Here is a 109841-nt window from a genome sequence, read left to right as displayed (position 1 = left end):
ACGCTCAGTCTGTACCCCGACTTTTCGTGGCTCTCGTCGCTCGTCGAGACGGCCACGGGCTGGGTCGGGTTGGTCATCATCTTCGCGTACTCGTTTCTCATCGCCTTCGCCCTCCCCGGCGTAAGCGAAATCGTCCTCGCCGCGCCGCTCGACCTCGGGCTCCCCTACGGCGCGAAGCTGGCGGTCATCATCCTCGTCAGCGGCGCGGGCAAGGCCGCAGGAAGCGTCTTCGCGTTCCACATCGGCCGCCAGACGAAGGAGTCGGGCTACGTCGAGCGGGCGCTCGAACGGCTCCCGGTCGACGTGATGGGCTGGACCGAGCGCAAGGCCGTCCAAATCGCACAGAACTGGGGCTTCGCCGGCCTCGCGGCCGCGCTCTGCGTGCCGGGCTTTCCCGACACGCTCTCGATTTACGCGTTTTCGGTCCTCGAAGACGACTACCTCAAGTTCGCGGCCGCGACGTTCGTCGGCTCCTGCGGTCGACTCGTCGTGACGGTCATCGGAATCGAGGCCGCGCTGGCGTTCCTCTGAGCGGAGCGCACGCGCGGGTCGGTCACCCCGCCGTCGTTGTCGCGTCGCCGTCAGTACCGCTGTCAGCCGCTCGTTTCTGCCCCCGTCGCTGTCTCCGAGGTCGCTTCGAACGACTCGACGGACGCGTAGTTGACGACGACGAACGCGACGAAGAGGATGGCTGCGAGCGCCGCGAACGACAGCGACAGCGTCCGGCACGTGGCCGCGGACAGGCCGAGGCGTCGGCCGACCGACTCGATCGCGAAGAGTCCGGCGAGCGCGAGCGAGACGCCGATAGCGAGAATCCAGCCGCCACCGAGGGGCGACTGCGGGACGAGGAGGAGGCCGTAGCCGGAGACGAACAGGCCGAGGAGCACGGCGAACACGGCGGCGAAGCCGACGCTCCGTGCGGGTTGGGAGGCGGTAGTCGTAGTCACGACGGAGAGAGCGTCGGTCGACGAGATAGCGGTTGCGTGACTCGTGTTGGCGCGTCGCCGACGCGTTCGGTCGTGACCGGTCGAGTGCGGCGGTCCCGAGCGCTCCCAACGATTTATACGCCTGCTCGGCTTCAGTACCGGTGTGACCGGGACGGGTCTCCCCGACAACATGCGTATGCGCGCGTTCTTTTAGCCGTGGGTGGACCCGCCTCCGGCCGTCGACTCGGTAACGTGAGACGACGGTCGGGTCCGGCGAACCTCGGGGCGATATCGCACCGCCAGACAGACGCATCCGAAGCGGCGGGCTTTAGGCCCGCTTCCGAGATACACGACACATATGAGTCACGAGGACTTCCCCACGGAGAAGCCAGCGGTGGTGACGTGTGGACTGCCGTACGCCAACGGCGACCTCCACATCGGCCACCTCAGAACGTACGTCGGCGGCGACATCTACAGTCGCTCGCTGCGAACACTCGGCCAAAAGACGGCCTTCGTCAGCGGGTCGGACATGCACGGCACGCCCGTCGCCGTCAACGCCGAGAAGGAGGGCGTCACGCCCGAGGAGTTCGCGCTCCGCCACCACGAGAAGTACGAGGCGACGTTCCCCCGCTTCAACATCGAGTTCGACAACTACGGCCACACCCACGACGAGACGAACACCGAACTGACCCAGGAAATCGTCCGCACGCTCGAAGCCGAGGGCTACGTCTACGAGAAGGAGATTCCGGTCGCCTACGACCCCGAAGCGGACCAGTGGCTCCCCGACCGCTTCGTCGAGGGCGCCTGTCCGTACTGCGGCGCGCACGCCCGCGGCGACGAGTGCGACGAGGGCTGCGGTCGCCACCTCGAACCCGGCGAAATCGAAGCCCCGACCTCGACGCTCACTGGCAACGCCGCGGAGTACCGCGAGCGCGAGCACAAGTTCTTCGCGGTCTCCGACCTCCAAGACTACCTTCAGGAGTTCATCGACCGCCTCGAAGGCACCTCGAACGCCCAGAACCAGCCCCGCGAGTGGATCGAGGGCGAACTGCAGGACTGGTGTATCACCCGGGACATGGACTGGGGCATCGACTACCCCGGAGAGGAGGGTGACGACCTCGTGCTGTACGTCTGGGTCGACGCGCCCATCGAGTACGTCTCTTCCACCAAGCAGTACACGGAGCGCGTCGGAGCCGACACGTTCGACTGGGAGGCCGCGTGGAAGGAGTCCGGCGACATCGTCCACATCATCGGCCGCGACATCATCCAGCACCACACCGTGTTCTGGCCGGCGATGCTCCGCGGCGCGGGCTACGTCGAACCGCGCGCGGTCATGGCCTCCGGCTTCATCACGCTCAACGGCAAGGGCTTTTCCACCTCGCGCAACCGCGCCGTCTGGGCCGACGAGTACCTCGACGAGGGCTTCCATCCCGACCTGCTTCGGTACTACCTCGCCACCAACGGCGGGTTCCAGCAGGACGTGGACTTCTCGTGGTCGAAGTTCAAAGACCGCGTGAACAGCGAACTCGTCGGTACGGTCGGCAACTTCCTCTACCGGTCGATGCTCTTCGCGTACCGCAACTTCGAGGGGACGCCGGATGTCTCCGAGTTACACTCGGAGGCCAGTGAGACGGAGTCTCGCGCTGCGGAGGTGTCCGAGGAAGTCGAAGCCCGCATTCAGGAGGCCATCGACGAGTTCGAAGCCGGCATCAACGACTACTCGGTCCGGAAGTCCGGCAACGCCGCCGTCCGCCTCGCGCAGTTCGGCAACGAGTACATCCAGCGCAACGAGCCGTGGAAGCTCACCGACGAGGACCCCGAGGCCGCGGCGCAGGTCATCCGCGACTGCGTGCAGATTGCGAAGGCCATCGCCGTGCTGTTCTTCCCCGTCGCGCCGGACAAGATGCAGGCGCTCTGGGAGCAACTCGGCGAGGACGGGTCGGTGGCCGACACCGGCGTCGACGCCGCCTTCGAGGCCCCGCCGGCGTCCTTCGGCGAGCCCGAGGCGCTGTTCGAGAAAATCGAAGACGAGCGCGTCGAGGAGCTCAACGAGAAGCTCGAAGCGCGCGTGGCCGAGACGGAATCCGAAAGCGACGAGTCCGACGAGGACGCGGAGGAGAACATGGACGCAGACTCCGACGCTGACGCCGACATCGACTTCGAACCCCTCGCCGACGACCGCATCAGCTTCGAGGACTTCCAGGGCCTCGACATCCGCGTGGGCGAAATCGTCGCCGCCGAGGGCATCGACGGCGCGGACAAGCTCGCCAAACTCACCGTCGACATCGGCGTCGAAGAGCGTCAAATCGTCGCCGGCATCAAACAGCTCCACGACCTCGACTCGCTCGCCGGGTCGAAGGTCATCATCGTCGCCAACCTCGAGAAGGCCGAACTGTTCGGCGTCGAGTCCAACGGGATGCTGTTAGCCGCGGGCGACGAGGCCGACATCCTGACCACCCACGGCGACGCCGTCCCCGGCACGAAGGTCCAGTAAGCGACCGTCCGCGACCCGATACGCGACCGCTCGCGACCCGTTTTTTCGACGCGCCGTCTCGACCGCGCCACCGCCCTCGTATCAGGCGTGGACCACAGCGCCTAACTGCGCCGACTCCCGAGCGTCGTCCATGCGAATCGGAAGACGGGAAGCGGTCGGAATCGTCGTCGCGCTCGCGGTGTTCGCGGGCGTCGTCGCCGCGGTCACGGGCGGCGGCGCTGGCACCCTGACCGTCGAGCGCGTGGACGAACTCCCGCAGGGACAGGGCGCGGTGGCCTTCGGCAACCTCGACCCCGACCAGCGCGAGACGTTCGAGGAGGCAGTCTCGACCGGCGAACCGGCGGCGATACCGAACGAGGCCGCGAGAAACGAGTTCGCCGACCCCGGCTACGTCCGGTACGACGGCGACATCTACCGGACGACCGTCTCCGGCTGAGTCGGCGTTCGACGCTCGAATCCCGCGCCACAATCGGAGCCGATTTGAGCGGCGACGATGGAGCGCCGCCATGCGACTCAGCGTGTTACTCGCCGTGGCGCTCGTCGTCTCGACGGGCTGTCTCGGCGGCACGAGCGGGACCGCGAGACTGAGCGTCGCCCGGGTCGACGACCTCCCGCAGGGCGAGGGCGCCGTCTCGTACCAGAACCTCGCGCCGGCCCAGCAGTCGGCGTTTCGCGAGGCGCTCGGAGGCGAGACCGTGACCCTCCGAGAGGGAACGGACAGAAACGAGTTCCGCGACCCCGGCTACGTCAGATACGACGAGAGAATTTACCGAACGACCATTATAGTTTCGTGAGGGCGACCGAGCGGTCAGTTCGATAGGCGAACTATAGAGAGTACGTATGCGAACCCGTTACTCGACACCGAGTTCATCATCGGGCTTTTTTATCAGTCACTCGTAGGCGACGCCATGAGAAACGCAAAAATCGTCTGCACCCTCGGTCCCGCGTCCTTCGACCGGGAGACGATTCGCGGGCTCGCCGACGCCGGCATGAGCGTCGCCCGGATGAACGCGAGCCACGGCAACGTCGAACACCGGTCCGACGTCATCGACAGCATCCGCGCCGTCGACGACGCGACCGACGAACCGCTCGCGGCCATGCTCGACCTGCAGGGCCCCGAGGTACGAACCGCCGACATCGACGAGGACATCTACCTCGAAACCGGAAGCGAGGTCCGCTTCTACGAGGGCGACGACGCCACGCCTGAGGCCGTCGGCCTGTCGTACTCCATCACCGCCGCGGAGTCCGGCGACACCATCCTCCTCGACGACGGCCGCATCGAAGCCACCGTCGAGCGCGTCGAGGACGACTCGGTCCACGCGACCATCGTCTCCGGCGGGAAGCTCAGTTCGCGTAAGGGCGTGAACGTCCCCGGCGTCGACCTCGACATCGACCTCATCACCGACTCCGACTACGAGAACCTGAAGCTCGCCGCCAAGAAGGAAGTCGACTACGTCGCCGCCTCGTTCATCCGCGACGCGGAGGACGTTTACACCATCAGCGACACCCTCGAGAACCTCGGCGCGGAGATTCCCATCATCGCCAAAATCGAGCGCGCCGGCGCGGTCGAGAATCTCGACGAAATCATCCAGGCGGCCCACGGCGTGATGGTCGCTCGGGGCGACCTCGGCGTCGAGTGCCCTCTCGAAGAGGTTCCCATCATCCAGAAGCGCACCATCCGCAAAGCGCAGGCCGCGGGCGCGCCGGTCATCACCGCGACCGAGATGCTCGACTCGATGGTCCGCTCGCGCCGCCCGACCCGCGCGGAGGCGTCCGACGTGGCCAACGCCGTCCTCGACGGCACCGACGCCGTGATGCTCTCCGGCGAGACCGCCGTCGGCGACCACCCCGTCCGCGTCGTCGAGACGATGTCCCGCATCGTCGAGGAAGTCGAAGAGAGCCCCGAGTACGACGAGAGCCAAGAACAGCGCGTCCCGACCGCCGACGAGGGCTCCCGCACCGAGGCGCTGGCTCGCTCGGCGCGCTACCTCGCCCGCGACGTGAACGCCGCGGCCGTCGTCGCCGTCTCCGAGTCCGGTTACACCGCCCGGAAGACCGCGAAGTTCCGCCCCGGCGTCCCCGTCGTCGCCGTCACGCCGAACGACCGGACGCGCCGTCAGCTCGCCGTCTCGTGGGGCGTCTCGGCGCAGTACGCCGACTACAGCCCGAGCGTGGAGGGCGTCATGGACGACGCCGTCACCGCCGCGCTCGACGCCGGCGTCGCGGAGTCCGGCGACACCATCGTCGTCCTCTCCGGCATGATGACGGAGCTCGAAGGAACGAACACGACGAACATGCTCAAGGTCCACGTCGCCGCCGAGCCCGTCGCCACGGGTCGGAAAATCGTCAGCGGCCGGGTCGCCGGTCCCCTCTACCGCACCGAGGACGGCGACCTCACGGACGTGCCCGAGGGCGCGATTCTCGCGCTGTCCGCCGAGTTCGACGGCGAGTTCAACGGCGACGCCGACAAGCTCGCCGGCATCGTCGACGCCCGCGCGGGCATGACCGGCTACCCGGCGCTCGTCGCGCGCGAACTCGACATCCCGATGGTGTCGGGCGCGCCGCTCCCGAAGACCATCAAACAGGGCGCGACCGTCACGCTCCACGCCGAACGCGGCATCGTCTACGAGGGCGACGTCATCAGCCACGACCGCGGCAACCGGAAGTAGTGCGGTAGCCCTTTCCGGCCGCGACGCCTACCCACGATTCGATGTCCCGCGCACCCTCTCCCGAGGCCGAAGACGACCGCGACGGCGACGGCGAGTGGCGCTTCGGCGTCGACGACGTCGGCCCCGACGGCATCGTCGACGACGAACCCGAGATCGAACAGCTCCCCATCGAGCCCGGGTCACCGCGGGCCGAAAACGTCGCGTTCGTTTTCCTCGGCGTCCTCCTCGCTGTCGGGCTCATCGTCATCACCGTGTTCCCGGGCGCGGTCTGACCGCCCCACGGCGCGCCGGTCGCGAGCCGCCGCGAGGTCCGGGCTTCGACCATCCGACTTTCCGTTTTGATAATCGGGACTGTTGATTTATGTGACCCCGAGGGGAACCACCGTCAACCCCCCCGACCGGGACACACCAAATGAGTTACGCAGTCCGCGCACCCTCCGTGTTGGTCGCCGCGTTGATTCTCCTCGCGGCGCTCTGGGTTCCGACGCCCGCAGTCGCCGCCGACGAGCCGACCGCGTCGTTCGGCGAGGACGTTACCACCGTCACCCGCGGCGACGTCGTCGAGATACGCGTCCAGCACTCCCAGCCGGGCACGCTCCACATCGGCGGCGACGGCTACGGCTACCACCTGACCGTCGCCCTCGTCGGGTCGGGAACGACCACCCTGACCATCGACACCTACAACTCGACTGGCGCGCCCGAGACGTACGTCTCCGGTGGCGGCAACAAGACGCTCCACACCGGCCACCTCAGCGAGCCGATCGAGCCGGCGACGTACATGATGAACGTCACCATCGACGGCGTCGAACGCGCCATCGGCCAACTCGACGTCACGGAGCGCGGGAACACGTCGGCAACGACCAACGTCGCGCCCGCGAGCCTGAACGACTCCGACTCGTCGGTGTCGCCCGGGGACGTTCGGGGCGTGATGACCGAGCGGACAACCGTCGCCAAGGGCGACCTCGCGGTCGTCCGCCTCAACGAGAGCGGACTCGAGTCGGCGCTGAACCCGGACGACGTGACCGGCGGCGCGAACGCACGCGGCATCGAAATCACGCTGAATCAGCTCGAAGTCCGGCCGAACCGAGAACAACAGACGTTCCTCGCGACGCCGGAAAACGGGACGACGGTCGTCACCGACTTCGAAAACGACGAGGTGTTCGTCGTCTGGGACACCTCGGAACTCCCGCTGGAAGGTGACACCGAGGAGTACGAACTGCAGGTGACGCTCCGCGGCGACCACAGCGACTTCGTCGACGAGGACACCATCACGGCGCGCTCGCGGGTGCGACTCGTCGAACCGACCGTCTCCATCGAGGTGCGAAACGAGACGGTGTACCCGTGGGAGTCACTGCGGGTGAACGTCACCGGCGAGACCACCCTCGCGCCGAACAGCGTCGTCGAACTCCGGGCGCGCGCCCCCGGGCAGCCGTTCTTGAAGCTCGTGCCGATGACGGTCACGGCGAACCGGACCGTCTCGCAGAACCTCACGTTCGCGCCCGATGACCGCGGGCTCACGTTCCCGCTTTGGGTGCGCGACTACCGTGACGAGACCGAACACACGATGCGCATCCTCGACTCCGAGGCGAACCTCCGGTTCGTCGACCAGGAGACCGACGGGACGTTCGTCACCATCAGCCGGGTGAACCTCTCGGTCGGCGGATTCGTCGCCGTCGAGACCGCCGACGAGGAGCCGCTGGGGACGAGCGCGTATCTCCCGCCGGGGACGCACCAGAACGTCGTCGTGGAGTTCGACCGTCGGCAGTTGGTCGACGCGGAGTTGCTCGCCATCGCCTACGCGGACCGCGACCGCGACGGGAACTTCTCGGTCGCGGTCGACGCGCCGTACCGGACCGCTACCGACGGTAATGGTACCGACGGCAACGCGACCGCGGACGACAACGAGACGGTCGGCACCATCGTCGCCGACGACGCGATGGTCCGGCTCGAACCCGGCGCGAAGACGCCGACACCGACGGCCACGCCGACCGCGACGCCAACAGAAGCGACCGCAGAAACGACAACTGAGACGCCGTTCCCGGTCGTCGAACGGACGCCGCTGGAACCGGCCGCCGCCGGAACGAACACTGGAATCCCGTTCTCGCCGGGGCTGACGGTCGTCGCGCTCGTCCTCACCGGACTGGCCGCGCGGCGACTGCGACGCTGACGAACACCGAGGCGATAAGATGACACACGACCGACGCGGACACGACCGACGACCCGCCCCCGACGGACCGGAGGGACGCGAACAGTGACGAGACTCGTCGAACTCGAACCGACGAAGTTCGTCCACTTCCTCTCGGACCTCTGGACCCAACGGAACTGGCAGACGAACGCCCAGCCCCGAGGCGAAGGTCGATACCTCGTACAGGGGCAGCGCGGCGACGGCACGAAAGGGCTCATGCTCGTGCTCCCGTCCGTCGAGACGACGGTGGGAACGGGGCACGTCAAGGGGTTCGTCGCGCACGCGAAAAAACGCGGCATCGACACCGTCGTCGTCGCCACGCAGGGCGAGTTCGACGACTCGGTCCGCGGGTTCGCCACGAACCACGACGTGACGCTGCTCGACCGCGAGGAACTCGGCGAGACCGTCGCCGACGAGGGGCTCGAACAGACCGTCAAACAGTACACGGACGGCGACGTGTTCGAGACGGCAGAGGTCGAGTTCGGCCTGCCGTTCGACCTGCCCGAACCGGTCGAGGAGGCGTTGGCGTCGCTCCCGATAGCCGCTCTCCGCGAACGGCTCGCCGGACTCACCGGCGGCGGGGGCGACGGCGGCGATTCTTCGGGCGACTCGCTCCGCGACAGGCTGCCGTCGTCGGTCGACGACCTGAAATCGGGGTCGCCGCCGAGCGTCCGCGTGGTCGTCGTCGCCGTCCTGTTGCTCGTCCTCGCGCTCGGCTCTGTGGCCGCGCTCGGGCCGATGGTGGACGGACTCGGCGGGTCGAGCGGCGGCGGAAGCGGCGTCGCCGTCTCCGCGCTCTCGGGCGCGAGCACCGACTCGGCCGACCTGGTCGCCCGGTGGAACGCGCGGACGGCAGACTCGCTTCAGGTGGGTAACCAAACGTACGCCGCGCCGGAGGGAGAGCGGTTCGTCGTCGTCGGACTCAATGCGACGGCCGCGAGCGGCTCACCCGGGAACCTACCGCAGTCGGCGCTCGTGTTCGAGTCTGACGGCGTCAGCTACGGTCACCAGCCGCTGTCGAACGCGACCGGCTTCGACAACGGCGCGCTGTTCGCTCCCGGCGAGAGCACGCACGTCTGGACCGTCTTCGCCGTGCCGACGAACGCGACCACCGGGACCGTCCTCGTCCAGCCGACGAACGAGGACACCGTGGCGTTCGTCCACGACGACACCGTCTCGACCGACCCGAACGGCGACGACTGAGCGCGGGCGAGTCCGACCCGCCACGGGAATCGCGCACCGACCGCGGCCGCCGCGACGAATTCGACCCTCAATCCTTAATCGGACGACGACCCTAGAGCCGGTATGGCATACCTGCCGTTCCCGTTACAGACCGGTCTCATCACCCCCGAGACGCTTCCGCTGTTGCTCGTGCTCGCGGGTCTCGGCCTGTCACTCGCGGAGGCCATCGCCCCCGGCGCACACTTCGTCGTCCTCGGCGTCGCCCTCCTCGCGGCGGGGCTGGCCGGCCTCCTCATCGCGCCGCTCTCGGGCCCGCTCGCGCTCGCCTTCCTCGTGTTGGTCTTCGGCGCGCTCGCACTCTACGGCTATCGAGAGCTCGATTTCTACGGCGGGAAAGGAGAGGGAAAGACGAGCGACTCGGACGCGTTAACGGGGAAGATGGGGCGCGTCACGGAGCGCGTCACGCCGACCAGCGGCGAGGTCAAACTCGACGAGGGCGGCTTTAACCCCTACTACGCCGCCCGCTCCGTCCACGGCGAACTGGAGGAGGGAACCGAAGTCATCGTCGTCGACCCCGGCGGCGGCAACGTCGTGACCGTCGAGGGAGTCGGCCCCGGCGAAGACGAAATCGACCGCGAACTCGCCCGCGAGCGGGCGCGGCAGCGACGCGAGGAGTCCGCGGAGCGGGAAGAAGAACTCGAACGAGAGGGCACCGAAGGCGTCTGATCGGCGGCCGCCGCACGCCAACCGGCGCGGTTCGGGCCGACTACGCCCTCGTCGCCGCCGAAATCGTCCGACGTGACGGCCGCACCACACGAATACTTATCATTCGTCCAACCCAACACGGGCGTATGGACTTACTTGCCCTCCAGGCGGGACTGGGCATCGGAGGCGTCGTCGTCGGCCTCCTCGTGCTCGTCCTCGCCATCGTGACGGTGTATCAGATGGTCGAAATCGTGGACGCCTACGAGAAGAAGGCGCTCACGGTGTTCGGGGAGTACCGACGCCTCCTCGAACCGGGTATCAACTTCATCCCGCCGTTCGTCTCTCGGACCTACGCGTTCGACATGCGGACCCAGACGCTCGACGTGCCCCGACAGGAAGCCATCACGCGCGACAACTCGCCGGTGACCGCCGACGCCGTCGTCTACATCAAGGTGATGGACGCGAAGAAGGCGTTCCTCGAGGTCGACAACTACAAGCGCGCCGTCTCCAACCTCGCCCAGACGACCCTCCGGGCCGTCCTCGGCGACATGGAACTCGACGACACGCTCAACAAGCGCCAGGAGATCAACGCGCGCATCCGCAAGGAACTCGACGAGCCGACCGACGAGTGGGGCGTCCGCGTGGAGTCCGTCGAAGTCCGCGAGGTCAACCCCAGCGCCGACGTGCAGCAGGCGATGGAACAACAGACCTCCGCCGAGCGCCGCCGCCGCGCCATGATTCTCGAAGCGCAGGGTGAGCGACGCTCCGCCGTCGAGACCGCGGAGGGTGAAAAGCAGTCGAACATCATCCGCGCGCAGGGTGAAAAGCAGTCGCAGATTCTCGAAGCGCAGGGTGACGCAATCTCGACGGTCCTCCGCGCGAAATCCGCCGAGTCGATGGGCGAGCGCGCCATCATCGACAAGGGCATGGAGACGCTCGAACGCATCGGACAGGGCGAGTCGACGACGTTCGTCCTCCCGCAGGAGCTCACGTCGCTCGTCGGCCGCTACGGCAAACAGCTCACCGGCTCCGACGTGCAGGACATGGAAGGCCTCTCCAGCAAGCAGTTCGACGAGGAGACCCGCGAACTCATCGGGCTCGACGACATCGAGGAGATTCTCGGCCAGATAGACCAGGCCGCCGAGATGGACGTCGAACAGCTCGAACAGGAAGCCGAAGCCATCAAGGCGGGCGCGGAGGTCAACGACATCAAGTCGCCCGACGAGGTCATCGCCGAGGCCGACGAGGAAGAAGAACCCATCAAGTCGTCCGACGAGGTCGTCGCCGAAAGCGAGGGCGCCGACGGCGCGGCCGCGACCGGCGGGTCGTCGGACACGGAGACCGCGAGCAACGGGCAACCGGCCGCCGAAGAGGACGGCGACGACGACGAAAGCGAGATGTCCTTCGAGAAGGACCTCGAATAGTCGCGTCGGCCGACCGTCCCGGATTCGGACGGGTGTAAATGCCGAAGCCCTTTTCTTCGCGCCGTCTCGTATGTGGGAGTAGATGTCGAACCGCCGGGTAGACGAAGACAAGCGCGCGACCCTCCGTCGGTTCGCCGCGCTCGGGGCCGCCACGCCGCTCGTGGGCCTCGGGGGTGGCGACGACAGCGAGGACGACTCGTCCGGGTCGAGCGACGCGCGGGACGCTATCGTCGGCTACGTCGCGTCCACGCCCGGCGCGCACTTCTCGAAGGTCCGCGACGACCTCAAGTTGGGAACCGGAGAGACGCAGTACCACCTCCGAAACCTCGTCGACGACGACACGCTCGAAGTGCGCCGCGACGGCGACTACAAGCGATTTTTCCCCGCGAGTCGGTTCTCCGAGTTCGAGCAGGTCGCGCTCGGCTATCTCCGCCGTGACACGCCGCGCGGGATGCTCGTTCACCTGCTTCGCGACCCCGACGCGACGGGGAGCGAACTCGCCGACCGCCTCGGCGTCTCGCGGGCGACGGTGAGCACGTACGCGAAGAAACTCGACGCCGTGGGGCTCCTCTCGCGCGAGGACGGCTACGCGGTCCGCAACCCCGAGACGGTCATCACGCTCCTGATTCGCTACGCCGACTCCTTCGGCTCCGACGCCGCGGCGTTCGCCGACGACGCGGCCGAACTCATCCGGTTCGACCCCTGACGAGATCGGACGAGTCGAGGCCGGCAGTCGAGACGGGCGATTGACGCTGTACCGTGTGACGGTTCCGTGTCCGTTCCGACTCGTAGCGGCGGCGCTGGGACGCGAGAAAACCCGAAAAAACGGGGATGGAACGACGTGTGGGTGGGAGACGACGGCGTTCCGGGTGGGGTGGCGCGATGGAGGACGCGCCGGGGTGCACGCCGAGGACGGCGTGCGGCGGGGCCTGAGTGAAACGTCAGCGGGGACTCAGACGGTCACCTTCCACGTGGTGCCCGAGGAGTAGCCCCACTTCTCGACGCTCACGTCGAAGTCGCCGTCGAGGATGGGGCGCATGTTCGCGCCGACCTCCTTCGCCGAGAGGTCGAGGTCGTCGGCGATGAGGCGGGACTTGAAGTACGTCTTCGCCCCGGCGTTGGAGCGGAGGTAGTCGAGGATGCGGCGCTGTTTCTCCGAGAGACTGCGGTTGGCGTCGAGGACCTCGCCCTCGACTGCGGTCGCGGAGGCGGTCGTGCTCATACCTACACAGAGAGACGAGACGCCTATCAGGGGTTTGGTACGGGAGCTTAACACGGCGTTGTCTTGCGATTTCAACCGAAAACGAGCCGTCCGGACGGCTCCACCGAGCCGTCGCAGGTACAGTCGCCTAACACCCACGCGGCCCGGACACACCAACGAGGGAACAGGCCGGACGCATCGGAGCGCGTCGGGGCGGGGGCGCGCCGGGGCGCATCGAAGCGGCCGTCGAACACCCGAACGTTCCGAACTGTCCGTCTCACGGACCGTATCTGTTCCAAGACAGAAAATTCATACGCGGATAGCGGCCATACGACGACAATGGGTCGCCCGACAGAACGACGCCCGGCCGCCGCGACCGCGGCCGGCGTCGAAGTGAGCGTCGTCCTCCCCGCCTACAACGAGGCGCGGACCATCGAGAACACGGTCCGCGTCACCGTCGAGACGCTCGAATCGTTCCTCCCCGCCGACGCCTTCGAAGTCATCGTGGCCGAAGACGGCTGCGACGACGAGACGCCGGAGATAGCCGACCGGTTGGCCGCCGAGGACGACCGGATTCGCCACTACCACAGCGACGACCGCCTCGGTCGCGGCGGCGCGCTCGAACGCGCCTTCGAGGCCGCACGCGGCGACACGCTCGTCTACTTCGACACGGACCTCGCCACGGACATGCGACACCTCGAAGAGCTGGTCGAGCGCGTCCGCTCCGGCGAGTACGACGCCGCGACCGGGTCGCGCTGGATGCCCGACCGCGTCGCCGACCGTCCGCGGAAACGCGGCGTGCCGAGTCGCGCCTACAACGGCCTCGTCCGCCTGTTTCTCCGCTCGGACCTCCGCGACCACCAGTGCGGCTTCAAGGCGTTCAGCCGCGAGGCGTTCGAGGCGCTCCGCGACGACGTAGAGGACAACCACTGGTTTTGGGACACGGAGATGCTCGTCCGCGCCCAGCGCGCGGGCTTTCGGGTCGCCGAGTTCCCCGTCGACTGGGAGCCGAAAGGCGACACGAAAGTCGACCTCGTCCGCGACATCCTCGGGATGGGAAGCCAGATTCTCCGGACGTGGTGGCAGCTCACGGTCCGGCCCCGCATCACCCGCCGGGTGACCATCGTCGCCGGCCTGCTTTTGACCGTCCTCGCGCTCGCGCTGATGACGCTCTACATCGACCCCTCGGAAGTCATCACGGTCCTCGGCGACGCCGACCCCGCGCTCGTCGCGGCGGCCGCGATAATCTACGTCGTCTCGTGGCCGCTCCGGGGGATTCGCTACCGCGACATCCTCGCCGAACTCGGCTACCGCGAGAAGGCGGGGTTCCTCACGGGGGCGATATTCATCAGTCAGACCGGGAACCTCGTGTTCCCCGCCCGCGCGGGCGACGCCGTGCGCGCCTACGTCGTGAAGGCGCGCCGGAACATCCCGTATCCCTCGGGCTTCGCGTCGCTCGCGGTCGAGCGCGTCTTCGACCTGCTCACCATCGCGGGGCTCGCGGGCGTCGTCCTCGTCGGCCTCGCGGCCACCGGCGGCCTCGATGACATCGCCACGGTGCTGGCGACCGGCGTGAGCGGCGGCTCGGTCGACGTGTCCGCCGACGACGTGCGCACCGTCGCCTACGTCGCCACCGGCGTCGGCGTCGTCGCCATCCTCGGCGTCATCGGTATCGCGCTGTCGGCCCGCGCGGACCGGAACGTCGTCCGGGCGTTCGTCGGCCGGTTCTCGTCGGACTCCTACGTCGAACTCGTCGCGGGCGTCATCGAGCAGTTCGTCTCCGACCTGCAGGCGGTCGCCGGCAACCGCGCCGCCTTCGGCCGCGTCGGCCTGACGAGCCTCGCCATCTGGACCGTCGACGTGGTGACAGCCGTCGTCGTCCTGCTCGCGCTCGGCGTCGACATCGACCCCGTCGTCCTCGTCGGCGTCTCGTTTTTCGCCGTGAGCGTCGGCAACCTCGCGAAGGTGCTTCCGCTCTCGCCCGGCGGCGTCGGCCTCTACGAAATCGCCTTCACGGTGTTCATGGCCGCCCTCGCGCCGATTACGCCCGCCGCCGCGCTCGCCGCGGCGGTCCTCGACCACGCCGTCAAAAACGCCGTCACCATCGTCGGCGGCGTCGCGTCGATGCTGTCGCTCAACGTCTCGTTGACGACCGCGGTCGAAGAGAGCGCCGACGTGCGCGACCGCGAGCACGAACTCGCCGAGTCGGAGTAACGGAGCGACTCAGTACAGTTCACACCGGAAGGGCGCGAACGCGCCCGTCACGGCCGATTCGAGCGCGTCGGTTCGGGTGAGCCGGCCGCCGGTGAACACGCCGGCCGCGCCCTCGTTTTTCGCGATGTCGTCGGTGCCGAGCACGTCGTCCATCACCGGCCCGAGTTCCTCGCCCGCGTCGATGCGGTCCGCGATGCGGTCGGGGAGCGCAAGGCTCGGGCCCGCCGCGCGACCGACGCGCTCGCCGTCGGTCACGGCCGCCCACATCACGAGATACGTGTCCCGCCCGTCGGTGCCGTCGCCGGCCGGGAAGGTCGCGACGCCGCCTTCGATGCCGACGCCGAAGTCGTAGTCGCCCGCGTCGAGGGCTCGTTTCGCGCGGGTGACCGCGCCCGCGATGGTCTCGTCGTTTCCCGTCGGCTGTTCGGAGACGCCGGAGTCGACGGCGACCGCCGCCACGGAGGCGTCGGGGCAGGTTCGTTCGACCGCGCGCCGCTTCACCGGGTTGCCGCTTCCGACCGCGATGTCCATGTCGATAGCGCGTCGCCCGGTTATTTCCCTTCGTCGGATTCGGTCGCGGTCGTGCCCGCCCACGGCTCGGGGAGGTCGGCGTCGGGGTGCAGCAGTCTCGCGAGGCGGTCGACGCCGGAGACGACGGCGGGGCTCGGCTGATTGAGAAGCGAGTCGTCGACGGCGTGGACCGCGGCGTCGAGGTTCCACCCGCGGGCCTCGAACGCCTCGGGGTCGCCGCGTTCGCCCTTCCCGCAGGGGTGGAGAACCACGTGGTCGGGGTCGGCGGCCGCGACGGTCTCGGGGTCGACTTCGGCGGACCGCTCGCCGGGCGCAACGAACGGGGCAGAGCCGCCGGCGGCGCGGACGAGGTCGGGGACCCAGTTGCCGGCGGCCATCGGCGGGTCGGCCCACTCCTCGCAGTAGACGGTCGAGTGGTCGCGGTCGGCGACCGCGTCGGCGACGCGGGCGAGGTGGTCGCGGCAGTCCTCGGCGAGCGTCGCGCCGGCGCTGGCGTCGCCCGCGGCGTCGCAGACGACGGGAAACGAGTCGAACACCTCGGCGAGCGTCGCGGGCGCGACGTGGAACACGTCGTAGCCGCGGTCGCGGGCCGCCGCCGCGACGTCCGACTGGAGGTCGTCGCAGGTGCAGACGGCGTCGGCGTCGAGTTCGTCGACTCGGTCGAAATCTGGGTTCAGCCAGCCGCCGACGACCGGCTTGTCGGTCGGCGAGTGAACGGTCGCCCCGACGACGTGAGCGTCGAGACCGGCGGCATCGAGGATGGCCGTCGCGCTCGGCGCGAGCGAGACGACGCGGGGGTGGGCGGCCATGCGTAGTCGTGGCAACGCCCCTTCGAGAAAAGTATGTATCGCGTCACGGTCGGCGAGAAGCCGCCGCTGAGTGACCGGTGAATCGCCGAATCCCTCACGAACCTCAATTGTCCGTGTGACCGTCTCACACGTACAAACGACGCCGCTGGCCGAAAGCGATACCAAACCATTTATGCGGTCGTCTGCGGTTGCTGGTGTTACGGACAGCATCCGGGTTCTAGCCGCCTCTAACCACCCCCTCCCGGAGCACCCGCCGTCGTATCCATGAGTGAACGAATCTGGACCCGAAACCCCGGCGCACAGGAGCAGGAACGAAACACGCAGAACGGCCGACAGGAGGCCGAAACCGAACAGGAAGACACGAAGGGCGACACGCTGCAGTGTCCCGAGTGTGGCGGTCACGTCGTCACCGACGACGAACACGGTGAGACCGTCTGTAACGACTGCGGCCTCGTCGTGACCGCGGACTCCGTCGACCGCGGCCCCGAGTGGCGCGCGTTCGACGCCCGCGAGAAAGACGAGAAGTCCCGCGTCGGCGCGCCGACGACCAACACGATGCACGACAAGGGCCTGTCGACGAACATCGACTGGCGCGACCGCGACGCGTACGGGAACTCCCTCGGCGCGCGCCAGCGCCAGAAGATGCAGCGGCTCCGTAAGTGGAACGAGCGGTTCCGCACCCGCGACTCCAAAGAGCGCAACCTCAAGCAGGCGCTCGGCGAAATCGACCGCATGGCCTCCGCGCTCGGCCTGCCCGAGAACGTCCGCGAGACGGCGTCGGTCATCTACCGCCGCGCGCTCGACGACGACCTCCTGCCCGGCCGCTCCATCGAGGGCGTCGCCACGTCGTGTACCTACGCCGCCGCCCGCATGGCCGGCGTCCCGCGCTCGCTCGACGAAATCGCAGAGGTCTCGCGCGTCGAGAAGAGCGAGGTCGCCCGCACCTACCGCTACATCGCCCGCGAACTCTCGCTGGAGGTCAAGCCCGCCGACCCCGAGCAGTACGTCCCGCGGTTCGCCAGCGAACTCGGCCTCTCCGACGAGTCGAAGATGCGCGCGCGCCAACTCCTGAAGAACGCCAAGGAAAAGGGCGTCCACTCGGGTAAGTCGCCGGTCGGCCTGGCCGCCGCCGCCGTCTACGCCGCCGCCCTCCTCACCAACGAGAAGACCACGCAGGCCGCCGTCAGCGACGTGGCCGACATCTCCGAGGTCACCATCCGCAACCGCTACCACGAGCTCCTCGAAGCCGAGGAGAACCTCGGCCTCGTCTGAGCACGCGCCGGACGACCGCGCCGGACGGCGGTTCGAATCGGACGAGACGACTCGATTTTCGGTTATTCGCTCATCAGCGGCGGCGCTGGTCGGGACGAGTGGCCGGCCGGAGCTTCGAACCGCGCGGACCGCGACGCGGGACCGACCGGCTCCGTACCGAGGCGAAGGGTTTTGTTTCGGGGCGAACACGTCCGTACGATGCGCACGACTCACGCCCTCACGGTGGGCGACGCCGCCGACACCGGACTCGCCGACGAGAGCGTGAACCTCGTCGTCACGTCGCCGCCGTACCCCATGATAGAGATGTGGGACGACCTCTTTTCGGCGCGCGACGACGCCATCGCGGCGGCGCTCGACGAGGGCGACGGCGACGCGGCGTTCGAGGCGATGCACGAGCAGCTCGACGCCGTCTGGGACGAGGTGGCCCGCGTGCTCGCCCCCGGCGGGCTGGCTTGCGTGAACGTCGGCGACGCGACCCGGAGCCTCGACGGGTCGTTTCGCCAGTACCCCAACCACGCCCGCGTGCTCACCGCGCTCGGCGAGCGCGGGCTGACGCCGCTTCCGGACGCCGTCTGGCGCAAGCCGACCAACAGTCTGACGAAGTTCATGGGGTCGGGAACGCTTCCGACGAACGCCTACGTCACGCTCGAACACGAGTACGTGCTTGTGGTCCGCAAGGGCGAAGCGCGGTCGTTCCCGCCGGGCGACGACCGGCGCTACGAGAGCGCCTTCTTCTGGGAGGAGCGAAACCGCTGGTTCTCCGACCTCTGGGAGTTCGGCGGAACCGACCAGCGCCTCGATTCGGGCACTAGAGAGCGCTCGGCGGCGTTCCCCGTCGAGCTTCCGCTCCGGCTGATTCGGATGTACTCCGTCTACGGCGACACCGTCTTCGACCCCTTCGCCGGGACCGGGACGACGACGCTCGCGGCCATGCTCGCGGGCCGAAACTCGGTCGGCTACGACCTCGACGCCGACCTCGTCTCCGGGTTCGAAACGCGGCTCGACGACCTCCCGGAACGCTCGCGCGCGGAGGTCGAACGCCGGCTCGACGACCACCGGGAGTTCGTCGCCGACCGCGACGAGCGCCCCGGCCACGACGCCGAGCACTACGACTTCCCGGTCGTGACGAAACAGGAGCGTCGCATCCGTCTGTACCGCGTGTCGTCGGTCGAGGCGTCGGCCGACGGGTCGGACCGCGAGTTCGTCGTCGAACACGAACCGCACGACGGACCCGGGGCAGCCAACGCCGCGGGAACGCCGCCGACTTCGGAAGACGCGCAGACGACCGACTAACCTCGAAACGCTCTAATCAGGGGTGTTCGAACGCGTACGGTCAGGATTCGGTTCGGTTGACTGACTATCCGATAATCCAGACGTTTAAGAGTGCGGACGACGACGCCAACGAACAATGCCCGATGCTCGTCGTCGCGCGTTCGTCGCAGCCCTCGTCGGCGTGGTTGGTGCCTCGCTCGGAATCGCCGGGGCGGGCCACGTCTACCTCCGCGAGTGGCGACGTGCGATTGCGTGGTTCACCTTCGTCGTCGGCGCGGGGCTGGTGTTGCTCTCGACGTTCGCCGACCCGGCGACCGTGACCGTGGACTCGGTTCCGAGAGAGGTGCTGATTCCCGTCCTCGGACTGCTGTTCCTGAGCGCGCTCGACGCCTACCGCGTCGGGATTCGCCCCCGCGGCCGCAACGCGAACGGCGAGCCGACCTGTCCGGTCTGCGGCGGCGAACTCGACCGAAACCTCGACTTCTGTCCGTGGTGTGCGACGGAACTCGAATGGTACACGGTCGAAACATAAAGGCGCTCCCGTCGGCGGCCCGCCTCGAAAAAACGGTTCTCCGGAATTACTTCTCGATGATGCTCTCTTCGACGGCCTCGCCGAAGTGGCGAGCCGTGTCCTCGTAGTAGATGAGCATCTCGTCGCCGGGTTCGAGGTCCGTGACCGCGGTTCGTCCCTCGCGGGTGTGAACCTTGATGGTCTCGGCGTTCTGCAGGAGCGTGGTGACGCGGTCGCCCTCGTAGTCGGCGGAGATTCGGAACATCGGTCGCTTTTCTATCTTCACGCGCCCGACGATGGCCTCGCGGGTGTTCCCGTTCGTGTCGATGAGCTGCACCTCGTCGCCGCTTTCGAGTTCGGAGAGGTAGACGGTGCCGCCGTCGGGAGTCCGCGCGTAGGCGTGGACCGCGCCGGCGTTGACCCTGAACGGCCGAGACGCGACGTACGGGGATTTCGCCGTCTCGGCGTGGACAAAGAAAAGGCCGCGAGCCATCGAGCCGACGAGCATCCCCTCGTCGTGGTCCATGATGGTGCCCGTGTCGACGCAGACGCGGTCGGCCATGCCCGTGCGTTCGACCTCCGTGACCTCGGCCCAGACGAGGTCGAGCGACTCGCGTTCGGCCTCGTCGCGGACCTCGACGGTCTTTCGAATCTCGTCGGGGTCGTCGCTGTCGAGGAGGACGCCGTCGGAGCCGAGTTCGAGCGTCTCGAAGGCGGTTTTGGCCTCCTCGGCGGTCGTGACGCCAGCGATAAGGTCGGTCTCGTCGCCGATGCGGGCGATGAGGTTCTCCAGCGGGATGATGGTCCAGTCCTCACCGATGACGATAGTGTAGTCGCCGTCGCGAGCGGCCTCCTCGGCGAACGCCTCGTAGTCCTTACTCAGGATGCGGACGTACGACCCGTTTGCGAGGTCGTCGCCGCGGCGGAGCGTCGTCAAGTCGGCAGAACCGGAGAAGTCGGAGGGGAGTTCGACGGTCGCGTCGCCCTCGCCGTCCTTGCCGACGATGTAGGCGTCGGCGAGCGCCTCGGGGTCCGCGTCGTCTTCTTCCGCTTCCATCACGTGGACGTCGGCGTCGGTCCGAAACGCGGCGATGTTGACGTCGCCGAGTTCGCGCACCTTCTCGACGTCGGCCTCGTCGACGAGAACCCAGTCGACGCCGGCTTCCAGTCCGGCCGTGATGCGTCGCTTCCGCGTCTCCCAGTCGCCGACCGCGTCGTCGGCTTTGAGCCAGACGCTTCGTGTCATTATCGACTTCACTCGGTGGGTGGGCTTGAACGTGGCGAATGAATCAACGGACGGCGAACGGGTCCCGGCGGGTCGGTGCGGCCGCACCCCGCCAATTCTATATCGCGCTATACGATTTATTTTAGGTATCCGGTCCCAACTTCGAGGTTGAACGACCGATTCGAACGCGCTGACGCGAACCCGAGACTTCGGGCTGTTGGGTCCGGAAAACGGGTTCGTAGAGCACACGGTGGTTACGGCCGAGTTCGGAGGGTAACTCCCGCGGTCGAATCGAAGACTTCGACCGGGGGTGTCGAGTCCAAAACCCGCTCTGATAGGACGATGACTGAGACGCAGTTCGGAACGAAATTTCGCGGTCAAACCGATTGTGATGCCCGAACCTCCGACGGGTTGGGAGACGAGTTCGACCGGGCTGTCGCGGTACTGACTCACAGACACAGAATAGGTCGGAACCGTACACGCACCACCCGACATTCCGCACGAAACTCCGGGGGTAAGTGGGAAAGACGCACGTCCGTCGTCCGTCGCCGTCATCGACAGAGGACCGGTGACGCAGGTCGCGTTTCGGGAACGGTACGCCGTCGCCGACGCAGAAAGACGGAGCAATCGAATGCGGGCCCGAATCCGTTGGACCGTTCGGCGAGCGCCGGGGAAGTCGAACTGTGTTGGGTTCGACCGAGAGTCGTCGAGAAATACTACCCGCGCGCGGCGTTTCCCGACCAAATCGAAGCCCGATAAACCAGTTACGGCGATATAAAATCAGTCAGAACGCGTCAAGCCCCGTCTGGACTGCGCCGCGCTCGTGGTCGAGGAGCGCGCGCTTCAGTTCGACGCCGCCAGCGGCGGAGAAGCCGCCGAGGGAGTCCGCTCCGACGACGCGGTGACACGGGACGACGAGCGGGACCGGGTTCCGCCCGCAGGCCTGGCCGACGGCGACCGCGTGGCTGTCGAGTTCGGCCGCGACCTCGCCGTAGGTTCGCGTCTCGCCGTACGGAATCGACGCCATGACGCGCATCACCTCGCCGGTGAACGAGTCGGGAAACCGAACGTCCGCGTCGAACTCGCGGCGCTCCCCGCGTTCGTACTCGGCGAGCTGTGTTCGGAGCGAGTCGGTCGAACATCCGAGAAGTCGTTCGTCCACGGCGACCGCGAACTCCCACATCGTGACGCGCATGCTCGGGGTTCGCGCTCGGCGGGTATCTATCTGTAGGCTGGATGCCGAAGGAAGCCGAAAACAGAAACGTCGTCCGAAGAGGGCCGCGTTACGCTTCGATACCGAGGCCGGCGCGTTCGAGGGCCGTATCGGCGTCGGCGTCGTCGTGGATGACGGCGCTCACGGCGCGGGTGATGGCTCCGGGGTTCTCGTGTTGGAAGATGGAACGGCCCATCGAGACGCCGGCCGCGCCGGCGTCCATCGTGCCGCGGACCATCTCGACCGTCTCGCGGTCGGTACCGCGGCTCCCGCCGGCGATGACGACCGGCAGGCGCGTGGCCTCGACGACGCGGCCGAAGGAGTCTGCGTCGCCGCTGTAGGCCGTCTTCACCACGTCGGCACCGACTTCCTCGGCGAGGCGAACGGCGTGGGCGAGCGCCTCGGGGTCCTGTTCGTCGATGCCGGGGCCGCGGGCGTAGGACATCGCGAGGACGGGCACGCCGAAGTCGGCGGCGCGGGAACAGAGGTCGGCGAGCTGGGTCATCTGGTCGGGCTCGTAGTTCGAGCCGACGTTGATGTGGAAGGAGACGGCGTCGGCACCGACGCGGAGGGCGTCTTCGACGGTACCGGTGAGTCGCTTGTCGTTTTCGTCCGGGCCGATGACGGTCGAGCCGTTGACGTGGACGATGTATCCTTTGCCGTTTTTGTTCGGGTGGACGCGCGGGGCCGTGCCCTTGTGCGTGAGGACGGCGTCAGCGCCGCCGCGCGTGATGCCGTCGATGGTGGATTCGATGTCGACGAGGCCCGTGACCGGGCCGAGGGTGATGCCGTGGTCCATCGGGACGATGAGGTATCGCCCGTCTGTGGAGATGCGTTCGAGTCGTGCGGAGAGTCCGATGTCTGTGTTCATGTATGAGAAAGGGTGGCAGAGCAGTTATGTGCGTTCCGGATGCGGTGGGCGTTGCGAGGCGCCAGCCACTGCACCTTCTTTCAACTCGCGGGCGAGCGTTTCGAGGCGGTCGGCGACCGTCTCGGCGTCGTCGCCGTTCTCGTGGCCGTCGGCGACGTCGTCAGACGCAGTCTGACGGGCTGCCGAAGTTCCTTCGGCAACGATGTCCACGAGCGCGCTGCCGACGATGATGCCGTCAGCGCCGCTCGCGACGATGCGCTCTGCGTGGTCGCCGCTGCTGATACCGAAGCCGACCGCCTTGGGCACGTCGTAGTCGGCGAGTCGTTCGAGCGACGAGCCGGTCTGGTCGGAGACGCTCGACTGCGCGCCCGTCGTGCCGAGGCGCGCCTGCACGTAGACGTAGCCCGAGACCTGTTCCATCATGCGGTCGAGGCGCTCGCCGCGGGTCGTCGGCGCGACGATGAAGACGAGGTCGAGGCCGAACTCGTCGCAGGCCTCGCGGAGCGGGCCGGCCTCCTCGGCCGGCAGGTCGGGAACGACGAAGCCCTCGATTCCAACCTCGGCCGCCTTCTCGACGAACGGCCGCGGGCCGGGGTCATCTCCGTAGCGGTAGATGAGGTTGTAGTAGGTCATGCAGACCAGCGGCACCGACACGTCGAGGTCCTCGACGAACTCGAAGAAGCGCGTCGGCGTCATGCCGCCTTCGAGCGACCGAACGACCGCGTTCTGGATAGTCGGTCCCTCAGCGATGGGCTCCGAGAACGGAAGCCCGAGTTCGATGATATCCGCGCCGCCGCGTTCGAGCGCCTCGACGTATTTCAGCGAGGACTCGTAGTCGGGGTCGCCGGCGGCGAGGTACGGGATGAACGCCGGTCCGTCGGCGAAGGCGTCTTCGAGCGACATCACAGGCCCCCCGTGAACTCGTCCATGTTCGGCGCGATGTCGATGTCGCGCTCGTAGGTCTCCTCGATGGCCGATTCGAGGTCCTTGTCGCCGCGGCCGGAGACGTTGACGACGACGTACTCGCCGAGGGCGTCCGCCTCCGCCGAGTCGGGCGCGTCGGGACCGACGACCGATTCGAGGTAGCCGAACGCGTGGGCCGACTCCAGCGCGGGGATGATGCCCTCCATCTGCGAGAGCCGGTGGAACGCGGTCAGCGCCTCGTCGTCGTCGACGTTGACGGCGGTGACGCGACCGGTGTCCACGAGATACGCGAGTTCGGGACCGACGCCGGCGTAGTCGAGGCCGGACGACACCGAGTGCGACTCCATAATCTGGCCGTCGCGGTCCTGTAGGAGCCGAGTGCGAGCGCCGTGGAGAATCCCCTCCGACCCGGTCGTGAGCGACGCCGAGTTGGGCGCGACGCCGGCTTCCTCGTCGACTTCGAGCGTCGAGCCGCCGGCCTCGACGGCGTAGAGCGCGGTCTCCTCGTCGTCGACGAACTCGGCGAACGCGCCCATCGTGTTCGAGCCGCCGCCCGCGCAGGCGACGACGGCGTCGGGGAGCCGACCCAACTTCTCTCTGGCCTGCGTGCGGGCCTCCTCGGAGATGACCGACTGGAAGTCTCGGACCATGCTCGGGAACGGGTGCGGGCCGACCACGGAGCCGATGACGTAGTGGGTGTCTTCGACGTTGGTCGCCCAGTCGCGCATCGTCTCGGAGATGGCCTCCTTGAGCGTGCCGCGGCCGACGGTGACGGGGTTCACCTCCGAGCCGTTGAGTTTCATCCGGAAGACGTTGGGTCGCTGGCGGTTGATGTCGCGCTCGCCCATGTAAATCTCGCAGGGCATATCGAGGTGGGCGCAGGCCATCGCCGTGGCGGTGCCGTGCTGGCCCGCGCCGGTCTCTGCGATGATGCGTTCTTTGCCCATGTACTTCGCCAGTAGGACCTGCCCGAGCGCGTTGTTGAGCTTGTGCGCGCCGCCGTGCAGGAGGTCCTCGCGCTTGAGGTAGACCTCGCGGTCGTAGCGCTCGGAGAGTCGGTCCGCGCGCTGGAGGGGCGTCGGCCGCCCGCCGAAGTCCCGCAGTCGCGCGCGGAAGTCGTCCATGAAGCCGTCCTCGTTGTCGAGGACGTACCGCTCGTACGCGTCGGTCAGTTCCTCGATGGCCGGCATGAGGGCCTCGGGAACGTACTGTCCGCCGTAGTCGCCGAACTTGCCGTCTGCGCTCATTGTGTGAGTGTCTCCGTGTTCTGTCGTACGTCGCCGTCCATGATGGCGGTCCCGACGAGGAGGGCGTCGGCACCGGCCTCGCGCATCCGCCGCGCGTCTTCGACCGACTTCACGCCGCTTTCGGCCACGAGGAGCACGTCGTCGGGCGCTTCCGGCGCGAGTTCCTCGAACGTGCCGAGGTCGACTTCGAGTTTCCCGAGGTCGCGGTTGTTGATGCCGATGATGTCGGCTCCGGCCGCGAGCGCCGCCGTCAGTTCCTCGCGGGTGTGGACCTCCACGAGCGGCTGGAAGCCGCGGTCGCGGGCGGCCTCAACGAGGTCGGAGAGGTCCTCGCCGACGAACCGCGCGATGAGGAGCACGAGGTCGGATTCCACGACATCCAGTTGGGCCTCGTTCATGATGAAGTCCTTGCGGAGGACGGGCACGTCGACGGCCTCCCGGATGCGCCGCAGCGACTCGGCCGAGCCGCCGAAGTGCTCGGGCTCTGTGAGGACCGACAGCGCCGTCGCGCCGCCGGCGACCATCTCGCGGGCCAGTTCGACCGGGTCGTCCTCGCGGACGCCCTCGGTCGTCGGACTCGTGGGCTTCACCTCGGCGATGACCGGGACCCGGCCCGCGGCCTCCGTTTCGGCCACGGCCTCGGGGAACGACTGCGCGTCGACCGACACGCGCGTCTCCCCACCGGGTCGCTCCCGCGCGGCCTCCAAGATGGCGCGCACGTCGGGAGCTAATTCGTCTCCACTAGCGTTCATTGATGTACACTAACGCACGTATATGTACATAAGACTTGCGCCGGCGGGGACACTCACCGTCTCTCGCGTGCACGCGGGCGAGCGGCGCGCGGAGACGGACCCGAAACCCCGCGCCGTCGCCGGAAGGGTCAAGCGTCCGGCGACGGGAGCCGAACGTATGCCCGTCTCGGGAATCTACGCGCGCGAATCGTCCACGCTCGGCCGCCCGGTTCAGGTCGGCGTGGTCAGCGGAAAGGTCATCAACGTCTCGTTTCCGGACTCGCTGCCGACGGACGCCGAGTCGGACCACGAGCATCTCGACGCCGTGTTGGCCGCCATCGACCGGGGCGAGACGGACCTCTCGTCGGTCCCTATCGGTCTGACCGTCCCGACCGACCAGCGGAGCGTGCTGGAGTCGCTTCGGAACGTCCCGCAGGGCGAGACGGTCGATGTGGCCCTGCTCGTCCGCATGGCCGGCCTCGACCCCGAGGACGACGACTCGAAGCGCGTCGTGCGCGAGGCGCTCGCGGCCAATCCCGTTCCGGTCGTCGTCCCCGACCACCGCGTGAAAGACGGCCCGAGCGCCGCCCCCGACGACGTGGTCGAAGCGCTCCGGAAGTCGGAAGGAATCTAGTTTTCGCTCGTTGTCGCGGTCGCGGTCACCGCCGCCATCGTCACGGTCATCGTCGCAGTCGCCGGAGTTCAGAAGGGCATCGCGTCGGTCTCCCGGCGGAGCGCGAGGTAGCCGAGCAGGCCGCCGAGGAGGAACAGCGTGCTCGCGAGGCCGACGGACCCGACGCCGGTCGCGAGTTCGGCGAACTGTGAGATGCCCGCGAGGACGAAGCCGCCGCCGGCGACGTACTTGAGTCGGCTGTCGACCGGAATCCTGAGCGTGACGACGCCGAGGAGAATCGCCGTCAGTCCGAAGGCAGCGTCGGCGGCGAGCCGGAGCGTCGGGTTCCCCGTGGCGAACGCCGCGACGACGAGCGCCAGATAGCCGATGAGCCCCGCCTGCGTCAACTGCCGCGTGTCGATATCCATACTGGCTACGCGTGATGCGGGCACTTGAACGCATCCCCGCGTCGCCGCCGCGACGGCGAGCGGTTCGGCGGGACTCGACGGCGCGTCCGACGCACGCTACCAGCCGAACAGTTCGTGGCCGGCGAACTCCAGCGCGTTCACGAGGTAGTGGGCGACGACCACGACCAGCAGGCTCTCGGTGAGGACGAACGCCGCCGCGAGGACGAACCCGAGGAGGCCGGTGACGATGATGCCGAGTCGGCCCTGCGCGCCGTGACCCGCGCCGAAGGCGGCCGACGACACTGCCGCCATGAGCCACGGCGACACGTCGAAACCGGCGGCGACCGCCCCCACGAGCGCGCCCCGAAAGAGCAGTTCCTCGAAGCCGGCGATGAGCGGAAGTGCGACCGCGAACAGGAACACCCAGCCCGCGGTCGTCCGCGGCGTCAACGACTCGCGGACCGCCTCGTCGGGCGCGACGCCGAACCGCTCGCTGACCGTCGAACCGACACGGTTGGCCCCGTAGAGCGCGAGTCCGAGTCCGACGCCGACGGCGAGTTGCGTCGGGAGGTCGGCGGCGGAGAGGCCGAGCGCCGCGGCCGGCACGCCCGCGTACCACGCGCCGAGGCCGAGAAAGCCGCCGAGAAAGGCCTGCGAGAGCGCGACGTTGGCGAGCAGGAGATGCGGCGGGAGGTCCTCGGCGGACGCCGAGCGCTCCGAGACGGCCGAAACGGGGGCCGCGGTGACGCCGGGCGGCGTCGCCCGGTCGGAGTCGGCGTCGAACTCAGGTTCGGAGTCGGACTCGGGGCCAGCGTCAACGTCAGCGTGGGCGTCGCCCGCAACGTCGGCCTCCGCGGGCGTCGACGGCTCGGGACGCGGTGACGCGCCGGTCGAGTCGACCGAGAAGGAAGCCAGAGAGACGGTGTCGAGTTCGGCCGACCAGTCGGTCTCGTCCGACTCGGCAGCGGTCGGAACGGAGTCGTCCGCGGCAGTCGCTCGGGAGTCGGAATCGGAAGCGCCGTCGCCCGGAGCGGCGGGCGCGTCGAGTGCGTCGGAGCCGGTCCCCTCCGCGTGCGGGACGCCGCGAGAAAAGTGTGCGAGAGAGAGTAAGACGGCGAGGACGAGGCCGGTGAAGCCCGCGAACGCCGCCCAGTCGGTCATCCGGCGTTACTGCGGGCTGGGGCTGGAGGGGCCCTTGACGCCCTGGCCCTTGTTGAGGGCGGAGCCGGTGATGCTCTTGAGGCGGTCCACGAGCGAGTCCTTCTCGGGTTCGCCTTCGAGGGCGACGTCGAGGACCTCGCTGATGTGCGAGACGGGGATGATGTCGACCATCTCCTTGTACTCGTCTTCGATCATCACGTCCTGCTCGTTGGCGGCGGGGATGATGACCGTCGAACAGCCGGCCTTCGCGGCGGCTTCGATTTTGTGGGTGACACCACCGACCGGGAGCACGTCGCCGCGCACCGACAGCGAGCCGGTCATGGCGACCGACTGGTCGATGGGGATGTCCTCCAGCGCGGAGATGACGGCGGTCGCGACCGTGATGGACGCGGAGTCGCCGTCGACGCCCTGCTGGCCGGTCTGGACGAACTGCACGTGCACGTCCATCTCCGAGAGGTCCTGGTTGGAGAACTTCTTGATGATGGCCGAGACGTTCTGGACGGACTCTTCGGCCATCTCCTTGAGCTGGCCGGTCGCGATGACCTGGCCGGGACCCTGCGAGGGCGTGACTTCGGCCATCACGGGGAGCATGATACCAGAGTCTTCGCCCATGACGGCGAGGCCGTTGACGCGGCCGGTGACGAAGCCGTCGTTGACCGAGAGCTCGTAGTCCTTGCGGCGCTCGATGTACTGGTCCGCGATCTGCTGTTCGATGGAGCGCGCACGGCGCTTGGCCTGCAGCACGTGGTCACGGGTGGTCAGCTCGGCGTTCTCGCCGCGGGCGATGTCGCCAGCGACGCGGACGAGGCCGCCGAGGTTACGGAATTCGAGGGTGAGGTGGCCCTTGCGGCCGGCGCGGCGGCGGGCTTCGAGGATGAGCTCCTCGACCGCCTCCTCGGTGAAGTGCGGGAGCCGCCCGTCGTTGGTGACCTCTTGGGCCACGAAGCGCGCGTACTTGCGGCGCATCTCGGGGGTGTCCTCGATGGTGTCGTCCATGTACACCTCGTACCCGTACCCCTTAATACGGGAGCGGAGCGCGGGGTGCATGTTCTCCATCGCGTCGAGGTTACCCGCGGCGATCATGATGAAGTCCGTCGGGACGGGTTCGGTCTGGACCATCGCGCCCGAGGAGCGCTCGGACTGGCCCGTGATGGAGAACTCGCCCTCCTGGATGGCAGTCATCAGGTGCTGCTGGCTGCGCACGTCGAGCGTGTTGATCTCGTCGACGAACAAGACGCCCTTGTTCGACTTGTGAATCGCGCCGGGTTCGACGCGGTCGTGGCTGGGCGTTTCCATGCCGCCGGACTGGAACGGGTCGTGACGGACGTCGCCGAGGAGCGCACCCGCGTGGGCACCCGTCGCGTCCTGGAAGGGCGCGGACTTCTGGTCCGCGTTGTTCACGATGAGGTTCGGAATCATCGCGTCGCTGCCGCGCGAGCCGTAGCGGAACGCGAGGTAGATGATACCCGCGGCGAGGATGCCGAGCAGGACCTGCTGGGCGATGATGAGCGAGTAGCCCAGCACGACCGCGATAATGATCCACATGAGGAACGAGCGCATCTGGTTGCGCTTGCGTGCCTCCTCTTTGTGCGCCTCGACGATTTGGTCACCCTTGCCCGCGGGGACCGTGCGGACCTTGGGGCGATTGCCGTCGTCGGGGTTGTGGTAGACGAGCACGTCCTGCAGCTCCTCGCGGGGGAGAAGCTCGGACATCGCCTTGGCGAGCATCGACTTCCCCGTCCCCGGGGAGCCGATCATCATGACGTGGCGGCGCTGCTTGGCCGCCTTCATGATGACGTCGCGGGCGTGCTCCTGCCCGATGACTTGGTCGACGAGGCGGTCCGGAACGGGAATCTCGTCGGTCGTCTCTATCCGGAGACCACCGAGGAGGTCGTTCTCGTCCACGTTCTCGGCCACGTCGGCGTCGATTTCGACATCGCTCCCGAGGTCGTCGATCGTCTTCTTGTCGACCTCTTCGGCCTCGTCGTGCTGGAGCGTCCCCCCGTCGTCGATGCCCTCTTCGGAGGGCGCGTCGTCGGGTGAATCCTCCCGCTCGTGGAGGCTGTCGTCGGTGTTCGTATCGTTACTCATAGAACTGTCGTCGCTACTTCTAACGTAGGCCCTGCGACTGATATACTTTCTCCCCGGTTGCATCCGGCGTACCTTGCCGTAACCTCGCGTTTCGACGGCCCTACCACCAGAATACCGGAATTCTCGTGACTCGGCGTATTTATAAGTAATCCGGACTAACGCCCGATGCATGCGGGGGTTCTACATCGGCCGGTTCCAGCCGTACCACAACGGCCACCACCGAATGGTCGAAGAGATTGCCACCGAGGTCGACGAGCTCGTCCTCGGCATCGGGTCCGCGGGCGACTCGCACTCGCCGCGGAACCCGTTCACCGCGGGCGAACGAATCATGATGGTCAACAAGGCCGTCTCGGATTTCGACATCACGACCTACGCGGTCCCCATCGAGGACCTCGACCGCAACTCGGTGTGGGTCAGCCACGTCCAGTCGATGTCCCCCGCCTTCGAGGTGGCGTACTCCAACAACCCGCTCGTCATCCAACTGTTCAAAGAGGCGGGCGTCGAGGTCCACCAGTCGCCCATGTTCAACCGCGAGGTGCTGGAGGGCACGGAGGTCCGCCAGCGCATGATCGAAGACCGCGACTGGGAGTCGCTCGTCCCCGACGAGGTGGCGGACGTGGTCCGAGAAATCGACGGTATCGAGCGCCTCCAGCGCGTCACGGCCACCGACGGGTCGGAGCGCGTCGGCGACGACGGGAGCCGCGACCCGAACCCCTGTTGAGATGATTACGCTCGCGTCCGACTTCGGGCTGGCGTACCCGGCCGCGATGAAGGGCGTCGTCCTCTCGCGGACCGACGCGCGACTCGTGGACGTGGCCCACGACCTCCCACGGCAGGACGTTCGCGCGGCCGCCTTCTGGCTCCGCGAGACGCTTCCGTACTTCCCGCCCGCGGTCCACCTCGTCGTGGTCGACCCCGGCGTCGGGACCGACCGCCGCGCGGTCATCTTCCGCGTCGGCGACCACGTTCTCGTCGGCCCTGACAACGGCGTTCTCCGCCCCCCGGCGAGACGCGTGATCGACGCCCTCGGCGACGCCGACGCATCGGTCGAAGCCTACGAAATCGACGTTCCGAACCCCGATTCGACGACCTTCCACGGACGGGACGTGTTCGCGCCCGCGGCCGCCGACGCCCACGTCGCGGGCGCGTCGGCGCTCGGGTCGGTCGACCGCTTCGAACCGATTCCCGTCGACTCGCTCGCCGAGTGCCGCCTCCCCGAGGCGACCGTCTCGGCCGACGGCCGCGAGGCGACGGGCGAGGTGCTCGTCGTCGACGACTTCGGCAACTGCATCACCAACGTCCCGGGCGAGTTCGTCCGCGACGCGGCCGGCAGCCGCGCGACGGTAAACGGCGAGTCGGTCTCGGTCGGTCGCACCTTCGAGGCCGTCCCGCGCGGCGAGCGACTGCTCACCGTCGGCAGCCACGGCAACGTCGAGTGCGACGTGAACCACGGCCGCGGCGACGAGGCGTTCGGCCTCGCGCCCGGCGACCGCGTCGAACTCCGGGTCGACTGATGGGCGTTCTCGTCTCCGTCCCTGGCCTCAGTTCCGCCGCCGTCCCCGTCACCGTCGTCGTCCCCGAGGTCGACCCCTTCGCGGTGATGAACGTCGTCGGCCTCCTCGCGTTCGCGGTCGCCGGGGCACTCAAGGCCGCCGAGGCCGGTCTCGACGTGTTCGGCGTCTCCGTGCTCGGCGTCGTGACCGCCCTCGGCGGCGGGACGACCCGCGACGTGCTGGTCGACCGACTGCCAGCCTCGCTCGCGGCGACGTGGGACATGAGCGTCGCGCTCGTCGGCGTCGGCCTCGCAATCGTTCTCATCCACTCGATAGAGGGCCGCGTGCGCGACCACCCGGCGTTCCTGACCACCGACGCGGTCGGGCTGTCGGCGTTCGCGGCGACCGGCGCGCTCGTCGGCGTCGACGCCGGCGTCACGTCGTTCGGCGTCGTCATCCTCGCGACCATCACGGCCGTCGGCGGGGGCTCCATCGCCGACATCCTCATCGGGCGCGTCCCGGTCGTCCTCCGCGACGACTTCTATGCGACCCCCGCGGTCGTCGGCGGCCTCGGCTTCCTCGCCGCCCGTGCGGTCGGCGCGCCGACCGGCGTCCCCTCGGGGCTGTGCGCCGCGCTCGTCTTCTCGGTTCGGCTGCTCGCGCTCCGCTACGACTGGCGGTTACCGCGGGTCTGAGTGGTGAACCCGAGGCCACGCACCAGACGTTACAGTTCGTTTTCCACGCGCCGCTCCGCGGACTGGACCTCGTCCGCGATGGTCTCGCGCTCGAAGTAGAGCACCTCGACGCCGACGACGACTACCGCGAGCGCGAGGACGGTCCAGAACGTCCCCCGCTCGGCGTCGAACAGGTGCCACAGGAGCGCGACCGCGGAGCCGAGCGCGCCGACGGTTCCGACGGCGGGAATCACGGTCGTTTGGAGGTTCTCGCGCTCCCGGAACGCGAGAAGCGAGAGGCCGCCGAAAATGCTGATGAACGCGAGCGACGCGAACGAACTGATGGCGTCCAGACTTCCGAGGAAGGCGAACCCGGCGGCGAGCACCCCGAGCGTCAAGAGCGGACGAATCGGTTCGTCGGTGGACTCGTCGCGGAGCCGACTCGGGAGCAGGTCGTCGGCGACGAGGCGCTTCGAGAGCCGCGCGGAGCTGAACAGCGTGGCGTTGATGGCGCTCCCCGTGGAGAACAGCGCCGCGACCGAGATGAGGACGTACCCGGCCTGTCCGAGGAACGGCTGGGCCGCGACCGCGAGCGCGGTCTCGGCGTGCTGCTGGATGGCGTCGATTCCGGCGAGGTTGGTCGTGACGAGCGCGACGAGGATGTACAGAGCGGTCGCGCCCGCGATGGAGATGTAAATCGCTTTTCTGACCGTCTCCCGGGGGTCGGCGATGTTCTCTTGGTCGAACAGCAGGAGCTCCCACCCCTCGAAGGCGACGAAGGAGACGGCGGCCGCGACGAGCGGGCCGATACCGAAGTTCGACAGGCCGAACCCGAGGCCGCCGTGGGTCGCGCCGTAGGCGACGCCGCCGAGACCGAACAGGAGCAGGATGGCGACCTTGAGTCCGACGAGGAGGTCTTCGGCCCGCCCGGAGGCGTGCGCGCCGAAGACGTTGAGGCCTACGAACGCGGCGACGGTGAGCGCGGAGACGAACGGCTGTATCGAGACCGACGCGACCGTCGAGACGCCAGTGAGTTCGACGAAGTAGCCGCCGAACGCGTAGGCGTACATCGCCATCGTCCCGACGTAGCCGAAGACGAACGTCCATCCCACGACGCCCGAGAGCGTGGTGTTGTCGGTGAACTTCCCGACGTATCCGACGGGTGACCGAGGCGACTCGCACAGACTGTTCAGTCGGAGGAGCGAGTACCCGGCACAGGCCGCGAGCGTGCCGGCGACGACGAACGCCGCCCACGCGAGGGTCCCGGCCGCGCCGGCGACGACGCCGAGCACGGCGAAGATACCCCCACCGACCATTCCACCAATCGCCATCGACACGGCTTCCGGAAGTCCGACTTCGTCGGACATGGGGTGCAGTTCGACGCTCGCGACGGAAGAACGTAGCGACCAGTTGATAGGTGCTCGCGCAGCGGCAGCGGTACGGCTCTGGAGCGGCCGTTCGAGAGCGGACAGACGGAAAAAGCGACACGAAGTGGCCCGGCGGCGGAACGCGCCGCCGGTGGGGGAGCGTGTCTGCGAGCGGTTCGGTTACTTGGCGGCGATGACGTCGTCGATGCGGACGATCATCGTCGCGGCCTCGGTCGCGGACTCGATGGCTTCGCGCTTGACCGCGACGGGGTCGATGACGCCGAGTTCGACGGGGTCGCCGATTTCGCCGGTGCGGCCCGAGGAGATGATACCGGCGATGCCTTCGTTCTCGTAGCGGGCGCGGAGGTCGACGAGCGCGTCGATGGGGTCCATACCGGTGTTCTCGGCGAGGGTGCGCGGGAGCGCCTCGATGGCGTCGGCGTAGGCCTCGACGGCCAGTTGCTTGCGGCCCTCGATGCCGGCGGCCTCCGAGCGGATGCGGTCGGCGATGGCGATTTCAGTCGCGCCCGCGCCGGGGACGACTCCGCCCTTGTCGATGGCGGCGACGACCACGTCGACCGCGTCTTGGATGGCGCGTTCGAGTTCGTCGACGACGTGTTCGGTGCCGCCGCGGAGGAACAGCGTGACGGCCTTCGCCGCCGAGCCGCCCTCGACGAACGCGAGGTCGTCGTCGCCGAAGGTGCGGATGCTCACGGAGTCGACGTGACCGAGGTCGGACTCGTCGAGGTCGGACAGCGAGCCGAGGCGCTTCGCGCCGGTCGCGCGGGCGAGGGCGCGAGCGTCGGACTTCTTCACGCTCTTGAACGCGAGGATGCCCGCGTCGGCGAGGTAGCCCGCAACGCGGTCGTCGATGGACTTGGTGCAGAACACCACGTCGACGCCGGCGTCCTTGAGGGCCTTCGCGTAGCCGCGGAGTTCATTGTCCTCGGCGTCGATGGCCGCGGTGAGCTGGTCGACGGAGGTGATGTTGTACTCGGTGTCGACCTCGCCTTTGCGCACGTCGAGTTTCATGTCGAGGACCGCGACGGTCGCGTCGGAGACGGCGCGGGGCATGTTCTCGTTGACGGGTTCCTTGTCGAGGACGACGCCCTCGACGAGTTCGGTCGCCGAGGAGGACGCGCCCGTTCGGGTGAGCACGCGAACGTCGTCGCGGTGGAAGGCCCCGTCGGCGTCACCGTGGACCATCTGGACCGCCTTGACGACGTGTTTGGCGAGCACGTCGGCGGTCACATCGCCGGTGCCCTTGCCGGTCATGGAGGACTCGGCGACCTTGCGGAGCAGGTCGTCGTCGAGCGTCACGTCGAGGACCATGTCGTCGATGGCGTCCTGGGCGATGCGGGCGGCCTCGGTGTAGCCCTCGACGATGACGGTCGGGTGGAGGTCGTCGTCGAGGAGGTCCTCGGCGTGCGCGAGGAGTTCGCCGGTGAGGACGGCCGCGGTGGTCGTGCCGTCGCCGACTTCCTCCTCTTGAGTCTGGGAGACTTCGACGATCATCTGCGCGGCGGGGTGCTCGATGTCCATCTTCTCGAGGATGGTCGCACCGTCGTTCGTGATGACGACCTCGCCCGAGGAGTCGACGAGCATCTTGTCCATGCCGCGCGGGCCGAGTGTGGTCCGTACGGCTTCGGCGACCGCCTTTCCGGCGCGGATGTTGGAGTCCTGCGCGGAGCGGCCGTGCGTTCGGTTCGTCCCCTCTGCGAGAATGTATAACGGTTGCTGCATTCGTGAAGCCATGTTGAAACCTCAACCGCTATCAACGATTGCAGTTCTATAAATACGTTTCGGCGAGAGCGAGCTACGAAATCGCACGACAGGGCGACGGTTTTCGAATTCGAGCGCGGGGCGGGCGTCGCAGGGGTTCGGAGGGGGCCGCTCCGGGGTTCGGGCCGCGGTCGGCGGCCGGTTCGCGCCTCGCTACTCGTCGAGCGTGTCGACGGTGAGCGTTCCGTCGCCGAACAAGGAGACGAGATAGCCCGCGTACTGAAACGAGAACCTTCGAGACGGGTCGTGAGAGAGGCGAAAGAGAACGTCGAGCGCTTCGGGGTCGACACCGATGTCCGAGAGCGGCGGGAGTTCGAGTGGGCTGAGTTCCGTGGCAGTCGCGACCGCCGAAGCGATGGCGACCGCCACCTCGTCGTAGCGGTCGACGGAGGTGGTTACCACGGACCCGGCTCCATCTTCGAGCGGGTCGTCCATACAGTCCGAATGGGTAGTCGGGTACCTATTGGTGTGCGTTGATTATGTAACCCGTTATTGTGGGGGTCGCTCGTCGCGAATCCGCTCTGCGAGCGTTCGGTAGGCGCGTTTGAGGCGGGCCGCGACCGCCTGCCGCGAGATTCCGAGCTCCGTGCCGAGCTCGTCGAGCGACGTGTCCCGTCGCTCGTCGAAGTAACCGCGTTCGAGCGCGAGGAGCAGGGCTTCGAGTTGTGTGTCGGTCAGTCCCTCGCTCGCCGGCGCTTCCTCGGCCGCGACGGACGTGATGCGGTCGAACTCGGCGTCGATGCCGTGGGCCGCCCACTCGCGTCTGAGCTCGGTCAGCACGCGGTGCGAGGAGACGCGGAGTTTGAGCCACCACGAGTCACCGGTCGAGAGACACTCTAAGAGAACCGCGTCTCTGGACACTAACGCGTCGAAAATCGGAGCCTGAGAGACGTCCCACGAGACGCCGTAGAGCGCCCGGTCCGAGACGGATTCGACGAGCGTGAGGTCGTCGACGCTCGGAAGCGACCGCGCCGACTCTCCGAACGCCCCCGCGTCGGGACCGCGGACCCAGACGAACGACGCCGCCTGCGAGGCGGTCGGGACGGACCGTTCCAGCTCCAGTTCGACGTCGTGTTCCTCGGCCGCGGGACCGAACGGGAGCGCGGACAGCGGGGCGACGACCTCGACGATGAGGCACACGCGTGGACGATAGGTGGAGTAGGCCAAAAAACTGCGTTTCAGCGTCTCTCCCTACCGTCGTGAAGGAATGAACGTCACGCGGCGCTGAACGAACGAGTCGGTACTGTGTACTCGATGAAACGACTACGGCGGATTCTGCAACCTATTTGGCGGACACCGATGAGTGACTCGACAATGCTGGAGTTGGAACACGGGTTCAGGGTCGTGGACGTGAACGCCCGCCTCGACCCCGACGAGCAGTCGATTGCGGCGCGCGGGCGGGAGATAAGCCCCGAGCGGCTGGAGCGCGAACTGCATCAGGCGGGCGTCGTCCGCGCCGTCGTCTCGCCGGGCGCACAGCGGGTCAAGGGGAGCTACCTCCGTCCGAACAACGCGGTCGCGCGGATGAGCGTCGACCGGCCGTTTCTGGCGTTCGCCCGCATCAACGGCCCGCGCGACCCGAGCAGTCGGGCCTCGGCGCGGCTCCGGAACCTCACGTCGTCGCGGACAGACCAGCACGCCGACCCCGACGACATCGAGCAGTACGCCTACGACGACCGCTTCCACGGGTTCTCGCTCGCGCCGGCGGTCGACGGGCTCCCCGACGACGAGACGCTCGCGATGCTGGAGGACGTCGGGCTTCCCGTCTTCGTCGAGGGCGGGAAGGTCTTCGAGCCGAGCGCCGTCGCCGAGTCGCTGCTCGGTCGGTTCCCCGTCATCCTGTCGAGCTTCGGCGGCTTCCCGCTCGACCGCGGGCTGATGGACGAAGCTATCGACCTCCTCGACGACCACGACGACCTCTACCTCGACACGAGTTTCGTCCGCTATCGGAGCGTGCTCGAACGCGCGCTGCTCGAACACCCGGACCGCGTGCTGTTCGGCAGCGGCGCGCCCGAGACCCACCCGAACGTGGGCGTCATGGAGATTCTGACGCTCGACGTGTCGGAGGACGCGCTGGCGAAGGCGTTCTCGAAGAACGCGGCGCGGGTCATCGAGGCGCTCGGCCCCGGAGAGCGGTAAAACGAGTCAGCGCCAGTCGTACCGGGCGACGGCGCGGTCGGCGCGCTTCGACCGGCCGTGGGGGTTGCGGGCGCGGGTTCGGTCGCGGGCGCGGGCTACCAATCCGTCCGAGACGCCCGTGGCGATACCACCGACCACGTCGCGGCCGGTGCCGGCCCACCCGGAGGGTGTCACGTCCCCTTTCACGACGCCGAGCGCGGCGTCGACGCCGTCCGAAATCGCGTGTTTCGCCGTCCGCTTGACGGTCCCGGGTCTGACGCCGTAGTTCTTCACGAGTCGGTAGGTCAGAGAGCGGTACTTCCAGCCCCAGTCGCGTTCGGAGATGCCGCCGTCGGCCTCGAACTCGCGGCGGACGCACATCTCGGGAGCCCACGCGACGGAGCGGTCGAAGCCGGCGAGTCGGTGCGCCGCGTCGCGCGCGCCACCCGTCTGGAGGTACTCGTCGAAGCCGTCGAGGGCGTCGATGATCTCGCGGCGGAACGCGACGTTGCCGCCGTTGAAGTACGTCACCGTGCGGCCGCCGATGGCGTTCCGTTCGAGGGATTCGGTCGTCATGCCGTTGCGGAGCGTCTGGTGCATCGGCCCGGTGACCACGTCGGCGTCGGCGATGCCGTCTTCGAGCGCCGACAGCCACGACGACTCCACGGAGAGGTCGTATCGGAGGAGCGCGACCACGTCGCCGCCGGCGACTTCGAGGCCGGCGTTGCGGGCGACGTTGAGGTTGCGGTCGGAGATTTCGACCAGCACGTCCACGTCGTCGCGCTCTCTCACCATCCCGGTCGTGCCGTCGGCGGAGGGGCCGTTGACGACGACGACTTCCGCGTCGGGGGCGTGCTCGGCCAGCGCGTCGAGGCTGGTGGCGAGCCGGTCCCGACCGTTGAGCGTCGGGAGCACAACCGAGAGATCCATACCCGACAGTTGCGGTGGACGTACTTAAATGTGAATCGAGAATCGTGTTAAATTCTGCCGTGAGAACGCCTCACTCGGCGTCGCTCGCCCGAGTCGCCGCGCGGGACTGCTCGTCGGCCGACTCGACCCGCGCGTTCCAGTACGACACGGACGCGAGGTCGTCGCCGACCGGCGAGTCGCCGACGGCGAGGTCGAGCGAGCGGAAGGGCTGTGCGACGCCGTTGGGAACCTTCCGGTAGAAGCCGAACGGGATGACGAAGTCGTGTTTCGCGTCGGCGAGGTCGAGTCCGGCGTCGCCGAGCAGCCGCCGCACGTCGCCTTCCGAGTAGAGCCGCGACCCCATCGGGAGCAGCCAGTTGTAGGCCACTCGGAGGCTCCCGTCGTTGAACGTGTCGAAGAACACCTGCTGTTTCGAGACGCGAGCCATTTCGGCTAAGAACTTCGCCGGGGTGTCCGCGAGGTGGAAAAACCGCATCGCGAACACCGCGTCGAAGTGGTCGTCCGGGAAGGGCAGCCGCGCGGCGTCGCCGCGGAGGAACTCGATGCGGTCGGCGACGCCCGCTCTGCGGGCCTTCTCCCGCCCCTGTACCATCATCGCCCGCGAAATGTCCAGTCCGACGACGTTCGCCCCCTCCTGGGCGAGCATCACGGTGAACCGGCCGGTCCCGCAGGCGATTTCGAGGACGTTCTTGTCCTCGACGGGGCCGAGCGCCGCGAGGACCGCCTCCTTCTCTCGCCGGTCGATGAGGCGACCGCCCTTGGAGAACCGCTTCGAGTCGTACTCCTGGGCGACCTCGTCGGCCTGGTACCACTCCTTTCCTTTCACGCTACGCATACTCGCGGGGGGGAGCCTAAAACGGTACTGGATACGCGGTGCGGAAGCGGGGTTCGGCGAGCGACGACAGAGAGGTTTTCCCCCGCTGAGCGCGTATCGTGCCATATGCCAACATGCAGAAACTGCGGGGAGACCTGTGATGCGGCTGAACTGACGCGCCACGTCAGCGAGGGGTGGCTCGTCGTCCACTGCCCGGCGTGTCACGCGCCGCTCGGGAGCTATCGACTCGGCACTCCTTCGGTCGATAGAATTCGAAACACGGAGTGAGACACCTACTCGCGGGCGATTTTCCAACAAACGCACGATATTAATATGTGTATTATGTGTCTGGATTCTTTTCACACACTTGTAGCTAACCCTTAACACGGAGCAACCGACTGTGTCGGGTATGAGCACCACCACTGCAGAGCCAGATACTGAAGACCTGCTCTCGGAAGCCGAGTTCCGAGAGCGCCTCCGCGAGCTTCCCCCGAGCGCGAAGCTCGTCGCAAAAGTCCTCGAAAGCGACGCGCCCCTCTCGCAGGGCCAGCTCGCGGAGGAGTCGCTGCTGCCGGACCGCACCGTCCGCTACGCGCTCAACCGTCTCGAAGAGTCTGACCTCGTCGGCTCGCGTTACTCCTTCAAGGACGCGCGAAAGCAGGTCTACTTCCTCAACACGTAAGCGCGCGGTCCCACGATAGCGCGACAGAACACGCCCGCGGGGGCGCACTCCCGCAGACCAAGCCACCACTTCTCTCGAACCACCTAACCCGTCGGCGAGCGTAGCCGCCGGCATGCACGTCACGCGCGTCTCCGTCCCCGTCGCCACTCGCGCGCCGACCGGCGCGACGAACGCCTATCTCGTCGCCGACGGCGGCGACACGCTGCTCGTGGACCCCGCGGCCCGCACCGACGAACTGGACTCCCTCGTCGCGCGCGAGAGCGTCGACCACATCGCGGTCACCCACACCCACGCGGACCACGTCGGCGCGGTCGCCGCCTACGCCCGCGAGACGGGCGCGACGGTCTGGTGTCGTCACGGCCGCGAGCGCGCCTTCTCGGACGCGACCGGCGTCGAACCGGACCGAACGTTCGCAGAGGGGTCGGTTCTCTCCGTCGGCGCGGGCGTCGAAGTGCTCGACACGCCGGGGCACGCCCGCGACCACGTGAGCTTCGTCGCCGGCGACGACGTGCTCTGTGGCGACCTCGCGGTGGCCGAGGGGAGCGTCGTCGTGGGCGCGCCCGAGGGTGACGTGCGCGCCTACCTCGTCGCGCTCAGGCGACTCCACGCGCGGGGTCCCGAGCGACTGCTTCCGGGTCACGGCCCCGAAATCACGGACCCGCGGGCGACGCTGGCACGGCTCGTCGCGCACCGAAACGACCGCGAACGGGCCGTCCTCAACGCGGTGCTGGCCGGGAACGCGACGCCGGACGCCGTGACCGACGCCGCCTACGACAAGGACGTGTCCGCCGTGCGCGACCTCGCCCGCGCGACGGTCGTCGCGCACATCGAGAAACTCGCCGCCGAGCGTCGAGTCCGGTGGAACCCGGAGGCGGAGCGGGTCGAACCGCGGTAGGTCGCGCGTCGTCGGCGTCCGGGTCCGCGGGTAGCCGAGGCTCGCGCTCCGGCGAAAAACCGCGCCCCTCTTTGGGCTCGCGCCCGCATCGCGGGTATGGACCTCGACGCCGAACTGGACCGCGCCCGCGACCTCGACGTGTCGGAACTCGCCGACGCCATCGAGTCCATCGGCTTCGAGTGCACGCGCTGCGGGGCCTGCTGCAAGGGCTACGAGGGCGACGACGGCCCCGAACCGCACACCGCGACCGTCTTCCCCGACGAGGTGCGCGCCCTGCAGGAGGCCGGACCGGAACCGATGGAGTGGCGGGACGTGGCCCGCCCGATGCCCTACGGCCTCGCCGAGGGCGACGACGGCCCCGAGGGCGAGACGTTCGAATGGGCGCTCCAGACGAGCGCCTGCGGCGACTGCCGGTTCTACGAGGAACACGACGACGGGCAGGGGGCCTGTCAGGTCCACGAGGATCGCCCCCTGATCTGCGAGACCTACCCGTTCAGCGTCGCCCTCGGCGGGACGAGCCAGCCGATGGGCGAGGCCGTCGACGAGGAGGGCGTCGTCCGCGCCCACGAGTGCGAGGGGCTCGGACGAGACATCTCCCGGGAGGACGCGGAGGAACTGGCGCGGGCGCTGAAAGAACGGGCGGTCCGAGAGCTACGCGAGGCGCGGGGCGTCACCGAGGCCTACGAGCCGGTCGAGACCGGAACGGGCGAGGTCGTCGTCCACGACTCGGAGGGCGCGAAACGGCCCGACGGGACGCGGGTTCAGTAGTCGAATCCCGATGACTGCGGTACATCTTTAACACTCCGGCCTGACCACATATTGGAGGTCTTACGGTGGAAATCTCAGATAAACTCCTGTGTCTGTTCAATGCTGACGTTCGCACCGAGGACGACCGATACGTCGTCGAAATTCCGCGCCGCGAAGTCGAGACCGGAACCGTCGAACCCGGCGAGACCTACCGCGTCGCGCTCATCTCCCGCGAGTCGAACGAGCCCGCCGAGTCCGAATCGAACGCCGGACCGACGCCCTCGGCCGAACCGCAACCGCCCGTCGAAGCCGGTGAACTCCGCTACGTCGAAATCGAGGACATCGGCAAGCAGGGCGACGGTATCGCCCGCGTCGAACGCGGCTACGTCATCATCGTCCCCGGCACCGAAGTCGGCGAGCGCGTGAAGGTCGAAATCACCGAGGTCAAGTCTAACTTCGCCGTCGGCGAAGTCGTCGAAGACGACTTCTGACGGCGCTGTTTTCGCGGTTCGACGCCGTTCGTCTCGACGGGACGTTTCTCCCGCCGCCGACAGACCACGTCTGCAAGTGAATCACGCACCACGCTTGCGAGTGAACAGAGAGGTATTCCGGACGCCTAGAGAGAGCACGATTGCACGTGAAGAATTAGTTTCTGAGTCCCGAGACGGCTACTGAACGTACTTCGTCACATCGGCGTCGACGCCCACGTCGGCCGCGTCGGCGTAGGGTCGATTCACCACGATGTCGCCGGCGGTCGAGCGACCGATGCCGGGGATGGCGGTGAGTTCGTCCATCGACGCCTCGTTGAAGTCGAGCGGGTAGGGAACGCCGGTGACGGAGCGGTAGCCGTGGTCGACGACGGCCACGTCGATGGTCTTCCCGAGTTCGCGCTCGCCCGGAATCCCGACCAAAAGCGGGTAGGTTCCGAGCTGGCGGCCGAACGTCCGGCCGTCCTGGTGGTATTCGAGGTGGACGTTCGGGAGGACCGTGCCCGCGGGCGCGACCCGGCGGAGCATCGGCTGGTCGATTTCCTCGCGGACCTCCTTTTTGTACGTCTTGAACAGCTGTTTGTGGTCGCGGGCGATGTCGGCACCCGTATCGGACATGTCGGTGCCGTCGAACGCCATCACCTGCCGGATGTTGATGCGGCGGACCATGAGGCCCTCGTCGTAGACGCGCTGGAGGAACCGCTTGTTGTGCTCGAACGTCTCCTCGCGCTCGCCTTTCAGCCCGTGGAGGAGGTTGATGCCGGGGAGGAGCTTCGGCAGGCGGTTCGCGGCGTCCGGGCCGTGGGTCGGCGCGTCCGCCGGGTCGTCGCCGGGCCGCCAGCCGGCGACCTCGTTGACGATTTTGACCGCCTCGAAGCACTCGTCGGCGGAGACGTTGAGGTTGTTCTCCTCTTGGACCACGGGGTCGGCGGATTCGAGGCCGAACGCCGCGGTGTCGCCGGCCGTGTTGTGCTCGGCGATGATGCGGAGCGCCTCGCGGGACTTCTCGGGCCAGCCGACGATAGTGATGGGGTTGACGTTGTCGAGGTGGAGCGTGCCGAGGTCGGGGGCGACCTCGCGGATACCGCCGTAGAGTCGGCGGAGCGCGTCGGGGTTCGGGGCCTCGCCGTCGCCGCCGAACGCGAGGATGTCGGCCTGTCGGCCGAGCCGGAAGTGCCGCGCGCCGCGGTTATAGAGGTTCTCGACTTCCTTGACGACGGAGTCGGCGGTGCGGAACGCGGGGTTGCCGTACAGCGGTTCGGTACAGAACGAACAGCGGTAGGCACAGCCCCGCGAGGTCTCCATCTCGCAGATGAGGTGGTCGGGGTGGTTCGGGTGCTGTTCGACGACGAACGCGCCCGTGGCGGCCCAGCGGTCGAGTTCCTCGTTGTCGCGCATGCGGTTGCCGAAGCCTTCGAGCCCGGAGTCGACGAGGTCGTAGGCGGCCGCCTCGATGTCGCCCTTGGCGACGAAGTCGTAGTCGAGGTTCTTGCGCTCCATGTCCTGGCCGCCGGCGTTCTCGTCGCCGACGCCGAAGCGAATCGGCCCGCCCATGAGCGCGGTCCCCTCGGCGACCCACGCGAGTTCGCGGACCTCGTCGGGTTCGGCGGGCGTCCCGCCGACGTACTTGCCGGGGACGGTCATGCCGCCGATGTAAATCATGAGGTCGGCGTCGGCCACGTCGCGCCACTTCTGTCTGTCCTCGCGGAGTTCGTCGATGGTGTGGTAGACGACGTTGGACTCGGGGACGCCCGCGTCGACCACCGCACCCGCGGTGAACCTGGGATACGTCGAGATGTACGGCGGCACGCCGAAGTGCGCCGGCTCGTCGACGTATCCGTCGACGATAGTCACGGTGAGGTCGGCGGGGTCGGTCATCGGTCGCGGTTCGGGTTCGACGCGGAAAACGCAACCGGTCGGCGGTCGAAGACGGGGGTAGTCGTGCGAGGGCGAGCGCAGGTGTCGGCGATGGTGCGGCCCGCGGGTCGCTTCCGCCTCCCGCGCGTTTATCAGCGTGGGAGCGTAACTGACGGCCATGCCCGCGACCCTCGAAGTCAAGTGCGCCAACGAGGACTGCGAACTCGACATGTTCGAGCTGCACTACACCTACGATATGCCCGACGACGTGACGGTGGCGGACTTCTCCTGTCCGTACTGCGGCGAGTCCCGCTTCCTGGAGGAGATTCAGCTATGAGCGACCTGCGGAAGTTCGGCGAGTCGGCGGCGAACGCCGTCCTCGAACGGGTCGGCCGCGGCGTCAGCCAGATGCAAGAGCGCAAGCCCCTCGCCCACGACCTGCTCGAATCCGAGGACGCCTACCTCGTCGTCTTCGATGCGCCCGGTGCCCGCGCCGAGGACGTGCAGGTCCGCTTCCTCGACGGCGAGGTCGAGATTCGCATCGACCGCTTCCGCGACTTCCACGAGGGCTACGAGATGCGCTTCCCCGGCCGCGGCCTCACGCTCTCGGGGAAGGCGACCATCCCCTCCGACGCCTCGGTCGAGGCCGCCGAGGGGACCGCCACGGTCGGCAAGAACGGCACGCTCCAGATTCGGATTCCCAAGGACGAGCGCGCGAGCGACATCGCCGTGACCGAGGAGGAAGACGAAGGCGAGGCCGACACTGAGTCCGAGTCCGAGTCCGAGTCCGAGGCCGGCGACGAAGCCGACGACTTCGGTGACGTGGACGACCAAGACGCCTGAAGTGCAGTTTCGGGCGCGACGCGGTGACCGCCCCCTTTTCCCGTTCTTTCACTCCCCGTCGAGCGTCATCCCCTCGACCACCGCGAACTCCTCGTCGCCGTCGAAGCGCCGAGGGTCGAACGCGTCCGGTATCGACGCCTGACCGTCGTCGAGCACCGCCTCGGCGAGTCGCTCACCGATTGCCGGCGACCACATGAAGCCGTGGCCGTGCCAGCCGGCGGCGACGTAGACGCCCTCGGCGACCGCGCCGACGAGCGGGTTCCGGTCGGGGGTCGCCCCGCAGAGGCCGGCCCACGCGCGGTCGAGTTCCGGGTCCGTCGCGTCCGCAGGCACCGGGTCGCCCGCATCGCCGACCGTCGTCCGGTGTCGAACCGCGTCGAGCGCGTCGGCGACGAACCAGTCGTCCGCGGTCGGGTCCCAGTCGTCGGGGTCGGGTTCGACAGGTTCGACGCCGTCGCCGGCGAGGACGCCACCGGGGTGCGGCCGAAGGTACGACTCGTCGGTCGCGTCGTAGACGGTCGGTCCGCGGTAGTCGCAGTCGGCGACGAGCGCCTGCGCCCGGTAGGGCTTGAGCGCGATGGGGAGACCGGCGTCGACCAGCAGGCGGCGCGAGTGGACGCCGGCCGCGACGACGACGGCGTCGAAGCGGGCGGTCACCACGTCGTCGACGGCGACGCCCGGTGGGTCCGTTCGGAGCGACACCGCGTCGCCGACGCGGAACTCGACGCCCGCGGACTCGCACTTCTCGACGAACAGGTCCGCGTAGGCCGCCGGGTCGGCCCAGCCGGCGTTCTCGGCCAGGCCCGCGAGGAGCACGTCGTCGGTCCGAATCGGGAACCGGTCGGCCAGTTCGTCGGCTCCGACGAGCGACACCGCGCGGTCGTGGACCCGCATTCGCTCGACCGACTCTTCGAGGGCCGCGGCCGCCGCGTCGTCGCCCTCGCGAGCGAGAAAGACGTAGGGTGTCTCGTGGAAGGTGAACGCTCCCTCGCCCGAGAGGCACCGGAACCGGGCCATCGCGTGGTCGGCGACGGCCACGTCGATGTCCTCCGCGTAGGCGTCGTAGCAGATGCCGGCGGCGCGGCCCGTCGACCCGCCGCCGGGGGCGTCGCGTTCGAACAGCGTGACTCGCGCCCCGCGCTCGGCGAGGTCGAAGGCGGTCGTCAGGCCGACCGCGCCCGCGCCGACGACGGCGACGCGCGCTGATTCGTTCATACCCCGTCTGCGTCGGCGAGCGACTTGAATGGCCGCCGCTCGCGGTCGTAACGTCGGTCGAGACCCGCGCGGCGCGGTCGCTCAGGATGTGTAGAGAGACGGGGTAGGTCGGCCGGCCGTGGCCCACGTGGAAACCACGTGGGTCCGAAAGGAGCCACCCGACCGTGCCGTCACCTGTCCTCTCCGGCGACCGCGTAAAAGGCCTCCGGTGCGAGTTCGGAGACAGGGCGGGCGGCGCGCGAGCGGCGCGCCGGACTACTCGGCGAACTCGTCGACGCCGCGGGCGGGATAGCCGACCACCAGGTCGATGCCGGCGTCGCGGAGGTCGTCGATTCGCCGGCGCACGTCGGCCACGGAGCCGATGAGCGCGTAGTCGCGCGAGGCCTTCAGGAGCACCTCGCGGGCGCGACCCTCGGCCGAGGCGTCGGTCGCGGCGTCGTCGGGGAGCGCGCGAGCAACGGGACGGCGACGGGAGACGTACGCGCCGACGGCGTCGAGAATCTCGTCGTCGTCGTCGGTGAGGGCGGTCGGGGCGTAGACCGCGATTTCGCCGTCGAAGCCGGCGGCCCGGAGCGCGCGAACGTCCCTGCAGGTCGACCGCGAGAGGAGTTCGTACTGGGTGCCGCCGGCGGCGAGGGCGATTCGTTCGATACCCTCGGTGCCGACCCACGCGTCGGGCGCGCGCTCTCTCGCGGCGCGGAGTCGGGGGGCGACCGCGCGACCAACCTCGTCGTCGGTCAGATACGCGCCGTGGCCGGCCACGAGCACCTGCCGAATTCCGTCGGGGAGCCACTCGTACAGCGAGTCGTCGCCGAGCGGGTCGAAGCCGTCGGCGCGGACCGGCGTAGTCAGTCGAACTTCCTTTTCGGCCGTGAGTTCGCGCAGCACGTCCTCGTCGGGGAGTCGCTCGCGGCCCTCGTAGTCGATAGCCACGATGTCGAGCGGGACCGACAGCGCCTCGCGCACGTCGCACTCGGCGGGCTTGAGTGCGACAGCGTCCAGACCGGCTTTCGAGACCGCACGCTCGGCGGTCAACATACTATCACCACAGAAATTTCAGTACCGTCGCGGAACGCGATCCATCGTCTGTGCGACCATGTGAGAACGGATAGCGCGGAGGAGGGCAAAACCCTGTCGGTGACGGCGATGCTGGCTCTCCCGGCGTCGTTTATATACCCCGTTTCGAAGCGGCGACGAGCGGCGTCGAAGCGCGTGACGACTCGTCTCACGGCGGAATACCGATGGTTCGTCCGTCGTACCGCCACGATTGTATTCAGGACGCAATTCTAAATTCGAAGTAGTAGTCGAAACTGAATCGTGACAGCCTCAGACGCCCGTTTTCGGTGATTCCCAGTTCTATAGATTCGGAAATCGCGTCGCCGTTATATGGGGTTCGCGGCCGACGATTCAGATGTAAGGTGAACCGAGATGAGCGCTAACGCACAAATCGAGATGCTGGGGAACAGGATGGACTTCGACTACTCGCGGGGCGTCACGGGCTACGTGCTCGTGTTGACCCGCCTCATCACCGGGTACTGGTTCCTCCACGCGGGCTGGGGGAAGATAACCGGTGAAGCGTTCAACGCCGGCGGCTACCTCGCGAACGCCCCCGCCGCCTCGCCGCTGCAGGGCTTCTTCGCGTGGGCCGCCGCGACTCCGTGGCTCCTCGACCTCACGAACATCATGGTTCCGTGGGGTGAGTTCCTCATCGGCCTCGGGCTCATCGTGGGTGCACTCGTCCGGCTCGCCGCCTTCTTCGGCGGCGTCCTGATGGTGTTCTTCTACCTCGGGAACGCCGACTGGGCCCACGGCGTGGTCAACGGTGACCTGTTCGGGCTGATGATGTTCGCCATCGTCGGCACCCTCGCCGCGGGCCGCATCCTCGGCCTCGACGCCATCATCGAGAAGATGGAGTTCGTCCGCCAGCGCCCCGCGCTCAAGTACCTCCTCGGCTGAGGGGGTACTCGGGGGGGCAGAAAGGGAGTTGCCGTGGGGACGACGACACGCTGACGCTGTTTTGTTTTTCGGAACCGACTCAGACACCGCGAGCGGGCGCGCTGGGGGCAGTGAGCCGAGGAGAACGAGACGTCGAGTGGGGACGCTACACCGGGTAGTCCGCGTCGGGGTCGACCACGCGGTCGACCTCCTCGGGGGCCCGCCAGTCGGTCGTGAGTTCGAGCAGTTGCACGAGCATCCGCCCGGTCGCGCCCCAGACGGTGTAGCCGTCGACGTGGAAGAAGTGGAGTCGAATCTCGCCGTACTGCGGGTGGTCGCGGCGCTCCGACTCGTAGTTCGCGCGGTCGGTCAGGTCGTCGACCGCGAGCACCGCGATTTCGGCCACCTCGCGCTGGTCGGGTTCGTACTCGCGGTCGGGCACCGTGGCGACGAACGGGGAGACGGCGTAGTCGGTCACGGTGAGGATATCGTCGAGTCGGCCGTGGAAAGCCGCCTCCTCGGGCCGGAGCCCGATTTCCTCGTTGGACTCGCGGAGCGCGGTCGCCCGCAGGTCGGCGTCGCTCGGCTCGCGCCCGCCGCCGGGAAAACTCATCTGGCCCGGATGCTCGCCGAGGTGGTCGGCGCGCTTGGTAAACAGGATGTGCGGCCGCTCGTCGCGGAACACGACGGGGGCGATGACGGCCGCCCGCCGGCCCGCGTCGACGGTCACCGGTTCGTGTCGGGTGACGCCCGCGAGGTCCATCGTCACGATTCGTAAAGAGATGCCGAGACTTAGGCCTGCCCCTCCGCGTCCAGCGCGGCGTCGAGGCGCTCGCGAATCGACCCGACGTCGGTGTCGGCCCACGCTTCGAGGTCGTACGTCACGTCCAGCAAGCGGGCGATTTCGTCGTCGTCGCCCGTCTGCACCGCGCTCGCGGCCGCCGCGCGGAGACGGCTTTCGACCTGCGTCGCCAGTTCGTCCCGCGGCACCTCGCGGGTGGGGTAATCGAGGATGTGCGGCAGGTCCTCCGCCCGGTCGGGGAGCGTCGGAAACGCCATCGGCCCGACCGTCAGGAGTTCCGCGTCTGTCTCGTCGTCCTCGTAGGGGACGAGGTAGTAGGCGTCGACCGCGTCGGAAATCGCGCCCGAGAGGGCGTTGCCGTCGGTTTCGCGGCCCTGCTTGAACGCGAGTTCGTCCAGCGCGGTCTCCAGTTCCTCGCGGGTGAGCGCCCCGAAGAGGTCGACGACGCCAGCGAGGTCGTCGTAGGTCGCCTCGCTCATCGGCCCGCAGCCTCCCGCACGTCGTCGAGGTCGTCGCTCGCGGCGGCAAGCACCTCGTCGGGCGACAGCGACGTGTCCCGCCACGCCGGGAGCCGCGTGTCCTCGCCGGGCTTCGAGATGGCCTCGGCGTAGGTGGCGACCTGCTCGCGCTCGTCTGTCCGGTCGTAGTCGAAGCCGTTGAACGCCGCGTCGGCCGCGTACTGCTCGACCAGTCTGTTCCCGGCCTCGCGGTAGCGCTCCGCGAGCGTGTCGAACTCGACGGTTCCGCCGTGTTCCACGACAGCCCGGAGGAGCGTCCGCCCGACCGACTCGCTCATGTCCGAGAGGCCGGTCGGCCCGCTCACGGAGCGGTGGTCGTGTTCGTACTCGCCGAGGTCGACCTGCGCGCTCCGGTCGAAGCCGGCGTGGGCGAAGGCGTCCCCGAGGGTGCCGACTTCGAGGCCCCACTTCCGCGGCGACCGCATCCGCAACGCGAGGTCCGAGGTGGCCGCGAACTCCCCCGCGAGGGCGTACCGGAACGAGTCGAGATACCGGACGATGGGCGCGTTAGTCTCGTCCTCGAGCGCCCGGACGAGCGGGGCGTAAAACAGCCTGAACAGCCGGCCGTAGAGCCGCCCCTCCTCGACGCGGGCGTAGTAGCCCTTCGAGAAGTCGTGGCCGTGCGCGAGCGGGAACAGGAGCCGCGGGACGTAGCGCTCGTCGTAGGTCTTCGTGTCCGCGTCGTGGACGACGACGCGCTCCTCGCGGGCGGCGCAGCCGAGCGCGAGCCACACGTCGCGGCCCTTGCCCCGCTCGCCGTCGAGGCCGTGGGAGTCGAGGAGGTCGGCGACGCGGGGGCCGTCGCACCACAGCACGTCGAGCGGTAGGTCGTACTCGTCGAGCCAGTCGGCGAACGGGGCCACCCGGTCGGCGGGCGCACGGAGGGGGACGACGACCCGCGCCGGCGAGAGCGACTCCAGCGTCGAGAGCACCCGCTCGGCGGCGAGGCCGGCGTACTCTCGCTCCGTCATCGGCACGACCACGGCGGCGCGGTCGGTCGGGGCGTCGGGGACCGCGCCGGAGAGGTCGTGGAGCGTCGTGACCCGCTCTTGTACGTACTCCATCGTGTCGGTCGTGGGACCGGGCGAGCAAAAGTGCGGCGAGAGCCGAGCCGGCTGCCGGCTTCGCTCCGGGAGCGGACGGGCGGTCAGGGGAGTCAGTTCGGGATGCGCCCGGCGCGCTGGAAGACGATGAGGCCCGTGACGACGACCGCCAGCCCGACCGAGAACCAGAAGAACACCTCGTCGAACGCGTAGCCGAAGTCGGTCAGGGTGCCGACCACGCCCGACCCGCTGGCCTGGAATATCATCATGCCGAACGAGTACACCGAGTAGGCGCTCCCGCGGCTCTCGTCGGGCAGCGTGTCGAGCAGGTAGGCGTCGAGCGCCGGAAAGAGGCTGTGGATGACGTAGCCGACGACCGCGGTGACGACGACGAGGCCGACGAGGCTCGTCGTCACGGTCAGGACGAACACCGAGACGACGAAGGAGACGAGCACGCCGAGGATGTACGGGATGCGCGGCAGCTTGTCGGCGAGCCGCCCCGAGAGGAAGAACGCCGGCACGCCCGCGCCGAAGATGACCGTCAGCATGTTGCGCGCCGTCGTCGCCGGCAGACCCTTCGACACCATGTACAGCTCGTAGAAGTTGAACAGGCCCTGCCAGACGAAGCCGGTGAAGCCGAGAATGACGATGCCGGTGAGGATGACGCGCCACTCGCTCCGGGCCGCGCCGAGGAGGTCGCGGTCGGCCGCGCCCGCGTCGGGGAGGTCGGTCGAGCGGGCCGTGAAAAAGAGCGCGAGGGTCACGACGGCGGCCGCGAGGCCGACGCAGACGAAGACGAGTTGCCACGCCGCGGAGACGAACGGGAGCCGGGGGACGAGGTCAGGACCGACCGCGAGGACCAGCGTGACGAAGGGCGCGACGCCGACGGCCGCGAGCTGGCTGGCGGTGCCGTGGATACCCATCGCGCGGCCGACGCGGTCGGGGAACAGCTCGCTCACGAGCGGGTTGGCGGCGACGAAGTACGCGCCCGAGGCGAGACCCATCGAGACCGCGCCGACCATCAGCGTCTCGACGGTGGTCGCGCTGGCGGTCACGCCCGAGGCGACGACGAGGACGACGCCGGTCCCGAGCACCACGCGGTGTCTCGGAACGCGGGTGAGGAGCCAACCGGTCGGGACGCGGAGGACGGCGCTCCCGAGCCAGACGAGGGTGGCGACGATGCCGACGGTGGCGCGGTCGACCGCGAAGAACGTGATGAACTCCCCGAGAAGCGGTGCGAAGACGACCCGCGCGAGGTTGACGAGCAGCACCATCCCGCAGAGCGTTCCGAAGAGGCGGCCACGTGACACGGACGGAACCGCGCGCCGCGGGGTCACAACACTTTCGACTGAGCGGGGTCGTCGGCGTGTCGTGCGGGCGAAAACGGGGGTCGTCGTCGGGTTTTTATGTTCGTTGCACAAACGGACACCTATGAAGACAACGCGGAAGGGGCTTCGAGACGGGGAGTTGGAGAAGGATACCTACGGGCGACTGACCTGTTCCGAGTGCGGCGAGTCGCTGAAGAAGAAAAACGACCCGGACGAGGTGTTTTCCCTCCGCATCTGCGCCGACTGCGGACGGGAGTGGAAAGAGCTCAGATAAGACGAACCGACCGACAGCGGACGCCCGACGGGAATCGGCGGCCGCTCACTCGAACACCGAATCGAACGTCCGCGCCCCGAGGGGGTCGAACGTGCCGGCCGCGATGTTCTCCGCGACGTGTGCTACCGACGACGCACCGACGAGCGCCGCGGTCACGCCGGGCGCGCTCCGCGAGAAGTTGAGCGCCCGCTGAGCCGCCGTGTCGCCGGCGAGCACCGAGTTCACCGACGCCGGAATCTCCGCCGCGAGGTCGCCCTGCGCGAGGCTGGCGCTCGTGAAGGCGTGCAGGCCGTGTTCGTGGGCGTACCAGAGCGCGCTCATCGCCTCGCCCGCGTCGGTGTCGTGGGCCTCGACGGTGAACGCGTCGGCCATCACGACGTTGAACGGGAGCTGAATCGCTTCGAGCGAGTGCTCGTCGTTGCCGACAGTGTCGGCCGCGCGCTCGGCCCGACGGACGAGTTCTGGGAGCGACAGGTACGCGTCGTGGTCGGGCGCGACCCGGAGCGCCTCCCACGTGGCGACGCCGTAGCGGCCGATGTCGTCAGCGGCGACCCGGCGTTCGAGGACCTCGAAGGCGGCCTCGATTCGGTCGTACACCGTCTCGCGGTCGGCGACGGCCAGTTGCGTCTCGGGGTTGTGCAGGTAGTAGCAGTCGACGTGGTCCAGTCCCGTCAGGTCGAGCGACCGGTCGACCATCTCGTCGACGAACGCGGGCGCGATGGTGTGGCTGCCGTGGGCGAGTTCGTCCGGTTCGGCGAGACCGGCGTCGAGGACCGTCTCGCGGACGTACGCGCCGGGGTCGTCGGGGCGCTCGCGGTCGAAGGGGACGAACCCGGCCTTCGAGGCGACGACGACGGCGTCGCGGTCGACGTCGGCCCCGCGGACCGCGTCGCCGACGACCCGCTCGGCGCGGCTGTGGCGGTAGTTCGACGCGGTATCGACGAGGTTGACGCCATGTTCGAGCGCGGAGACGAGCGACTCGCGGTAGCGGTCGTCGACCGCGTCGGTCGGCTCGCCGAGGTAGGTTCCGATGCCGATACTGGAGACGACGCCGGGGCCGAACCGGCGGTAGAAGGTGCGGCCGAAACTGTCACCGAACCGGTCGCGGTAGGCCCACGTCGCCCGTCCTGTAGCCATGGCCGGGGCTACGGCGGCCGACGGTTAAGGGCCACCGGTCCGGGTTCGGAGAGGGCCGCCAGCGAGTCAGATATCGCCCGACAGCGCCTCGAACACGTGTTCGATGAGTTCGTCGCGGGCGATGGACTCGCCGTTGCCGCCGTCGGTGACGGCGTCGGGGCGGATTATCTGGCCGCCGCCCATCCGGGCGTGGCCGCCGGCGCTCGACCCGCGGTAGTGGTTGAGGGCGGCCTCCAGCGTCCGACCCATATGAACCCGGTCGTCGCGGGAGCGACCCGAGAGGTAGACGTTGCTCTCGCGCTCGCCGCAGACGACCGCCGCGGTGACGCCCTCGAGTTGGATGAGTTCGTCGGCCGCCTGCGGGATGGCGTCGACGTTCGAGATGGTGCCGATGTCGGCGACCGCGAAGGGACCGCGCACGTCGCGGCCGGCGATGGCCCGCGCCTTCGCCTCCAGCACCTCGCGGGAGACCTCGGGATTGGCGATGCGGTCGAGGTGGTCCTCGTTGACGCCGGGGAAGAGGAAGCCGGCGGCGTCGAAGTCGGCGGCCGAACAGCCCGCAGTGAGGTGTTTGGTGTCCGTGAGAATCCCGTAGACGAGGCCCGTCGCGACCTGCGAGGGGACGGTGTACGAGGCGTTCACCTCGCTGGCGTGCATGTCCGGCGGGACGGGTTTCGCGCCCACGTCGCGGAAGTACTCGGCGACGATGCTCGAACACGCGCCGTAGTCGGTGCGCACGTCGGTGAACATCTCACCGGTCCCGTCGCCGGGGTGGTGGTCGACGACGGCGTAGGGGAGGACGCCCTCTGCCCCCGCGAAGCCGCGAGGCGCGTTGTGATCGACGAGGACGACCGCCTCGGCGGCGAGGTCGCTCACGTGGTCGATAGGGTCTAAGTCGAGGTCGAGAACGGTACGAAACGCGCGATTTTCCTGGTGTCGAATCTGGCCGGCGAACTGGATGGTCGGTGTGGTACCGACCTGTTCTGCGAGACAGGCTACGCCGATCGCCGCGGCCATGGCGTCGGGGTCCGGGTTCGGGTGCATGAGGACGGCGACCTCGTCGACGTCCTCCAGCGCCTCGGCGAAGCGCGTGCCCATCGGCCGCTTGAAGCGAATCGCGGCGTAGACGACGAGCGAGAGGGCACCGAGCGCGACGACGAGCGCCGCCGCGATTTCGGGGTGCGCGCGCACGAACGAGTCGATAGACTCGAAGATAGCACCCGTATCGAACTGCCCCACCGGACCGAACATACACAACACGACCGGGGCCTACCGTATGAATATTCCCCCTAATCGAGTTGTCCTGATTGACAGAATTTCGGGGAGTCGAACCTGTCGCCCCCCGAATACGCTCAGTCGTCGCCGGCCCGGTAGGCGTCGATTGCCGCCCGGTAACCCTCGCGATACGTCGGATACGCGAACGAATAGCCGAGGTCGCGGAGGCGGTCGTTCGAACAGCGCTTGCTCGTCAGGATGCGGCGACGGGCGGCCTCCGAGAGGTCGCCGACGTCGAGGCGTTCTTCTTTCGTGCGCTTCTCCGGACGCGGAACGCCGCACTCGTCGGCCAGCCAGTCCGCGAACTCGTGTTTCGAGACGGGTTCGTCGTCGACGACGAGGACGGTGTCGTCGCGGGCGCGGTCGGTTTCGAGGAGGTACGCGACGACGCCCGCGGCGTCGTCCCGGTGGACCATGTTGAGGTAACCCGCGGTGACCGGGCCGTTCAGGTAGCGTTCGAGCCGGTAGCGGTCGGGGCCGTAGAGCCCGGCGAACCGGGTGACCGTTCCCTCGACTCCACGCTCGGCGGCGTACTCGCGGGCGACGCGCTCGGCCTCCGCGAGGACGCGCGTCTTGTCGGTCGTCGGGTCGAGCGGCGTCGATTCGTCGACGAAGTCGCCGCCGTGGTCGCCGTAGACGCCCGTGCTCGACGTGTAGACGAGGCGCTCTGGCGGCGAGTCGCGCGCGGCGAACTGGTCGATTGCCGTTCGGAGACCCTCGACGAAGACGGCCCGGGCGGCGTCGGCTCCGCGGCCGCCGGAACTCGCGGCGAAGACGACGTGGTCTACGTCGGGGACCGACGCCAGCGAGTCGGCGTCAGTCACGTCGGCGCGGACCGCTTCCGCACCGGTCGCTTCGACGGCGGCGAGGCCGTCGTCGGAGCGGCGGACGCCCCACACGTCGTGGTCGTCGGCGACGAGCGTGCGTGCGAGTTCGAGGCCGACGTAGCCGCAGCCGAGGATGGCGACTCTCATCGTTCGTTTCGGACGGCGATGACGTGGTGGATGGCGGCCAGTTCGTTCAGCGTGGCGGCCGTGCGGCCCTCGATTGCCTGTTGAATCTCCTGTCCGGAGAGGTCGAGGTCGACCTCGGCGGCGAGCGAGTCAACGTCGAGGATGCCGCTCGTCATGCCCATGAGGAGGTGGTCGCGGAACTCCCAGATGATGGCGTCGGCGTCGGGGTTGCCGTCGGCGAGTTCGAGAACCGCGGCGGCCTGTTCGAGCGTGAGGTCTAACACGCCGTTCGAGAGCGCGGCTTCCGAGACGCCGGCGGCCTCGGCGGCCGTCTCCGACCCGGCGGCGGCGACTGCGCGGCGAATCTCGTCCTCGTAGGCGGCTCGTAACTCGTCTGCCGAGAGGGTTCCGGGCTCCGCGGCGGCGTCGTGCAACATACACCGCGATTCGGCGTTCCGGCGGCAAAACGGTTGCCACTCGGGTCGTATTGGCGGCTACCCGTCCGCATGGCAGTCGGCCGCGACGGTGCATCCCGGTCCGCCCTGCCACCCCTCGGAGCGCTCGTCCGCGTCGCCGTCGATGTCGCCGACGCCGACGCCCGACGGAGGAACTGCGACGACGATTGTCGTCTCAGCGTCGAACGTGACGCGGTCGCCGTGGCCGACCGTCTCCCCGACGCCGTCGCCGTCCCAGTCGAGAGCGACGGTCGAGCCGTCGCGGGCGTACGTGAGGGATTCGGTGTCCCCGCGGGCGTGGACGCGGAACTGCGCGAACTCGCCGGCGACTTCCACGTCCCAGACGTTGACCGTCGCGTACCAGTAGCCGGGGACGGGCGCGACCGGCATCCCGGCGGGGACGCGCTTGAACGACGTATCGAAGCGGGAGTCGAGCGTGTCGTTCACGCGGTCGGTGACTGCCTTCTCGGTGGCGCTCATCGCCGCGTCGGTCGCCATGTCGGCGACGGCCTGCTGACGGGCGGTCCGCGTCGTCTCGACGGTCCGGTTCGTGAGCCGCTGTGAGACCGTCGTCGAGCGGTTCCGGCGGACGGTTCGGAACGCCTCGTCGAGGCGGCGTTCGAGAAGGTCGGCCTCGACGGTTCCCGCGCCGGCGGCCTCGACGGCGATTGCGCGGCCCGCGGAGCCGTTCGTCACCGCCAAGGCCCGGTGGGCCGGGTCGTCCCACTCGCCGAGCGCGCGCTCCAGAATCCGCTGGCGCTCCGTCACCGAGCGGTCGGTGTGCGCGCGCAGCACGTCCTTGGCGGCCTCTTCGGCGGGAACCGTCGACCGGTCGACCGCGATTTCGAGCCTGTCGCGCCGGTCGGCGAGCGTCTCGTTCGTGCCGTTCGTCGCCGCGAGCGTCGAGTCGGCGGCGAGGAGCGCGCGGGCCGCGACGCGGAGCGGGACGCGGCGGTTCGCGCCGAACACCGGTTCGAGGACGGTGTCGACGGCGTCGCCGTAGGGGAGCGTGAACAGGTTGGTGTTGCGGGCGACGAGCGGGTGGTAGGTGCCGCCGCGGGAGACGGTCGGCACCGCGGACCCCGAGAGGCCGCCGAGCGAGAGATACATCGGGTCCGCGTCGGGGACGAACCGAACGCCGGTTTCGTTGCCGGTTCCGTTTCCGGTTCCGTTCGCGCCGTCCGCTCGGGTCTCGCCGAGCGTCGCGCGAGCGACCTCCTCGGCGCGGACCGCCTCCGAGAGCGACCCGAGGTTCGCGTCCGTACTCGCGTCGTCGGCCGCGCCGGTCGCCGCCGCGGTCCGGTTCGCCCGGCGGTCGAGCGCCGCCAGCACGCGGTCGAGGTACGCGACGCGGACCGCGACGCGCGCCCGGTCGGAGACGCCGTCGTAGGCGGCCGGGGCACCGACGAGTTCGAGACGGTCGGCGCGGAGGTCGGACGCGAGTTCCGCGGCGGGGTTCACCTCGCCCGCGGCGACCCGCCGAGCCGACACCGTCACACTGCGGTTTTTGACGCGGTCGGCGAGCGCGACGAGGTCGGAACGAATCCAGCGGTCGAGGCCGGGAGCCATCGGTACGGTCGTCTGCTGTCGGGCGGGCGCGTCGCCGTCGGCGACGTCGCGGGCGAGGTCATCGAAGCCGCCGCGGGTCGCAACCGCGTCTTCGACCGCGTCAGCGGCCGCGGCGAAGTTCTCGCCGTCGAGCGCGCCGCCGGGTTCGACCGCCGGGTCGAGAGGTCGTTCCGGGGCGGAAACGGCGGCCGGGTCGACGACGGCCGCGAGGTCGACGCGCGTCTTCGTCTCCGTCGTTTCTTCGGTGTGGAACGTCTCGTTGCCCCGACGCCACGTCCGAGTGGTCGTCTCGCTCGTCGTCACGATTCGGGAGCCGGCGTCGACGACGACGGCATCGGCTTCGAGCGCCGGCGTTCGCGTCGCCACCGTCTCGACCGACGACGACGTCTCGGTCGCGGTGTCGACGAGTTCCCATTCGGTTCCGAGGTCGACCGGCGGGTCGTCGCTGTGGGCGATGACGGTCGCGTCGGCTTCGATTGCGGTGGTGGCGCGATGGGCGTCCGCGACCACGTCGTCGGAGGCGGGCGCGTCACCGTGGCCGTCGATGAGGCCGACCAGCGCGTGGTCGGCCGCAGAGCCGACGGAGGCGTTGATGGTCCGGTTCGTCGGAATCTCGTTCGCGACCGACTCGGCGGACGGGTTCGGTGCGGGAAGCGCGTTCGCCAGTTCGGGCGCGGCCGGAACGCCGGTCTGCGAGAGCAGGCTCCGGGCACCGGCGCGGACGGCGGCGCGCCCGGTCGCCCCGCGAGCATCGGCGTCGGTGGTTCCGAACGCCTGCTGTTCGGCGAGCAGGACGCCGGCGTTCGTCGCCAGCGCGGCGTGGTCGTTCGAGACGACGTTGTCCACGGGCGCGCCGGCGTACTGGCTCCAGCCGCGGGTCCACGCCGAGGCCCACAGCGCGGTCGTCACCGTCGCGTCGAGCGTCCCGCCGTCCAGCGCGTTCGCGTCGAGGCGGCGCTCGAAGGCCTCGGTTCGGTCGTGGAGCGCGAGGACGGGCGTCCGGACGCCGGCCGTCACGGTGACGGACTCGGCGGCGACCGTGCGACCGCCGCGAGCGACCTCGACCGAGACGTTCTCGACGGTCGCGACGAGGACGGTCCCGTTCTCGCGGCCCGAAATCGAGACGCGGTCCATCGCGTCGCGCAGACTCGACTCGTTCGTCGGTCGCGGCAGGGTCACAGTCGCGTTCACGTCGCCGCGGGCGACCGAGACGGCCCGAAGCCGCTCGCTCGCGGCGAGAGCGATGCGGAGTCTGAGGTAGTCGCGGAAGGGGCGCTCCTCCGAGAGCAGTCGCCCGGCGGTCGTATTGGCGGGCGAGATGACGGGGTTCGCCGCGGCCTCGCGCGCCGCGTTGCCGACGGCCGCGCGAACGGCGGCGTCGGCCTGTGCGGTCGCGCGGTCCATCGCGTCGTCGACGCGGCGGTCGGCAACGGGGTCGTGAGCCGAGAGCGCGCCGGAGAACGTCGCGCTCCCGACGAGGAGCAACACGCCGAGCAGGGCGAAGGGAACCCGACCGCGGTCGTCGTCGGCGAGTCTCACGCCGACCACGTCCTGACGACGATAGTGACGCGTCCGACCGAGACGGCCTCGGCGGCGGCGCGCGGGGTGTCGTACCGGGCGCGCATCGCGTCGGCGAAGCGCGGGGCCAGCGCCGCCGCGAGGTCAGCGTTGGCGGCGCGGGTCTCCTCGCGGGCGACTTCGGGCGCGACGGAGGCGTTCACCAGCGCGCCGGCTCGTTCGTACCGGTGGGTCATCAGCGTCGAAACCGGCTCGTCGCCACGGAGCGCGAGGCGGGCGAGCGCGGGCGGGAACAGCCCGGCGACGGTCCGGTTCGCAGCGACGCGAGCGACGGCGTCGAAGCCGTCGTCGCTGGCGGCCACAGCGTCTTCGCGCGCCGCGGGGAACCCGCTCGGCACGTCGAGCGTCGCGGAGTGAACCGTCGACGACGACGGCGGTTCGGGTCCGAGGGAATCGGTCGCGCGGACCGGCGCACCGGGGAACGGCGTCCACGCGACGGCGACAGAGACGCCGCGAGTCGGAAGTTCGGAGGCGGCGCGGGCGGCGGTCCGGTCCCGGAAGTCGTCGCGGGCGCGGGTCAGGCGAACGCCGTCGACGGTGACCGCACCGAGCGTCGCGCGGGCGAGGAGGCCGGCGAGGCTGCCGTGCGCGGTTCGGTCGAGTTCGCGGGCGTCGACGCCGCCAGCATCGAGGAGCGACGGGTCCGCGGCCTCGACGCCGGGGGCGAGCGAGTAGGTGACCGTGGCGGTGCTCGTCGCCAGCGACGAGGCGACCCCGTCGGCGTCGATCGCGGCGGTGTCACGGTCGATTCCGGTGTCTGCGCCGGCGTCCGCAGTGACGACGAGACCGATGCTCGCGCTCACGAGCAGCAGGCAGACGGTCACGTCGAAGACGAGGTCGGTCATCGCCACACCTCGACGCGGAGCGTCCCGAAGCCGACGCGACCGGGTTCGACGCGAACGCTGACCCGAGTCGAATCGGTGTCGGCGTCGGTAGGCGCGTCGGGGCCGACGGCGCGGCGGTCGCCGTCGACCGCGACGACGACGCGGCAGGAAAACCCGTCCGGACAGGCGTCGAACGCGTCCGAGAGCCGGGAGCTGACGACCACGCCGGAGTCGTCGGTGAGGGCGGACTCGACGTTCGACAGCGTCGCCGGCGCGAGGTCGCGTTCGGCGGTCGGCAGCGAGTCGTCGAGGACCGTCGCGTAGCCCGAAATCGCCGCGCAGACGACGAACAGCGCGGTGAGCGCGGCGACCGGCGAGGTCTGTGCCCTACGCCGAGACGACGGTGACATCGGTTCCCTCCCAGATGACGTGGCGGACGACGAGCGGTTCGCTGGCGGGCCGCCACGAGGCGTTCCGGTCGCGCGCGGTCTCTGCCGCGGCGGCGAACGCGGCGGGCGAGTCGAAGACGGCGCTCGGGGACGCGCCGGCGGCGACCGACCCGAGTCGGGAGTCGGGCGTCGCCGGTGTCACCGGGCCAAAGACGAACGCGGCGTGCGCCGCGCCGCCGTCGTTGCGGAGGCCGATTCGGTGCGAGCCGAGACGGATGGCGTCGGCGTCGAGTTCGTGTTCGGCGGTCGCGTCGTACTCGGCGACGGCCACGGCGTCGACGGCGTCGGCGACTCCCGAGGCGTCGGGCGCGGGCGTCGTCGGGAGGCCGGCGACCGCCCCGACGAGGACGGTCGCGGCCACGGAGAGCGCGGCCCACGTGTAGAGCGTATCGAGCGGTGCGTCGAGCATAGACCGGGGTGGCCCCGTCCGGGTATATAAACCTCAGCACGGGACGGCGACGGAACCGGAGCCGGTGACGAGCGTCCCGAGGACCGCGACTTAGACGAGCGTTCCCGCGGCGGCGAATGCGACTGCGAACGTCGTCGTCGCCGAGACGAGCGCGCGGCCGACCCGTGAGGCCACGAGATGGCGGTCGAGGCCGTGTTCGACGCCGACCGAGAGCGTCGTCAGGATAACCGCCGAGAGGAGGACGTACGCGCCGACGGCCAACCCGAGGTCGGCGGTCGAAAGCGGCGTCGCGACGGCCGTCTGGTCGAGCGTCTTCGCAGGGGCCATCCCGTCGGCGAGCGCGACGGTCGCACCGGCGACGAGCGGCCCGAAGACGGCGGCCGTGTTCGACAGCGTCTCCGTGACCGAGGCGAGTTCGCGGCGGGCCTCGGCGTCGAGTCGGGAGAGCGCCGAAAGTTGGTCTGCCATCGAGACGATTGCGCGACCGGCGGGGCGACCCTCGCTGGCGGCGAGGCCGAGGAGCGTCGCCACGCCCGCGACGCGGGGGCTCGGCGTCGATTCGAGAACGCCGTACTCGCCGCGGAACGACTCGACGACTCCCACGCGGAGGCGACGCTGGACGCCGACAGCCTCGTCGAGCAGGTCGCCGGTTTCGCCCGGGATGGAGGTCGCTGCACGGGCAAGCGCGGATTCGACGGCCTCGCCCTCGCCGACGGCGCGACCGACGAGGTAGAGCGCGTCGGAGAGGCCGTCTTCGACCGCGCGGACGCGGGCTCTGAGCGCCACGACCGGGCGGGCCGCGACGAAAAGCCCGGTTCCGGTCCCAAGGCCGATGGCGGCGAGCGGCGCGAGCCACGGCGCGACGAGCGCGTCGGCGGCGACGAAGCCGGTGATTCCAGCGACTGCGCCACCGGCGACGCCGAGAGCACGGTGGTCGTCGACCGCGGGGTGAGACGCGTCGACCGAGAGCGGTGCGAACGCGACCGGCCGCCGAACGAGCACCCATCCGACCGCGGCGAGGAGACAGGCGGGAAGCGCCACGTCGTAGACGAAGGCGACGTGCCCGGCGGTGACGCCGACGCCGGCGACGCGGGCGGCCGGGAGCGCGCCGACCAGCGCGAGCGGGAGCAGGACGCCGAAGGCGTAGACCGCCGTCACCGGCCCGCGGACGGAGCCGACGAAGTCGGCGAGGCGGTCGCGGGTCCCCTCGCGGACGACCTCGTGGGCCCGGTCGAGCGCCCGGTCGCGCTCGCCGGCGGGAACGTCGGCGGCGGTCTGCAGGAGCGCGGTCGAGCGGTCGAGCGCCGGGAACCACGTGCGCCACGCGTCGGCGAACTCGGAGAGCCCCGCCGTCGGTGTCCCGCGGGCGCGGTCGACGTGTGCGGCGAGCGAGGCCGAAAGCGGGTCGTCGCCGCCGTGCGCGGCGAACGCGCTGGCCCGCTCGACCGAGGGCTCGATGCGCATCCGGAGCGCGATACGGCCGACGAGTTCCGGCGCGTTCCCGAGCGCCCGCGTCCGGCGGAGCGTCGCCAGCCAGACCGGGAGCGTGTGAATCGCGTGGGCCGCACCGAGCGCGGCCGCGAGCGCGACGAAGACGACCGTGACGGCCGGGAGTCGAGCGAGATGGGCGACCAGTCCGCCGAGTAGTCCGGCGGGAAGCGACGAGCCGTAGCCCGCGGCGACGACCGTCTCGGGGGCGAGATTCGAGCCGAGAAACGCGAGCGACCGACGAAGGTCGTCGCTCGGCTCGGCGTCGATTGAGTCGGGCGAGAGCCGCGCGAGCGTCGTCGCGCCCGAGTGAAGTATCCGGGTCGAAGCGGAGTCCGCTCCCGCTCCCGTGCTCGTGGTCGTGTCCGGAGTCAGCATCCCGAACCACGCTCCGTGCGGGCGGCGGCGATGTCGTCCGGCGTCGTTCGTCCCGTGTCAGCCAGCGATTCGAGACGCGCAGCGCGAGCGTCGAGCACGTCGAGTACGTCTGCGTACGACTCGCCGGGACGGGCCACGGATTCGACCGCGAGACTGTCACCGCGCGCGACCGACCCCGTCGGTTCGAGAGTGCGTCCGTCGTGTTCGAACAGCGTCTCGAACGTCGCGTCGTCGCCGACGGGCCGGACCTCCTCGACGCGTGCGACTCGGTGGGCGTTCGCGCGCTCGCAGGTGACGACGAGGTCGGTCGCGGCGAACGACGACGCCGGGACGTCGAGGTCGGAGACGACGCGCTCGCGCACGTCGGCGGCCCCGTCACCGTGAATCGTTCCCAGGACCGCGTTGGCGCTCGCCCCGACGCGCATCGCCTCGTAGAGGACGGCGGCTTCCTCGCCCCTGACTTCGCCGAGGGCGAGCGCGCCATCACCCAGCCGGAGCGCCGCGTGAAGCGCCTCCTGTGGCGTCGGTTCGGGGCCGCCGGTCGTGTCGGTTCGGAGCGTCTGGACGTCGCGGTCGGCGTCCAACAGGCTCGACGCCGGAAGCTCCGGCGTGTCCTCGATGAGCACCGTGCGAACGTCGCGCGGGAGTTCCCACAGGAGCGAGCCGAGGAACGTCGTCTTGCCGGCCCCGCGCGACCCGGCCACGAGGACCGAGGCACCGCGTTCGACCGCGAGCGAGCAGAGCGCCGCGGCCTCGGCCGATAGCGTTCCGTTGGCGACGAGCGCGGGGAGCGTCAGCGGCGTCTCGTCGTGGCGGCGGAACGCGAAGCCGAGGCCGTCGCTGGCGGGCGCGGTCACGCCCGCGACCCGAACGGTCGCGCCGCCTGCCTCGACCACGGTATCGAGCGTCGGGTCGGCGCGGGAGAACGACGCGCCGCTCACGCGACGCAGGCGGGAGGCGAGCGACTCCGCCCCGCCGGGAGCGAGGCGGACGTTCGTCGGCATCGAGACGCCGTCGGCGACGACGCGAATCGGATTCTCGTCGGCGGGCGTCGAGACGTACACGTCCGAGACCGCGGGGTCGGAAAACAGGTCGTCGAGGACGCCGTGTCCCGCGGTGTGCTTCGCCAGTATCGCCGCGAGCGTCTCGACCGGGTCGTCCGGGTCGGCGACGAGTCTGACGGCGCGGCCCGGCGCGCGCGGGCCGGCGTCGACGGCACCGCTGGCGAGTCTGTCGTGGGCGGCTTCGAGGGTCCGCGCCGCGCGCTGGTCGAGCGTCGATTCGGGCGGCGTAAGGTGGTAGACGGGTCCGCGAGCGCTCTCGTACCGGCGGGCGACCGCGCCGGTGTCGAGGTCGGTCGCTCCGACGAGTCGCCCGTCGGTCGGCGGTCGCGGGTCGACGCGGGAGCGCGCGAGCGTCGGGCCGACGACCGCCCGGAGCGCGTCACCGTAGTCGGCGCTTCGAGACGTGCCCTCTGCGAGTCCGGTCTCGATGGCCGCGCGGCGGACCGGTCCCGCGCGACCCGTCGCCTCGTGGGCGGCCCCGAGCGGATCTTCACGGACGCGGTCGGCGAGGCGGTCGTCGCGGAAGCGGACGCGTTCTGCGAACCGGCCGGCGGCGACGAGCAGGCCGGTCGCGGCGTCGTCGTACCGTCGTTCCAGTCCGTCGGCGCGGACGACGAGTCGGTCGGCGTCGCGGGTTTCGAGCGCCTCGACGACCGCCGCGCGGCAGGCGGGTGAGGTCGGGAGCGACCCGCGGTGCGGGCAGGTTCCGGCATCGACCACGAGTGTCACGGTGTCGTCGTCGGGGCGGTCGGCGGGCGTCGAGAACGCGGTCACGCAACCGCACTCCGCGGCGGAATCGACCGACGTGCCGCGCCCACCGGTCGCGTCGGTGAGGCGGTCACCGAGCGCGTCCGGGAGCGCCGCGGCGACGGTTTCGGAGAGGGAACCGGTGGAAGAGGAGTCGAGGGGCATACGGGGGCGTGGTCTCGTCCGGGTATTTGAACCTACGCCGCCGGCGGGTCGGCCGTCGCGGGGGCGATGACGACGACCGAACCGCCCGCGTCAGCTTCGAGTGTCAGTCTGAGGCGGTGTTCGCCCGGTCCGAGGACGAGTCGGTCGCCGACGACGCGAATCCGGGGACCGCCGACGCGACGGACGACGGTTGGGCCGGCGGCGACGCTCGCCGAGAGTTTGACGCCGTCGCCGCCGCGAACCGCGAGTTCGGAGACGCCGGCGGCCCGCCACGACCCGACGGGAACGTCGAGGACGACGTGACGCCGCGCGCCCGCGACACCCGCCGGTGTCGGGTCTTCGGCGGCCGCGAGCGCCGTCGCGGCGTGCGCGATGTCGTCGGCCATCGAGCCGATTTTCACGGTCGTCGCGTCCGCCCGCGCCGCGTCGGCCGCCGGGAAGACGACGCCGGCGATGGCGACCGCGAGGAGACACGCGAGGACGACGCGAATCACAGCGCGTCGCGGAGGCGGGCGGCCAGTCCGCGGCCGGCGGCATCATTCCGGGAGTCGGTGGCACGGGTGCCGGATTTGCGCCTGGAAGTACCGCCGCGCCCGTCGGCGGGTCGTTCGGCGTGCGAGGCCGCCTCCGCGGCGAGCGTGTCGGCCGACTGCGACGGCGCGGGAGACGCCGTCTCGTCGACGAGGTCGGCTTCGAGCGATTCGGCCTTGGCGAGCGCGGCGTTCGCCCGGCGCTCGACGTCCTCGTTGACCGCGCGGACGCCGCCGAGATAGCCGCGCATCGCCTGCGTCGCGGCGTCCATCTCGTCGAGGCGCTCGGTGAGCGACCCGACCGCCGATTCGAGTTCGGAGACCCGACGCTCGACGGACGCGAGGTCCTCCAGCGACGAGAAGTCGGCGTCGCCGTCGGTGATGGTTCGCTCGACCGCGTCGAGTCGTGCGGCGAGGTCGGCAGTGCGGTCGGAGGTGTGGTCCACCGCGACCGGTTCGCGGGAAGCGGGCGTTCCGGTGTCTGTGTCACCGTCAGCGTCGAAGTGGACTGAGTCGGCTGTCATGGGGCGGTCTGGTCCCGTTATCCCTGATAAAGCTCCGGGGCCGAACGGGGTTCGACCGGCCGAACAGTTCTCCCGTGGGGAACGTTCAAGACGAGCGACGGAGTGGACTGTGGTATGAAAACCGTCCTGATTGGTGTGGGCCAAGCGGGTGGGAAGCTCACCACCGCACTCCAGTCGTTCGACCGACAGATGGGGTTCGGCGCGGTACTCGACGCCGTCGCGGTGAACACCGCGAAAGCGGACCTCCAGCCGCTTCCGGTCGAGACCGTGCTCATCGGCCAAGACCGCGTCAACGGTCACGGCGTCGGCGGCGACAACGAACTCGGAGCCGAGGTCATGGAGTCGGACCAGACCGAGGTCATGTCCGCCCTCGACGGCCGCGTCACGGCCGAAGCGGAGTCGATTTTCGTCGTCGCCGGACTCGGCGGCGGCTCCGGTTCCGGCGGCGCGCCCGTCCTCACGAAGGCACTTCGCCGCGTCTACGACGTGCCGGTGTACGTCCTCGGAATCCTGCCCGGACAAGACGAAGGAGCGATGTATCAGGTGAACGCCGGCCGCTCGCTCAAGACCATCGCCCGCGAGTCCGACGCCGTCCTCCTCGTCGACAACGACGCCTTCCGCTCCTCCGGCGAGTCGATGAGCGAGGGCTACGACGCCATCAACGACGCCATCGCCCGGCGGGTCGGCCTGCTCTTGGCGGCCGGCGAGGCGACCGAGGGCGTCGGCGAGAGCGTCGTCGACACCTCCGAGGTCATCAACACCCTTCGTTCCGGGGGCATCGCCGCGCTCGGCTACGCGAGCGCCGAGGCCTCCCCCGACGCCGAGGATAACATCAACACCGTCATGAGCACGACCCGCCGCGCCGTCCTGACGGGAACGAGCCTGCCGGACGCGAGCGACGCGGACTCCGCGCTCGTCATCGTCGCCGGCGAACCCGACACCATCCCGCGGAAGGGCGTCGAGCGAGCGCGCCGCTGGGTCGAAGAGGAGACCGGCAGCTTGCAGGTCCGCGGCGGCGACTTCCCGCTGGAGAGCGGCCGTCTCGCGTCGCTCGTCCTCCTCGGCGGCGTCGAGCGCTCCGAGCGGGTCGAGTCGTTCATGGAACGCGCCCGCGAGGCCATCGACCAGGCGAAGACCGAGACGCGAGAGGACCCCAAAGAGATGTGGCACAACGACGACCTCGACGACCTGCTGTGATGACGACCGGCCACTGACGCGACCAACGACCACATAATTCCACTTTTTCAAGACGTTCGTCCACCGAATGACAGACTTCTCTCCCCGATCTGCGAATGACTTTTCCGTCATGCCCCCAATCCGTGCTATGCGTTAACAATAATTTGGAGTGAGTGGAACGAAACGATGAGCGTAGGAGCCGTCTCGGCGCGACGCCGGGGTCGCCATGTCTGAGTCGACGGTCGACCCGCTCCGGCGAAGTGTCGAAGTCGAGTACTGGGTCACCGACGGCGACGGGTCGCTCACCGACCCGGGCGAACTCGTCGACGCCTCGCCGGGGGCCGAACGGGAGTTCGTCGAGCCGGTGTTGGAGGTGAAGACGACACCGTGCGACTCGGCGGCCGAGTTGCGCGAGGAGCTGTACGAGCGGCTCGGCGACGTCCTCTCGCGGGCGGAGGAAGTCGGAAAGCGACTCGTCCCGCTCGCCACGCCGATTAGCACCGAGACGGTGACGGAGCGTCAGAGCGACCGAACCCGCATCCAGAACCGCGTCATCGGGTCGAACTTCCAGTACGCGCGACACTGCGTGGGGACGCACGTCCACGTCGAACAGCGCCCCGGCCGCGAAATCGACCAGTACAACGCGCTCGTGGCGCTGGACCCCGCGCTGGCGCTGGTGAACTCCTCGCCGTACTACGACGGGCGGCGGTTGGCGGCGGGCGCACGGTCGAAGCTGTACCGTCGGATGGCCTACGACGACGTGCCCCACCAAGGCCGGCTGTGGCGCTACGCCGACGACACGCGGGAGTGGTCGCGCCGCCTCGAACGCCGGTTCGAGGAGTTCGTCGTGCGCGCCGAGGAGGAGGGCGTCGACCGGGCGACCATCGAGGCGAACTTCGACCCGGAGAGCGCGGTCTGGACGCCGGTGCAACTCAGAGCCGAGTTCGGCACGGTCGAGTGGCGCTCGCCGGACTGCGCACTCCCGAGCGACGTACTCAGGCTGGCGAACAGCGTCGCGGACGTGGTGAACCGCCTCGACGACGCGGAACTCAGAATCGAGGGTGACAGGGGGCGCGTGACGGACGACCGGGTCGTCCTCCCCGAGTTCGACGCGGTTCTCGGCTACGTCGACGCCGCCATCGAGGACGGCCTCGACTCCGAGGCGGTGCGGTCGTACCTCGACCGGATGGGGTTCGATGTGGACGCGTACAGCCCTGTGTCGCACGAGGTAGCCGACCGCGAGACGGTCACGGCCGCCGAGGCGCGGGAGGTGCGACTGGCCCACGCCGACCGTCTCGACCGGGACGTGTGGAGCGCGGTCCGGCAGTAAGTCGTCGCGGGCGTCTCCTCAGGGGACTGGGGGCGTCACGCGGCGCTCGCGCGGGCGGACGCGACTGCGAAAAACGGAACCGGAAGCCGAAGCGGTCGCTTACTGCTGAATGAGGCTCGCGCCGTCGAGTTCAGTGCGGCTGTACTCGATGTCCATGAGGTCGAGGATGGTCGGCGCGATGTCGTAGAGGTCGGCGTCCTCGATGACCGCACCGGGGTCGTCGACGTAGAGCGTCGCGTTGTCGAACGAGTGCATGCCGTTGCGGGGGCCGACGCCGAACACGTCGTCGTGGCCTTTGAACCCGGACTTCAGGTCGAAGCCGTGGTTCGGGATGACGACGAGGTCGGGGGCGATGTCGTCGTGGTCGCCGCGGAAGGCGTCTTCCTTGACGACGACGCGGTCTGCGACCTTGTTGCCGTCGGGGCCTTCGAGGGCTTCGAGTTCGGCCTTGAGCTCGTCGCGGACGTCCTCGTACTCCGACTGCGGGACCGATCCGCGGGGCTCGCGCCCTTCGAGGTTGATGAAGAACCGACCGGGGATGAGCGAGTACGCCTTCGAGTCCTCGTCGATGTCCGAAAGCGAGTCGTGGTCGTCGTCCTCGTAGGAGAGCCAGCCGTTCTCCTCGAGCCACGTGTTGCAGTGGACCTCGTAGTCGAGGGAGGTAAAGCCGTGGTCGGACGCGACGATGAGCGTCACGTCCTCGGGGAGGGCGTCGCGGATGCGGCCGAGGTAGTCGTCGACGGTGCGGTAGAACTCCATGAAGGCGTCCTTGTTCTTCCCGTCGCGCTCGTAGTCCTTGAACAGGAAGTGGTTGACGCGGTCGGTCGTCATGAAGACGCCGAAAAAGAGGTCCCAGTCGTCCTGATCGATGTAGCGCTCGAACGCCTCGTAGCGCCGGTCGAGCGTCTTGCGGGCGTCCTCCATGAACGCGGTCTTGTCCTCGTCGTGACCGAGCTTCGCGTTCACGTCGATCTTGTAGTTCATCTCGGAGAGCGCGTCGCGGAAGTCGTCGGGGTAGGCGGCCTTGTCGACGCCGGGCGAAAGGAAGCCCGAGACCATGCGCTGGACGTTGCGCTGGGGCGGGAACGTCACGGGGACGTTCATCACGGTGGCCTTGCGGCCGGCGTCGGTGACGCGGTCCCAGACGCGGGTGGCCTGCACGTCCCGACCCATCGGGACGTAGGTGTCGTAGGAGCCGACCTCACGGTCCTGGAAGCCGTAGACGCCGGTCTCGCCGGGGTTGACGCCGGTCGTGAGCGCCGGCCAACACGCCGAGGACTCGGGCGGGACGATGCTGTCGATGTCGCCCGCCGAGCCCGCGTCGGCCAGCGCCGCGAAGTTGGGGAACTCGTCGGGGTGCTCAGAGAGGAGAGTGAACGGAACCCCGTCGATGCCGATGAAGGCGACGCGGGGGTGGTCTTTGCCGCGGAGTCGGTCGAACAAACCCATACCTCACGGTATCCAAGAGAACCATAAGAAGGTTCGTCTCTCCGCCGGAGTTTGCGACGAGAGACGACGGATACGGAGCCGCTGTCGGAGAAAGCGGCGAATCTCACCGGGCGAGACGGGGCGCTAACACCGCCGACGACGTGTCAAACTCGAATCAGGCTATCTCGACCGGCCGGACAGCGCGCGTGCGGGACGTCCGCGCAGCCTAGACCCGCGGCTGTCCGGGCATCGAGAACGGGCGCTCCTGAGCGACAGCGGTCCGGCCGCTGACCCGAAGTTCGCTCGCGACGACGAACGCCAGCCCCCACACGACGAGCGCGACGGCCCACATCGTCCCCACGCTGGACACCTGCGTCGGGAAGACGAGTGAGACCGCGCCGAAGTAGACGGCGAGGCCGCCGGTCAGCCACGCGACGAAGCGGTGTCCGGGCGCGCCCGCGGCCGCGACGAGACCGAGCAAGAGGAGTCCGATTGCCATCGTCGTCATCTCCATGTAGTGGCCGGCGACGGCGTGAATGTCGCCGGTCGCTTGCAGACCGAACTGGTTGACTGCGAACGCGAGCACCGGGAGCGCCGCGACCGCGACGAGGCCGAGGAGCGCCGGACTGTAGTCGTCGCCGACCGAGATGACGTCCCGTCCCGCGGGGTGGAACAGTCCCATCAGGCCGGTGAGCACGAAGAAGGGAACGACCTCCTCGACCGGCCCGCCGCCGACGATAGTGCCGACGAGGACGAGCGTCGTCACGGCGAAGGCGACCTGCATGAGCGCGACCCGCTTCAGCGGGCGGTACAGTTGGCTCGCCACGCCGAGGATGATTATCCAGACGTTCGCCGCGATGACCATCAGGTGCAGGCGGTGTTCGGCGAGCACGTCGCCACCCGCACCCCAGCCGACGATGGCGAACGAAAGCAGTTCGCTGATGAAGACTGCCGCCATCCCCAGCGTCACGACCGCGAGCAAGTAAAAGGCGTACAGCCGAGCCTGACCGAACGTGGTCGACGAGTCCGCGGCGGCGTCCGGAGCGTCGTTACTACTGTGTGATTTGGTGTCAATTGACATGGTCCAGCAGAGAGTACGACGGCCGAGAGAATAACCGTTATTCGGGGGTTTCGGACCTGTTTCTCCGCCGGACGCTCAGTTTGCCGTGGGGGTTACGCCGGGTCGGGCGAAGGAGCGAAGTGCCGCGCGGGACAACGACCGGACGTGAAGGAGTTCGAGCGTAAACAGCTCTTGGAGCGCGTCAATCGGGAGGGTGCGACCGTCGGCACGCAGATTCCCGACCGCATCGAGGTCCAAGGCGAGGAGATAGACCTCAGAGAGTTCGTCTTCGAGATAAAGCGCCGCGACACCATTCCGTCGGGCGAGCGGGAGCGCGTCGACCAGGCGAAGCGGAACCTCCGCCGCGAGCGCCTCGAACGGCTCCAGCGAATCGAGGACAACGAGGTGAGCTACGACGAGGGTCGGCGGCTGGTCGAGGACATCGTCGGCATCGACCGGGCGCTGAACGCCCTCGAACAGCTTCGGCCGGTCGACCTCGAACAGGAAGAGACCCTCCAGAACGCCGCGGACCAGAAGCGCTGGATGAACTTCCTGAAGAAGGCGCTGGGCCGCGACGGCGGCAAGGGCAAACGGGGCGGCCGATGAGCCGAAACGACGAGATAGCGAGCCTGCTGGAGGAGTTCGCCGACCTGCTGGAGGCGAAGGACGTGGCCTACAAGCCGTCGAGCTACCGCCGCGCCGCCGAGAACGTCCGCGAGCATCCGAAGCCCGTCGAGGAACTCGCCGCGGAGGGCGAAGACGCGGTCCAAGAGATAGACCGCGTCGGCGACGCCATCGCCTCGAAAATCGTCGAGTACGTCGAGACGGGCCGCATCGAGGAATTGGAGGAGCTCCGCGCGGACCTCCCGGTTGACATGGCTGGGCTGACGAGCGTCGAGGGCGTCGGCCCGAAGACGGTCGGCAAACTGTACGAGGCACTCGGCGTCGCCGACCTCGACGACCTCGAAGCGGCCGCCCGCGACGGCAAGATACAGGAGGTCAAGGGGTTCGGCGCGAAGACCGAGGCGAACATCCTCGACGGCATCGAGTTCGCCCGCGAAGCGACCGGCCGCGAACTGCTGGGGAAGGCGCGACCCGTCGCCGACGACCTGCTCGCGTACCTCGGCGGCCACGACGCCGTCGGGAGGGTCGAACCCGCGGGGTCGATGCGGCGGTGGCGCGAGACGGTCGGCGACATCGACGTGCTCGCTGAGAGCGCCGACGCCGAGGCGGTCATCGACCGCTTCCTCGCGTGGGACCTCGTCGGCGACACCATCGAGGCGGGCGAGCAGAAGGCGAGCGTCCGGGTGAACGGGATGCGGGTCGACCTCCGCGTCGTCGACCCCGCGGAGTACGGCGCGGCGCTCCAGTATTTCACCGGGAGCAAGGACCACAACGTCCACCTCCGCAACATCGCCATCGACCGCGGCCTCAAGATGAACGAGTACGGGATGTTCGACATCTCCGACGTGGACGACTCCGATGACGGCCCGCGGGCCGGAGCCCGCGTCGCCGGCGACACCGAGGAGTCGATGTACGCCGCGCTCGACCTCCCGCTCGTCCCGCCGGAGATGCGCGAGGACACCGGCGAAATCGAGCGCGCCGCCGACGGCGACCTGCCCGACCTCGTCGCGGAGGGCGACCTCCGCGGCGACCTCCACACCCACACCGACTGGTCCGACGGCGACAACACGGTCGCGGAGATGGTCGCGGCCGCCGAGGAACGCGGGTACGACTACCACGCCGTCACCGACCACGCCACCGGCCCCGGCATGGTCGGCGGCGTCGGCGTCGAGGACGACGACCTGCTCGACCAGATTGACGAGGTCCGTGCCGTCGCCGACGACGCCGACATCGCGGTGTTCACCGGCGTCGAGGCCAACATCGACGCCGAGGGCGGCATCTCCGTCGCCGACGACGTGCTTGACCAACTCGACGTAGTGGTCGCCTCGCCCCACAGCGCGCTCGACCAGGACCGCGAGACGGCCACCGAACGGCTCGTCACCGCGATGGAGCACCCCGGGGTGGACATTCTCGGCCACCCGACCGGCCGGCTCATCAATCAGCGCCCCGGCCTGCCCCTCGACTACGAGCGACTCGCCGAGGCCGCCGTCGAAAACGGAGTCGCGCTCGAACTCAACGCCAGCCCGTACCGCCTCGACCTGAACGGCGAGGCGCTCAAAATCGCCGTCGAGGCGGGTGCAACGGTCGTCATCGACACCGACGCCCACCGACCGGCCGAACTCGACCACGCCCGCTACGGGGTCCACACGGCCCGCCGCGGCTGGGTCGAGACCGCGGACGTGTTGAACGCGCGGTCGGTCGAGGGACTGTCCGACTTCCTCGAGTGACCGACGACATCGGGTCAGACCACCCCGGCACGGTCGCCTCGGGCGTCGATAGGGCGGCACCCGGCGACACCGCGCTCCTCTTGGACGTGATGCTCGGCAAACTCGCCACCTACCTGCGGATGTGCGGCTACGACGCCGAATATGCGCTCGACAGCGAGGACGAGGCGGGTGATTCTGAAGGTAACCGCGACCCCCGAACCGACCCCGGCGACGACAGCCTGCTCGCACGAGCGGACGCCGAGAGGCGTGTTCTTCTCACACGCGACGTGCGACTGGCCGAGCGAGCCTCCCGGAGCGTCCTCCTCGCCGAACGGGAACCAATCGCGCAACTCCGCGAACTCGAATCGGTCGGCTTCGCGGTTTCGCTGGACGAGGAGCCGTCGCGGTGCGGCGCCTGTAACGGCCGCGTGGAGGCCGTCGGCCGCGACGAACCGGTCCCCGACTACGCGCCCGACCCGAAGGAGACGGCGCTGTGGCGGTGTCGCGACTGCGGGCAGGTGTTCTGGTGCGGGAGCCACTGGCGCGACGTGGAAGCGAGATTGGACGGCGGAGAACAGTAAGCGGTACGCAGTCGTCGGGTCGTCCGGGTTCGGCGGCGGGGGTCGTCCGGGTTCGGCGGCGGGACTACTCGCGGCGGCGCGGGAACCACTCGTCGCAGGCTTCCATGTCCCGCATCATCTCGTCGTGGGCCGCACAGTAGGGCTTGAGTCCGTCGGAGGTGCGGACGTACTCGAAGTACGTGCAGTTGCCGCAGTAGCGGTCGCCGACCGTAGCGTTCGCCGGGCGGTCCGCGGCGGGGTGGTCGGCCGCGCCCGCCGGCGAGCGCTCCGATTCCGCCGACTGGACGGTGTCGACGCCGGACCGGCCCGTCGACGAGGCGTCGGGGGCGGGGGCGTTCGACCCGTCCGACGACGTCGAGGCCGAGGCCGATGGTTCGACGTCAAGCGGGGTGATGTCCTGCGTCGACGCGCCGCCGTCGGTCGCGCCGGCGTTCGGGTTGGCTCCGGCGGTCGACTGGTTCGTCTGCGTCTGGACGTCACCGTCGGGCGTGCCGCCGAGGAAACCGATGCCGCCGAGTCCGCCGCCGGACTTCTCGACTTCGACGACGCGGGTTTCTCCCTTCTTCGTCACCTGAACCGTGGCCGTGCCGCCGGGGTCGTTCCGCGTCTTGAAGTTGGCGACGCCGACGAACAGACACCAGAACGTCGTGAGCGTGCCGAAGAAGTAGACGGCGACGGTTTCGAGGGTGAGATCGGTGAGCCCGGCCCCGCAGGTCGCGCCGGTCCACTGACAGGGGTACGCGTGCGAGAAGAGCGCGACGCCGAGAACGGCGATGCTCGCTCCGATGAGCGACGCGGCGCGGGTTCGACGGCTCGCGGGGAGGACCGCGAGGACGCCGAGGAAGACGGCGGGGACGCCGATGCCTCCGAGGATGCCCCCGAGTTCGCGCGCTTCGCCGAGGGTCGCTCCACCAGACGTGTACACGTCGGTGGTCGCGACGACGATGCCCGCGACGACGAGCAACACGCCGAGGAGGAACCCCCCGAAGCCCAGGGACAGCCGTCGGAGACTCGGCCCGCCCCGGCCGCCGTGGTACGCCTCCGAAAGACTGGTCATGGCCCCGACTACGAAAGCAGCCCCTAAAACGATGCGTCAGACGATTGTCTGTTTCTCGACACGTCGCGGGCTGTCGATATCCGTGCGGCGGCTCGTTCGCCGCGCCGCGAGTGCGTCACGGTCGCATGCGAATCTCGAAGGGATTATCATGCGCGGTGGCTAACCCTCGCGCATGGCTGACGAGGAAGCAGACGAGGCACCCGCCGTCGAACTCGGTACGGGCGCGTCCGTCGAAGGTGCGCCTCTCGCGCGCGTCGCCTCCCGACTGACGTGGCCGCAAGAAAAGAGCAGCATCCTGAACAAAGAAGGCGACGCGGTCCTCCGCACGCCCGACGGTCCCCAGAGCCTCGAAGACGTGCTCGCCGAGGCCGACGAGACCTACTTCGAGACGCGACAGACCTTCGTCGACGACGTGCTCGACATCGTCGGCCGCGACCCCGTTCAGACGGAATAACGGTGTTGCGCCGCCGGCTCGCCCGCCTCCCGTGGCTCTACCGCGCCCTCATCGTCGGGGGCATCGTCGGGGCCGCGTGGAGTCTCTGGCCGCTTCCCGCCGGCGACCTCACCTACCGCGCGGTCCACGACGCCCTCCTGTTCATCCTCGTACCCGGAGCGCTCGCGCTCGCCCACGGTCGCAACCTCGGCTGGAACGTCGACCGGGCGGCGCTCCGCAACACGGTTCTCCTCGCGCTGTTCGTTCTCCCGTTTTACCTCGTCGGGTCGAGCCTCCCGTCGATTCGGGCCTACTATCCGATGTGGCACACCTCGACCGCCCTCGCCGACTTCCTCCCGCACGCGGCCCAGCAGTTGCTCGTCGTCGTCGCGGCCGAGACGTACTACCGCGGCCTGCTCTGCGTCGGCGTCCGCGAAATCGGCCGGAAGAGCGCGCTCATCAGCCCGGTGCTCTACGCGTTTCACCACGTCGGTAAGCCCCCGATAGAGATTCTCCTGTCGGCACCGACGGACGTGCTGTTCGGCCTCGTCGACTACGAGAGCGACTCGATTCTGCCCTCCATCGTCGCCCACGGCGGCGGGCTCATCCTCTTGGACTGGCTCGTGCTCCACCCGCCGCTGTTGCCGCCCGAGCAGGTCGCTTCGGCGCTCCAGTGGCTCCCGATTCCGCTATGAGCGACGGCGACGACCGCAAGGACGGGTCCGCGGCCGACGACGACGAGCCGTATCCGTCGCTCGGCCTCGCCCGCGGCACCGTGGAACTCGTCGCGCACGCCTCGCGCTGGCGCGAGGCGTACGAGCGCGAGGTCGAGCGCCTGCGACCACGACTCTGTGCCGCCGACGAGAACGGCGTCCGGTTCGAACACGTCGGAAGCACCGCAGTTCCGGGATTAGCCGCAAAGCCCATCCTCGACCTGCTCGTCCTCGTCTCCGACCTCGACGACGCCGGCGACGTTGCGCGGGCGCTCGAAGCCGCGGGCTACGAAGAACGACCCGACGACGACGTTCCCGACCGCCGGTTTTTCGTCCGCGGCCCGCCCGAGCGACGGACGCACTATCTCTCCGTGACTGAAGCCGGGAGCGACTGCCACCGCGAGCAGGTCACCTTCCGCGACGTCCTTCGCGCAGACGGCGACCTCGCGGCCGAGTACGAGCGACACAAGCGCAGGCTCGCCGAGGCGCACCCGGACGGCCGGAGTCGATACACGAACGCGAAGGCGTCGTTCGTCGAATCCGTGCTCGACGACGCCGCGTCGTGGGAAGGCGACGACTCGCTCGTGTAGGTCAAGCACACTACCATACCTTTTCCCCGACGGGGAGTCAACGGTGGGTCATGGCACTCCCAATCGACCCCAGCGCCATCAAACCGGAAGACATCGGCGAGGAGCGCGTCGTCCTCGAAATGGAACACGAGGCCGCAATCGAGCGCGTCCGCGAGGCCTTCACCGACGCCGGGTTCGGTGTCGCCACCGAATTTTCGCCCTCCGAGATGCTCAACGAGAAGGTCGACGCCGGCCGCGACCCCTACTACGTCCTCGGCGCGTGTAACCCGAACATGGCGGACCGCGCGCTCGACGCCACCGACAAGAAGATGGGCGGGCTCTTCCCGTGCAACGTGGTCATCTGGGAGGAGGAACCGGGCAAGCAGGTCGTCTACCACCTGAGCATCATGCGCGTCGCCCGGCTCATCGGTATCGCGCCCGACAACGACGAGATGGCAGACATCATCGCCGACACGGGCGAACTCGTCGAACAGGCGCTCGCCAACCTCGACGCGGCCGAGGCATAATCGAGGTCACCGAGCGTACCCAGCCGTCTCGAGTTATAACCCGTCTCGCGCGTCGACCGCGTCCGCGATGCGCTTGACGTCGCTTCGAATCTTGTACAGCAGGTAGAGCGCGACGAGCGCCGCGACCACGGGGAGGAGCGCGAAGATGCCGTAGATGAGGATGATGATGAGCAGTTCGGGACCGCCGGGTACCTGTAACGGGACCATGCAGGAACGTATTATCCGACTGTCAAAATACGTTGCTCACGTGAAGTCGAAGATGTCGGTCTGGAGGCCGGCGGCCATCGTGGACTTCCGCCGGAGGTCCGCGAGCGAGACGGGGAGGTACTCCGTCACGTCGCGGACGGCGTCGCCGAACGTCTCGGCGTCGGCCGTCTCGCCTTCGAAGGCGTGGCGGATGGACTCGCGTATCTGCCAGACGCCGACGGGTCCCCAGTAGTCGTCGGAGACGTGCCTGATGACGAGCGCCTTCGCCTGTCGGCCGCGCTCCTGGAGGTGTTCGAGAACGCCGAGTCGGGAGGCGTGGTACGCGCCGGCCGTCTCGTTCACGTAGCCGGTCCGGCCCTCGTAGCCCTCGCGGTCTGCCGCGAGGTACATCCCGGCCTCGGGGTCGGGGTTCCAGACGCTCCCCGGGGCTTTCAGCTCTATCAGTTCGAACTCCCAGCGCCCCGGTGCGAGGATGACCCAGAAGGCGTTGCCGATGAACTCGTTGCGGTAGATTTCGACGCCGTCGACGCTGTCAGCGTGTTTGACCTGTCCGCGGAGATACTGGCCGAGCGTGTCGTCGACGGCGGTGATGGACCACCGCGTCGGGACGAGTCGGCGCTGTTCGGTCTGGCCGAGCGCGCCCGCAGAGAGGATGGTGTTGATGTCGTACACGTCGAACCCGCGGCGGTAGAGGTACGTCATCGCGCCCTCGGCGTTCCAGTCGTCGTCTTCGAGCGTCTTTTTCACCAGTTTGGGAACGTGGGGGTTCTCCGCGAGGTCGGCGGAGCGGGCGCGGGCCCGCGGGCCGACGGGGGTCGCCACGTCGTCGGCGCTGGCGTCGAGGTCGAGCGACGGCTTCCCGTCGAGGCCGATTTCGACCGTCACGGGGCGGTCGGCGATGGCGACCTCGCGTTGCGTCCCGAGGAAGCCGTCCCACGAGTCGGCGACGTTCGTCACCTTCGTCCCGCGATTTGAGTTCAAAAGCGAGGTGCGCCGCTGGAACACGTCGTCGATGCTCACGCCCTCGTCGTACCACGCGGCGCTCGTCTCGAACGACGCCGCGTCCTCGTCGTGGCCGACCGGCGAGAGGATGCCCGTCGAGACGTTCGGGTAGTTCGACCGCCCGACGAAGATAGACGGGGAGACGCCGCCGTACAGCGAGTCTCCCTGCACCGTCTCCTCGAACCGGTCTTGGAACGTCTCGAGGTGGTCGAGGATGCCGTAGGACTTCTCCTCGGCGAGTCGCCGCCGCTCGGCGCGCTCGTCCCGCTCGATGTCCATGTACTCGTCGAGCCGCATTCACCGGACGTGGGTCGCCCGCGGGTATGAACCTTCGGCGACGCGTCCGGGGTCAGAAAGGGATGCGACTCGCGCGGGCGGGGCTCAGGTGTGGATGCCCATCGCTTCGATCTGCTCTTGGTAGCGGTTCCGGATGGTGACTTCCGTCACCTGCGCGACCTCGGCGACCTCGCGCTGGGTCTTCTTCTCGTTGCAGAGAAGCGAGGCGGCGTAGATTGCGGCGGCGGCGAAGCCGGTCGGCGACTTCCCGGAGAGAAGCCCCTGTTCCGCGGTCGTCTCGATAATCTCGTTCGCCTTCGACTGGACCTCCTTCGAGAGGTCGAGTTCGGACGAAAACCGCGGGACGTACTTCTTCGGGTCCACCGGCCGCATCTCTAGGCCGAGCTCCTGGGAGATGTAGCGGTACGTGCGCCCGATTTCCTTGCGCTCGACGCGAGACACCTCGGAAATCTCTTCGAGGGAACGAGGAATGCCCTCCTTCCGACAGGCGGCGTAGAGCGCCGAGGTGGCGACGCCCTCGATGGAGCGCCCGCGAATCAGGTCCTCGCTGAGCGCGCGGCGGTAGATGACCGAAGCGACCTCGCGGACCGACCGCGGGACGCCGAGCGCCGAGGCCATGCGGTCGATTTCGCTGAGGGCGAACTGGAGGTTACGCTCGCCGGCGTCCTTGGTCCGGATGCGCTCTTGCCACTTGCGCAGGCGGTGCATCTGCGACCGCTTCTTCGAGGAGATAGAGCGGCCGTAGGCGTCTTTGTCCTTCCAGTCGATGGTCGTCGTCAGCCCCTTGTCGTGCATCGTCTGCGTGGTCGGCGCGCCCACGCGAGACTTGGACTGCCGCTCGGAGTGGTTGAACGCCCGCCACTCCGGGCCGGGGTCGATGCGCTCTTCTTCGATGATGATGCCGGTCTCTTCGTGAATCAATTCGCCGTCGCCGGTCCGAACGACCTCCTCGGGGTCGAGGTCGTCGAGGTCCAACTCCTCTTCTGATGTCTCGTCGTCCTGTGACTCGTCTCCCCATCGAGTCCGGTCGTGCTCACGCTCCCGCTGGCGGGTAGGCCGTTTCATCGCATTTATATATTGTCTATTTCCTTGCACTTCAACCTTTGGCGGGGTTCGTCGGAGTGTCGTCGTGCCCGCAGCGACGAACGGAGCGCCTTTACCGAATCACCGGTGAGGTGACGGTATGCCGACCGTCGAGTGCGACCCCGACGAAGCCCGAGGACGACTCGAAGCCGCGGGCGTGTCCGTCTCGCCCGGAAACACCGACCACGAGCGGTGGCGCGCCGAACGCGGCGACGCCAGCGCCGTCGCCTACGACGGGAAAGTCGTCGTACAGGGGTCGAGGCCGACGGACCTGCTCGCGCTCATCCAGCCGAAAGGCGGCCGCGCGCACGTCTACTTCGACGGCGCGAGCCGCGGGAACCCCGGCCCCGCGGCCATCGGGTGGGCTATCGTGACCAGCAACGGTATCGTCGCCGAGGGCTCGAAGCGAATCGGCGAGACGACCAACAACCGCGCGGAGTACGAGGCGCTCGTGGAGGCGCTGTCGGTCGCCGAGGAGTACGGGTACGACGAGGTCGACGTGCGCGGCGACTCCCAACTGGTCGTCAAGCAGGTCCGCGGCGAGTGGAAGACCAACGACCCCGGTCTGAGAGAGCGCCGCGTGAAGGCCCGAGAGCACCTGTCGACGTTCGACCGCTGGTCGCTGGAGCACGTACCGCGAGAGATAAACGACCGCGCCGACTCCCTAGCCAACGAGGCCCTCGACGATGCCTGAGTCAGAACTCCCCGAAGACGTGCTCTCTGAAGCAGAACGGCTGACGCGGCTGGCCCGCGACGCCGTGGACCCCGACGAGGCGGCGACGTACCGGTCCGTCCGCGACGAACTCGTGAGCGAACACGAGTTCCGCGCGCGACACCGCGAGGAAGACGACGTGTTGGTGCTCCACCCCGACGAGTGGGTCGACGACGACGGAATCGTCGACCCGGCGGAGATAGACGACGTCGACCGCGGAATCGAACGTGCACTGTCGGGGACTGGTGAGGACCACGAGTGGAGCGCGGTCGAAGAGCACAACGCGGCGTGCGTCGCGACCGTCGACGAGGAACACGGCGCGGACCACGCGGCGAACGCGCGGGCGTTCGCGGACTTCCTCGGAAACCACTACGTCCGACGAATCGAGACGGCCGGCGCTCCCGAAGTGCGCGAGTTCGTCGAAGAATATTATCCACGCAATGCGTGGACGACCGCGGAACAGCGGTCGTTGTTGCCGGAGTCGCTCGAGTTGCTCTTCGACGCCGCAGACGCCGAAGTGCCCGAATACAACTGAGCGAACCCCGCGGTTCGTGCGGTGTGTTCGGCCGATTACAGCTTGGCTTCGACGAGCTCCGAGACCATCTCGGCGCGCTCGTCGTCGGTGACGAACTTCGAGAGCATCCAGTCGAAGCGGTCGAGGACCGCCTGGAGGCCGTCGTCGGTCAGTTCGTACTGGTTCGTCCGCTTGTCGAGTTCGCTCTTTTCGACCAGCCCCATCTCGACGAGGTCGTCGAGGTTGGGGTACAGACGCCCGTGGTTGACCTCGGTGTCGTAGTACGATTCGAGGTGACGCTTGATAGCCAGGCCGTACATCGGTTCCTCGGCGAGAATGACGAGGATATTCTGTTGGAACGCGGTGAGGTCCCGAGCCGCACCGGATTTGTTGCCAATTGTTTGTGCCTCTGACATGCATATGGAAATGTCACCTTCCTATTTAAACTTTGTCAACGAGCAGTCTGTTTCGCCGTCATACGGAGGCCCATTATTCAAAGAAATTGGGGCGGAGCGCACACGAGTGCCGGGTATTGCACAGAGTCGGGTCACGGCGATAAAGCGAAGACGACGGAGAGTCGCCGAGCGGGCATACCCGGGGAATATCTCAGACGCATAGGGGTAGCGTCGTGGGATTCTGTGAGGAATACCTCTACATGTAGAGGGGTTCGAAGCGGCCGACGGAACCCGGATGACAGCGATACGAGACCAATCCCGAAAGGACTTTTGCCCGCATCGAGGATGGGTTCGGTATGGTGAACCTCTGGGAAGACATGGAGACCGGCCCCGACGCGCCGGACGAAATCTACGCAGTTGTCGAGTGTCTCAAAGGCGAGCGCAACAAGTACGAGTACGACAAGGACATCCCCGGCGTCGTCCTCGACCGCGTGCTCCACTCCAACGTCCACTACCCGTCGGACTACGGCTTCATCCCGCAGACGTACTACGACGACGAGGACCCCTTCGACGTGCTCGTCCTCGTCGAGGACCAGACGTTCCCCGGCTGCGTCATCGAGGCCCGCCCGGTCGCGCTCATGAAGATGGACGACGACGGCGAGCAGGACGACAAGGTCATCGCCGTCCCCATCGAGGACCCCCGCTACGACCACATCGAGGACCTCGAAGACATCCCGCAGCAGACGCTCGACGAGATTGACGAGTTCTTCGCGACCTACAAGAACCTCGAGGCCGGCAAGGAAGTCGAGACGCTGGGCTGGGAGGACAAGCAGGCCGCAAAGGACGCCATCGAACACGCGATGGACCTCTACGAAGAGAACTTCGCGTAAGCGACTCCACCGCGCGCTTTTTTCGACACCGCCGTCGAGCGAGAGCGTTGCCGCCGGTCGCGGCGTCGACTCCCGAGACGCGTCCGACGGAAACCGACCAGTGTCGGCGACGCGGATACCCGACAGTTATCGCCGGCGCATCGACCGATAAATTATGCACATGGGTAATCTTTAGTTCCTGTGCCGGGTACGTCGAGACGAGTATGGCAGCCAAGCAACCCCGTCTCGGGCTTCAGCACCCGACCGTCGTCCCCACGAACTTCACGCCCGCCGACGAGGCGGACGAAGACGCCGAGGAAGCGTCCTCCGAAGACGCGTAACCCCGAATTTCCCGCGCAACGACCGCCGAGCGCGACACGATGTCTACGCCGACGACAGCCACGCGGCCGCCTCTGACAGATGGGGCGACCCACCGACCGAAGCGACGAAACACCTGAATCTATCACTCGTTCGCTGTATGTTCACACTCCACATCCATGAGGGAACCCCTTTTTATCTCGCCGCTGTAAGGCGTTGGTAATGCCTATCTGCGACGTGTGCGGCAAGGACGAGAGTCTGCCGTACCGCTGTTCACGGTGTGGCGGGACGTTCTGTTCCGAACACCGCCTCCCCGAGAACCACGATTGCGCGGGGCTCTCCGACTGGGACGACCCCGCTGGCGTCTTCGATAGCTCTTTCGACGATTCCGTAAACAACGAAGGCGGCCGCAGCGGCGGACTGTTGAGTTCGCTCACGGGCGCCAGCGGCGTGCTCGGCTACTTCCGCGGGAACGTCACGTACCTGTTCCTCGCGCTGATGTGGCTCACGTTCTTCGCCCAGCTCGTCTTGGAGCAGTTCCTCGGCCTCCCCTCCCTCTCGATTAACGCGTTCTACCTCACGAGCATTCACCCCGAGTACGTCTGGACGTGGGTCACCTCGATATTCGCCCACGGCGGCTTCTACCACATCGTCGGCAACTCCATCGTGCTGTTCTTCTTCGGCCCGCTGGTGGAGCGCTACGTCGGGTCGCGGAAGTTCGCGGCGCTGTTCCTCGTCAGCGGGATGCTCGCCGGACTCGCGCAGGTCGGCTCGTCGATGCTCCTGTCGCCGGGAAGCGTGAGCGCCGTCGTCGGCGCGAGCGGTGCCATCATGGCCGTCCTCGGCGTCCTGACGGTCCTCAACCCGGGGCTGAAGATTTACCTGTACTTCATCATCCCGGTGCCGCTGTGGCTGTTCACGCTCGGGTTCGCCGGCATCTCGGTGTTCTTCTTCGTCAGCCAGAGCGCCGACGGCATCGCCCACTTCGCGCACCTCATCGGTCTCGTCATCGGCCTCGCCTACGGCCAGCGGGTGAAGGGCCAACGGAAGGTCCCCTCGCAGCTCTCGCTCGGCGGGCGCGGTCCCGGCGGTCCCGGCGGTCCCGGCGGTCCCGGCGGTCCCGGCGGCCCCGGCCGCGGCCGGTTCTGAGATGCGTCCGGCCCGCCCCGAACTCGCGCCGCGCCCCGGCCTCTCGCGCGACGAGATGGAGTCGCTCCAGCGCCGCGTCGCCGAGGCCGCCGTCTTCGAGGACGACCTCCCGTTCGACCCGACGCGCGTCTCGCTCGCCACCCCGGAGACGGAAAACGAGACGCTCACGGACGCGATAGTACCCGGCGGTGACGCCGACTCGCCACCGCCGCTCGTCGCCGGCATCGACCAGTCGTTTCTGGACGACCGCGCGCTGAGCGCCGTCGTCGTCCTCCGCGGCGGCGAGGTGGTCGAGCGCGTCCACGCCGTCTCCGACCTCGATTTGCCCTACATCCCCGGCCTGCTCTCGTTCCGCGAGGGCGGCCCCATCCTCGACGCACTCGCCGAACTCGACTGCGACCCAGACCTGCTCGTCTTCGACGGGTCGGGGCGAATCCACTTCCGACAGGCCGGCCTCGCCACCCACCTCGGCGTCGTCTGCGACGCGCCGAGCATCGGCGTCGCCAAGTCTCTCCTCTGCGGGACGCCGGACGAAGACGTGGACGGCCGGCCGGAGGGCTGGCGAACGCCGATTCGCGCCGACGACTCGGTCGACCCCGTCGGCGGCCACCCCGCCGGCCCCGAGACGACCATCGGCTACGCCTTCCAGTCGCGGCAGTACGACTCGCGGCCCATCGTGAACCCGCTGTACGTCAGCCCCGGCCACCGCCTCTCTGCGGCCACGACCGTCGACCTCGTCTCCCGGCTCTCGGGGCAGTACAAGCTCCCCGAACCGACTCGGTTGGCCGACGCCTACGCCGACGAGGCGAAGGCGCAGTACGAAGACTGAGCGGAGGCCAATCGTGGCGAACCGCGAACACTTAACAGCGCGCGGTTCGACCTACCGACGTGCATCAAAAGACGGTCCTCATCACCGGTTGCTCCTCGGGAATCGGGCGCGCGACGGCGCTCGACTTCCTCGACGAGGAGTGGGAGGTTTACGCCACCGCCCGGAACCCGGCCGACATCGAGACGCTGGGGGAGCGCGGCGCGAACATCGCGACGCTCGACGTGACCGACCAGGGGGACGTCGACCGCGTGGTCGACCGCATCACCGACGAGCAGGGCCGAATCGACTGCCTCGTCAACAACGCCGGCTACGGCCAGATGGGCCCCGTCGAGGACGTGCCGACCGAGAAGGTCCACGACCAGTTCGACGTGAACGTCTACGGCCCCCACCGGCTCATCCGCGCCGTGTTGCCTCACATGCGCTCGCAGGGCGACGGCACCATCGTCAACGTCTCCAGCGTCGTCGGCCGCGTCGCCTTCCCCGGCACCGGCGTCTACGCCGGCTCGAAGTTCGCCGTCGAGGCGATGACCGACGCGCTCCGCACCGAGGTCGAGGAGTACGGTATCGACGCCGTCCTCATCGAACCCGGTCCGGTCGAGACGCAGTTTTCGAACCGCGTGGACGACGAGGTCAACGGCAACGGAGAGGACGCCGACGGCCTCGACCGCTCCGGCGCGTACGAGAAGCTCTACAAGCTGTTCGACGACTCGCAGGCGCTCGGCGGCGACGGTCCCGGCGCGATTCCGCCCGAGCGCGTCGCAGAAGACATCGTCAACGCCGCGAGTTCGACCAAGCCGCGGGCGCGCTACCAGCCCGGAACCGTCGCCCGCGTCGGCGTCCTCGCGCGCTTCCTGCCCGACGCGTGGCGCGACGCGCTCTACGGCTTCGCTCGCAAGCTTCCCTGAACCCGTCGCGGTCGGCCCGCGAAGGCGTTCTTCTCGGCGTTACTTCAGACAGGTCGCGACGACCCGGAGGGCGTCTTCGCCCTGTACCTGTTCTGCGAGCAGCGGCACCCGCTTCACGTCGCGGCCGCGGAAGAGGTTCGTCGCCGAGCGGAGCGCGTCCTGTTGGACCTGCCAGCGGCGCTGACAGAAGCCGCAGTTCTCCAAGTCGGGCGATTCTATCCACTTGGGGTCCACGTCGGCCACGTCCTCGACGGACTCCATCACGCGGTTGACGACGAGCGTCTGGACGGGGATGCCGAACTCGTCGAGCCGCGAGACGAGGCGCTTCGACTCCACGACGCTCATCTCCTCGGGAATCATGACGACACGGAAATCGGTCCGCGTCGGGTCGCGGAGGACCGCGCGCAGGCGCTCGATGCGCTCGCGGAGGTCGTCGAGGTCCGCCATCCCGGCCTGCGGGTCGTCGGGGCCGCCGCCGAACATCCCCTTGAGGTTGTCCATCATGCCGGAGAAACGCTGGCGCATGCGGGCGATGCGACCGAGCATGGAGTCCATCAGTTCGGGGAGTTCGAGCAGGCGGAGCGTGTGGCCCGTGGGCGCGGTGTCGACGACGACGCGGTCGAACCGCGGGTCGTCCATGTATTCGAGGAGCTGCTGCATCGCCGCGGCCTCGTCCGCGCCGGGCATCGGGCCGCCCATCCCCATCGGGCCGTCGCCGCCGAGGAGGTCCTCGAAGCCGCCCATTCCACCGCCCATCCCACCGAACGGGGAGTCCGAGTCGCCGCCGGCGAAGGGGTTGTCGTCGTCGTACTCGCCGGTCTCGAAGTCGGTCTCGTCGTCGAAGTCCTCGCTCGAGCCGTCGCCGCCGGCGAACGGCCCTTCCATGACCGCGTCGGGGTCGATTTCGGCCGCGTAGAGGGGAATCTCCTCGCGGATCCGAGTCGGCTTGTCGGGGACCGGCACGCCGAGCGTGTCGGACAGAGAGTGCGCGGGGTCCGTGGAGACGACGAGCGTCGCGGTGCCGTCGGCCGCGCTGGCGAGCGCCGTCGCCGCGGCCATCGTGGTCTTTCCGACGCCGCCCTTGCCGCCGTAGAGGACGTAATCCGGGGCGTCGATGCCCTCGGGGAGGTCTTCGGTGTCGGTCGAGGTGACCTCGTCTGGGTCGGTGACTTCCACCTCGATTTCGGCCGGCTCGTCATCGCCGGCGTCGTCGTCTTCGTCGGCGTCGGGTCGCTCCGTCGGCTCAACGTCGATGTCCATGTCGGACCCGACACCGCGGGGCTTTGTGTACTTCTCGGTCTCGGAACCGCCGGTGGACTTTTGTCCCGCCGCATCGGTTCCGACCGCGACGCCAGCCCCGGCGGTGACCTCCCCGACCGCTTTTTGTCCCGACCGCCCGTCGTCGGTCGTATGCGCGAGTTCGCATCCGACCCGCCCGAGGAGGTCCGCGTCGGCGACGCCCTCCGCGAGGCGGACCACACCGTCGCGGTCGCGGAGTCCTGTACGGGCGGCCTCGTCGGGTCGCTCCTGACCGACGTGCCCGGCTCCAGCGACTACTTCGACCGCTCGCTCGTCACCTACTCCTACGACGCCAAGCGCCACGAACTGGCGGTCTCGCGGGAGTCGCTCGACGAACACGGCGCCGTCTCCGAGCCCGTCGCCCGCGGGATGGCCGCCGGCGTCCGCGACGTGGCCGACGCGACGTGGGGGCTCGCAACGACGGGTATCGCCGGGCCGGAGGGCGGACTCCCCGGCAAGCCGGTCGGGACCGTCTTCGTCGGCGTCGCCTTCGCCGCGCCGTGGGGCTCCGGCGACTCGTACGCCCGCGTCGAGCGCTTCGAGTACGACGGGTCGCGGACGCAGGTGAAAGAACAGATTGCGCGCGGGGCGCTGGCGCTCCTCCGCGAAGAAATCGAGTCCGCCACGACCGACTGAGTCGGTCGCACGGCCGCTGTCGGTCGGTTCCGTGGGAAAGCTTTGTATCCCGCCAGACCAGTCTGCATCCATGAACAAGAAGGGACACGTGCTCAACGCCATTCTGTTGGCGCTCGGGCTCGGCGTCATCCTCACCGTGGACCCGCGGTCGTTCGAACCGACGGTCGACTCGGCGTTCCTCCTCGCCCAGAAAATCGGCCAGTTGTCGCTGCCAGTCGTCCTCGGGGCGCTGTTCCCCGACGTGGACACCGCCTTCGGCAAGCACCGCAAGACGCTCCACAACCTCCCGGTGCTGGCGATATTCCTCGCGTTCCCGCTCGTCTTCGGCAACCTCCACTTCGTCTGGATCGGCGTCGCCACCCACTACGTCCTCGACATGGTCGGCTCGAAGCGCGGCATCGCGCTGTTCTACCCGCTGTCGCCGCAGGAGTACGACCTGCCGACCGGCGTGGCGACGAGTTCGAAACACGCCGACGCGGTGACCGTCGTCGTCACGGTCGCCGAACTCGGCGTCCTCGCGGGCGTCCACTACTACCTCTTTTCGCTCGACGTGTCCCTCGCGGACGCCGCGGCGACGTTCACCGCGGTGGTCTGAGGGCGGGGCGGCCGCGATGCTGGCGCGTTCGGACGCGCTCGAAAAACTATTTTGCGAGACTCAGTAGACGCTCACGTCGTCGAACCGACCGTCGTAGGCGATGTGGCTCGGATGCGTCGGCTCCATCCCCGAAAGCAGGAGTCGGTCGACTTTCCCCCACGAGTTCTCGTAGCCGAGGTGGGCGAACTCGGCCGCGCCGCGGAGCGCGTGGGAGACTCCTGTGCGGCGGACGACCCGGCGTTCCGCCCCCTCGCGGAGCGCGGTGACGAGGTCGGCCTCGGAGTCGATGTCGCGGTCGAACTCGGTCCACGCCTCGCCGACGGTGCCGTGGAGGTGCGCGTAGGACGACGCGAACCCCGGCAGCCCCGTCTCGCGGGCGATGTCGCGCCCGCGGCGGTTGTCCCGCGGCAAGGACTTCGTGTTGTACGTCTCGACGGCGTCGATGTCGTCGCGGCGGGCGGCCACGTCCTCGGCGGTGAGGCTCACCGTCAGGAACTCGGGGTGCGGGACGAGCGTCGCCGCGTCCTGCCGGTCGAACTCGGCGAAGGCCCCGTCGAGGGTGATGAAGTCGGGCACGGGGTCCGAGAGGCCGACCGCGAGGACGTGTTTCCGGTCGCGCCACGACCCCGTGAACACCTCGCGGGCGGGGACGACGAGCAGGTCGTCGTCCGAAAAGCGCGCCGCGCGGGCGCGGATGTCTGGCAGGCGAACGAAGTGCGGCGCGTAGACGAGCACGTCGATACCGCGGGCTTTCGCGCGCGAGACGACCCGCTCGTCGAGAATCTTCACGTGCATATCGACCCGCGTCGTCGTGGTCGCGCTCACACGATACGGTCGGGTCAGCCACCAGTTAGTGGTTGCTATTTGTCGAACGCCGGGCGGTCGAAGAAACGGTTTTGTCGCTCACGTCCGTCGGTGGGAACATGTCCCGGTGGAAGTGCGGAATCGAAGGGTGTGACGGTCGGTTCGAAGACGCGGAAAGCGCGGTCATCCACCAGACGGTGGAACACGAGCGCCACGAGTGCAAGGTGTGCGGGACCATCGTGCCCGAGGGCTACTTCGCGATTCGACACGCCTTCGACGAGCACACCCGCGCCGAGTTCGTCCGCGCGTACGACGCCGACTCCTCCGCGGTCCGCATCCGCGAGGACGTGAAAGACGCCGTCGAGGCGGACGCAGACCTCAACAGCGTCGTCGAGACGCTCCGCGAGCAGGGCGCGCTGTAGACAGAGCGACGAAACGTCGGAGGTCGCGGTGGGACGCGACACGGTCGCGCGAGACGGTCTCGTCGGTGACTGTCGGGGGACATGGGAGTCGCCGGGAGGGTGGATGTCGCCGGGGGACGCGGCGCTCGTCGCGCGCGGTGAGTCGAGCCGAAACTGAGAGAGAAAAGAGCCCTCGTCGGGGCGGACGCTTACCGCTCTTCGGAGTCGAGGACGCGAATCTGGTCCCCGCGGACGGTGACCGGAATCGGGACCGTCGCCTCGTACAGTTCGACGGTGACCTGGTCTTTCGTCTCGTCGATGCGCTGGACGCGCGCCTTCTCGCCTTTGAACGGGCCGGCGATGAGTTCGACGATGTCGCCCTCCGCGATACCCTCCACGTCCGGCGTCGGCGAGAGGAAGTGTTCGACTTCGGCCATGCTGGAGGTGCCGACCGCGCCGCCGCTCTCGACGAGACCTCGGGCGTGCGGAATCTCCTCGAGGACGCGCGTGACAATACCGTCGTCGTCGGCCTCGACCATCACGTAACTCGTGAGCGAGTCGGGCGCGAGGACGGCGTGAATCTGTTCGAATTCCTTCGTCGCAATCATGTCCGCGACCGTTTGCTCCTGACGAGCGGTGGTCTTTACCGCGAAGATGGGCATCTCAGACCCCTCCGGGGAGGAAGCTCATGACCGCGAAGATGATGAAACCGAGCAGTCCGACGAGGAAGATACCCGCGCCAGCGATTTTGGAGATCTGGGAGAACTCCTGCCAGGACGGGGTGCTCGCGAGTTTCAACACGCGAACGTAGCTGTTCAGGTCGTACTTAACGTCCATGTTGCTGGGGCCTAAGGCGTCGGGCTTTTTCTATCTATTGATGCACCGTCGAGCCGAATTCGGTCTCGAAGGCGAGTGAGAACGCCGAATCCGGCGGAGTGACGCCACTACGCGGAACGCGAGGGGAGGAGAACGGAGGGCATCCGGACCGCGAGAGCGGTGGACGCGTTCCCGGCCGCGTCGCCGACGACGGCGACTACTCGACGTAGTCGATGTCTTCGAGACGGCCTTCGGCCTGCGCCTGCACCTCGCCGTTTCGGCCGTAGATTTGGGGCGACTCGACGCCGGTGACGACGATCATCGTCCGCATCATGCCTTCGAGTTCGTCGTCGACGGAGGTCCCCCAGATGATGCGCGCGTCGGGGTCGATGCGGTCGTAAATCTCCTCGACGACGCCCTCGGCCTCCTCGATGCTCATGTCGGAGCCGCCGGTGACGTTGACGAGCGCGGAGTTCGCGCCGGAGATGTCCACGTCGAGAAGCGGCGAGCGGAGGGCAGACTTGACGGACTCTTGGGCCTTGGACTCGGAGTCGGACTCGCCGAGACCGATCATGGCGACGCCGCCGCGCTCCATGACCGTCTTCACGTCGGCGAAGTCGAGGTTGACGAGACCGGGCTTGGTGATGAGTTCGGTGATACCCTTGACCGAGCGCATCAGCACCTCGTCGGAGACCTTGAACGCCTGACGGACCGGGAGCTTCCCCACGGCGTCGAGCAGGCGGTCGTTCGGGACGACGATGACCGTGTCAGAAACGTCGCGGAGGCGTTCGAGACCGGCTTCGGCGTTGGTTCGTCGCACCTCGCCTTCGGCCGTGAACGGCGTCGTGACGATGGCGATGGTGAGCGCGCCCGACTCGCGGGCCGCCTTGGCGACCACGGGGGCCGAACCGGTGCCGGTGCCGCCGCCGAGCCCGGCGGTGACGAACACCATGTCGGAGCCCTCGATGGCGTCGTAAATCTCCTCTTGGGATTCGAGAGCGGCTTCCTCGCCGACCTGCGGGAGCGAGCCCGCGCCGCGACCCTGGGTCTTCTGTTCGCCCATGAGAATCTTCGTGTCGGCACCGATTTCCACGAGGTGCTGCACGTCGGTGTTAGCGGCGACGAGCTTCGCCCCCTTGATTCCCTCCTCGTGCATCCGGTTGACGGTGTTCCCGCCGGCACCGCCGCACCCGACCACCGTGATGTTGGTCTGGAGGTCTTTGAGAACCGCTTTCAGTTCGTCGTCAGTCATCGTCCCGGACCGGTTGATGTTGGTCGAGTCGTCGACCTGAACCGACTCATCCCCCATGTCCTCGGCCTCGGCCTCGTCAATTGCGTCGCCGACGATAGAGTCCATATTTATGGAGACGGTTTACGGAGGACGACTAATTATCTTTCCCCCTTCCGTCAGACATCTGTCCGACGAGCCGCCGATTCGTGCCGAAACGTGACATGAGAGCCCGCGGCACAGGACGGTTCACGGGGCGAATCGGCCGGCCGCGCTCCGCCGGGGCTCACACGACGAACTCGATGAGTCGTTCTTTCGATACCTCTTCGGGCGCGACGGTCTCGCCGTCGATTTCGACCGGCTGCCCGGCCGAGAGCTTGCCGAACGCCGGCCCTTCGGGGACGCCAAACTCGCGTGCGGCGGCGGGGTCGAACGCCCGAACCGTCGCCGTGACCGCCCCGTCTTCGCGGACCACGCTGTCGTATTTCTCGCGCAGCACGTCGCAGAGCCGCGACGCGAGTTCGTCGTAGCCGTCGCCCGCGACGGCGGCGCGACCCACCGCGCGCGCGCCGCCCTCGGTCGTGTGGAAGGCGACGGTGGTCTCGCGGACGGCGTCGAGCGCGGCGTCGAGGTCGATGCCCTGCGCCTCGCCGAGCAGGCCGTCGGGGAGCGAGACGACCTCGTAGTCGTCGGCGTCGATTCGCGCGCCGAACCGGAGCCCCTCCTCGACGGTCGTGACGTCGGCTTCGAGGGCGGCAACGCGGTCGAGGGGGACGCCCGCGGTCTCGCGGACCCACGTCTCGGAGACGACCCGGAACCCCTCGGCTTCGAGGGCGGCCGCGAGGTCGTCGCGGTCGCCGTCGACCAGCGCGAGGTCGGCCGCGGAGGCCTCGAACGCCCGGCGGAGCACGTCGCGGTTGTTCTCGGGCGCGCCCATCGCCTTGAGCTGCCAGTCGGCGGCGATGTGGCCGACGCGCCAGTCGGTCTCGCGGAGGACGCGCTCGAACCGCGGGGCGTAGTGGCCGCCGCCGAAGCCGACGAGCTGGCGGTCCGCGTCGGGCGCGACGCCTTCGATGTCGAGAACGGCCGCCGCGACGGCGCGGGCTCCCTCGGGGTCACCCCACTGCTCTTCGTCGCTCCCGAGCTCGACGAACATCGAGGGGACCGTCGGCTCGGTCGGGCCGTGGTGGGTCGCCTCGATGCCGACCTCGTAGTCGTCGGGCGCACGCTCGCGGAGCGCCTCGATGACGGCGCGCTGGGCGTTGGGGCACGCGCGGGCGAACCGCCCCGGCTCGCCGCCGTAGTCGGCGGGGCCGAAGTTCCCGGTGAAGTGCGCGGTCAGGAGCGCGCCGGTCTCGCCGGCGTGCCGGGAGACGACGACGACGAGGTCGAGGTCGGCGTCGAACGCCTCGGCAGGGTCGTCGAGGTCGATGTGTAGGTCGTCGAACTCCCGGAGTTCGAAGCCGTCCCGGGAGAAGACGGTGCCGCCGCCGTCGGCGTCGGGTCGGTCCCCGTCGGTCCGTTCGTCCCAGTCGGCGAGTTCGAGCAGGTGCTCGCCGATGTGAACCGATGCGCTGTCGGCGCGGCTGACGACGATTCCAATCACGATACGAGGGTCGCCGAGGTCGGCGAAAAGGGCGTCGGAAGCGGCGAGGGGAACCGGTCAGTCTTCGACCGCGGCCGGAATCTCGTTCGCGCCGTAGTCGCCGCGAACGCGTCGAACGGAGAGCTTTGCCACCGCGGCGAGTTGCTCGCGCCGCCGGACGAAAAGCGTTGTTCCGACGACCAGATAGACGACGGAGAAGCCGATGAGCGAGGTTGCGCCGTCGAAGGTGACCGCGCCGAGTCCCGGAATCGGGAGCGTGAGCGCCAGTCCGGTGACGGAGTAGACGAACTGTGCCAAGAAGAGCCCGAGCAGGGCGACCGCCTCGCGGAGGCTGATGGAGAACGTGATGAGGATGGCGATGGCGAAGTAGCTCTGGGCGGCCGTCAGCCAGAGTTCGCCCATCTGGTGGGTGTCGAGCGGAAGCGGCCCGTAGTAGCCGAGCGAGAGGCTGTAGACGAGCACGAGCGTCCCGATGAGGAGCGTCCACTGGTTGAGCTTCGAGGAGATGAGCGCGTTGAAGCCGGCGGTCGACCGCGCCTTGTTGACGAGGTAGGCCACGACGATGAGTTCGGGGCTCTCGCTCGCCAGCGGCGCGACCCACTGAATCATCAGGAACGACGGGATGCCGACCGACTTCCCGAGGGCTTCGAGGCCGTGAGCGAACGGCTCGACGGCGACGAGGATGACGATGCCCGAGAAGACGAACAGCGAGAGGGTCGTGGCGATGCGCTTGGGTTTCCGGTACGACTGGAGGTACGCGGGCACGCCGATTTGCTCTTCGTCCTCGTGCGGCGAGTTCATCGCCACGAAGATGTACGCGACGTAGAGTCCGACGAGGACGAACATGTCGACCGCGCCGATTCCCGCCCCGAGCGGGACGAAGAAGGCGAACACGGTCGCGGCGAAGAGAAACAGAATCTCCGTCGCGATGCCGTGGTCGAGTCGGACCACGTCCGCGAGGAAGCCGGGACGAGACTCGACCGCCTCGTCGCCGGTGTCACGGGCGCGATAGACGGTGAAGAGCGCGATTGCGGACCAGCCGATGCCGATGAGGATGCGGTTCGCGCCGGTCATGTTGGCGACCGCGAGGCTCGCGGCCTCGGCCGATTCGGGGGAGCCGGGGTTGATGCCGGCTTCCCACGCGTAGAGGGCGTCAACGGCGTATTCGGGGGCGACCGCGAGCACCGCGAGGATGGCGAGAGCGAACGCCCGCGGCACGTCGGCCTCGGCGGTCTCCGCGCCCCACGCGAGGAGGAACGAGGCCCCGAGAACGGCGATACCGCTGAGGGCGACGGTGACGCCGGTCGCGAGGTCAACGCCGAACACCGTGTGGAGGCCCAGCCACGGGACCGTCAGAAGTGCGGCTCCGAACACCGCGGTCAGCGGATGGCTGAGTCGTCGTCGTCCCATCGTGGCTACAAGACCGAAGCCGAAGCCGGTAGCTCTTGTGTTTCAAAATCGGCCCGAGACGGGCGCGAGAGACGGTCGAAATCGCCCGTTTGGGACGTCAGGGAAGGATGAGCCAGAAGAACACGAGGTAGCCGACGACGAGGATGCCGCCGTCGAGGCGGGACACGTCGCGGTTGCGGAGCATCAGCGCGATGACCCCGAAGGTGAACACGAGGAGCGCCGGGAAGTCCAGCGAGATGGTGCTCGGGGGGACGTTCACGGGAACCATGATGGCGAGGATGCCGAGGACGGCGACGACGTTGTAGATGTTGGAACCGACGACGTTGCCGATGCTGAACTCCGACTCGCCGCGAACCGCGCTGATGACGGACGCCGCGAGTTCCGGCAGCGACGTGCCGAACGCGAGGACGGTCAGCCCGATGAACCGCGGGCCGAACCCAAAGGATTCGAGCAGTCCCTGTCCGCCCTGAATGAGCCAGTTCGAGCCGACGAACAGGAGGAGCAGGCCGAGGCCGAGATAGACCACGTCCTTGAACTGCGCGGAGACCTCGTCTTCGTCCTCGATGTCGATTTCGTCCGCGCCGATGGCGTCTGCTGTCGCCGACCGGGCGCGGTAGAGCAGGTAGCCCGTGAACGCGACGAGGATGAGCAGGAGGACGCCGCCGTCGACGGCGCTGAGGTTCCCGTCCATCCCGAGCGCGACGAGCGCGACCGCCGCGGCAATCATGAACGGGACGTGCCGGCGGAGCGTCGCGGTCGAGACGCCCATCGGCTGGATGAGCGCCGAGATTCCGAGGACGAGACCGATGTTGGCGATGTTCGAGCCGACGATAGCGCCGAGTCCGAGGTCGGAGCTGTAGCCCAGGCCGCTCAGGACCGCGACGAAGAGTTCGGGGGTGGTCGTCGCGAACGCGACGATGGTCACACCGACGATGGCCGCCCGGAGACCGAGGCCGATGGCGAGTCGAGACGCGCCCTCGACGAGCGCCTCGGCCCCGAGGTAGAGCGCGACGATACCCGCCACGAGGAGCGCGGTATCGAAGGAAAGCAGGGTTGCGAGTGCCGACATACGCGGGAGTAGACCAACGGGAGACTAAAAGCGCGCCGGTACACCGTGGATCCGCGACAATCTATCACGGGAGAGCGAACGGGTGGAAATCCGCGCTGTGAGGGCCGTCGGGTCCCGGCGGAATCCGACGCGGGCGGGCGAGTTATATCGTCGGCAGGACACCTCCCGCCCATGCAAGTCTACGGTCTCGTCGGCAACCCGGTCGGCCACTCGCTGTCGCCGCCGATGCACGAGGCGGCCTACGAGGAAACCGGCCTCGACGCTCGGTACGTCACGTTCGAACCCGCCCGCGACGATATCGCGGCGGCCGTCGAGGGCGCGGACGCCCTCGGCGTCTCGGGGCTGAACGTCACCATCCCGTTCAAACAGGACGTGCTCGAACTGGTCGACCCCGACCCGCTTGCCGAGCGAATCGGCGCGGTCAACACGGTCGATTTCGGCGGGGAGACGCCGAAGGGGTACAACACCGACGCGGCGGGCGTCACGCGGTCGTTCGAGCGCCACGGCGTGGGCCTCGCCGGGAACTCGGCCGTAGTCGTCGGTGCCGGCGGCGCGGGGCGGGCCGCCGCGTTCGCCCTCTCCGATGCGGACGCGTCGGTCCACGTCGCCAACCGAACCGCCGAGACCGCGGTCGAACTCGCCGAGGCCGTCCCCGGCGCGACCGGCGGCGGACTGGACACGCTCGACCGGATTCGAGAGGCGGACGTCCTCGTCAACGCGACGAGCGTCGGGATGGAGTCGCCCGACGAGACGCCCGTTCCCGCAGAGTACCTCCACGGGGACCTCGCGGTGCTCGACGCGGTCTACACCCCGCTCGAGACCCAACTCATCCGCGATGCGGCCGCGGCAGGTGCGGTCACCATCGACGGCGCGTGGATGCTCCTCCTGCAGGGCGTCGAGGCCTTCGAGCGGTGGACCGGGCGCGACGCGCCGGTCGACGCGATGAACGCCGCGCTCCGGAGCCACCTCGAGAGCGACTGAGGCCGCTGGTTTTTAAATAACGGGATTGCATAGGAGAAGGTAACATGGGCTTGCTTGACACTATTTCGTCGCTCTGGAAATCCCTCGTTGGTGGCGACTCGTCGTCTTCCTCGAAGGAGGGACGTGACGACACAGCGACCGTTACGGTCGAACGCGACACCAGAACCGAACGCGAGGAAGCGAACGTCGAGACCGAGGCCGCGGTGAAGGAACCGGTCGAAGAGACGGAATCGGCGGACGAAGAGACCGACGACGCGGTCGAAGACGAGGCCGACGCGGCGTCTGAGGCCGACGACGAAGCCGCCGAAGACGCCCGCGACGACGCGGAGGTCGCGGCCGACGCCATTGAGGAGGCCGAACCGAAGGACGAAGACGCCGAAGCGGAGCCTGAGTCCGAGTCCGAATCCGAGGTCGAAGCCGACGGCGAACCCGAACTCGAAGATGAGGACGGGTCTGAATCCGCCGACTCCGACGAAGCCGACACCGAGGAATCGGACGAAGAAGCGGTCGACGAAGGTGACGAGGAAGCGGTCGACGAAGGTGACGAAGAAGCGGAGGCCGAAGACGAAGCAGACGACGAGGAAACTGCAGACGACGAACCGGCCGACGAGTCTGCCGCCGACCCCGACGCGCCGACCGTGGACACGATTCGCGGCATCGGCCCGGCGTACGCCGAGCGACTCTCCGAAATCGGCATCGAGACCGTCGCGGACCTCGCCGCGGCCGACGCCGACGAGGTCGGCGACGAAATCGACGTGTCGCCGAAGCGCGTCCAGCGCTGGATAGACCGCGCCGGCGACGCGTAACCGACGCGCGTTCCGGCCGACCGAGACTATTTTTTCACCCGCCGGCCGCTCACGCTCCCTCGCAGACACGTCGCGAAACCGTTTACCCGACGGGCGGACTGGTGTGGGTAATGACCGCACCGACCGTCGTCACCGACCGCGACGACTTTCGCGCGACCGCCGAGGTCGCACCCGCCGGCGCGCGCGTCCCCGTCGAGGCCCGCATCGCCGTCTCGGACCCCTTCGACGCCTATCGACGCGCCCGCCGGAACGCCGGCGGCTTCTTCTACGAGACGACCGGCGGGCAACCCGGCTGGGGTGCCTTCGGCGTCTCCCCCGCGGAGCGCCTGACCGTCGACGACCCGACCGACGACTGGGGCGAGCCCGGCGTCGACACCGCACCGAGCCTCGCCGCGCTCGAATCGCTCGTCGACTCGGAGACGCTCGTCCGCGGCGACTGCGACGTGCCGTACCCCTGCGGACTGTTCGGGTGGCTCTCGTACGACGCGGCCCGCGAACTCGAATCGCTCCCCGAGCACACGACCGACGACCGGGGATTACCCCACCTCCAACTCGGCCTCTACGACCTCGTGGCGTCGTGGGAGGAACCACGTCCTGACGACGGAAAGACGACGCTCCGTGTCACCTGCTGTCCAGTCGTCGACGACGACGCCGACCTCGATGCCGTCTACGACGAGGCGCGAACGCGGGCGACCGACTTCGCCACCGAAGCGGTCGAAGGTGAACCGGAACCCGTCTCCGCGCCCGTTGAATCCGACGAGGCGACGTTCGAGAGCGCCTGCGGTCGCGAGGCGTTCGCCGACCGCGTTCGCGCCGCGAAGCGGTACATCCGCGACGGCGACACGTTTCAGGCGAACCTCTCCCAGCGACTCGTCGCGCCCGCCGCGGTCCACCCGGTGGACGCCTACGCGGCGCTCCGAGAGGTCAACCCCGCGCCGTACTCGGGGCTGCTCGAACTCCCCGGCGTCGACCTCGTGAGCGCCAGCCCGGAACTCCTCTTGCGCGTCGAGGGCGACCGCCTCGTCACCGAACCCATCGCCGGCACCCGCCCGCGGGGGGGGACGACCGAGGAAGACGAGGCGCTGGAGGCCGACCTGACGACCGATGAGAAAGAGCGCGCCGAACACGCGATGCTCGTCGACCTCGAACGCAACGACCTCGGAAAGGTCTCGGAGTACGGGTCGGTCGAGGTGACGGAGTACCGCCGGGTGGACCGCTACTCGGAGGTGATGCATCTCGTCTCCCTAGTCGAGGGGACCCGGCGCGAGGGAACCAGCCTCGCCGACGCCGTCGCCGCGGTGTTCCCCGGCGGGACCATCACGGGCGCGCCGAAGCCCCGGACGATGGAGATTATCGACGAACTCGAAGCCACCCGTCGCGGCCCCTACACCGGGAGCATGTTCGCCGTCGGCTTCGACGACCGCGCGGTGCTGAACATCGTCATCCGGACGCTCGTCCGCTTCGGAGACGAGTACCACCTCCGCGTGGGTGCGGGCATCGTCCACGACTCCGACCCCGACAGCGAGTACGACGAGACCCTGGCGAAGGCGCGGGCGCTCATCACCGCCATCGACGAGGCGCTCGGCGAGCGCGCGGACATGACCGTGGGGGGCGAGCGATGACGCGTATCCTCGTCGTCGACAACTACGACTCGTTCGCCTACAACCTCGTGCAGTACGTCGGCGAGGCGGTCGCGGAGGCCGGGGACGGGGACGGTTCGAACGCTTCGAACGACGTGCTCGTCTACCGCAACGACGCGCTCTCGGCCGACGACATCCGCGACATCGACCCGGACGGCATCGTCGTCTCGCCCGGCCCCGGCACCCCCGCGGACGCCGGCGTCTCGGTCTCGGTCTTCCGCGACCTCGACTACCCGACGCTCGGCGTCTGTCTCGGCCACCAGTCGCTCTGTGCCGCCCTCGGGAGCCGCGTCGGCCACGCTCCTCACGTCGTCCACGGGAAACCCTCGCTGGTCGAACACGACGGCGCAGGCGTCTTTTCCGGCCTGCCCGACCGAATCGAAGTCGGCCGCTATCACTCGCTCGCGGTCGAACACGACGACGTCCCCCCCGAGTTGGCGGTGACCGCCCACACCGTCGCAGCAGGGTCCGAAACCGGCGGTTCCGACACTGAGGAGGGCGACGAACCGTCAGTCGTGATGGGCGTTCGCCACCGCGAGAAGCCACACGTCGGCGTGCAGTTCCACCCCGAGAGCATCCTCACCGACTCTGGGAAGGACATCGTCCGCAACTTCGTCGCGCTCGCGGCCGGCGACGGCCCGGCGGCCGACGCGTGGGAGGTGGAGCGATGAGCGGTGACGGCGACGCCGGTGGGCGTTCGCTTCGCTACCACGTCGGCGGCGAACTCGTCCCCGCCGAGTCGGCGTCGATTCCGGTCACCGACCGCGGCTTCCTCTACGGCGACGCGGCCTTCGAGACGCTCCGTGCCTACGGCGGCGAGGTGTTCCATTGGGACGCCCACGCCGACCGCCTCGCCGAGACGTGCGACGCGCTCGGGATGGACCACGGCCTGTCCGACGACGACCTGCACGCGCGAGTCGACGAGACGCTCGCGGCGAACGACCTCGACGAGGCGTACGTCAGGCTCTCTGTCACCCGCGGCAGTCAGGGCGGCCGCCTCACGCCGGCCGAGGAGGTCGACCCCCGCGTCGTCGTCATCGTGGAACCACTCGCCCGCGGCGGCCGCGGCTCCAACCCCGTGTGGGACGGCCCCGCGTCGGTCCAGACCGTCAAGACCCGGCGCATTCCCGACCGGTCGCTCCCTTCGCGGGCGAAGACGCACAACTACCTCAACGGCATCCTCGCCCGCGTCGAACTCCGCGTCACCGGCGCGGACGAGGCGCTCATGCTCGACGCCGACGGCTACGTCACCGAGGGCGCGACGAGCAACCTCTTTTTCGTCGAGGACGACGCGCTCTGCACGCCGAGCCTCGACGGCCCGGTCCTCCCGGGAATCACCCGCCGCGTCGTCCTCGACCTCGCTCGACAGGAGGGCATCCCGATTCGGGAGCGGCGCTTCACGCCGGACGACGTGCGCGGCGCGAACGAGGCGTTCCTCACGAACTCGACGTGGGAACTCCGACCCGTGGAGACGGTCGACGGCATCCAAGTAGGCGACGGACCAGTGACGAAACTCATCTCGCGGCTCTACGACGACTACGTGGAGCGACGCCACTACGGCGGCGACAGCGACAGCGACAACGATGGCGGCGACGAGAACTGAGTCACTTCGCCGCGCTCAGCCTCAGAACTCGACGTTCGAACTCGAACTCCGGTCGGCGGGGTCGGTCTCGATTTCGCCCGCACCGACGTAGTCGAACTCCGCGTCCGAGAGGAAGACGTGGTCGCCGTCGACCGTGATTTCGAGGTCGTCGAGCACCGCGCCCTCGCAGGGCCCGTAGTTGCAGTAGCCCGTGTCGGCCTCGAAGTACGCGCCGTGGTTCTGACAGATGACCTCGCCGTTGCGCATCGGCGCCCCGGAGCCCTTGTCGAGTTTGATGTGCGTCAGGTGCATGCAGTAGTTCAGCCACCCTTGGATGCCGTCGTCGGTGCGCACGAGGATGGCCTCGCGCTCCTCGGCGTCGTCTTCATCGGCCGCGCGGACGCGAAAGAGAAAGGTCGTGTCGTCGGGCACGTCGCCGACCGCGCAGATTCGTTCGAGGTCACTCATTGTGCTCTCGTTGAGTCGGGGTCGAAAATCTCCTTCGGAAGCGGTCGATTGGGGCGACGGCGCGAAGCCTCGTCTCGCGATCACTCTTCGAGGCCCGTTCGAAAGAGGTCGAGGAGCCAGTATCCAGCACCCACGAACAGGAGGACTCCGAAACTTCCCACGAGGAGATTGCCAGTTCCCAGTTGCTGTGCCCAGCCGAACCCGAGTATCGCGACGATGGCGAGGAGTCCGCCGAGTATCGCTCGCTGGGTCGCAGACCAAAGCTCCGTTCCCGAATCTGTGGAGGACATACTCGAGTCGTACTCGTGGAGTAGTTAGTAATTCGTGTCACAAATTTGAGAAGAAGTGAGGTTCTCTGGTTCAAACTACCTGTCACAATTACCACGGAAAACGGGTCGCTGCAGCGCGATAAACCGCGCTGCTTGGGGTGTAGTTTTCAGGAGAATAGCGGGAGGTAGATTTGAACCCCGGTCGCTGACGCTCTCCGGTTCAAATCTACTGAGCTATGTGGCTGACCTCGTGGGTCGCGCCGAGCCAAGACTCGGCGCTCAGGAGTTGAGGTCAGCAAAACCATAGCGGGAGGTAGATTTGAACTACCGATCTCCGGGTTATGAGCCCGGCGGAATCTCCTGGCTATCCCATCCCGCTGAATCAACAAACGAGTCTGCTATTGTTAAGACTTCTGTTTCGACCGCTGTGTGTCAATTTTCACCGTGAGTCGCGCTGACTCGAACGGGTCGCGATGCGCCACGTGAACAGGCTTTCTGCGACGTAGTTCAGGAGCATCGACGCGCCGATAGCGAGGGGCAGCGGGATGAGTTCCCAGAGGTCGATGCCGGCGACCGGAATCGACAGCGGAACCTCGCCGAGCGCCCGAACGACGAGCACCTGCACGAGGAGGCCGCCGCTCCTGACGAGGTTCGACTTCACGAAGCGCCGGACCTTCGCGGTGAGCAGGTCCGAGCCGGCCCCCGCGAACGTCCAGCGGTCGTTGATGACGAACATAATGACGATTGCGAGCTCCGCGCCGGCGAGCTTCGCGAGTTCGTTGGCGACGCCGAAAAAGACGATGAGGAGACTGCTCAACGAGAGGTCGAACACCGCGCCGACCGCGCCGACGGAGGCGAACTTGCCGAATCGGGTGCCGGAGACGAGCGCCGAGAGCCGGTCAGTCATCCGTGACCTCCGCCGAGAACTGCTCGACGAGGGTCCGCTCGTCGTTCCGAGCGTCGATGAGTTCGTGGAGGCGGTCCTCGCGAATCGTCCGGGCGCGGTGGCGCGACCGGAGCAGGCCGCGGGCCATCTTGAGCGTCGTGTCGACCGGCGAGACCGTCGAGTTCGGCTGGTCCTCCCAGACGACCGGCACCTCGGCCACGCGGTGGCCGAACGCGCCCGAGACGGCGATGAGTTCGATGTCCCACGCGAATCCGGGCTCGTACAGGTGGGTCCGAACGTCGTTCCACGCCGCGGCGGTGATGGCCTTCGCGCCGCACTGGTAGTCGTACAGCGGGACTTCGGTCAGGTGGCGGGCCAGCCACGCGAAGCCGTCGCCGAGGTAGCGCCGGGCGACCGTCTGGTGGGAGGCGACGGTCGCGTTCGGATGACGGCGCGATCCCACGGCGAGGTCGGACCCCTCGCGGACGGCGGCGACGACGTTCGCCATCGACGCGGCCGGGGTGCTCCCGTCGGCGTCGGCGAACGAGAGGATGTCCGTGCGGAGCGACTCGAACCCGGCGGTGATGGCCGCGCCCTTGCCGCGACGGGCGTCGACCGGGTTCACGTGAGCGACGGCGGGGAGGGCGTCGAGGGCGTCGAGCGTCTCGGGCCGCGGCGCGTCGAGTTCGACCCGGACCACCTCGGGGTCCAGTTCCTCGACGAGAGCGTGGACGTAGGGGACCAGACGCTCTGGGTCGGGTCGATAGGCGGGGACCACCACCCCGACAGACTTCGACATGCACGACCATTCACTCAACGGGGTAAAAAGCGAACCGCTCTGTTTCGCACCGGCCATCACAAAACGTATTGCATCCGCGGCGCAGTCATCGGACAGATGGAGTACGCCCTCGTTGTCCGGTGGTTGCTGCTGTTCGCGGCCCTCTGGGCGGTCGGTCTTCCCCTCGCGGCCCGCCTGTTCCGACGCCTTCCCGGTCGCGGTGCCGGACTCGCCCTCCCCGTCTCGCTCGTCGTCTTGACTCTCCCCGCCTACTACGTCGGCCACCTCTCGTTCGGCCCCATTGCCCTCGTCGCCGGCGTCGGGACGCTCCTCGTCGCGTCCGCGGTCGCGGGCCTCGACCTCGGCGCGCTCCGCCGCGGCGACCTCCGACTCGCGTCCGACATCGACCGTCGCGCCGTCGCCGACGCGGCCGCGGTGTTCCTCGTCGCCTTCCTGTTCGCGGTCTCGCTCCGGGCGCTCGACCCGTCGGTCCACGCCGGCGGCGGCGAGAAGTTCCTCGACTTCGGCCTCCTCCAGTCGCTCGCCCGCGCGTCGGTCCTCCCGCCGGAAGACATGTGGTTCGCCGGCGAGCCGGTCCGCTACTACTACGGCGGCCACCTCGTCTCGATTCTCCTCGCGCGGCTCACCGCCACCGACCCGTCGTTCGCCTACAATCTCGCGCTCGCCGGCTTCTTCGGCTTCCTCGTCACCGCGGCGTTCGAACTCGGGCGCGGGGTCGCGGCCGCCTCGGGGGCGAACGGTCGGCTCGCCGGCCTGCTTTCGGCGTTCTTCGTCGGCTTCGCCAGCAACCTCGTCACCGCGGGGCGGGTCGCCCTCGCCGCGCTCCCCGAGGGGCTCCGCCGACCCGTCGCGCGAGCCGTCGCCGAGCGCTCGCAGTACACCGTCGAGCAGGTACTCGCCGGAACCTCGAGCTTCTCGTACTGGAGCGCGAGCCGCGTGATTCCGGGCACCATCAACGAGTTCCCGCTTTTCGCGTGGCTCAACGGCGACCTCCACGCCCACATGATGGGCACGCCGTTTCTGCTCCTCGCGGCCGGCCTCGCCTTCGCGTACTTCCGGACGCCGGAGGAGGCGGTCGGCGAGCGCCGACTCCTCGTCGCCGCGACGACGCTCGTCGGCGCGCTCCAGGTCGTCGTCGACACGTGGAGTTTCCCGTCGGTGTTCGGCGTGCTGTTCCTCGGGATGGTCTTCGCGCCCGCGCGGCCGTGGACGCTGTTTCCCGGTCGGGAGCGCGTCCGCTCGGTCGTCGGTGACGACCCACTTACCGGCGAGTTAGCCCGACTCGTTGGGACGGTCGCGGCGGTCGGACTCGCCGGCGTCGTCGCCGCCGTGCTCGCGAGTCCGTTCCTCCTCGGCGCGGTCGCGGGGGGTGGAAGCGCCCGGACGGTCGAGATTCTCGCGCCCGACCAGCGAAGCGGGTTCGGCGCGCTGGCGCTCGTCCACGGGGCGTTCCTCGCGGCGTTCGCGGGCTACTACGTCCGTCGCCTCGGGGCGCAGGACGGCCTCGGCGGCCACGAGTGGGCCGCGCTCCTCGGGAGCTTCGCGGTGCTGACCGTCGTCGCTGCCGTCCACTCGTTCGCCGCGCTCGCGCTCGTCGTGCCCCTCGTCGCCGTCGGCTGGGTGCTCCTCCGGTTCGCCGACGACCCGCGATTCGAGGCGGTGCTCGTCGTCGCCGGCGCGGGCCTCGTGACGCTCGTCGAGCTCATCTACGTGAACGAGCAGGCGGGGCCGGGCCGGATGAACACGGTGTTCAAGACGTACATGCAGGTCTGGGTGCTCTGGGGGAGTGCGATGGGTGCCGTGCTGGCCGGCTTCGTCGGCGACGCGGTCGCCGCGAGCGACGTGTCGCTTCCGAGGGTCGACCTCAGCGTCCGCGGGGGGGCAGTCAGCGCCGTCGGGGTCGCGTTCGTCGTCCTCCTCGTCGCGTCCACGTCGGTCTACGGCGGACTGGCCGTCGCCGACCACGCGGACTCCCCCCGGCAGGAGGAGACGCTGGACGCGACGGCCTTCGCGGAGTGGTGGCACGAAAACGAATCGACCGCCATCACGTGGCTCGACGAGAACGTCGAGGGCAACCCGACGATGCTCACCGCGCCGGGGACGACGTGGTCGGCGACCGTGAGCGACGAGCGCGAGACCGTCATGTACGGTTGGCGCGGGAATCCCGAATCGAGCCTGACCGGCGTGCCGACGGTCGCCGGCTGGGCGCACGAGGTCGGCTACCGCGGGCCCGACGCCTACTACGACCGCGTGCGCGACGTGGACGCGATGTACGTCGGCAACGAGTCGACGCGGGCGCGGCTCGTCGAGCAGTACGAGGTGCGGTACGTGTGGGTCGGACCGGGCGAGCGCGCCCGCTACGGGGAGCTAGAGACGGACGTGGCGTGGCTGACGCCGGTCCACCGGTCGGGGTCGGTCGTGGTCTACGAGGTAGAAGAAGCGAGACTACCTTAGGCCGCGCCGCGCTCGCGGACGACCTCGACGGCCTCGGCGTCGACGCCCTCGGTCTCGAGCCAGTGCGGGACGAACTCGCGCTTTTCGAACGCCTCGCGCTCGTCTTCGGTGCCGACGGTGCACCACAGCTGGACGCGGTCGGGACCGTGCCAGTCGCCCTGTCGGTCGACGGAAAAGAGGACGTACTCCTCGCCGTCGTACTCGATGACGCCGTCGCGGCGGACGCCGGGGTCGCCGTGGATGATGAGCTTCTTCATGTGCCGGGATTGGCACAGTCACCGCTTAATCGCTTCGGCTTCGGGCGTGCGGCGTGCGGCGGGGGAACCGCGGACGGTGCAGTCACCGTGGGCTGCCCACACGTGACACGGTGAACGCCCGGTCGCGGCGAGTTCAGGGGCCGCGTCGAACCAAACGGGTTTTAACGGGCCACACCAAAACCCAGCACAAGGTCGATATCTATGCAGATGCCACGCCGTTTCAACACGTACTGCCCGAACTGCAAGGGTCACCACGAACACGAAGTGGAGAAGGTCCGGAAGGGACGCCCGACCGGCATGAAGTGGAACGCCCGTCAGACGCGACGCGGCAAGGCCACGATCGGTAACGCCGGTAAGTTCTCCAAGGTTCCCGGTGGCGACAAGCCGACGAAGAAGACCCACCTGAAGTACATCTGCTCCGACTGTGGCAAGGCCCACATGCGCGAGGGCTGGCGCGCCGGTCGCCTGGAGTTCCAGGAGTAAATCATGGCAGGAAACTTCTACAAAGTCGCGTGCAGCGACTGCGAGAACGAACAGGTCGTCTTCGGAAAGGCCTCCTCGGTCGTCAACTGCGCCGTCTGCGGGACGACCCTCGCCACGCCGACCGGCGGCAACGCCGAATTCCACGGCGAGGTTGTCGAGACGGTCGAGCGTCGCGACAGCGACGAACTTGAGGCGTAACTCCCTGGAGGACCTCGTATGAAGTACAGCGGATGGCCTGACCCCGGCGAACTCGTCGTCGGAAAGGTAGACGACATCGCGGACTTCGGCGTCTTCGTCGACCTCGAAGAGTACGAAGACAAACGCGGCCTCTGCCACATCAGCGAGGTCGCCAGCGGATGGATCAAGAACGTTCGCGACCACGTCCGCGAGGGACAGACAGTCGTCGCTAAAGTGCTCGAAGTCAACGAGAGTTCCCAGCAGATCGACCTCTCGATAAAGGACGTCAACGAGCACCAGCGCAAAGAGAAGATTCAGGAGTGGAAAAACGAGCAGAAGGCGGATAAGTGGATGGCGCTGGCGTTCGGCGAGGATATCGCCGACGACCGCTACCAGTCCATCGCCAACGCCCTGCTCGCCGAGTTCGAATCGCTCTACGACGGCTTCGAGCAGGCCGCGATTCACGGTCTCGAGGCGCTCGAAGACGTCGAACTCGACGACGACGAGCTCGAAGCCATCGTCGAGACCGCGCGCCAGAACGTGTCGGTCCCCTTCGTCAACGTCACCGGCTACGTCGACCTGCGCTCGCCCGCGGGCGACGGCGTCGACGACGTGAAGGAGGCCCTCAAAGCCGCCGAGGGCGACGACGAAATCGGCGACGAAATCGAACTGTCGGTCACGTACGTCGGCGCGCCCGAGTACCGCGTGAAGGTCAAAGCGCCCGACTACAAGACCGCCGAGACGGAACTCGAATCGAGCGTCGCTCGGGCCCGCGAGGTCATCGAGGCCGCGGGCGGAACCGCGGAGTACCACCGCGAACGCAGCGGCGACGAAGAGTAATCGCATGAAGTCAGACATCCGGGTGTGCAGCGCGTGGCGCGACCGCCACGACCGCCCGGTGTACTCACTTTCTGAGACCTGTCCGGAGTGCGGCGCAACCACACAGAACAGCGCGCCCGCCCCCTACAACCCAGAAGACCCCTACGGCGAGTACCGCCGCGCTCGGAAGCGCCGGCTCGCCGAGGAATAGCCGTCTTCGGCTACCGACGCTCTCTTAACCGGCGCGTCCGCCACTACGTGCATGGACGACATCGAAATCGAGGCTGTCGAGGAGGTCGACCTCACCGACCCGGTCCTCATCGAGGGACTGCCGGGCGTCGGGAACGTCGGCAAACTCGCCGTCGAGCACCTGCTGGAGGAGTTCGAGGAGGCCACGCTGGTCCGCCGCGTCTACGCCGACGTGTTCCCGCCGCAGGTGAGCATCGACGAGGGCGTCGCCGAGCTGACCCACGCCGCGATTCACGCCGTCGAGACGCCCGGCGAGGGGCCGGACCTGCTCCTCCTGACGGGCGACCACCAGGCGCAGTCCAACGAGGGTCACTACCACCTCACCGACGCCTTCCTCGACGTGGCCGAAGAGTTCGGCGTCGAGCGACTGTTCGCGCTTGGGGGCGTCCCGACCGGCGAACTCGTCGACGAGCCGTCGGTCCTCGGGGCCGTCGCCGACGAGTCCCGCCTCGACGAACTCGAAGCCGCGGGCATCGAGTTCCGAGAGGACGAGCCCGCCGGCGGCGTCGTCGGCGTCTCGGGACTGCTTCTCGGTCTCGGTAGTCGCCGCGGCCTCGACGCGACGTGCCTGATGGGCGAGACGAGCGGCTACCTCGTCGACCCCCAGAGCGCGCAGGTCGTCATCGAGGTCCTGCAGGACCTCCTCGAGTTCAGCGTCGACTTCGAGTCGCTCGAAGAGCGCGCCGAGGAGATGAAGGAGGTCGCCGCGAAGATTCAGGAGATGCAACAACAACAGCAGGGCGGCATCGCCAGCGACGACGACCTCCGGTACATCGGCTGAGGTCGCGTCGACCGGCGCGGCCCCGACTCGTTTTCGAACGGAGTTTAGGCTTCGATGATGTCGTCGTCTGCGAACTCCGGGACGACGACCTCGCCGTCGAGCGACTGCACCGCGCGGCCGCCGACGCGTATCTCCGCGCCGACCCGCACGCGAACGGTGCCCGGCCGGTCCACGAAGTGGCCCTGTTCGAAGCGGAGTTCGTCCGGCATGGAGTCGAACGCGCCGACCTGCCGGAGGTACGCGCCGCACGCACCCGCAGCGGTGCCGGTCGCGGGGTCCTCGGAGATGCCGATACCGGGCGCGAAACACCGCGCGTGGAGCGTGGAGTCGCCGTCGATAGCGTCGAAGGTGAAGGCGTAGACGCCCGCCGCGTCGTGTTCGGCGGCGAGGTCGGCGATGGCGGCGTCGTCGGGGTCGGCACCCGAGAGATGTTCGAGGAAGTTGACCGGGACGACGAGGAAGGGAAGACCCGTGGAGGCGACCGCGACGGGGAGGTCCGCGCCCACGTCGCGGAGGGCGGCATCGTCGACGCCGAGCGCCGCCGCGAGGCGGTCGTAGTCGACTTCCAGGGGACGCACCGTCGGCGCGTTCTGCGTCATCCACACCTCGCCGAGGTCGCCGAGTTCGATGTCGAGGGTACCGACGTTCGTCTCCAGCGTGTGGGTCCCCGGTTCGAGTTCGCGGTCGGCCGCGAGGTGGGCGTGGGCCGCGATAGTCGCGTGTCCGCAGAGGTCGACTTCCTGCTTCGGCGTGAAATAGCGGATGCGGCGGTCCGCGGCGGCCGACGAGCAGACGAACGCCGTCTCGCTCGCGCCGAGTTCGGCGGCGACGGCGCGCATCTGTTCCGCGTCGAGTCCGTCGGCGTCGGGGACGACCCCGGCCGCGTTACCGGACAGCGGTTCGGTCGTGAAAGCGTCGACGAGGAGGGCGCGTCGGCTATCCATGGAAAGGCGCACTACACGGCGATGTATCAAACCAGCGGGTCGGCGGTCACGTCACGAGAGAGAAGGGAAGAACGCGATACGAGCGCGGGTCGGTCGGTGTCGACCGATTCACGCGCGGGTCCACCGGACGCGGCCGCTCGTTTGAGCTGCGCCGTCGCCCTGCATCACTTCGCGCATGTTCATACAGGCTGGGCACCCGACGACCTCGTCCATGTCGTTGCCGAAGACGCGGACGAAGTCGCGGGAGACGAACTCACCACAGTTACCACACGTGTGCATTCTGTTTCACCTACAAATCCGCATACTCCGGCACTCGACATAACTATGCCCCTTGTTAACATGCGTTAGTGTCCGCCTGAACGACGGGTTCACCGGTTAGTCACCGAATAACGCCGGTTCGAGCGGTTTTGATACGGCGACACACGGGCGGAGCGAGTCGTACAGATTAAAGGGCGTCAGGCGCGGCAGTACGCACGGTGAACGGAAGATATGGGCGACCTCCCCGACGAGTTTAACTGTACTATCACGAACTGGGAGTACATCTACGGCCTCTGCCGCGACGTTTCGGACGAGGTCAAGACATCCGAGTTCGAACCCGACGTCATCGTCGCGTTGGCCCGCGGCGGCTGGTTCGCCGGCCGCTGCATCTGTGACTTCCTCGGGTTGGACGACCTGACGAGCCTGAAGATGGAACACTACGTCGGGACGGCCCAGAAATCGAACGAGCCGGAGGTGCGCTACCCGATGCCGGAAGGCAGCGTCGAGGGCAAGGACGTGCTCATCATCGACGACATCGCCGACACCGGCGGCTCCATCAAGCGCGCACACGAGTACGTCAACGAGCGCAACGCGGGCGAGGTCCGGACCGCGACGCTCCAACTCCTCCAGACCAGCGAGTTCGAACCCGACTACGTCGGCGAGCGCCTCGAAGCGTGGGCGTGGGTCGTCTACCCGTGGAACTTCATCGAGGACATGATAGACCTCACCTCGGGCGTCATGGCGAAGGCCGACGACGACACCTTCGAACTCGAAGACGTCCGCCACTACCTCGCGGAGTTCCACGACGTGGACCGTATCGAGATGGAAATCGCTCAACCCGACCGGATGCCGGAAGTCATGTCCGAGATGGAGCGCCGCGGCTACGTCGAATCCACCGGCGACGGCGCGTGGCGGCTCCTCGAAAACGACGGCGTCGGGGCCTGAGCGCGGATTCTCTCGGCCCACCCGGCTTCGTTCGACTGCTTCGGCGCTGTTGAATCCCCTTGAGTTTGATAGGACTGGTGACACAGACAGAGGATGTCGTCAGCACGGCCGCTATCTCCTGTAGCGACGCCGTCACGGCTCAAGAGTGAAGATAGGACCGATTAGTCGGGTGAAACGGCCATCGAATCGGACGGGCGTCCGGTGGTCGGTCGCTCAGGCACCCATGTTCGCCACTTTCTCGGCGAACTCGGCGTGGAGGTCGGCGTGGTGATGGACGATTTTCCACTCGTCTTTCTCCTTCCGGTAGACGTTGGTCGTCCGGCCCTCCAGAGACATGGGTTCACCCGCAAAAGTCCACGACACCGACTCGGTGCAGAGTTCGTACGCAGCGTCGCCCATGACGCGGATTGCCTGGTCCGCTCGGGTGACCGTGCCATCCGTGCTCGCCGATGCGACTCCGGCGAAGG

General features: G+C 68.5%; 120 protein-coding genes and 1 tRNA gene (2 of these 121 running past the window's edge). 59 read left to right on the top strand and 62 right to left on the bottom strand.

The window, feature by feature from the left end; genetic code table 11:
• Positions 1-531, top strand: partial view of a YqaA family protein gene (locus BN984_RS10340; protein ID WP_008092282.1) — the 3' portion only. 36 nt of this gene lie to the left of the window's left edge; the window shows 531 of its 567 coding nt (coding positions 37-567); the start codon falls outside the window, past its left edge; the stop codon is at positions 529-531.
• A 62-nt stretch (positions 532-593) separates the two neighbouring features.
• Here the strand turns inward: BN984_RS10340 and BN984_RS10335 are convergent, their stop codons facing one another.
• Entirely contained in the window at positions 594-947 is a 354-nt protein-coding gene (locus BN984_RS10335; RefSeq protein ID WP_008092280.1) for a hypothetical protein, read from the bottom strand.
• Between the two features lie 337 nt (positions 948-1284).
• On the opposite strand from BN984_RS10335, the gene metG reads away from it, so the two are divergent.
• From metG to BN984_RS10285, 10 genes are all read left to right on the top strand, one after another.
• A complete protein-coding gene (gene metG / locus BN984_RS10330) occupies positions 1285-3420 on the top strand; it encodes a methionine--tRNA ligase (RefSeq protein ID WP_049968163.1) in 2136 nt (711 codons plus the stop codon).
• A gap of 130 nt (positions 3421-3550) precedes the next feature.
• Positions 3551-3856, top strand: coding sequence for a hypothetical protein (locus BN984_RS10325; protein ID WP_008092278.1), 306 nt, complete (start codon positions 3551-3553; stop codon positions 3854-3856).
• A 70-nt stretch (positions 3857-3926) separates the two neighbouring features.
• Positions 3927-4214, top strand: coding sequence for a hypothetical protein (locus tag BN984_RS10320; RefSeq protein ID WP_008092277.1), 288 nt, complete (start codon positions 3927-3929; stop codon positions 4212-4214).
• A gap of 114 nt (positions 4215-4328) precedes the next feature.
• Positions 4329-6089, top strand: a complete 1761-nt coding sequence (gene pyk, locus BN984_RS10315; RefSeq protein WP_008092276.1) for a pyruvate kinase — start codon at positions 4329-4331, stop codon at positions 6087-6089.
• Between the two features lie 41 nt (positions 6090-6130).
• Entirely contained in the window at positions 6131-6361 is a 231-nt protein-coding gene (locus BN984_RS10310) for a DUF7312 domain-containing protein (protein WP_004972634.1), read from the top strand.
• A 140-nt stretch (positions 6362-6501) separates the two neighbouring features.
• Entirely contained in the window at positions 6502-8256 is a 1755-nt protein-coding gene (locus BN984_RS10305; RefSeq protein WP_049968162.1) for a DUF7282 domain-containing protein, read from the top strand.
• A gap of 84 nt (positions 8257-8340) precedes the next feature.
• On the top strand, positions 8341-9477 hold the full coding sequence (locus tag BN984_RS10300) for a restriction endonuclease (RefSeq protein ID WP_008092274.1): 1137 nt from the start codon (positions 8341-8343) through the stop codon (positions 9475-9477).
• Between the two features lie 102 nt (positions 9478-9579).
• Entirely contained in the window at positions 9580-10182 is a 603-nt protein-coding gene (locus BN984_RS10295) for an NfeD family protein (protein ID WP_008092273.1), read from the top strand.
• 125 nt (positions 10183-10307) lie between these two features.
• Positions 10308-11585, top strand: coding sequence for an SPFH domain-containing protein (locus BN984_RS10290; protein ID WP_049968161.1), 1278 nt, complete (start codon positions 10308-10310; stop codon positions 11583-11585).
• Between the two features lie 82 nt (positions 11586-11667).
• Positions 11668-12291 (top strand): winged helix-turn-helix transcriptional regulator, encoded by a 624-nt coding sequence (locus BN984_RS10285; RefSeq protein WP_004972642.1) that lies wholly within the window; start codon positions 11668-11670, stop codon positions 12289-12291.
• Between the two features lie 246 nt (positions 12292-12537).
• Here the strand turns inward: BN984_RS10285 and BN984_RS10280 are convergent, their stop codons facing one another.
• Positions 12538-12807 carry a DUF7123 family protein gene (locus BN984_RS10280; protein WP_004972643.1) on the bottom strand — a complete coding sequence of 90 codons (270 nt, stop codon included), beginning with the start codon at positions 12805-12807 and terminating at the stop codon, positions 12538-12540.
• Between the two features lie 318 nt (positions 12808-13125).
• On the opposite strand from BN984_RS10280, the gene aglD reads away from it, so the two are divergent.
• Positions 13126-15000 carry a flippase domain-containing glycosyltransferase AglD gene (gene aglD / locus BN984_RS10275; protein WP_049968160.1) on the top strand — a complete coding sequence of 625 codons (1875 nt, stop codon included), beginning with the start codon at positions 13126-13128 and terminating at the stop codon, positions 14998-15000.
• 9 nt (positions 15001-15009) lie between these two features.
• Here aglD and yjjX read toward each other — a convergent pair whose 3' ends face one another.
• Together yjjX and BN984_RS10265 are read right to left on the bottom strand one after the other, a co-directional pair.
• On the bottom strand, positions 15010-15531 hold the full coding sequence (gene yjjX / locus BN984_RS10270; protein ID WP_049968159.1) for an inosine/xanthosine triphosphatase: 522 nt from the start codon (positions 15529-15531) through the stop codon (positions 15010-15012).
• A gap of 20 nt (positions 15532-15551) precedes the next feature.
• Complete coding sequence (locus BN984_RS10265) at positions 15552-16340, bottom strand: helical backbone metal receptor (RefSeq protein WP_049968158.1); 789 nt, start codon at positions 16338-16340, stop codon at positions 15552-15554.
• A gap of 264 nt (positions 16341-16604) precedes the next feature.
• On the opposite strand from BN984_RS10265, the gene BN984_RS10260 reads away from it, so the two are divergent.
• The 3 genes from BN984_RS10260 to BN984_RS10250 all read left to right on the top strand — a co-directional run bounded on the left by BN984_RS10260 (position 16605) and on the right by BN984_RS10250 (position 19416).
• Positions 16605-17612: a transcription initiation factor IIB gene (locus BN984_RS10260; RefSeq protein WP_004971221.1), complete on the top strand. Its 1008-nt coding sequence runs from the start codon at positions 16605-16607 to the stop codon at positions 17610-17612.
• 198 nt (positions 17613-17810) lie between these two features.
• On the top strand, positions 17811-18905 hold the full coding sequence (locus tag BN984_RS10255) for a DNA-methyltransferase (RefSeq protein WP_008092266.1): 1095 nt from the start codon (positions 17811-17813) through the stop codon (positions 18903-18905).
• A gap of 115 nt (positions 18906-19020) precedes the next feature.
• A complete protein-coding gene (locus BN984_RS10250; RefSeq protein WP_008092253.1) occupies positions 19021-19416 on the top strand; it encodes a DUF7575 domain-containing protein in 396 nt (131 codons plus the stop codon).
• Positions 19417-19462: 46 nt separating this feature from the next.
• Here the strand turns inward: BN984_RS10250 and BN984_RS10245 are convergent, their stop codons facing one another.
• The 6 genes from BN984_RS10245 to trpC form a co-directional block, all read right to left on the bottom strand.
• Positions 19463-20641 (bottom strand): 3-dehydroquinate synthase II, encoded by a 1179-nt coding sequence (locus BN984_RS10245; RefSeq protein WP_004972657.1) that lies wholly within the window; start codon positions 20639-20641, stop codon positions 19463-19465.
• Positions 20642-21404: 763 nt separating this feature from the next.
• A complete protein-coding gene (locus BN984_RS10240) occupies positions 21405-21815 on the bottom strand; it encodes a methylated-DNA--[protein]-cysteine S-methyltransferase (RefSeq protein WP_008092251.1) in 411 nt (136 codons plus the stop codon).
• An 88-nt stretch (positions 21816-21903) separates the two neighbouring features.
• Positions 21904-22704: a 2-amino-3,7-dideoxy-D-threo-hept-6-ulosonate synthase gene (locus BN984_RS10235; protein WP_049968157.1), complete on the bottom strand. Its 801-nt coding sequence runs from the start codon at positions 22702-22704 to the stop codon at positions 21904-21906.
• A gap of 24 nt (positions 22705-22728) precedes the next feature.
• Positions 22729-23607: a tryptophan synthase subunit alpha gene (gene trpA, locus BN984_RS10230; protein WP_008092248.1), complete on the bottom strand. Its 879-nt coding sequence runs from the start codon at positions 23605-23607 to the stop codon at positions 22729-22731.
• A complete protein-coding gene (gene trpB / locus BN984_RS10225) occupies positions 23607-24875 on the bottom strand; it encodes a tryptophan synthase subunit beta (protein ID WP_008092247.1) in 1269 nt (422 codons plus the stop codon). The genes trpA and trpB overlap by 1 nt, the downstream gene beginning before the upstream one ends.
• Positions 24872-25627, bottom strand: coding sequence for an indole-3-glycerol phosphate synthase (gene trpC, locus BN984_RS10220; RefSeq protein WP_049913376.1), 756 nt, complete (start codon positions 25625-25627; stop codon positions 24872-24874). Before trpC ends, trpB begins: the two co-directional genes overlap by 4 nt.
• Before the next feature lie 157 nt (positions 25628-25784).
• Between trpC and BN984_RS10215 the strand changes: the two genes are divergently transcribed.
• Positions 25785-26240, top strand: coding sequence for an MGMT family protein (locus tag BN984_RS10215; RefSeq protein ID WP_049968604.1), 456 nt, complete (start codon positions 25785-25787; stop codon positions 26238-26240).
• Between the two features lie 68 nt (positions 26241-26308).
• Here the strand turns inward: BN984_RS10215 and BN984_RS10210 are convergent, their stop codons facing one another.
• The 3 genes from BN984_RS10210 to lonB all read right to left on the bottom strand — a co-directional run bounded on the left by BN984_RS10210 (position 26309) and on the right by lonB (position 29878).
• Positions 26309-26647, bottom strand: a complete 339-nt coding sequence (locus BN984_RS10210; protein ID WP_004972673.1) for a hypothetical protein — start codon at positions 26645-26647, stop codon at positions 26309-26311.
• A 96-nt stretch (positions 26648-26743) separates the two neighbouring features.
• The gene (locus BN984_RS10205) at positions 26744-27787 is read right to left on the bottom strand and encodes a CPBP family intramembrane glutamic endopeptidase (RefSeq protein WP_008092238.1); all 1044 of its coding nucleotides are present in this window, start codon (positions 27785-27787) and stop codon (positions 26744-26746) included.
• 6 nt (positions 27788-27793) lie between these two features.
• Positions 27794-29878: an ATP-dependent protease LonB gene (gene lonB / locus BN984_RS10200; protein WP_008092235.1), complete on the bottom strand. Its 2085-nt coding sequence runs from the start codon at positions 29876-29878 to the stop codon at positions 27794-27796.
• A 169-nt stretch (positions 29879-30047) separates the two neighbouring features.
• Between lonB and BN984_RS10195 the strand changes: the two genes are divergently transcribed.
• From BN984_RS10195 to BN984_RS10185, 3 genes are read left to right on the top strand one after another with little or no spacing between them, the layout of a single operon-like run.
• The gene (locus tag BN984_RS10195) at positions 30048-30599 is read left to right on the top strand and encodes a nicotinamide-nucleotide adenylyltransferase (protein ID WP_008092232.1); all 552 of its coding nucleotides are present in this window, start codon (positions 30048-30050) and stop codon (positions 30597-30599) included.
• A 1-nt stretch (position 30600) separates the two neighbouring features.
• Positions 30601-31392, top strand: a complete 792-nt coding sequence (locus BN984_RS10190) for an SAM hydrolase/SAM-dependent halogenase family protein (RefSeq protein ID WP_008092231.1) — start codon at positions 30601-30603, stop codon at positions 31390-31392.
• Positions 31392-32066 carry a trimeric intracellular cation channel family protein gene (locus BN984_RS10185; protein WP_008092230.1) on the top strand — a complete coding sequence of 225 codons (675 nt, stop codon included), beginning with the start codon at positions 31392-31394 and terminating at the stop codon, positions 32064-32066. The genes BN984_RS10190 and BN984_RS10185 overlap by 1 nt, the downstream gene beginning before the upstream one ends.
• A 29-nt stretch (positions 32067-32095) precedes the next feature.
• Here the strand turns inward: BN984_RS10185 and BN984_RS10180 are convergent, their stop codons facing one another.
• The 4 genes from BN984_RS10180 to BN984_RS10165 all read right to left on the bottom strand — a co-directional run bounded on the left by BN984_RS10180 (position 32096) and on the right by BN984_RS10165 (position 36334).
• Positions 32096-33412, bottom strand: coding sequence for an APC family permease (locus BN984_RS10180; RefSeq protein WP_049968156.1), 1317 nt, complete (start codon positions 33410-33412; stop codon positions 32096-32098).
• A 180-nt stretch (positions 33413-33592) separates the two neighbouring features.
• Positions 33593-35155: a thermosome subunit alpha gene (gene thsA, locus BN984_RS10175; RefSeq protein ID WP_008092226.1), complete on the bottom strand. Its 1563-nt coding sequence runs from the start codon at positions 35153-35155 to the stop codon at positions 33593-33595.
• Positions 35156-35347: 192 nt separating this feature from the next.
• Positions 35348-35629 (bottom strand): HalOD1 output domain-containing protein, encoded by a 282-nt coding sequence (locus tag BN984_RS10170; RefSeq protein WP_004972693.1) that lies wholly within the window; start codon positions 35627-35629, stop codon positions 35348-35350.
• A 54-nt stretch (positions 35630-35683) separates the two neighbouring features.
• Positions 35684-36334 (bottom strand): helix-turn-helix domain-containing protein, encoded by a 651-nt coding sequence (locus BN984_RS10165; protein WP_008092224.1) that lies wholly within the window; start codon positions 36332-36334, stop codon positions 35684-35686.
• A 174-nt stretch (positions 36335-36508) separates the two neighbouring features.
• Here BN984_RS10165 and BN984_RS10160 point away from each other — a divergent pair, with 174 nt between their 5' ends.
• Entirely contained in the window at positions 36509-37333 is an 825-nt protein-coding gene (locus tag BN984_RS10160; protein WP_008092223.1) for an amidohydrolase family protein, read from the top strand.
• A 6-nt stretch (positions 37334-37339) separates the two neighbouring features.
• Here BN984_RS10160 and BN984_RS10155 read toward each other — a convergent pair whose 3' ends face one another.
• Together BN984_RS10155 and BN984_RS10150 are read right to left on the bottom strand one after the other, a co-directional pair.
• Complete coding sequence (locus tag BN984_RS10155) at positions 37340-38242, bottom strand: glycosyltransferase family 2 protein (RefSeq protein ID WP_008092221.1); 903 nt, start codon at positions 38240-38242, stop codon at positions 37340-37342.
• A gap of 70 nt (positions 38243-38312) precedes the next feature.
• Positions 38313-39068 carry a class I SAM-dependent methyltransferase gene (locus tag BN984_RS10150; protein ID WP_049968155.1) on the bottom strand — a complete coding sequence of 252 codons (756 nt, stop codon included), beginning with the start codon at positions 39066-39068 and terminating at the stop codon, positions 38313-38315.
• 114 nt (positions 39069-39182) lie between these two features.
• Between BN984_RS10150 and BN984_RS19760 the strand changes: the two genes are divergently transcribed.
• The 5 genes from BN984_RS19760 to BN984_RS10130 all read left to right on the top strand — a co-directional run bounded on the left by BN984_RS19760 (position 39183) and on the right by BN984_RS10130 (position 41871).
• Entirely contained in the window at positions 39183-39344 is a 162-nt protein-coding gene (locus BN984_RS19760; protein WP_008092215.1) for a hypothetical protein, read from the top strand.
• 121 nt (positions 39345-39465) lie between these two features.
• On the top strand, positions 39466-39738 hold the full coding sequence (locus BN984_RS10145) for a winged helix-turn-helix domain-containing protein (RefSeq protein WP_004044165.1): 273 nt from the start codon (positions 39466-39468) through the stop codon (positions 39736-39738).
• Between the two features lie 112 nt (positions 39739-39850).
• A complete protein-coding gene (locus BN984_RS10140; protein ID WP_049968154.1) occupies positions 39851-40633 on the top strand; it encodes an MBL fold metallo-hydrolase in 783 nt (260 codons plus the stop codon).
• A gap of 96 nt (positions 40634-40729) precedes the next feature.
• Positions 40730-41401: a YkgJ family cysteine cluster protein gene (locus tag BN984_RS10135; protein ID WP_049968153.1), complete on the top strand. Its 672-nt coding sequence runs from the start codon at positions 40730-40732 to the stop codon at positions 41399-41401.
• A gap of 65 nt (positions 41402-41466) precedes the next feature.
• Positions 41467-41871, top strand: a complete 405-nt coding sequence (locus BN984_RS10130; protein WP_004972711.1) for a TRAM domain-containing protein — start codon at positions 41467-41469, stop codon at positions 41869-41871.
• Positions 41872-42048: 177 nt separating this feature from the next.
• On the opposite strand, the gene BN984_RS10125 is transcribed toward BN984_RS10130, so the two are convergent.
• Entirely contained in the window at positions 42049-43746 is a 1698-nt protein-coding gene (locus tag BN984_RS10125; RefSeq protein ID WP_049913375.1) for a radical SAM protein, read from the bottom strand.
• Between the two features lie 157 nt (positions 43747-43903).
• Here BN984_RS10125 and BN984_RS19755 point away from each other — a divergent pair, with 157 nt between their 5' ends.
• Both BN984_RS19755 and BN984_RS10120 read left to right on the top strand, forming a co-directional pair.
• Entirely contained in the window at positions 43904-44062 is a 159-nt protein-coding gene (locus BN984_RS19755; protein ID WP_004972714.1) for a DUF7559 family protein, read from the top strand.
• On the top strand, positions 44059-44568 hold the full coding sequence (locus BN984_RS10120; protein WP_008092207.1) for an Hsp20/alpha crystallin family protein: 510 nt from the start codon (positions 44059-44061) through the stop codon (positions 44566-44568). The genes BN984_RS19755 and BN984_RS10120 overlap by 4 nt, the downstream gene beginning before the upstream one ends.
• Positions 44569-44616: 48 nt before the next feature.
• On the opposite strand, the gene BN984_RS10115 is transcribed toward BN984_RS10120, so the two are convergent.
• Positions 44617-45783 (bottom strand): NAD(P)/FAD-dependent oxidoreductase, encoded by a 1167-nt coding sequence (locus BN984_RS10115; protein WP_049968152.1) that lies wholly within the window; start codon positions 45781-45783, stop codon positions 44617-44619.
• A gap of 255 nt (positions 45784-46038) precedes the next feature.
• The gene (locus BN984_RS10110) at positions 46039-46821 is read right to left on the bottom strand and encodes a DUF7388 family protein (RefSeq protein WP_049968151.1); all 783 of its coding nucleotides are present in this window, start codon (positions 46819-46821) and stop codon (positions 46039-46041) included.
• A gap of 429 nt (positions 46822-47250) precedes the next feature.
• Between BN984_RS10110 and BN984_RS10105 the strand changes: the two genes are divergently transcribed.
• Positions 47251-47739 (top strand): DoxX family protein, encoded by a 489-nt coding sequence (locus tag BN984_RS10105; protein WP_008092204.1) that lies wholly within the window; start codon positions 47251-47253, stop codon positions 47737-47739.
• 145 nt (positions 47740-47884) lie between these two features.
• Here BN984_RS10105 and BN984_RS10100 read toward each other — a convergent pair whose 3' ends face one another.
• The 4 genes from BN984_RS10100 to BN984_RS10085 all read right to left on the bottom strand — a co-directional run bounded on the left by BN984_RS10100 (position 47885) and on the right by BN984_RS10085 (position 51355).
• Positions 47885-48481, bottom strand: coding sequence for an NUDIX hydrolase (locus BN984_RS10100; RefSeq protein WP_008092203.1), 597 nt, complete (start codon positions 48479-48481; stop codon positions 47885-47887).
• A 29-nt stretch (positions 48482-48510) separates the two neighbouring features.
• Positions 48511-48999 (bottom strand): DUF7109 family protein, encoded by a 489-nt coding sequence (locus tag BN984_RS10095; protein WP_008092200.1) that lies wholly within the window; start codon positions 48997-48999, stop codon positions 48511-48513.
• Positions 48996-50102 (bottom strand): glycosyltransferase family protein, encoded by a 1107-nt coding sequence (locus BN984_RS10090; protein ID WP_049968150.1) that lies wholly within the window; start codon positions 50100-50102, stop codon positions 48996-48998. Before BN984_RS10090 ends, BN984_RS10095 begins: the two co-directional genes overlap by 4 nt.
• A 92-nt stretch (positions 50103-50194) precedes the next feature.
• Complete coding sequence (locus tag BN984_RS10085) at positions 50195-51355, bottom strand: MFS transporter (protein WP_008092198.1); 1161 nt, start codon at positions 51353-51355, stop codon at positions 50195-50197.
• Between the two features lie 157 nt (positions 51356-51512).
• Between BN984_RS10085 and BN984_RS19750 the strand changes: the two genes are divergently transcribed.
• Positions 51513-51683, top strand: a complete 171-nt coding sequence (locus BN984_RS19750; protein ID WP_004972738.1) for an HVO_0758 family zinc finger protein — start codon at positions 51513-51515, stop codon at positions 51681-51683.
• 45 nt (positions 51684-51728) lie between these two features.
• Here the strand turns inward: BN984_RS19750 and BN984_RS10080 are convergent, their stop codons facing one another.
• The 12 genes from BN984_RS10080 to BN984_RS10025 all read right to left on the bottom strand — a co-directional run bounded on the left by BN984_RS10080 (position 51729) and on the right by BN984_RS10025 (position 65228).
• A complete protein-coding gene (locus BN984_RS10080; RefSeq protein ID WP_049968149.1) occupies positions 51729-52820 on the bottom strand; it encodes an aldo/keto reductase in 1092 nt (363 codons plus the stop codon).
• A 66-nt stretch (positions 52821-52886) separates the two neighbouring features.
• The gene (locus BN984_RS10075) at positions 52887-54071 is read right to left on the bottom strand and encodes a DHH family phosphoesterase (protein ID WP_049968148.1); all 1185 of its coding nucleotides are present in this window, start codon (positions 54069-54071) and stop codon (positions 52887-52889) included.
• A gap of 101 nt (positions 54072-54172) precedes the next feature.
• A complete protein-coding gene (locus BN984_RS10070; protein ID WP_049968147.1) occupies positions 54173-55069 on the bottom strand; it encodes an SDR family oxidoreductase in 897 nt (298 codons plus the stop codon).
• The gene (locus BN984_RS10065) at positions 55066-55485 is read right to left on the bottom strand and encodes a DUF5791 family protein (protein ID WP_049968146.1); all 420 of its coding nucleotides are present in this window, start codon (positions 55483-55485) and stop codon (positions 55066-55068) included. Before BN984_RS10065 ends, BN984_RS10070 begins: the two co-directional genes overlap by 4 nt.
• A gap of 57 nt (positions 55486-55542) precedes the next feature.
• Complete coding sequence (locus tag BN984_RS10060; protein ID WP_049968145.1) at positions 55543-58620, bottom strand: DUF7286 family protein; 3078 nt, start codon at positions 58618-58620, stop codon at positions 55543-55545.
• Positions 58608-59495: a DUF7284 family protein gene (locus BN984_RS10055; RefSeq protein ID WP_049968144.1), complete on the bottom strand. Its 888-nt coding sequence runs from the start codon at positions 59493-59495 to the stop codon at positions 58608-58610. Before BN984_RS10055 ends, BN984_RS10060 begins: the two co-directional genes overlap by 13 nt.
• Complete coding sequence (locus BN984_RS10050; RefSeq protein WP_049968143.1) at positions 59492-59884, bottom strand: DUF7285 family protein; 393 nt, start codon at positions 59882-59884, stop codon at positions 59492-59494. The genes BN984_RS10055 and BN984_RS10050 overlap by 4 nt, the downstream gene beginning before the upstream one ends.
• A complete protein-coding gene (locus BN984_RS10045) occupies positions 59862-60332 on the bottom strand; it encodes a DUF7283 family protein (RefSeq protein ID WP_008092184.1) in 471 nt (156 codons plus the stop codon). Before BN984_RS10045 ends, BN984_RS10050 begins: the two co-directional genes overlap by 23 nt.
• A 90-nt stretch (positions 60333-60422) precedes the next feature.
• On the bottom strand, positions 60423-62198 hold the full coding sequence (locus tag BN984_RS10040) for a hypothetical protein (RefSeq protein WP_049968142.1): 1776 nt from the start codon (positions 62196-62198) through the stop codon (positions 60423-60425).
• Positions 62192-64174, bottom strand: a complete 1983-nt coding sequence (locus BN984_RS10035; RefSeq protein ID WP_049968141.1) for a type II/IV secretion system ATPase subunit — start codon at positions 64172-64174, stop codon at positions 62192-62194. Before BN984_RS10035 ends, BN984_RS10040 begins: the two co-directional genes overlap by 7 nt.
• A gap of 32 nt (positions 64175-64206) precedes the next feature.
• Positions 64207-64668 carry a DUF7311 family protein gene (locus BN984_RS10030; protein ID WP_008092177.1) on the bottom strand — a complete coding sequence of 154 codons (462 nt, stop codon included), beginning with the start codon at positions 64666-64668 and terminating at the stop codon, positions 64207-64209.
• Positions 64665-65228: a DUF7310 family coiled-coil domain-containing protein gene (locus BN984_RS10025; protein ID WP_008092170.1), complete on the bottom strand. Its 564-nt coding sequence runs from the start codon at positions 65226-65228 to the stop codon at positions 64665-64667. Before BN984_RS10025 ends, BN984_RS10030 begins: the two co-directional genes overlap by 4 nt.
• Before the next feature lie 114 nt (positions 65229-65342).
• Between BN984_RS10025 and BN984_RS10020 the strand changes: the two genes are divergently transcribed.
• Both BN984_RS10020 and BN984_RS10015 read left to right on the top strand, forming a co-directional pair.
• A complete protein-coding gene (locus tag BN984_RS10020) occupies positions 65343-66425 on the top strand; it encodes a tubulin/FtsZ family protein (protein WP_008092168.1) in 1083 nt (360 codons plus the stop codon).
• A gap of 205 nt (positions 66426-66630) precedes the next feature.
• Entirely contained in the window at positions 66631-67734 is a 1104-nt protein-coding gene (locus BN984_RS10015) for a glutamate-cysteine ligase family protein (protein ID WP_049968140.1), read from the top strand.
• 99 nt (positions 67735-67833) lie between these two features.
• Here BN984_RS10015 and BN984_RS10010 read toward each other — a convergent pair whose 3' ends face one another.
• Together BN984_RS10010 and BN984_RS10005 are read right to left on the bottom strand one after the other, a co-directional pair.
• A complete protein-coding gene (locus BN984_RS10010; RefSeq protein WP_008092165.1) occupies positions 67834-69183 on the bottom strand; it encodes an alkaline phosphatase family protein in 1350 nt (449 codons plus the stop codon).
• Between the two features lie 205 nt (positions 69184-69388).
• Entirely contained in the window at positions 69389-70243 is an 855-nt protein-coding gene (locus BN984_RS10005) for a hypothetical protein (RefSeq protein ID WP_049968139.1), read from the bottom strand.
• A gap of 144 nt (positions 70244-70387) precedes the next feature.
• Between BN984_RS10005 and BN984_RS10000 the strand changes: the two genes are divergently transcribed.
• Genes BN984_RS10000 through BN984_RS09990 form a run of 3 tightly spaced genes read left to right on the top strand, consistent with a single transcriptional unit; the run spans position 70388 to position 73133 of the window.
• Positions 70388-70828, top strand: a complete 441-nt coding sequence (locus BN984_RS10000) for a DUF5788 family protein (RefSeq protein WP_008092161.1) — start codon at positions 70388-70390, stop codon at positions 70826-70828.
• Positions 70825-72573, top strand: coding sequence for a DNA polymerase/3'-5' exonuclease PolX (gene polX / locus BN984_RS09995; RefSeq protein ID WP_049968138.1), 1749 nt, complete (start codon positions 70825-70827; stop codon positions 72571-72573). The genes BN984_RS10000 and polX overlap by 4 nt, the downstream gene beginning before the upstream one ends.
• On the top strand, positions 72570-73133 hold the full coding sequence (locus tag BN984_RS09990; protein ID WP_008092157.1) for a Mut7-C RNAse domain-containing protein: 564 nt from the start codon (positions 72570-72572) through the stop codon (positions 73131-73133). The genes polX and BN984_RS09990 overlap by 4 nt, the downstream gene beginning before the upstream one ends.
• A gap of 64 nt (positions 73134-73197) precedes the next feature.
• On the opposite strand, the gene BN984_RS09985 is transcribed toward BN984_RS09990, so the two are convergent.
• Positions 73198-74190 (bottom strand): DUF7139 domain-containing protein, encoded by a 993-nt coding sequence (locus tag BN984_RS09985; RefSeq protein WP_008092155.1) that lies wholly within the window; start codon positions 74188-74190, stop codon positions 73198-73200.
• 172 nt (positions 74191-74362) lie between these two features.
• Between BN984_RS09985 and BN984_RS09980 the strand changes: the two genes are divergently transcribed.
• Genes BN984_RS09980 through BN984_RS09965 form a run of 4 tightly spaced genes read left to right on the top strand, consistent with a single transcriptional unit; the run spans position 74363 to position 76432 of the window.
• Positions 74363-74644: a DUF5789 family protein gene (locus BN984_RS09980; protein WP_008092153.1), complete on the top strand. Its 282-nt coding sequence runs from the start codon at positions 74363-74365 to the stop codon at positions 74642-74644.
• A gap of 2 nt (positions 74645-74646) precedes the next feature.
• Positions 74647-75318 (top strand): CPBP family glutamic-type intramembrane protease, encoded by a 672-nt coding sequence (locus tag BN984_RS09975; RefSeq protein WP_049913373.1) that lies wholly within the window; start codon positions 74647-74649, stop codon positions 75316-75318.
• Positions 75315-75926 carry a GrpB family protein gene (locus BN984_RS09970; RefSeq protein ID WP_008092149.1) on the top strand — a complete coding sequence of 204 codons (612 nt, stop codon included), beginning with the start codon at positions 75315-75317 and terminating at the stop codon, positions 75924-75926. Before BN984_RS09975 ends, BN984_RS09970 begins: the two co-directional genes overlap by 4 nt.
• Before the next feature lie 50 nt (positions 75927-75976).
• Positions 75977-76432 (top strand): DUF302 domain-containing protein, encoded by a 456-nt coding sequence (locus tag BN984_RS09965; protein WP_004972792.1) that lies wholly within the window; start codon positions 75977-75979, stop codon positions 76430-76432.
• A gap of 33 nt (positions 76433-76465) precedes the next feature.
• Here BN984_RS09965 and BN984_RS19745 read toward each other — a convergent pair whose 3' ends face one another.
• The 3 genes from BN984_RS19745 to BN984_RS09955 form a co-directional block, all read right to left on the bottom strand.
• The gene (locus tag BN984_RS19745; protein ID WP_008092147.1) at positions 76466-76639 is read right to left on the bottom strand and encodes a hypothetical protein; all 174 of its coding nucleotides are present in this window, start codon (positions 76637-76639) and stop codon (positions 76466-76468) included.
• A 36-nt stretch (positions 76640-76675) separates the two neighbouring features.
• Positions 76676-77938 carry a DNA repair protein NreA gene (gene nreA, locus BN984_RS09960; protein ID WP_004972796.1) on the bottom strand — a complete coding sequence of 421 codons (1263 nt, stop codon included), beginning with the start codon at positions 77936-77938 and terminating at the stop codon, positions 76676-76678.
• An 84-nt stretch (positions 77939-78022) separates the two neighbouring features.
• On the bottom strand, positions 78023-79003 hold the full coding sequence (locus BN984_RS09955) for a transcription initiation factor IIB (RefSeq protein ID WP_042663705.1): 981 nt from the start codon (positions 79001-79003) through the stop codon (positions 78023-78025).
• Between the two features lie 118 nt (positions 79004-79121).
• Here BN984_RS09955 and rnhA point away from each other — a divergent pair, with 118 nt between their 5' ends.
• Both rnhA and BN984_RS09945 read left to right on the top strand, forming a co-directional pair.
• Positions 79122-79715, top strand: a complete 594-nt coding sequence (gene rnhA, locus BN984_RS09950; RefSeq protein WP_008092144.1) for a ribonuclease HI — start codon at positions 79122-79124, stop codon at positions 79713-79715.
• The gene (locus tag BN984_RS09945) at positions 79708-80268 is read left to right on the top strand and encodes a DUF7108 family protein (protein WP_008092142.1); all 561 of its coding nucleotides are present in this window, start codon (positions 79708-79710) and stop codon (positions 80266-80268) included. The genes rnhA and BN984_RS09945 overlap by 8 nt, the downstream gene beginning before the upstream one ends.
• A 35-nt stretch (positions 80269-80303) precedes the next feature.
• Here the strand turns inward: BN984_RS09945 and BN984_RS09940 are convergent, their stop codons facing one another.
• Positions 80304-80663 carry a PadR family transcriptional regulator gene (locus tag BN984_RS09940; RefSeq protein WP_004972802.1) on the bottom strand — a complete coding sequence of 120 codons (360 nt, stop codon included), beginning with the start codon at positions 80661-80663 and terminating at the stop codon, positions 80304-80306.
• A gap of 335 nt (positions 80664-80998) precedes the next feature.
• Here BN984_RS09940 and BN984_RS09935 point away from each other — a divergent pair, with 335 nt between their 5' ends.
• The 4 genes from BN984_RS09935 to BN984_RS09920 all read left to right on the top strand — a co-directional run bounded on the left by BN984_RS09935 (position 80999) and on the right by BN984_RS09920 (position 84712).
• Positions 80999-81532 carry an inorganic diphosphatase gene (locus BN984_RS09935; protein WP_004972805.1) on the top strand — a complete coding sequence of 178 codons (534 nt, stop codon included), beginning with the start codon at positions 80999-81001 and terminating at the stop codon, positions 81530-81532.
• Between the two features lie 519 nt (positions 81533-82051).
• The gene (locus tag BN984_RS09930) at positions 82052-82978 is read left to right on the top strand and encodes a rhomboid family intramembrane serine protease (protein WP_049968137.1); all 927 of its coding nucleotides are present in this window, start codon (positions 82052-82054) and stop codon (positions 82976-82978) included.
• Between the two features lies 1 nt (position 82979).
• Positions 82980-83807: an endonuclease V gene (locus tag BN984_RS09925; protein ID WP_049968136.1), complete on the top strand. Its 828-nt coding sequence runs from the start codon at positions 82980-82982 to the stop codon at positions 83805-83807.
• 59 nt (positions 83808-83866) lie between these two features.
• Positions 83867-84712 carry an SDR family oxidoreductase gene (locus BN984_RS09920; RefSeq protein WP_049968135.1) on the top strand — a complete coding sequence of 282 codons (846 nt, stop codon included), beginning with the start codon at positions 83867-83869 and terminating at the stop codon, positions 84710-84712.
• Positions 84713-84751: 39 nt separating this feature from the next.
• Here the strand turns inward: BN984_RS09920 and BN984_RS09915 are convergent, their stop codons facing one another.
• Positions 84752-85972 carry an ArsA family ATPase gene (locus BN984_RS09915; RefSeq protein ID WP_049968603.1) on the bottom strand — a complete coding sequence of 407 codons (1221 nt, stop codon included), beginning with the start codon at positions 85970-85972 and terminating at the stop codon, positions 84752-84754.
• A gap of 150 nt (positions 85973-86122) precedes the next feature.
• Here BN984_RS09915 and BN984_RS09910 point away from each other — a divergent pair, with 150 nt between their 5' ends.
• Complete coding sequence (locus tag BN984_RS09910) at positions 86123-86647, top strand: CinA family protein (RefSeq protein WP_049968134.1); 525 nt, start codon at positions 86123-86125, stop codon at positions 86645-86647.
• Positions 86648-86717: 70 nt separating this feature from the next.
• On the top strand, positions 86718-87242 hold the full coding sequence (locus BN984_RS09905) for a metal-dependent hydrolase (protein WP_008092128.1): 525 nt from the start codon (positions 86718-86720) through the stop codon (positions 87240-87242).
• 60 nt (positions 87243-87302) lie between these two features.
• Here the strand turns inward: BN984_RS09905 and BN984_RS09900 are convergent, their stop codons facing one another.
• Positions 87303-88067, bottom strand: coding sequence for a PHP-associated domain-containing protein (locus BN984_RS09900; protein ID WP_181950693.1), 765 nt, complete (start codon positions 88065-88067; stop codon positions 87303-87305).
• A gap of 98 nt (positions 88068-88165) precedes the next feature.
• On the opposite strand from BN984_RS09900, the gene BN984_RS09895 reads away from it, so the two are divergent.
• Positions 88166-88468, top strand: a complete 303-nt coding sequence (locus BN984_RS09895; RefSeq protein ID WP_049905009.1) for a DUF7565 family protein — start codon at positions 88166-88168, stop codon at positions 88466-88468.
• Positions 88469-88656: 188 nt separating this feature from the next.
• Here BN984_RS09895 and BN984_RS09890 read toward each other — a convergent pair whose 3' ends face one another.
• The 6 genes from BN984_RS09890 to BN984_RS09865 all read right to left on the bottom strand — a co-directional run bounded on the left by BN984_RS09890 (position 88657) and on the right by BN984_RS09865 (position 94576).
• Positions 88657-89109: a transcription elongation factor Spt5 gene (locus BN984_RS09890; protein WP_004044218.1), complete on the bottom strand. Its 453-nt coding sequence runs from the start codon at positions 89107-89109 to the stop codon at positions 88657-88659.
• Between the two features lies 1 nt (position 89110).
• Complete coding sequence (locus BN984_RS09885) at positions 89111-89284, bottom strand: protein translocase SEC61 complex subunit gamma (RefSeq protein ID WP_004044219.1); 174 nt, start codon at positions 89282-89284, stop codon at positions 89111-89113.
• Between the two features lie 196 nt (positions 89285-89480).
• Entirely contained in the window at positions 89481-90620 is a 1140-nt protein-coding gene (gene ftsZ, locus BN984_RS09880; RefSeq protein ID WP_004972824.1) for a cell division protein FtsZ, read from the bottom strand.
• A gap of 157 nt (positions 90621-90777) precedes the next feature.
• Positions 90778-92097 (bottom strand): D-aminoacyl-tRNA deacylase, encoded by a 1320-nt coding sequence (locus tag BN984_RS09875; RefSeq protein ID WP_008092122.1) that lies wholly within the window; start codon positions 92095-92097, stop codon positions 90778-90780.
• Positions 92098-92154: 57 nt separating this feature from the next.
• Positions 92155-93471 carry a Na+/Ca2+-exchanging protein gene (locus BN984_RS09870; protein ID WP_008092118.1) on the bottom strand — a complete coding sequence of 439 codons (1317 nt, stop codon included), beginning with the start codon at positions 93469-93471 and terminating at the stop codon, positions 92155-92157.
• 133 nt (positions 93472-93604) lie between these two features.
• A complete protein-coding gene (locus BN984_RS09865) occupies positions 93605-94576 on the bottom strand; it encodes a calcium/sodium antiporter (protein WP_004972832.1) in 972 nt (323 codons plus the stop codon).
• 171 nt (positions 94577-94747) lie between these two features.
• Between BN984_RS09865 and BN984_RS09860 the strand changes: the two genes are divergently transcribed.
• The 5 genes from BN984_RS09860 to BN984_RS09840 all read left to right on the top strand — a co-directional run bounded on the left by BN984_RS09860 (position 94748) and on the right by BN984_RS09840 (position 99606).
• Entirely contained in the window at positions 94748-95557 is an 810-nt protein-coding gene (locus BN984_RS09860; protein ID WP_008092116.1) for a shikimate dehydrogenase, read from the top strand.
• 44 nt (positions 95558-95601) lie between these two features.
• The gene (locus tag BN984_RS09855) at positions 95602-96363 is read left to right on the top strand and encodes a helix-hairpin-helix domain-containing protein (protein ID WP_049968133.1); all 762 of its coding nucleotides are present in this window, start codon (positions 95602-95604) and stop codon (positions 96361-96363) included.
• A 110-nt stretch (positions 96364-96473) separates the two neighbouring features.
• Complete coding sequence (gene pabB, locus BN984_RS09850; RefSeq protein WP_049968132.1) at positions 96474-97985, top strand: aminodeoxychorismate synthase, component I; 1512 nt, start codon at positions 96474-96476, stop codon at positions 97983-97985.
• Entirely contained in the window at positions 97982-98674 is a 693-nt protein-coding gene (locus BN984_RS09845; protein WP_049968131.1) for an anthranilate synthase component II, read from the top strand. The genes pabB and BN984_RS09845 overlap by 4 nt, the downstream gene beginning before the upstream one ends.
• Positions 98671-99606, top strand: coding sequence for an aminotransferase class IV (locus tag BN984_RS09840; RefSeq protein ID WP_049968130.1), 936 nt, complete (start codon positions 98671-98673; stop codon positions 99604-99606). Before BN984_RS09845 ends, BN984_RS09840 begins: the two co-directional genes overlap by 4 nt.
• Before the next feature lie 21 nt (positions 99607-99627).
• Here the strand turns inward: BN984_RS09840 and BN984_RS09835 are convergent, their stop codons facing one another.
• From BN984_RS09835 to BN984_RS09815, 5 genes are all read right to left on the bottom strand, one after another.
• Positions 99628-100053, bottom strand: a complete 426-nt coding sequence (locus BN984_RS09835; RefSeq protein WP_008092104.1) for a Rieske (2Fe-2S) protein — start codon at positions 100051-100053, stop codon at positions 99628-99630.
• Between the two features lie 80 nt (positions 100054-100133).
• Complete coding sequence (locus BN984_RS09830) at positions 100134-100343, bottom strand: hypothetical protein (protein ID WP_049968129.1); 210 nt, start codon at positions 100341-100343, stop codon at positions 100134-100136.
• A gap of 283 nt (positions 100344-100626) precedes the next feature.
• Positions 100627-100701 (bottom strand) — tRNA-Met (locus BN984_RS09825).
• A gap of 60 nt (positions 100702-100761) precedes the next feature.
• A complete protein-coding gene (locus BN984_RS09820) occupies positions 100762-101229 on the bottom strand; it encodes a GtrA family protein (protein WP_049968128.1) in 468 nt (155 codons plus the stop codon).
• Positions 101222-102007, bottom strand: coding sequence for a glycosyltransferase (locus BN984_RS09815; protein WP_049913372.1), 786 nt, complete (start codon positions 102005-102007; stop codon positions 101222-101224). Before BN984_RS09815 ends, BN984_RS09820 begins: the two co-directional genes overlap by 8 nt.
• Positions 102008-102103: 96 nt before the next feature.
• On the opposite strand from BN984_RS09815, the gene BN984_RS09810 reads away from it, so the two are divergent.
• Positions 102104-104461: a DUF2298 domain-containing protein gene (locus BN984_RS09810; protein WP_049968127.1), complete on the top strand. Its 2358-nt coding sequence runs from the start codon at positions 102104-102106 to the stop codon at positions 104459-104461.
• Here BN984_RS09810 and BN984_RS09805 read toward each other — a convergent pair.
• Positions 104458-104718 carry an HAH_0734 family protein gene (locus BN984_RS09805; RefSeq protein WP_004972858.1) on the bottom strand — a complete coding sequence of 87 codons (261 nt, stop codon included), beginning with the start codon at positions 104716-104718 and terminating at the stop codon, positions 104458-104460. The genes BN984_RS09810 and BN984_RS09805 overlap by 4 nt on opposite strands.
• Before the next feature lie 201 nt (positions 104719-104919).
• Here BN984_RS09805 and BN984_RS09800 point away from each other — a divergent pair, with 201 nt between their 5' ends.
• Genes BN984_RS09800 through BN984_RS09785 form a run of 5 tightly spaced genes read left to right on the top strand, consistent with a single transcriptional unit; the run spans position 104920 to position 107227 of the window.
• Positions 104920-105201 (top strand): 50S ribosomal protein L44e, encoded by a 282-nt coding sequence (locus tag BN984_RS09800; protein WP_004972860.1) that lies wholly within the window; start codon positions 104920-104922, stop codon positions 105199-105201.
• Between the two features lie 3 nt (positions 105202-105204).
• Positions 105205-105399, top strand: coding sequence for a 30S ribosomal protein S27e (locus BN984_RS09795; RefSeq protein WP_004044235.1), 195 nt, complete (start codon positions 105205-105207; stop codon positions 105397-105399).
• Positions 105400-105417: 18 nt separating this feature from the next.
• On the top strand, positions 105418-106218 hold the full coding sequence (locus BN984_RS09790; protein ID WP_004972863.1) for a translation initiation factor IF-2 subunit alpha: 801 nt from the start codon (positions 105418-105420) through the stop codon (positions 106216-106218).
• A 4-nt stretch (positions 106219-106222) separates the two neighbouring features.
• The gene (locus tag BN984_RS19070) at positions 106223-106408 is read left to right on the top strand and encodes an RNA-protein complex protein Nop10 (protein WP_081909192.1); all 186 of its coding nucleotides are present in this window, start codon (positions 106223-106225) and stop codon (positions 106406-106408) included.
• A gap of 51 nt (positions 106409-106459) precedes the next feature.
• On the top strand, positions 106460-107227 hold the full coding sequence (locus tag BN984_RS09785) for a proteasome assembly chaperone family protein (protein WP_004972867.1): 768 nt from the start codon (positions 106460-106462) through the stop codon (positions 107225-107227).
• Between the two features lie 44 nt (positions 107228-107271).
• Here BN984_RS09785 and BN984_RS09780 read toward each other — a convergent pair whose 3' ends face one another.
• Positions 107272-108171, bottom strand: a complete 900-nt coding sequence (locus BN984_RS09780) for a PhzF family phenazine biosynthesis protein (RefSeq protein WP_008092078.1) — start codon at positions 108169-108171, stop codon at positions 107272-107274.
• Between the two features lie 108 nt (positions 108172-108279).
• Positions 108280-108450, bottom strand: coding sequence for a DUF7563 family protein (locus BN984_RS19740; protein ID WP_004044240.1), 171 nt, complete (start codon positions 108448-108450; stop codon positions 108280-108282).
• A 210-nt stretch (positions 108451-108660) separates the two neighbouring features.
• Between BN984_RS19740 and BN984_RS09775 the strand changes: the two genes are divergently transcribed.
• Entirely contained in the window at positions 108661-109374 is a 714-nt protein-coding gene (locus BN984_RS09775) for a phosphoribosyltransferase (RefSeq protein WP_004970128.1), read from the top strand.
• A 213-nt stretch (positions 109375-109587) separates the two neighbouring features.
• Here the strand turns inward: BN984_RS09775 and BN984_RS09770 are convergent, their stop codons facing one another.
• A protein-coding gene (locus BN984_RS09770; RefSeq protein WP_233514183.1) for a YybH family protein crosses the window boundary here: on the bottom strand, positions 109588-109841 show its 3' portion. Its footprint extends 187 nt past the window's final position; the window shows 254 of its 441 coding nt (coding positions 188-441); its start codon lies off the right edge, out of view; it ends in the stop codon at positions 109588-109590.

It is taken from the genome of Haloferax prahovense (genome assembly GCF_000723845.1).
GTDB lineage: Archaea > Halobacteriota > Halobacteria > Halobacteriales > Haloferacaceae > Haloferax > Haloferax prahovense.
This window is presented reverse-complemented; position numbering and strand designations above follow the sequence as displayed.

Bases quoted from the DNA above. Each gene is read 5' to 3' on its own strand.
- BN984_RS09785 (WP_004972867.1), top strand. From the start codon at position 106,460: ATGGACGACATCGAAATCGAGGCTGTCGAGGAGGTCGACCTCACCGAC.
- BN984_RS10135 (WP_049968153.1), top strand. From the start codon at position 40,730: ATGGACCTCGACGCCGAACTGGACCGCGCCCGCGACCTCGACGTGTCG.
- BN984_RS10025 (WP_008092170.1), bottom strand. From the start codon at position 65,228: ATGACAGCCGACTCAGTCCACTTCGACGCTGACGGTGACACAGACACC.
- BN984_RS10265 (WP_049968158.1), bottom strand. From the start codon at position 16,340: ATGGCCGCCCACCCCCGCGTCGTCTCGCTCGCGCCGAGCGCGACGGCC.
- BN984_RS09810 (WP_049968127.1), top strand. From the start codon at position 102,104: ATGGAGTACGCCCTCGTTGTCCGGTGGTTGCTGCTGTTCGCGGCCCTC.
- BN984_RS09845 (WP_049968131.1), top strand. From the start codon at position 97,982: ATGACGCGTATCCTCGTCGTCGACAACTACGACTCGTTCGCCTACAAC.
- trpC (WP_049913376.1), bottom strand. From the start codon at position 25,627: ATGAACGCTAGTGGAGACGAATTAGCTCCCGACGTGCGCGCCATCTTG.
- BN984_RS09820 (WP_049968128.1), bottom strand. From the start codon at position 101,229: ATGACTGACCGGCTCTCGGCGCTCGTCTCCGGCACCCGATTCGGCAAG.
- BN984_RS10050 (WP_049968143.1), bottom strand. From the start codon at position 59,884: ATGTCACCGTCGTCTCGGCGTAGGGCACAGACCTCGCCGGTCGCCGCG.
- BN984_RS10040 (WP_049968142.1), bottom strand. From the start codon at position 62,198: ATGCTGACTCCGGACACGACCACGAGCACGGGAGCGGGAGCGGACTCC.
- BN984_RS10145 (WP_004044165.1), top strand. From the start codon at position 39,466: ATGAGCACCACCACTGCAGAGCCAGATACTGAAGACCTGCTCTCGGAA.
- metG (WP_049968163.1), top strand. From the start codon at position 1,285: ATGAGTCACGAGGACTTCCCCACGGAGAAGCCAGCGGTGGTGACGTGT.
- BN984_RS09955 (WP_042663705.1), bottom strand. From the start codon at position 79,003: ATGAAACGGCCTACCCGCCAGCGGGAGCGTGAGCACGACCGGACTCGA.
- BN984_RS10245 (WP_004972657.1), bottom strand. From the start codon at position 20,641: ATGACACGAAGCGTCTGGCTCAAAGCCGACGACGCGGTCGGCGACTGG.
- BN984_RS09985 (WP_008092155.1), bottom strand. From the start codon at position 74,190: ATGACCAGTCTTTCGGAGGCGTACCACGGCGGCCGGGGCGGGCCGAGT.
- BN984_RS19740 (WP_004044240.1), bottom strand. From the start codon at position 108,450: ATGCACACGTGTGGTAACTGTGGTGAGTTCGTCTCCCGCGACTTCGTC.
- BN984_RS10045 (WP_008092184.1), bottom strand. From the start codon at position 60,332: ATGCTCGACGCACCGCTCGATACGCTCTACACGTGGGCCGCGCTCTCC.
- BN984_RS10160 (WP_008092223.1), top strand. From the start codon at position 36,509: ATGCTGGAGTTGGAACACGGGTTCAGGGTCGTGGACGTGAACGCCCGC.
- BN984_RS09895 (WP_049905009.1), top strand. From the start codon at position 88,166: ATGTCCCGGTGGAAGTGCGGAATCGAAGGGTGTGACGGTCGGTTCGAA.
- BN984_RS09965 (WP_004972792.1), top strand. From the start codon at position 75,977: ATGGCACTCCCAATCGACCCCAGCGCCATCAAACCGGAAGACATCGGC.
- BN984_RS19750 (WP_004972738.1), top strand. From the start codon at position 51,513: ATGAAGACAACGCGGAAGGGGCTTCGAGACGGGGAGTTGGAGAAGGAT.
- BN984_RS09930 (WP_049968137.1), top strand. From the start codon at position 82,052: ATGCCTATCTGCGACGTGTGCGGCAAGGACGAGAGTCTGCCGTACCGC.
- BN984_RS09935 (WP_004972805.1), top strand. From the start codon at position 80,999: ATGGTGAACCTCTGGGAAGACATGGAGACCGGCCCCGACGCGCCGGAC.
- BN984_RS10140 (WP_049968154.1), top strand. From the start codon at position 39,851: ATGCACGTCACGCGCGTCTCCGTCCCCGTCGCCACTCGCGCGCCGACC.
- BN984_RS19070 (WP_081909192.1), top strand. From the start codon at position 106,223: ATGAAGTCAGACATCCGGGTGTGCAGCGCGTGGCGCGACCGCCACGAC.
- BN984_RS09790 (WP_004972863.1), top strand. From the start codon at position 105,418: ATGAAGTACAGCGGATGGCCTGACCCCGGCGAACTCGTCGTCGGAAAG.
- BN984_RS10170 (WP_004972693.1), bottom strand. From the start codon at position 35,629: ATGGACGACCCGCTCGAAGATGGAGCCGGGTCCGTGGTAACCACCTCC.
- BN984_RS09980 (WP_008092153.1), top strand. From the start codon at position 74,363: ATGGCTGACGAGGAAGCAGACGAGGCACCCGCCGTCGAACTCGGTACG.
- BN984_RS10305 (WP_049968162.1), top strand. From the start codon at position 6,502: ATGAGTTACGCAGTCCGCGCACCCTCCGTGTTGGTCGCCGCGTTGATT.
- trpA (WP_008092248.1), bottom strand. From the start codon at position 23,607: ATGTCGCTCGAAGACGCCTTCGCCGACGGACCGGCGTTCATCCCGTAC.
- ftsZ (WP_004972824.1), bottom strand. From the start codon at position 90,620: ATGGACTCTATCGTCGGCGACGCAATTGACGAGGCCGAGGCCGAGGAC.
- BN984_RS09815 (WP_049913372.1), bottom strand. From the start codon at position 102,007: ATGTCGAAGTCTGTCGGGGTGGTGGTCCCCGCCTATCGACCCGACCCA.
- aglD (WP_049968160.1), top strand. From the start codon at position 13,126: ATGGGTCGCCCGACAGAACGACGCCCGGCCGCCGCGACCGCGGCCGGC.
- BN984_RS09890 (WP_004044218.1), bottom strand. From the start codon at position 89,109: ATGCCCATCTTCGCGGTAAAGACCACCGCTCGTCAGGAGCAAACGGTC.
- BN984_RS10185 (WP_008092230.1), top strand. From the start codon at position 31,392: ATGGGCGTTCTCGTCTCCGTCCCTGGCCTCAGTTCCGCCGCCGTCCCC.
- BN984_RS10255 (WP_008092266.1), top strand. From the start codon at position 17,811: ATGCGCACGACTCACGCCCTCACGGTGGGCGACGCCGCCGACACCGGA.
- BN984_RS10290 (WP_049968161.1), top strand. From the start codon at position 10,308: ATGGACTTACTTGCCCTCCAGGCGGGACTGGGCATCGGAGGCGTCGTC.
- BN984_RS19745 (WP_008092147.1), bottom strand. From the start codon at position 76,639: ATGGTCCCGTTACAGGTACCCGGCGGTCCCGAACTGCTCATCATCATC.
- BN984_RS10085 (WP_008092198.1), bottom strand. From the start codon at position 51,355: ATGGTGCTGCTCGTCAACCTCGCGCGGGTCGTCTTCGCACCGCTTCTC.
- pabB (WP_049968132.1), top strand. From the start codon at position 96,474: ATGACCGCACCGACCGTCGTCACCGACCGCGACGACTTTCGCGCGACC.
- BN984_RS10215 (WP_049968604.1), top strand. From the start codon at position 25,785: ATGCCCGTCTCGGGAATCTACGCGCGCGAATCGTCCACGCTCGGCCGC.
- BN984_RS09795 (WP_004044235.1), top strand. From the start codon at position 105,205: ATGGCAGGAAACTTCTACAAAGTCGCGTGCAGCGACTGCGAGAACGAA.
- trpB (WP_008092247.1), bottom strand. From the start codon at position 24,875: ATGAGCGCAGACGGCAAGTTCGGCGACTACGGCGGACAGTACGTTCCC.
- BN984_RS19760 (WP_008092215.1), top strand. From the start codon at position 39,183: ATGCCAACATGCAGAAACTGCGGGGAGACCTGTGATGCGGCTGAACTG.
- BN984_RS10020 (WP_008092168.1), top strand. From the start codon at position 65,343: ATGAAAACCGTCCTGATTGGTGTGGGCCAAGCGGGTGGGAAGCTCACC.
- BN984_RS10070 (WP_049968147.1), bottom strand. From the start codon at position 55,069: ATGAGAGTCGCCATCCTCGGCTGCGGCTACGTCGGCCTCGAACTCGCA.
- BN984_RS10260 (WP_004971221.1), top strand. From the start codon at position 16,605: ATGAGTGAACGAATCTGGACCCGAAACCCCGGCGCACAGGAGCAGGAA.
- BN984_RS09805 (WP_004972858.1), bottom strand. From the start codon at position 104,718: ATGAAGAAGCTCATCATCCACGGCGACCCCGGCGTCCGCCGCGACGGC.
- BN984_RS10065 (WP_049968146.1), bottom strand. From the start codon at position 55,485: ATGTTGCACGACGCCGCCGCGGAGCCCGGAACCCTCTCGGCAGACGAG.
- BN984_RS09970 (WP_008092149.1), top strand. From the start codon at position 75,315: ATGAGCGACGGCGACGACCGCAAGGACGGGTCCGCGGCCGACGACGAC.
- BN984_RS10115 (WP_049968152.1), bottom strand. From the start codon at position 45,783: ATGAACGAATCAGCGCGCGTCGCCGTCGTCGGCGCGGGCGCGGTCGGC.
- BN984_RS10010 (WP_008092165.1), bottom strand. From the start codon at position 69,183: ATGGGTTTGTTCGACCGACTCCGCGGCAAAGACCACCCCCGCGTCGCC.
- lonB (WP_008092235.1), bottom strand. From the start codon at position 29,878: ATGAGTAACGATACGAACACCGACGACAGCCTCCACGAGCGGGAGGAT.
- BN984_RS10195 (WP_008092232.1), top strand. From the start codon at position 30,048: ATGCGGGGGTTCTACATCGGCCGGTTCCAGCCGTACCACAACGGCCAC.
- yjjX (WP_049968159.1), bottom strand. From the start codon at position 15,531: ATGGACATCGCGGTCGGAAGCGGCAACCCGGTGAAGCGGCGCGCGGTC.
- BN984_RS10235 (WP_049968157.1), bottom strand. From the start codon at position 22,704: ATGAACACAGACATCGGACTCTCCGCACGACTCGAACGCATCTCCACA.
- BN984_RS09905 (WP_008092128.1), top strand. From the start codon at position 86,718: ATGAACAAGAAGGGACACGTGCTCAACGCCATTCTGTTGGCGCTCGGG.
- BN984_RS09940 (WP_004972802.1), bottom strand. From the start codon at position 80,663: ATGTCAGAGGCACAAACAATTGGCAACAAATCCGGTGCGGCTCGGGAC.
- BN984_RS10105 (WP_008092204.1), top strand. From the start codon at position 47,251: ATGGACTTCGACTACTCGCGGGGCGTCACGGGCTACGTGCTCGTGTTG.
- BN984_RS10125 (WP_049913375.1), bottom strand. From the start codon at position 43,746: ATGACCGACCCCGCCGACCTCACCGTGACTATCGTCGACGGATACGTC.
- BN984_RS09860 (WP_008092116.1), top strand. From the start codon at position 94,748: ATGCAAGTCTACGGTCTCGTCGGCAACCCGGTCGGCCACTCGCTGTCG.
- BN984_RS09830 (WP_049968129.1), bottom strand. From the start codon at position 100,343: ATGTCCTCCACAGATTCGGGAACGGAGCTTTGGTCTGCGACCCAGCGA.
- BN984_RS10205 (WP_008092238.1), bottom strand. From the start codon at position 27,787: ATGACCGACTGGGCGGCGTTCGCGGGCTTCACCGGCCTCGTCCTCGCC.
- pyk (WP_008092276.1), top strand. From the start codon at position 4,329: ATGAGAAACGCAAAAATCGTCTGCACCCTCGGTCCCGCGTCCTTCGAC.
- thsA (WP_008092226.1), bottom strand. From the start codon at position 35,155: ATGCAGCAACCGTTATACATTCTCGCAGAGGGGACGAACCGAACGCAC.
- BN984_RS10310 (WP_004972634.1), top strand. From the start codon at position 6,131: ATGTCCCGCGCACCCTCTCCCGAGGCCGAAGACGACCGCGACGGCGAC.
- BN984_RS09945 (WP_008092142.1), top strand. From the start codon at position 79,708: ATGCCTGAGTCAGAACTCCCCGAAGACGTGCTCTCTGAAGCAGAACGG.
- BN984_RS10120 (WP_008092207.1), top strand. From the start codon at position 44,059: ATGAGCGACCTGCGGAAGTTCGGCGAGTCGGCGGCGAACGCCGTCCTC.
- nreA (WP_004972796.1), bottom strand. From the start codon at position 77,938: ATGCGGCTCGACGAGTACATGGACATCGAGCGGGACGAGCGCGCCGAG.
- rnhA (WP_008092144.1), top strand. From the start codon at position 79,122: ATGCCGACCGTCGAGTGCGACCCCGACGAAGCCCGAGGACGACTCGAA.
- BN984_RS09840 (WP_049968130.1), top strand. From the start codon at position 98,671: ATGAGCGGTGACGGCGACGCCGGTGGGCGTTCGCTTCGCTACCACGTC.
- BN984_RS10100 (WP_008092203.1), bottom strand. From the start codon at position 48,481: ATGGACCTCGCGGGCGTCACCCGACACGAACCGGTGACCGTCGACGCG.
- BN984_RS09885 (WP_004044219.1), bottom strand. From the start codon at position 89,284: ATGGACGTTAAGTACGACCTGAACAGCTACGTTCGCGTGTTGAAACTC.
- BN984_RS09865 (WP_004972832.1), bottom strand. From the start codon at position 94,576: ATGTCGGCACTCGCAACCCTGCTTTCCTTCGATACCGCGCTCCTCGTG.
- BN984_RS10075 (WP_049968148.1), bottom strand. From the start codon at position 54,071: ATGTTCGGTCCGGTGGGGCAGTTCGATACGGGTGCTATCTTCGAGTCT.
- polX (WP_049968138.1), top strand. From the start codon at position 70,825: ATGAGCCGAAACGACGAGATAGCGAGCCTGCTGGAGGAGTTCGCCGAC.
- BN984_RS09910 (WP_049968134.1), top strand. From the start codon at position 86,123: ATGCGCGAGTTCGCATCCGACCCGCCCGAGGAGGTCCGCGTCGGCGAC.
- BN984_RS10090 (WP_049968150.1), bottom strand. From the start codon at position 50,102: ATGGAGTACGTACAAGAGCGGGTCACGACGCTCCACGACCTCTCCGGC.
- BN984_RS09775 (WP_004970128.1), top strand. From the start codon at position 108,661: ATGGGCGACCTCCCCGACGAGTTTAACTGTACTATCACGAACTGGGAG.
- BN984_RS10250 (WP_008092253.1), top strand. From the start codon at position 19,021: ATGCCCGATGCTCGTCGTCGCGCGTTCGTCGCAGCCCTCGTCGGCGTG.
- BN984_RS10095 (WP_008092200.1), bottom strand. From the start codon at position 48,999: ATGAGCGAGGCGACCTACGACGACCTCGCTGGCGTCGTCGACCTCTTC.
- BN984_RS09800 (WP_004972860.1), top strand. From the start codon at position 104,920: ATGCAGATGCCACGCCGTTTCAACACGTACTGCCCGAACTGCAAGGGT.
- BN984_RS10035 (WP_049968141.1), bottom strand. From the start codon at position 64,174: ATGCCCCTCGACTCCTCTTCCACCGGTTCCCTCTCCGAAACCGTCGCC.
- BN984_RS09855 (WP_049968133.1), top strand. From the start codon at position 95,602: ATGGGCTTGCTTGACACTATTTCGTCGCTCTGGAAATCCCTCGTTGGT.
- BN984_RS09780 (WP_008092078.1), bottom strand. From the start codon at position 108,171: ATGGATAGCCGACGCGCCCTCCTCGTCGACGCTTTCACGACCGAACCG.
- BN984_RS10240 (WP_008092251.1), bottom strand. From the start codon at position 21,815: ATGCGCGTCACGATGTGGGAGTTCGCGGTCGCCGTGGACGAACGACTT.
- BN984_RS09925 (WP_049968136.1), top strand. From the start codon at position 82,980: ATGCGTCCGGCCCGCCCCGAACTCGCGCCGCGCCCCGGCCTCTCGCGC.
- BN984_RS09915 (WP_049968603.1), bottom strand. From the start codon at position 85,972: ATGGACATCGACGTTGAGCCGACGGAGCGACCCGACGCCGACGAAGAC.
- BN984_RS10015 (WP_049968140.1), top strand. From the start codon at position 66,631: ATGTCTGAGTCGACGGTCGACCCGCTCCGGCGAAGTGTCGAAGTCGAG.
- BN984_RS10285 (WP_004972642.1), top strand. From the start codon at position 11,668: ATGTCGAACCGCCGGGTAGACGAAGACAAGCGCGCGACCCTCCGTCGG.
- BN984_RS10280 (WP_004972643.1), bottom strand. From the start codon at position 12,807: ATGAGCACGACCGCCTCCGCGACCGCAGTCGAGGGCGAGGTCCTCGAC.
- BN984_RS10295 (WP_008092273.1), top strand. From the start codon at position 9,580: ATGGCATACCTGCCGTTCCCGTTACAGACCGGTCTCATCACCCCCGAG.
- BN984_RS10320 (WP_008092277.1), top strand. From the start codon at position 3,927: ATGCGACTCAGCGTGTTACTCGCCGTGGCGCTCGTCGTCTCGACGGGC.
- BN984_RS10325 (WP_008092278.1), top strand. From the start codon at position 3,551: ATGCGAATCGGAAGACGGGAAGCGGTCGGAATCGTCGTCGCGCTCGCG.
- BN984_RS09835 (WP_008092104.1), bottom strand. From the start codon at position 100,053: ATGAGTGACCTCGAACGAATCTGCGCGGTCGGCGACGTGCCCGACGAC.
- BN984_RS10155 (WP_008092221.1), bottom strand. From the start codon at position 38,242: ATGGATCTCTCGGTTGTGCTCCCGACGCTCAACGGTCGGGACCGGCTC.
- BN984_RS10005 (WP_049968139.1), bottom strand. From the start codon at position 70,243: ATGTCAATTGACACCAAATCACACAGTAGTAACGACGCTCCGGACGCC.
- BN984_RS10055 (WP_049968144.1), bottom strand. From the start codon at position 59,495: ATGACCGACCTCGTCTTCGACGTGACCGTCTGCCTGCTGCTCGTGAGC.
- BN984_RS10110 (WP_049968151.1), bottom strand. From the start codon at position 46,821: ATGTTGACCGCCGAGCGTGCGGTCTCGAAAGCCGGTCTGGACGCTGTC.
- BN984_RS10190 (WP_008092231.1), top strand. From the start codon at position 30,601: ATGATTACGCTCGCGTCCGACTTCGGGCTGGCGTACCCGGCCGCGATG.
- BN984_RS10210 (WP_004972673.1), bottom strand. From the start codon at position 26,647: ATGGATATCGACACGCGGCAGTTGACGCAGGCGGGGCTCATCGGCTAT.
- BN984_RS19755 (WP_004972714.1), top strand. From the start codon at position 43,904: ATGCCCGCGACCCTCGAAGTCAAGTGCGCCAACGAGGACTGCGAACTC.
- BN984_RS10080 (WP_049968149.1), bottom strand. From the start codon at position 52,820: ATGGCTACAGGACGGGCGACGTGGGCCTACCGCGACCGGTTCGGTGAC.
- BN984_RS10180 (WP_049968156.1), bottom strand. From the start codon at position 33,412: ATGTCCGACGAAGTCGGACTTCCGGAAGCCGTGTCGATGGCGATTGGT.